Genomic DNA, 115343 nt, shown 5'->3' on the forward strand with positions numbered 1-115343 from the left:
GACGTTGAGATGCCCGAATTCCGCGGCCACACCGAACTTGCCGCGATGGAGAACGCCGTCGACGACGATGCCGCCGCCGATGCCGGTTCCGACTGTGAGCACGACGACGGTCTGCCCCGTCCGTCCGGCCCCGAAGCGGGCCTCGCCCCATGCTGCGGCGTTGGCGTCGTTCTCCACCACCGTCGGCAGTCCGCACGCCGCTTCGACCACCTCGCCCAGGGGCTCGTTGCGCCAGGCCAGGTTCGGGGCGAAGAGCACGGTGCTGAGATCGGCGGCCACGAACCCGGCCGCGCCGATACCGACTGCCTGCACGGGGTGGGTATCCGCCAGTTCGCGGACGAGTTCGGCGATGACGTTCTCGACACGGCGCGCATCATGGGACGGGGTGTCACGACGCACCATCCGGTGGATGACTCCGTCGGTGTCGACCACGCCGGCTGCGATCTTCGTGCCACCCACGTCGATGCCAATTGTCAGAGCCATGTCTCGTGTCCTCTTCAAATCTCCGAGTGAGCGGTGTCACGCTGACACTAGAGGACCTTTGGCGCGTTATCAATACGTACTTTGGTTTTTTTGAGAACAAAGTCGTGCGTACGTCAGCCCCCGAACAGCCGCTTCCGGATCTCATCCGTGAGGAGTGATCCGGGACTGCACAGGTCGGAGGACTCTGAGAGCGTGCGCGACGCCCCCGAGCATCCGGAACCGGGCGAGACCGCGGCCCGGCGTCTCGACTGGCAGTGGCGAGCCGCGGCGGTCGGCGCCATCGACGCCGTGCCGGCCGCCGTGGTCACCGCGGTCGCCGTCCCGTCGGGTGTCGCGCTCGCGGTGGGGGTGCTGCCCGCGGCGATCATAGGACTGCCGCCGACCCGACGGGCGCGGGCCGCGCTGATCCTCGTCGGGATCCTGACCGGCCTGCCGATGGTGCTGGGCTCATTCGTTGCCGGTACACCCCTGCTGGCGACCGCGGTCGTGTTCGCCCTCGCGGTCGGTGCGGCGGCGCTCGCGCAGACCACCGTCGCGAAACGGCGAGACCTCGGCAGGGTCTTGTCGACGCTGTCGGTGCCGTTGGTCGGAGTCGGCCTCAGCTACGACGACCCGGCGACGGCGATCGGGCTCGCCCTGCTCATGGTCGGCGGTTCGGTGTTCGCCTACCTCATGTCGCTGCTGCTCCCCGAACATGCCGCCGAAGCGCCCGCCCGGGCCGGGACGGCGATAACCCTCGGCTACGGCGTCCGGCTCGGCGCCGCGGGCGCGACCGCCGCCGCAATCGGGTTCACCCTCCACCTCGAGCACGTCGGATGGGCTTGCGCCGCAGCACTCCTCGTGATGCGCCCCGACGCCGAAGCGCAGGTGACCCGTATGGCGGGACGGATCGCCTCGATGCTCGCCGGTGGCACGGCGGCCGTGCTCGTCGTCGGCACGACCCCCTCCCCCTGGGTCTACGGTGTCGCCGTCCTCGCGGTCGTCGCCACTGCCGCAGCAACCCACCGCAGTCGCTGGTACGTGACGTCGACGTTCACTACTTTCCTGGTGTTCGTCCTGCTGTTGTATTCCGATCCCGGACAAGCCGGATACCGCTTCACCGAACGGCTGTCCGAAACCGTGCTCGGCGTCGCCATCGCGTTCGTCTTCGGCATCGCCGTCCCCACGCTGGGGCGTCGAACGCGGTCGTCACACTGACCGCGTCCCGGTGCTCAATGCGTCACATGAACATCCGACGTCATCGCGAGTACCGGATCGCCTTCCTGGTTGACGAGCCGGCTCACCAGGGTCACCACGTCGCCGGCCGTCCTCGTCGCCCGGATGGCCTCGATCGTGAACGAGCCGGTGAGGACGTCACCGGGCCGGACCGGCCTGGGGAAGTGGAGGTCCCGTATTCCCCTGCCCGCGATCACCTTCCATCGGTTCAGGTGGCACAGGGCCGCCAGCCGCTGGTAGACCCCGATCGTGTGCAGTCCGCTGGCCACGATCCCGCCGAAATGCCGCGCCTCGGCGGCCTCGGCGTCGATGTGGAAGTCCTGCGGATCCCCAGAACTGCGCCGCATCGGCGACTGCGGGTCGACGCCCTGCGGTTCGTCCCTGGCCGCCTCTTGCCGCGCCATCGGGCCGGGCCGGTCGGAGAACACCGAGCCCAACGCCCCCCGGCACCATAGGCTCGAAGCCGAGCGCCAGCGCGCAGTCGACCGCGCCACTCACCACGGCCTGTCGGGCGAGCCACAACGCTCCGCGGACTGGTGCCGCTCGCCACGCTGCTGATCGTGTGGCAGCTCATCACCAGCGATGATTCGCCGTCCTTTCCGCCGCCGGTCGAGTGGTTCAGAGCGATCGCACGCATGTACGACGAGGGGTGTTGTTGCCGGCAATCGGGCAGACGCTGACGACGTTCGTTGTCGCGCTGGCGCTTGCGGCGTTCATCGGCGCAACAGTGGGGATCGCGATCGGCGCGTCTCCGCGGATCGATCGCACCCTCTCACCGACTGTCGACTTCCTGGCCGCCGTACCCGGCGCCGCGTTCGTCCCCGTCGCAGTCCTGATTCTCGGCACGTCACTCGTGAGCGGTGTCGCGGTTGTGGCCCTGGTCGTATCGTGGCCGATCCTGCTGAACACCGCGACAGCGATGCGCGCCGTCCCCGCCGTGCGCCTGGACATGTCACGCACCCTGGGCCTGACGATCGGTGAGCGATGGCGCAAGGTCGTACTGCCCACCCTCGCTCCCGGAATCATGCTCGGTGTGCGGGTTGCAGCGTCGATGGCGTTGATAATCACGCTGCTGGTCGACATCCTCGGCGCCGGCGAAGGCATCGGACGGCTACTCGTCGAGAACCAGCAGAAGTTCGACGCGCGTGCCGTCTGGAGCCTGCTGCTGATCGTCGGCACCGTCGGATACCTGACCAGCGCCACCCTGGCGCGGGTCGCAGCGCAACTCACCCGTCCGACCGATTATGGATCTGCCACGGCCGGCCGCCGTTTCCACCCGTTGACACAAATAAGGACGCAGCCTTAGCCTCGTGGGCGTGGCCAAGAATTCACGTCAGGCAATGATCGACGCTGCGGAACGCATCGTCGCCGAACGCGGAATGACGGCGTTGACGCTCAAGGATGTGCAAGACGCAGCCGGGCAGGCGAACAAGTCCGCGGCCAAGTACCACTTCGGGTCGCGGGAGGGCCTGATCGACGCGATCGTCGAGGCACGCATGACACCAGCCAACCTGCGACGACAGGAGATGCTGGACGAGATCGACGCATCGGGGTCCGCACCCACTGCCCGCCAGGCTGTCGAGGCGCTGATCCTGCCGCTCGCGGCGGAGACCCTGAAGCGTGAAGGCAGTTTCTACGCCCGCTTCCTCGTTCAGGTCACGAACGACCCCGCGCTCGCCGAGTTCGTCCAGAAGCACCTCAGCGCCGAGAGTTTTCGCCGGGTGCGCGATCTCATCGTCGGTCTGGCGAGGACTCCGCACGACGTGGCGGGCTGGCGTGTCGTCAGCATCATCAATCTCAGCCTCGTCACCCTCGCACGCTGGGAGAAGCACGAGCGCACCGAGGGGCAGACGGAAGCGATCGTGTCGGACCTCGTCGACACGTGCGTCGCCGTCCTCGAAGCCCCGTCCACGGCCACGGTCTCCGTCCCGTGACGACGACGGAATCCGAGGTGCCGGGGTCGGCCGCCGACACCGAACCCGACTACCGGTTCACCCTCGCGAACGAACGTACCTTCCTGGCGTGGATCCGGACGTCGCTCGGATTGCTCGCGGGCGGGGTCGCCGTGCACGAACTCGTCGAGTCGTCCCGTATCGAGTTCGCTCACCTCGCACTGGGAACGGCCTGCGTCGCGCTCGCGTTCGTCCTGGCGGTCGGGGCATACCAGCACTGGCGCACCGTGCAATCGGCGATGCGCCGCACGCACCCGCTCCCACGCCCGGTTCTCGTTCCCGTTCTCTGCGTCGGGGTCGGTGTCATCGCCGTGCTCGCCGTTGCCACGATGCTGTTCTCGTGACCGCCGGCTCCGACAGCGGCCTGCAGGCGGAGAGAACCGCACTCGCGTGGCGCCGAACCACTTTGGCGTCCTTCTGTGTCTCGGCCGTGCTCGTGCACCGGGTCGCCGACGACGGCGCAGACGCCTCCGCGGTGCCCGCACTGCTCGCCGCACTGGTCACGACGTTACTTCTGCTGTGGGCGAGCACAGTGCGGGGCCGGGTGCTGCGCGAGAGCGTTGCCGGTGCCACGCACCGGCAACTCCTCCCGGTGTCGGCTGCCGTCGCCGTCAGCGCCGCGACAGTAGCCTCGATGCTCTGGCAGCTGCCCTGAGGTGATCACACCGTGTGCATGCTCGTGACGAGATGCCACGGGTCGTCGAGGGCGGCGGCCCTCTCCCCCAGGCGCCTGGCCCACACGGTCTCGTTTCCGTACTCCTCCCGCCACGACCAGAGTCGCAGCGTCGACAGACGCAGCGCATGTTCCTGCGTGGTTCCGATCGCGCCGTGGATCTGGTGTGCGAGTTCGGCCACGACACCTGCTGCCCGGCAGGCATTCACCCGCGCTGCCGCGACGGCGGGCGACGCGTCCCCGGCGGACGCGACCGCCCGGACGGCACTGTGGGCGCTCAGTTCCGCGATCACCACCTCGCCCGCGATCTGCGCAAGATATTGCTGCACTGCTTGGAAGGCACCGATCGGTCGGCCGAACTGCACCCGCTCACCGGAGTAGCGCAGGCTGTGGTCGAGTGCCCGTTGCGCGGCGCCGCCGATCTGGACGGTGCGCGCCAGGGCGGCCCGGGAACGCAGATCCACCGGAGCCGGAAGCGTGACGACGTCGTCGGCATCGACCCGGACGGCCTCGAATCGGAGGTCGTCCCGGGGCTCGCCGGCGAGATTCGCGCCGGGACGGATCGTGCACACCTGCGGGTCGAGACTGCAGATTCGGTCGCCGATGACGAGCACGACCCGCGTTGCCTCCCGCGCCCACGGCACCCGACGCGCCGTGCCGTCGAGTTCCCAGCCGCGACCGTCGTCGGAGGGCCGGCAATGCAGCTCCCGCAGGTCGGCGGTTGCGGCCGTCAGCGGTCCGTCCGGGATCGGCAGTCGTGCGGCGGCCAGCAGCGGCCCTGCCAGCCAGAGGGTTTCGGCGATCGGCGCGGCCACACTGTGGTACGCCGCCGAGCGCAGCACCGCCGCGGCCTGTTCGGCGTCGCCGCCGCTTCCGCCGAGATCCTCGGAGATCCCGATGCGGGTCAGACCCGTCTCCTCCAGTGTCCGCCATGCGTCGGCGAGGTCGTTCCACTCACCGAACAGCTTGTCGGCGGTGTCCGCGAGCAACTTCAGTTCGCTGTTCATCTCACCCCCATCGCCCGCGCGACGACGCCGCGAAGAATTTCGTTGGTGCCACCCCGCAGAGTTGCCGTGGGTGAACTCGCAATGATGTGCGCCAGCATCCGGGACAGCGGATCATCCGATCCGAAGTCCGGCTCGACGCCGGTGCCGCGGGCCGCCTCGATCACGTCGCGCTCGAATCGGGTTCCCAGATCCTTCACGAGAGCCGCCTCGGTGTTCGGCGCCTCCCCCTTGCTCAGCGACGTGGCGACGGCGATGGACGCCTCCCGCAGCGACCAGGCCCGCGAGACGAGCCGCCCCAACGTGACCGGATCGATCGCGTCGCGCTGGGCCAGAAGCCGCAACAACGGCATCGTGCTGAGAATCCGCTCGGGGCCGCTCCGCTCGTACGACAGTTCGCTCGTCACCTGCCGCCAGCCCTGACCCACCTCACCGAGCACGGCCGAGTCCGGGACGAAGACCCGGGAGAACATGACCTGGTTGAAATGGTGGTCGCCGCTCAATGAGTAGATCGGCCGGATCTCGATGCCGTCGTCGGGCAACGGAATCAGCAACTGCGACAGGCCCTCGTGCCGGCTCTCACCGGCCGGTCCGGTGCGCACCAACGTCAGGATCACGTTGGCGATCTGTGCGCCGGTGGTCCAGATCTTGGTGCCCTCGACGATCCAGCCGCCGTCGGCGCGGGTGGCACGCGTCCGCACAGATGCCAGATCCGAACCACTGTCCGGCTCGCTCATCCCGATCGCGAAGACACATTCGCCCGTCGCGATGCCGGGATGGTACTGATGCTTCTGCTCCTCGGTGCCGAAGTTCAGCAGTCCCGGTGCGGCCTGCCGGTCGGCCACCCAGTGGGCACCGACCGGCGCGCCCGCCGCGAGCAGTTCCTCGATGACGACGAAGCGCTCGAGCGCGGTACGGCCTTGGCCACCATAGACTTCCGGCACGGTCATCCCGAGCCAGCCGCGGGCACCGAGCTTCCGGGTGAACTCTCGGTCCGAGCCGACGACCCAGCTGTCCGCAATCGGGGTGAAGGAACCGCTGTCGAGTTCACCGGCGAGGAACTCGCGGACCTCCCGTCGGAGCTCGTCGGTCTCGGCGGGCAACACTGCCGACTCCAACTCGAACGCTGCATTCATCTCTTCACTCCTACAGTGCGAGGGACTTGGCGATGACGGTTTTCATGATCTCGCTCGACCCGGCGGCGATCCGGGCCAGCCGGATGTCGGCGTAGAGCCGGGCGATGGGGTACTCGAGCATGTACCCGTATCCGCCGTGCATCTGCAGGCACTTGTCGACGACGCGACCCGCCATCTCGGTGACGAACAGCTTGACCTTGGCGACGTCGGCGACGGACAACGTGTCGTCGTTGTACGCGAGCATCGCCTTGTCCACCAGTGCCTGTCCGGCCTCGATCTCGGCAGCGCAATCGGAGAGGACGAACTTGGTGTTCTGGAACGAGGCGACGGTCTGACCGAAGACCTTGCGCTCCTTCACGTAGCTGATGGCCAGGTTGAGTGCGGCCTGCGCCGTCGCCACCGCCGACACCGACTGGGTGAGCCGCTCCTGCACGAGGTTGAAGGTCAGGTAGCTGAAGCCCTTGCCCTCCTCGCCGAGCATGTTCGCATGCGGAACCCGCACGTCCTCGAAGGACAGTTCCGCGGTGTCGGTCGAGCGGCAGCCCAGCTTGTCGAGCTTGCGGCCCTTGGTGAACCCCGGCATGCCGTCCTCGACCACGAGCAGGCTCAGGCCGCCGCGACGGTCGTCGCTCTTGGAGGTGCGGCACGCCACGATCACCAGATCGGCGTTGATCCCGCCGGTGATGAACGTCTTGGCGCCGTTGAGGATCCAGTGGTCGCCCTCACGCACGGCCGTGGTCTTGATGCCGGACAGGTCCGATCCGGCGCCCGGCTCGGTCATCGCGATCGAGCACATCTTCCGGCCGGCCGCGATGTCGGGCAACCACCGCTGCTTCTGCTCCTCGTTCGCGCAATGCAGGTAGTACGGGGTGGCGACGTTGGTGTGCAGGCCGAGCCCGCCGAGGGTCGACAGCGTGAGCGCGGTCTCCTCGATGACCACCGCATTGAAACGGAAGTCGGACACGCCACCGCCGCCGTACTCCTCCGGGACGTTCAGGCCGGCCAGCCCCAAGTCGCCGAACCGCAGATAGATGTCCTTGGGCAGGATTCCCGCCTCTTCCCACGCCGGGACATTGGGTGCGACCTCGGTTTCGAGGAACTTGCGAATGGTTTTGCGGAAGTCGTCGTGATCCTGTTCGAAGATCGTGCGTTCCATGGTTGTACTCCAGAGTCGGTGAAAAGGATGATCAGGCGGCGGGTTCGGTGCCGACGACGGAGATGAAGCTCACGCAGTCGCCGGGCCGTCCGCCGAGGTTGTGGGTCAGGCCGAGCGTGCGCTCGCCGCTGGCGATGCTTGCGATCTGCCGCTCCGCCGGCGCCTCCCGGCGCAGCTGGAGCCAGCACTCGAACAGCATCCGCAGCCCGGAGGCGCCGATCGGATGGCCGAAGCTCTTCAGGCCGCCGTCCGGGTTGACCGGCAATTCGCCCTGAAGGTCGAACTTTCCGTCGAGAACGTCGCGCCAGGCCTTGCCCTTCTCGCTGAAACCGAGGTCCTCCATGAGCACGAGTTCCGTCGGGGTGAAGCAGTCGTGGACCTCCGCCAACGCGAATTCGCTGCGCGGATCCTTCACACCGGCCTCGGCGTAGGCGTTCTCGGCGCACTTCACGACCTCACGGATCGAGGTGTAGTCGAACGTCGGGTCCATCGGACCGTCACCGGGACCGGCCACCATCGACAGCGCCTTCACGAAGATCGGCTTGTCGGTGTACTTGTAGGCGTCCTCGGCCCGGACGACGATCGCGGCCGCGGAACCGTCCGAGACACCGGAACAGTCCATGACCCCGAGCATCCCGGAGACCTTCGGGCTGTTGCGAATCGCGTCCATCGACAGTTCCTTGCGGAACTGGGCACGCTCGTTGCGTGCACCGTTGTAGTGGTTCTTCCACGCGATCCGGGTGATGACGTCCTTGAGTTGTTCGTCGTCGATGCCGGTCATGTTGGCGTACGCCGGTGCGAGGAGCCCGAACGCGGCAGGCGCGGTAATGGCCACGGAGGTGCCGTCGTGCGGCGGCGCGGCCGACGTCAGCCCGGAGTAACCGGAGTCCTTGAGCTTCTCCACACCGATCGCCATCGCGACGTCCACTGCCCCGGACGCCACCGCGTAGCACGCGTTGCGGAACGCTTCGGATCCTGTGGCGCAGAAGTTTTCGACCCGTGTGACGGGCTTGTAGTCCAGCTTCAGGGTGCGCGAGAGCAGCTGTCCCGAGAATCCCGAGGCCATCGTGCCGAGCCAGTACGCATCGACGTCGTCCTGGGTGAGGCCCGCACTCGCGAGGGCCTCCTGGTTGGCGTCGACGAGGAGGTCTTCGGCGCTCTTGTCCCAGTGTTCGCCGAAGGGCGTGCAGCCCATCCCGACGATGGCGACCTTGTCGCGAATGCCGTGTGTTGCCATGATCATGCCTCCTTAGTGGCGGCGACGGCACCGCGGGCGGGTCGTGCCTTCCAGAAGTAGTTGTGGACGCCGTCCGACGTGGTGTAGAAGCGGCGGAACGTCATCTCGACGGGGTCACCGATCTTCAGCGCCGCCGCGTCGGCATCGGTGATCTCGCACATCAGCCGGCCACCGCCGTCGAAGTCGATCGCGGAGCCGATGAGCGGCGGGCTCAGGGTGTAGGCGAGGAGGTCCGCCTGGTAGGTCGCGATGGTGCCGCGCTCACCGGCGATCCGTTCGCGTTCCATCCGGTCCACGGCTTTGCAGGATCGGCACACTCGGATGGCCGGCATGTGCCGGGTGCCGCACTCGGTGCATCGGGATCCGGCCAGGCCGAATTTCCACTGTGCATTGCGGGACGACGGCGGTGCCGCGGGGCGGTCCGGGTCGGGTCGGCGCGGCGATTCCCGGCGGAGGAATCCGCGCCACGTGAGGAATCGCTGGTAGCCGATGGTCCGGCCGTAGCCGAGCTGTTCGGCCACCCCTGGGGTCGTGCGGGCGTCGCGGTAGGTCGCCAACGCCGCCGTCGTGCGCAGCAGCACCGCGTCGGCGCCGTCGCCGAGCTGGACGATCAGGATGGTCTCGCCAGGTGCCGCGTCGTCCAGCGCCGAAGCGAGGAGGATGCCGGGCTGCGCGGTGCCGGTCGCGCCGACGGTGGCAGCGAGGTCGTCGATCACCGCGGCGTCCGACGCCAGCGTCTTCGTGACGACGCCGACGGCCCTGCGGTGCAGACCGGCGACACCCACGCGGTCGACATCCGAACGGGTGAGGCCAGCCTCCTTCAGCGCGGCGTCGACCGCGTCGAGTGCCAGTTCGCGGTAGATGCCCTCCGCGAACCGCTCCTCCCACACCTTGCTGGCTGTCTCGCCGGGCACCCGCCAGCGGTCGAGGAACTCGGCCGAGGCCGACCCGCGGCCGATCAGTTCGGCGACGACGCCGTCGCCGGTCCCGAAGAGGAGGGCCGAGGCGCCGTCGCCACCGTCCTTCTCCTCGGCGGAGGAGGGCAGGCCCGTCCGGATGTCCGACAGCACCGCAAGAGTGGGACGTCCGGCGGCGGCTGCATCGGCCGCGGCGGTGATCGCGCCCATGCCCGAACGTGCCGCTCCCGAGAAGTCCCACGCGGGAACCGACTGGTCGAGTGCCAGTGCGGCATGGACGATGCCGGCATTGGTCTTGTCCGCGTATCCCGGGGTGGCCGTCGCGTAGACGAGCCCGGCGGGCGCCGGGGCCCCGTCGAGAGCGGCGAGCGCGGCCTCGACGCCCATCGACGTCGAGTCCTCGTCGTAACCGGCGACCGAACGAGTGCCGCGGCCGGCAGGCGTGCCGAGCGCGGAGCCGATGTCCTTGCGGTCGACGCGCCAGAGGGGAAGGTAGACACCGTATCCGGTGACACCGAGGGGGGTGGTGCTCATGGCAACTCCTTGTGAATCCGGCCGCGCCCTGGTCGCTCGGTCCGGCCTTGTCGAAATCGGCTGTGTCAGGCGGGGAGCCAGAACTCGGCGGACCCCGTGATCGCGACGCCGGCCCCTTGCCGGGCACACGTCAGGGCCACCTCGACGGCGGAGCCGCCGTCACCGGGACGCACCGCGGTGACCTCGCCGTTGCACACGAGGACGTCTCCCGGCCACACCTGCTCCTGGAAGCGCGTGGTGAATCGGCGCACGTTCGCGGCGCCCAGCCATCCCGCGGCGAACGTGCCGAGCAGCGCGGCCTGGAACATGCCGATGGAGAAGACGCCGTCGAATCCGGCCTTGCGCGCTGCGGCGTCGTCGTGATGAAGCGGGTTGAAGTCACCGGACGCACCCGCATAGCGGACGATGTCGGTGATGCTGATCGGTCCGAACGTCTGCTCCGGGGCCTTGTCGCCGACGACAGTCGTGCGCGTGGATTCGGTCGTGGTCATCAGGACTCCTCCTTCGGTGCGTGGGCGGTCTGGACCGCGGTCGAGCGCTGCTCCGCGACGAGCGTGCCGTCGACGTCCCGGAACTCCGTGACGACCTTGACGAACGTCAGGCTGCCGCCGCGGCGGCCTTCCTTCTCGAATCGGTCGGCGATCCGCGCGGTGGCGGTGAGAACCTGTCCGGCGCGGGGCGGTTCGCCGTGGAAGATGTACTCCTGCTCGGCGTGCAGGGTCCGCTGCGGATCGAGCCCGTGCACGGCAGCGGCCTTCGATTCGGCGGTCTGCCAGAAGAAGCCGGCTGTCGTGAGGAACGTCGGCGGGATCACGGGATCGGCGCCCTGGTAGGCCGGGTCGGTAGACATCGCGGCTCGCGCGAACTCGCGGACCTTCCCTCGCTCGACTGCGATCTCGAAAGTTGGTGCGTCGTTCTCGCTCACTTCTCGCCTCGATTCGCCTTCGCTTTGGCGGCATGCTTACCGGGCAGCGCGCTTTCGGGCTTGGCCGGCATGTGCTTGACTGCCGCGGCCAGGCCGTCGATGGTCCACCGGGCATCGCTCTCGACCTGATCGACGACGTTCCATCCCTGGTACAGGCCGACCTCGCCGCCGAGCACCCGGAACGCGTGGCCGGTGAACTCGCACTTCTCGGTGGCGAGCAGGGCCACCAGGGGCGAGATGTTCGCGGGGTGCCACTCGTCGAATTCCTTGTTCACGGACTCGGTCATCACGTCTCCGAGGCCGGGGGTGGCTTCGGTGAGGCGCGTACGCGCGACGGGTGCAATGCAGTTGGCGCGCACGTGGTAGCGCTCGAGTTCCTTCGACGCGATCTGGGTCATCGCCGCGATACCGGCCTTGGCGGCCGCGTAGTTGGTCTGACCGGGATTGCCGTGCAGGCCGGATCCGGAGGAGGTGTTGATCAGGGACCGGTCGATTTCGACGCCCTTCTTCGCCTCTGCGCGCCAGTACTCCGCAGCGTGCCGGGTCACCGCGAAGGTGCCCTTGAGGTGAACGTTGATCACGGAGTCGAACTCGTCCTCGCTCATGTTGACGAGCAGGCGGTCGCGCAGGATTCCGGCGTTGTTGACGAGGATGTGGAGGTCACCGAACGTGTCGATCGCGGTGGCGATCAGGCGACGAGCACCTTCCCAGTCGGTGACGCTGTCGCCGTTGGCGACGGCCTCGCCGCCGAGTGCTGTGATCTCGTCGACGACGGACTGGGCAGCAGAAACGTCCGAACCGCTGCCCTCGGCGCTGCCACCGAGATCGTTGACGACGACCTTGGCGCCCTCGGCGGCGAACAGCAGGGCGTGCTCACGTCCGAGCCCGCGACCGCCGCCGGTGATGACTGCTACTCGACCTTCCAAAGATCCCATGGGATGTTCGTTCCTCTCCTGTGCGGCCGCGTCGAAGTGCGCCAATGAATTTGGGCACGCGGCCTGGTGAATTGGTGAGCAGATCATCGCTCTTCCTTCACGGTACGAGAGAATGCGCCAAAGGTAAACGCCCGATCTACCTTGATCGGTGATAAGTTTCAGTTATGGAGCGTCGCCATCTGGCCCAGTTCGTCGCCGTCGTCGACTCCGAGAGCATCTCGGAGGCCGCACGCCGGCTGCACGTGAGTCAGCCGGCTGTCTCCCAGTCGATCCGGGAACTCGAAAAGGCCCTCGACACACCACTGTTCGTTCGCGGACGCCGACTGACGCTCACCCCCGCGGGGCGCGCCCTGGTCGGCCCTGCGCGGCAGACCTTGCGGTCGTTCGACAACGCCCGTGCGGCCGTCAAGAGCGTGGAGTCTCTGCACACAGGACGCCTGGACCTCGCGGTGGTACACGGTCTCGCCGTCGACCCCCTCGCACCATTGCTCGTTCGGTTCCGCCGGCGCTATCCCGACGTGACCGTGCGTCTGCAACACGCACCCTTCGGAGTCGAGGGATTCGAGATACTACGACGCGGCGAGGCGGAACTGCTGCTGACCGATCACCCCGGGCCGTTCCCGAAGCACTCGTCGATAGAGATCCCGGTCTCGGACCTGATGGTCGCGTTCTCGCCGAAGGCCACCGACATTCCCCCGGGCGATATCGTGGAACTCGCGGACCTCGTCCGGTTCCCGCTGATCATCGGCCTCCCGGAAAGGTCGGCGAGCCAACAGGCTTTCGTTGCGGAAGTGGCATCGGCGAACCTGCCGCTGCCGACTCTCGTGGTGGAGACGGAACACCGGGAAGTCATCCTGCCGCTCCTGCTCGAGGGCGTCGGCGCGGCGGTGCTGTCGGCACCCGAGGCCATGACGGCGGCGAGCATGGGCGCTCAGATCCGGCGCATCGACCTCCCACCGCTTCGTTCGTGCGTCCTCTACCACCGGCACGATCCGCTGTCGCCCGCAGCGAGCGCCTTCGTGTCGCTGGTGCGGTCGTGAACGCGAAACCGGCCGACGCGGCGTCCTGAGACGTCGCGACGGCCGCGCTCTACGACAGGGCCGATCAGACGGCTCGCTCGCTCTGGTAGATGTCCCGCAGCCGGGCCCTGTTGATCTTGCCGGCGGCAGTTCTCGGCAGCTGGTCGACGACCTCGAGCACGCGAGGGAGCTTGAACTTGGCCAGCCGCTCGCGGCAATGAGCGAGGATCGATTCGGCGACCTCGTCTCGCTGCGCGTCCGGCTCGCGGAGCTCCACGAGCGCGACCACCCGCTGACCCCATTCGTCGTCCGGGACGCCGAACACGGCGGCGTCCAGGACGGCCTCGTGCTGGAGGACTTCGCGCTCGATCTCGGCCGGATAGATGTTGACACCGCCCGACACGATCATGTCGGTACGCCGGTCGCACACGAACAGCCAGCCGTCCTCGTCGAGATAGCCGATGTCGCCGGGAACGAAGAATCCGTCCTGGTAGCTGGCCGCGGTCTTGTCCGGATCCCCGACGTACTCGATCACGACGCCCGATTTCAGGTGGATCAGCCCGGGCGTGCCGGGTGGGAGCTCCTCGCCGCGCTCGTCGCAGATCCGCACCGCCATTCCGGGTCTCGCCCGCCCGACCGAACCTTGGTGTGCCAGCCAGCTCTCGGAATCGATGAGTGTGGTGGCACCCGATTCGCTGGAACCGTAGTACTCCACCAGCACCGGACCGACCCAGTCGATCATCGCGCGCTTGGTGGCGACCGGGCAGATCGACGCCGAGTGGAGGATCGTGCTCAGTGAAGACACGTCGAACTTTTTGCGCCGCTCGGCGGGGACGGTCACCAGCCGATGCATCATCGTCGGCACGAGGAAGGTAGCCGTGACCGAATAGCGCTGGATCAGTCCGAGGGCGTGCTCGGGATCGAAACCGGAACTGACGACGACGGTGTGCCCGAGTTGGAGGGTCATCATCATGTTCTGATTGGGCGCCGCGTGATAGAGCGGCCCCACCGACAGGTAGACGCCGTCTCGCGTCACGCTCATCGCCCTCGCGGACTGGGCCATCCGTGCCTGTTCGACCTCCGGGGACAGACCACTCATCGGACGCCGGATTCCCTTGGGGCGTCCGGTGGTTCCCGAACTGTAGAACAGCATGGCACCCGCCACGCGATCGTCGGGCGTGGAGGAATCACCGAGCAGCTCTTCGTACGGCCGCAGCGCCTCGGCACCGTCACCGACGCCGAACAACACCTCCGGTGAGATCCCGGCCAGCTTCGCTGCCTCCTCGACCGTCGCCGCGGTCGACCCGTCGGCGACGACCAGTTCCGCGCCGCAGTCGCCGAGGATGTACCCCGCCTCCGGTGCCGTGAGGTGCCGGTTCACCGGCACCACGTACACACCGATCTGATGGGCCGCCAACTGGAGTGCGATGAATTCGAGCCGGTTCGAGAGCACCAGCGCAAGCACGCTTCCGGCGGTCAACCCCTGCGCACGCATCCCGTGCGACAGCCGGTTGGCGGTCTCGGCGAGGTCACCGTACGTGGTGGTTCCACCGCCGTCGACGATCACCGCGAGCCGGTCGGGCTCCGACGCGGCGGTCTGCCAGAACACCTGTTCGTTCGTCATGCGATCACCTTCGAGTGTGTCAGTGAGTCGATTTCCTCCGGGCTGTATCCGACCTCGGCGAGAAGGTCCGCGCTGTCGCGCCCGGGCGGTGCGATGCCCCCGCGGATTTCGCCGGGTGTGCGCGAGAATCGCGGTGCCGGTGCAGGCTGGACGATTCCGTCGATGTCGACGAACGTTCCCCGCGCCACGTTGTGCGGGTGTTTCGTCGCCTCGGTGAGCGACAAGACCGGTGCGGCGCAGGCGTCGGACCCGTCGAAGATCGACTCCCAGTCGTCGCGGGACCTCGTCCGCACGATCGCCGCGACCCGCTCACGCAGTTCCGGCCACGCGGACCGATCGTGCCACCGCGCCTTCAGATCCTCGTCGTGGTCGAGTCCGAGCAGGTTCAGCATCTCGTCGGTGAACTGGGGTTCGATCGCACCGAACGCGAAATACTCGCCGTCAGCGCACTCGTAGGTTCCGTAGAACGGTGCGGATCCGTCGACGATGTTGCCGCCGCGCCGGTCGAACCAGGCGCCCGTCGTCAGGCGGCCGTGACACACCGCGGTGAGGAGCGCGGTGCCGTCGGTCATGGCGGCGTCGACCACCTGCCCCTCCCCCATCTCCCGGGCGTGCAGGATGGCGCTGACCATCCCGAACGCGAGGAACATCGCGCCTCCGCCGTAGTCGCCCACGAAGTTCTGGGCCGGGCGTGGTGGACGCCCCGGCTCGCCCGTGCCGTGCAGCGCGCCGGCGATCGCGATGTAGTCGATGTCGTGCCCGGCCGCCTGCGCGAGGGGCCCGCTCTGGCCCCAACCGGTCATCCGTCCGTACACCAGCCGCGGATTCACGACGTGACAGTGATCGGGGCCGAGACCGAGCCGCTCGGTGACACCCGGGCGGAACCCTTCGATGAGTCCGTCGGCGGTCGCCACCAGCTTCAGGACCGCTTCGGCGCCGCCGGGCGCCTTGAGATCCACTGCGATGGAACGACGTCCGCGGGCCGCGACGTTCCACGTGTCGTGCGGCGCGCCCACCCGCTCGACGCGGATCACCTCGGCGCCCAGGTCGGCGAACAGCATTCCGCAGAACGGTCCCGGCCCGATCCCCGCCAGTTCGACGATGCGTACCCCGGTCAACGGCCCCGACATCAGTGGATCCGCTCCGCCTCGATGCCGTCCAGGAGATGGGCGGCGATCCGCCCGAGATGATCGTCGGCGCTGCCGAGCATCGTCTCCGTCGTCTTGATCCGCTTGTAGTACAGGTGGGCGTCGTGCTCCCACGTGTATCCGATGCCACCGTGGTACTGGACCATCTGGGATGCCGCTTCGAACGCCTCCGGTCCCACGTACGCCTTCGCCACGCTCGCCGCGATCGCCAGGTTCTCCGGCTCGTGGTCCGCGGTCCAGGCTGCGTAGGCGACCGCCGCGGACGCGAGTTCGACGCTCGTGTAGACATCGGCCAGGCCCTGCTTGACCGCCTGGAACGAGCCGATCTTCCGGCCGAACTGTTCGCGAACCTTCGCATAGTCGACAGTCAGGTCGAGGCAACGCTGCATCGCTCCCAGCTGCTCGGCCGCCAGGGCCACGGTGGCGCGGTCGAGTCCGGCCGCCAGGCCGTCGGACGAGCCGACCAGGGTGGCGGCGGCACCGTCGAACTGCACCGCGCCCTGCCTGCGGGTGGGATCCAGGGTCACCAGCGCGTGCCGGGACACGGCCGGGTCGGTGGCGTCGACGGTGTACACGGAGTTGCCTGCCGCGACGACGAAGACATCCGCGGTCATCGCGTCGAGGACCTCGGACACCGTGCCGAACACAGCTCCACCGTCGACGGTCAGCGACGGATCCTGGGCGAGGCTCGCGATCGTCGTTCCCGCGACCACCGAGGGCAGGACGGTCCGGTCACCGACGGCGTCGAGGACGAGTGCCGCGATGACGCCGGACCCGAGCAGCGGTCCCGGCACCAACCCGGCGCCGCATTCCTGCATCGCCACCGTGAGTTCCGTGACGCCGAAGCCCGCGCCGCCGCCCTCTTCGCTGATGGCCAGGGCGGGGATGCCGAGCTGTCCGCACAGCCGCTTCCATGCGGCCGGGTCGTATCCCGGCTCGGTGTCCATGGCCCGGCGTACCGCAGGCATCGGTGTCACCTCGGCGACGAATCGAGCTACCGCAGTGCGGAGTTCGAGTTGATCTTCGGTCGGATTGAGAATCATTTCGGTTCCTTCGGTAGCCCCAGCACCCGCTCGCCGATGATGTTGCGCTGAATCTCGTCGGTCCCGCCGGCGATGCGGAGCCTCGGCGCGGTCGACACGATCTGTGCCAATGCCGGCCCGGTGGTGTCGTCGGGCGCCCACGCCGTGGCCTGGCCATCGAGCAGGGTCGTCACGGCGGAAGCGAGGAACCGAGCCTGCCGCCCGGCGGCGAGCTTGCCCACCGATCCGCGCGGTCCCGGGTCGCCGCCCGCCTTGATCTCCTCCGCGATCCGCGACGCGAACAACTCGCCGACGCGTTCACCGACGAAGACCTCCGCGAGAGTGCGCCGCACCAGCGGATCACTGGCACGTCCCGACTTTCGCACCACATCCGCGAGAAATGCGTGCGACGACGGGTCGTCCCGCCGCGTGCGGCGACCGGTCAGCGCGAGCCGCTCGTGCCGCAGCATCTGCACCGTCGCCGCCCAACCTTGGTTCACCTCGCCGACGACAGCACCGGCGGGCAACCGCAGGTTGTCGAGGAACACCTCGTTGAACTTGCTCGCACCACTCATGTCCTTCAGCGGACGGACCGACACTCCGGGTGCGTGCATGTCGATCACGAACATCGTGATTCCCTGATGCTTGGGTACGTCGGCGTCGGTTCGGGCCAGCAGGATTCCGACGTCGGAGTGATGGGCGTGGGAGGTCCACACCTTCTGTCCGTTGACCACCCACTCGTCTCCGTCGCGCACCGCGCGGGTGCGCAGGCCCGCCACGTCCGATCCCGCTCCCGGCTCGGAGAACAACTGGCAGCCGATCCATTCGCCGCGCGCCAGGCGCGGAAGGTACGTCGACTTCTGTTCCTCGGTGCCGAGGTCGAGGAGGACCGGCCCGACCATGCCCAGTCCGATCCCCAGCGGTTCGGTCTGCAGGTCGTACGCCTGCGCCTCCTCGTCCCATTCGCGCTGCTCGATCACGGTCAGGCCCTGGCCGCCGTACGCGGTGGGCCACGTGATGCCCGCGAAGCCGGCCGCGTGCAACCGGCCCTGGGTCACCCGGGCGTCGGAATACGGATCGCCCTGCGGAAGATGCGGAGCATTCTCCTCGAGCCATGCCCGTGCGCGTTCGCGGAATTCCGACATCACAGCACCTCCCCGTACTCGAAGGTGCCGCGGTCGAGCACGACGACGCCATCGGCGTCGCGGGTCTGGAACAGCGCGCGGCCCTTGTCGTTCCAGATGGACACGGTCAATGTCGTGCCCGGCATCACCGGCTTGCTGAACCGGCCGCCCATGCTCGTCACCCGCGCCGGGTCGCCGCCGCACAGCGCATTGATCAGTAGCCGGCCGGTGACGCCGTACGTGCACATGCCGTGCAGGATCGGGCGGGGGAAGCCCGCCTTCGCTGCGAACTTCGGATCCGAGTGCAGCGGGTTGCGGTCACCGGAGAGGCGGTAGAGCAGCGTCTGGTCGGCGCGCACCGCTGCCGAGACCTCGACGTCGGCCGTGCGTCCGGCGACATCCCATTCCGGCTGTGGTTGCGACGGTCCGCCGAACCCGCCCTCGCCGCGGATGAACAGCCCGGTCTGCGACGTCAGCCAGGGCTCGCCGGTCGCGGGATCGGACAGGGTCGTCTCGGTGACCGCGAGTGCGCCCTTGCCCTTGTCGTAGATTCCGGTGGCGACGGTCGAGATCCGCGCGGTACCCGCGACCGGCAGCGGCCGGTGAACGGTGAACGACTGCTCCCCGTGCAGCACCTTCGACAGGTGATAGTCGCCGAGGGTGGGCCGCTTGCCGTAGGTCATGCCGAGCACCACACCGTACGCCGGGAGCAGTTGCTGCGTGACGCCCTCGGAGTTCTCCGTCGTGTACTGCAACTCGGACAGCGGATCATCCTGCCCGGCACCGACGCCGAGCGCGTAGAGGATCGCGTCCCTGCTCGTCCAGGTGGCTTCGCCGTAGCCGTTGTCCGCGCCGATCGCGTCGAAATTCATCGTCATGGCTGCGTCCTACTTCTTCGCGGAGGACTGGCCTGCGGTGAAGTCGACGTTCGGTCGAGCCTGGCCGACGAGTTCCTTCATGATCGGTCCGAGTTCGGACGTGACCCAGCGGTCTTCATTGGTGACGCTCGGCCCCGAGATCCAGCCCTCGGCGATGGTGATCTCGCTGCCGCGGAGTCCGATCAGGCGGCCGGTGACGTCCTGGGACTCCGGGCTGCCGAGCCATGCGACGACGGGGGCGATGTAGTGCGCGTCCATCGGATGCGGTCCCTCGCCGGCGCCGGGGATGATGCCCGCGGTGAGCCGCGACACCGCGCCAGGGTAGATCGCGTTGGCGGTCACTCCGTAGCGGGCGAGTTCCTTCGACGCGATGATGGTGAAGTTCGCGATACCCGCCTTGGCCGCACCGTAATTGGCCTGGCCGATGTTGCCGAACAACCCGCTCGAGGAACTCGTGTTGATCAGCCGCGCGTCGCGTGCCCGCCCGGCCTTCGATTCGGCGCGCCAGTAGTCGACGGCACGCTTCGTCGGCAGGAAGGTGCCCCGGAGGTGCACCCGGATGACGTCGTCCCAGTCCTGCTCGGACATGCTCGCGATCATGCGGTCGCGCAGGATGCCGGCGTTGTTGACCAGCACGTCCAGTCCACCGAAGGTGTCGATCGCCGACTGGATGAGTCGTGCGCTGCCCTCGGAGTCGGCGACGTCGTCACCGTTGGCGATGGCCTCGCCGCCCAGGGCGCGAATCTCGTCGACCACCTCGTTGGCCGGGCCACGCGAGGCGCCCGCACCGTCCGGGTCGGCGCCGAGGTCGTTGACGACCACCTTGGCGCCCTCGCGGGCGAATTCGAGCGCGTACTCACGACCGATGCCGCGCCCGGCTCCTGTGACGACGACGACTCGACCGTCGTTGATTCCGCTCATGTTCTCTCCTCGAGTTGGTAGGTGCAGTGCCGGTTATCGGCCCTGAAATGTCGGTGTGCGTCGTTCCTGCATGGCCGCGAGGGCCTCGCGGGCGTCATCGCTCGTGGCGACGAGACCCATGTGGGACGAGATGAGATCGAGACTGGTGCGCAGATCGCTGTTCAGCCCGTGGTAAACGCTGCGCTTGATCATGCGCGTGGCGAGGGGCGGGCCCGCAGCGAGTCGGGCGGCGAAAGCCTGAGCTTCCTTCAGCAGCGTCTCGTCGTCGACGACCCTCGTGACGAGGCCGATGCGCAGCGCCTCGTCGGCGTCCACGAAGTCTCCGGAGAGCAAGAGCTCCAACGCTTTTGCCACTCCGACGATGCGCGGGAGGTAATAAGCCCCTCCGTCGCCCGGCACGAGACCCAGCCGGATGTACCCCTCGCTCATCCGCGCGCTCCGGGCCATGAACCGCATGTCGCACATGAGCGCCATGTCCATCCCGGCGCCGACCGCGACGCCGTTGACCGCGGCGATGGTCGGCTTGTCGAATTCGTCCATCGCCAGCGCGACGCGGTGGATGTGCTCGGTGAGTACCCGCTTGCCGACGAGCGGCGATTCGTCCATTCCGGCGATCACGCTCAGGTCTCCGCCGGCGCAGAATGCGTCGCCGGCACCTGTCAGCACGAGTGCACCCACCGAACTGTTCCTGCGTGCGGCGGCCACGAAGTCCGCCCACTCGTCGATCATGTCGAGGGTGAACGCGTTCTTCGCCTCCGGCCGGTCGAGGGTGATCGTCGCGACGCCGTCGGCGATATCGAAAGTGATGTCGTTCATTGCGGAGATCTCCTGCGTTGGAGCGAATACGACCGGACGTCCGAGCCGGCCGGAGAAGGACGAAGGTCTGCGCCTTCCGTGCAATCAGATAAACACCCCATCGGATCTAAGTCAATAGTCGTTAACTAGCAATCCGGGAAATGATCCTTCTCCTCTATCGATCGACGATAGATCGCGAGGGAACTCCAGTACCTCAAGTGCACAGCCGTTCACAACCAGGCGGGTGGCGACCCATTAGACTGAGCGAATGAACTTCCGCTACCGAGGGTGGGCTCGCACATGGGGCCGTTAGAGCCGCAGGCCGCGTCCACCACCACGCGGACCCGGGCGCCCCGCGTTCCCGCTGCACAGCGACGCGACGAGATCATGCGTACGGCCGCGCGCCTGTTTCAGCAATGGGGATACGGCGGCGTCGGCATCGACGACATCGGATCCGAAATCGGCATCAGCGGTCCCGCCATCTACCGGCACTTCCCCGGCAAGGAAGCCCTGCTCGCCGAAATCGGACTGCAGTTCCTCGACAGCATGGTCGCAGTGTCGGAGGCGGCGATCGCCGACACCAATTCCGATACACCCACCCTGAGCCGTCTCGTCACCGCCGCGGTCGACCTCACCCTCGACCGGCCGGCCGAGCTGGCCGTGTGCCTTCGGAGCCTGTGGTACCTCAACGAGGATCGCCTCGCCGAGGTCGACAAGCGGTGGCAAGCGCTGATTCATGCGTGGACCCCCGTCATCGCCGAGGTCCGACCCGACCTCGACGCGTCCGAATCCTCCATCTATGTGCGCGCGTCGTGCGGGCTGATCGTCGGAGCGAGCAGGGCGAAGCACAAGGTTCCCCATGCCCGCCTCGTCGAACTCGTGTCGACGATGGTGATGCAGGTCGTCGACGTCCGGCTGGCTCCCGTCGATCCGGCCGAACTCGGCGATCCGCCGGCAGTCGGCGGGTGGGAACGGTCGTCGCGGCGCGAGAAGATTCTCGGCACGGCGATCACGATGTTCCGGGAACGCGGCTTCAGAGGGGTGTCGATGGCAGACATCGCCGAGGCGATAGGAGTGACCGCAGGGGCGTCCTACCGGCACTTCGAGAGCAAGGAAGACATCCTCGCGACGGCGATCCACCGGGCGTCCGAACGGGTGGTCCTCGGACTGAGCGACGCCTTGGCGCCTGCCACGTCGGCGGAGGATGCACTCGATCGGCTCCTCCAGTCCTACGTCAACATCTGCGTCGAAAATTCCGATCTGATCGCCGTGAGCCTGTCGGAGATGCATCATGTCCCCGAAGCGATGGCCAAACGCCAGGAACGGGTGCGCCTTTTCAACGAGGAATGGACGCACTGCCTCGCCGTCACTCGCAGCGAGTTGTCCCACCCCGAAGCAACCGCACTGGTCACGGCCATCACCGGGCTGGTCACCGAATCGGTCCGGTCACGACGGGTCGGCCGGCGTCCCCGGCTGAGCGACGATCTGTACCGGCTCGCGCACGCGGTCCTGGCCGAGCCCGGTGCAGATACCCACCCGACCGCGATCATCTGACGAGCCGGCGCTCCGCGAAGGCCTTCTTCGCTTCCGCGTGACCGTCGGTCAGCCCGCACAGCACCTGCGACCGCCACTCCATCTCGAGATGCTCGCGGAAGCCGCCGGCGCCCAAGCTTGCCGACAGCAGTTCCTTGGACATCCGCACGCCGAACGGTGGTTGCGCGGCGATGCGATGCGCCAGTTCCACGGCTGCGGCGAGCGGATCGTCGGTGACACGCGAGACCAGGCGCCACTCCGCCGCCTGGTCCGCCGTCACGACCCCAGCACCCAACAGCACCTCGGCAGCCGCGGACGGCCCGATCAGTCGCGGAAGCGTCCAGGACAGGCCGAGATCGCCCGCACTCATGCCGATCGACGTGAACACCGCATTGAACCGGGCATCCGGTGCCGCGAACCGGACGTCGCACGCCGCCGCGATCGCGAAACCCGCACCGACGGCGTGCCCGCGGACGGCCGCGATCACCGGCTGCGGCATCGACCGCAGCTGCAGAATGATCGAGACCCCGGTGCGCAGCCGTCGATGGTAGGCGGTGACGGGATCGGGGATGTCGCGCTGGAACCCACCGTTCAGGTCCATGCCGGTGCAGAACGACGTCCCGGCACCGGTCAGGACGACGGCGCCGATCGCGTCATCCGCTCCGACGTCGTTGAGCGCCTGCAGGATCAGATCCGTCATGCCGATTGCGAGAGCGTTCAGCTTGTCGGGTCGATTGAGCGTGACGACCGCGATGCTGCCCGCCCGGTCGACCACGACCTCGTCATCCGTCCCGTACGTGACCTGTCCATCCACTCAGATCTCCCGTCGAGGCACACCGAGTACGCCGGACGCGACCAGAGTTCTCGCCTCCGCCAAGGCGATTCCCACATCAGTCAAGGCCGTTTCGATACGAGTGGCGTCGGCTGCTTGCGGTTCCGGGACCGCGGCGGGAGTGCCACTGAAGCGGGGCGCGGGCATGGGCTGGACGATGCCATCCTGTTCGGCGAGGGTGGCACGCGCCGCCATGTGTGGGTGGCGGTGCGCCTCGCTCAGCGACAGCACCGGAGTGGTGCACGCCTCGGTGTCGGCGAACGCCTGCTCCCATTCGGCCCGGGTTCGGGTGGCGAAGATCGCCGCGATGCGGACGCCCTGTTCCTCCCACCGGGTGCGGTCGTGCTGCTCGGTGAACAGGGGGTCGTCCGCCAGCCCGAGGACCCGCAGGAACTCGCGGTAGAACTGCGGCTCGACGCATCCTGCCGCCATGTGGCGGCCGTCCTGACACTTGTAGGTCCGGTAGAACGGTGCGGCCCCGTCGAGCATGTTCGAGCCCCGCTCGTCGAGCCAGAATCCGTCGGCCAGGAAGCCGTACGTCATGGCGAGGAGCAGCGAAGTGCCGTCGACCATCGCGGCGTCGACGACCTGTCCCTCGCCGGTCTTCTGTGCAGTGGTGAGCGCACAGACGATGCCGTAGGCCAGCAGCATGCCGCCGCCGCCGAAGTCGGACACCAGATTCAGCGGTGGGACGGGATCGCCGTCCTTGGGACCGATCGCGTGGAGGCCGCCGGTGAGTGAGAGGTAGTTGATGTCGTGCCCGGGCGCCGACGCCCACGGCCCGTCCTGGCCCCACCCGGTCATCCGGCCGTAGACGAGTGCCGGGTTGAGCGCGTGAAGATCCTTGGGACCGAGTCCGAGTCGCTCCGCGACACCCGGCCGGAATCCCTCGACCACCGCGTCGCATCCTTGCGCGATCCTGCGCACCGCCTCGATCGACTCCGGATTCTTGAGGTCGACCTCGATCGTCACGCGGCCGCGGTTGAGGATCGGGTGCTTGTCCCAGCCTTGTCCTCGAACGAGGCGAATGACGGTTGCGCCCATGTCGGCCAGCATCATCGCGGCGAACGGGCCGGGGCCGATGCCGCCGAGTTCGAGGACGCGGACGCCGGCCAGCGGGCCCTTCTTGTCCGTGTTCATGCTCATCCCTTCTCCGGGCCGACGATCGACACGAACGACACGCACTCGCCCGGGAAGCCGCCGAGGTTCTGGGTGAGGCCGTAACCCCGTCCGCCGACGTCGATCTGCCTTCCCGCCGGCGCTTCTCCGCGAAGCTGCAACCAGCACTCGAACAGCATCCGCAAGCCGGACGCGCCGATGGGATGGCCGAAGCTCTTCAGACCACCGTCCGGATTGACCGGCAGGTCGCCGGTCAGGTCGAAGGCGCCGTTGACGACGTCCTTCCACCCGTGGCCGCGCTCGGAGAATCCGAGATCCTCCATCAGCACGAGTTCCGTCGGGGTGAAGCAGTCGTGGACCTCGGCCATCGCGATCTCCTTGCGGGGATCCGACACACCTGCCTGCGCATAGGCGTCCGTCGCCGAGCGAACGCATTCCTCGAAACTCGTGTAGTCGTACGTCGAATCGAGCGATCCCTTGCCCGGGCTCGCGACGAACGACAGCGCCTTCACGAACAGGGGCTTGTCTGTGTACTGGTACGCGTCCTCGGCCCTGACGATGATCGCCGCCGCCGATCCGTCGCTCACCCCGGAGCAGTCGAAGATGCCGAGGTCGCCCGCAACCTTCGGCGACGCCTTGATCGTCTCCGTCGACACCTCGGTCTGGAACGCCGCGCGCGGGTTCCGTGCCCCGTTGTAGTGGTTCTTCCACGCGATGCGCGTCATCACGTCTTTGAGTTCGTCCTTCGGGACGCCGTACTTCTCGCTGTAGGCGGGTGCGAGCAGGCTGAACCGAGCGGGCCCCGTGATCGTGGGGTTGGTGCCGTCGTGCGCGGGGTTCGCGCGGACGAGCCCCGAATAGCCCGAGTCCTTCAGCTTTTCCACACCGACGGCCATCGCCACGTCGTACGCGCCCGAGGCGACGGCGTAGCAGGCGTTGCGGAATGCTTCGGACCCGGTGGCGCAGAAGTTCTCCACCCGGGTGACGGGCTTGAAGTCCGTCTTGAGTGCGGCGGACAGCAACATTCCCGAGAAGCCGGACGCCATCGTGCCGAGCCAGTACGCGTCGACGGCGTCCTTCGATATTCCGGAGGACCGGAACGCTTCTGTCGCGGAGTCGACGAGCAGATCGGCCGCGGACTTGTCCCAATGCTCCCCGAAGGGCGTGCACCCCATGCCGACGATGGCGACCTGGTCTTTGATGCCATGCGAGCTCATGCGATGGTCTCCTTGACGACGGGGCGGGCTTTCCAGAAGTAGTTGTGCACGCCGCCGGAGGTGTAGAGGCGTCGGAACGTCATCTCGACGCGGGTTCCGACGGCGAGCTCGGTGGGGTCGACATCGGTGAGTTCCGACGCGAATCGGCCGCCACCGTCGAAATCGATCACGGCGGCGATGACGGGCGGCGACATCGAATATGCGAGATGGTCGACGGTGTACGTCGCGACGGTGGCCGGGACGTCGCTCAGGCGCTCCTCGCTCATCTCGTCGACGAGTCCGCAGTCGACACAGACGCGCTGCGGCGGAAGGTGTGCCTGACCGCAGGCGCAGCGGCTCCCGGTGAAGGCGAACTTCCACTCGGCCCGCTGAATGGACGGGGGACCGGCCGGACGATCCGGGATGGGCCGGCGAGGCGGTTCCTGCTCGAGCTTGCCGCGCCAACCGAGGAACGTGGCGTAGGCGAGATCCTTGCGTCCCCGGGTGATCTGGTCGCCCACCGGACGAGGAGAACGGGCCGAGCGCACGTGTTCCGTCGTCCTGAACAGCAGGACGTCGGCGCCGTCGGCGAGCACGATCACCGCAACCAGCTGTCCCGGGTCGGCGGTGTCGAGCACGGAGCTCAGCAGGACGCCGGGGTGCGCGGTTCCGGTGTTGCCGATCGTCGACGTGAGGTCGTCGACCAGCTGCTCACGCTGCAGTCCCGACTTCTTGACGAAGGACCGGACGGCACGGGAATGCAACCCGGTGAGCACGACCCGGTCGAGTCGGTCGATCGTGATCCCCGCGCTGTCGAGGGCACGCTGCAGGGCGCGCTCCGCGAGCGGCACGTACTGCGACTCGCCGAACCGCTCCTCCCACACCTGCGACCGCCCGTCCCCGGGGACCCGCCACCGATCGAGGAATTCGGCAGACACCGAGGCCCCACCGACGTACTCCGCGATCAGCGGGCCGGCGGTCGCCGGACCGAGAACGAATGCTGCGGCGCCGTCACCACCGTCCCGCTCTTCGGCGGATGCCGGGAGCCCCGTCCGGATGTCGGAGACGACGGCGAGTGAAGCCTCGTCGGTACGCAGGCCGGCGTGCAGGGCCGCCACGCCCGACCGCACGGCACCGGCGACGTCGGCCGCCAGGACATCGGGGCCGAGCGACAGCGCCGCGGCGATACCTGTGGCATTGGTCTTGTCCTGATACGCCGGTTCGGCGGTCGCGAAGAACACCGAGGACGGTCGGCTCGCATGTGCCTGCAGCGCAATTCGCGCCGCCTCGACACCCATCGACGTGGTGTCCTCGTCGTAGGACGCCACACTGCGGGATCCGCGCGCGGGATGTCCACCCAGCGTTCCGGCGATCGCCGCCCGGTCGAGACGCCAGTAGGGTATGTAGGCGCCGTACGAGACGATTCCGCGGGTCGTTGTCATGATTGTTCCTCGTTTCGGTGACAAGTGGTCTCAGAGGGAGCGGCTGGGCTGCACAGGTCGCGGGGTCCACGTCTGAACCAGCGTTTCCAACGCCGCTGCCAGTGCCAGCGGTTGCTCGAGCATGATGTGGTGGCCGGAGTCCGGTATCTCCAGTTCGATTGTGTCGTGACCGATCTCGTCGGCCAGCGCGCGGCTCATCTCGCGGCTGAGCATCCCGCGCTCACCTCGGATGAGTGCGAGCGGACACGAGGGCGGAATGACCTCGTCGATGATCATCCCGCCGGCCATCGAAATCGTGGGATCGAATTGCCAGGTGAATCCGCCGGCGGTCGCGCGAATCGATCGGGAGCCGAGGTAGTTCCGCAGGTATGTCGGCAGCGGAGTGTCCTCCGGGTCCGGGCGGAATCGCGCGACAATGGCGCCCTCGCTCTCGTACACCCGGAGCTTGCGACGCATGCGGCGTTCCCGGTCGGCGTCGAAGACCGGGCGCACCGTCCGGGCCGGCGAGTCCACCACCACGGTGCCCGCGAGTTCGGAGCCGTAACGCCCCGCTGTCTCGAGCGCGACGAAACCACCGAGGCTGTGTCCGATCACGACCGGACGAGGCCCGACGACGCCGGCCACGGCCATGACCTCCTCGGCCCACCGCCGGCGACTGTAGGACGATCGATGGTCGCTGTCGCCGTGGCCGCTCAGGTCGAGCGCGGCGACGCACCGGCCGCCACTCAGCAGCGGGGCGACATGATCCCACCAGCGTGCATTCGCGGCTCCCCCATGAATGAGGATCACGGGATTCGCGCCGGGTTGTCCCCAAACCCGGTACGAGATCCGCGCGCCGCCGACGTCGACACTTCCCGTCTCCGGCTCGACGGCCGTGGCGCGGGTGAACCAGTCGGGCGCGGCATCGAGATCGTGCGAATGCGCGACGACGGTCATGACGTGTACGCCTCACGCAGCGTGCGCTTGAGGATCTTTCCCACCGGCGAGAGCGGCATCTGGTCGATGAACTCGACGGTCCGCGGTGCCTTGTATCGCGCAATACGCTCGCCGACATAGTCTCTCAGCTCTTCGGGAGTCACGCTCGCCCCCGGCACGAGGACCACGACCGCGTGCACGCGCTCTCCCCACACCTCGTCGGGGATTCCGATGACCGCGCAGCTCGCGATGGCCTCGTGCCGGTGCATCACAGCCTCCACCTCGGCGCTGTACACGTTCTCGCCACCCGAGACGATCATGTCCTTGAGCCGGTCGACCAGGAAGAGGTACCCGTGCTCGTCCATGTATCCCATGTCGCCGGTGTGCATCCACCCGTCCTGCAGCGCCTTCTGCGTTTCGACTGGGTTGTTCCAGTAGCCGATCATCACATGGGCACCCCGCACGACGACCTCGCCCACCTTCCCTCGCGGCTGTTCCACGCCGTCCTTGTTCACCACGACGACCTCCGCGTGTGCGGCGGCCCGGCCGACGGACCGGAGCCGTTCGGGATGGTCGCGGTCGTGGTGGTCCTCGTCGCGCAGGATGGTGGCGACGGGACCGAGCTCGGTCATTCCGTACCCCTGGCGCAGCTTGACGTGCGGGAGAGCCGTCAGCAACCTGGTCAGTACGGCCTCGGGCATCGGGGCCGCGCCGTATCCGATGTACCGGAGACTGCTGAGTGACGCGCCGGTCCGCTCGGCGTGGTCGAGCATCCAGGGGACCATCGTCGGGACGAGTGTCGTCATCGTGATCTGCTTGCCGGAGATCGTCTCGACCAGACCCTCGACCGTGAAATCGCCGATGACGATATGGGTCGCACCCAGCATCGATTGCTGGATCATGCCGGCGAACGCCGCGAGATGAAAGAGCGGCGCGATATGCAGGCACCGTTCCGCGGTGTTGGGGAACCCGACACTGGCGAGAGCACCGAACGCGGACGTGAGAATCTGGCGAGCACTGAGCATGACACCCTTGGGCCGCCCGGTGGTACCGCCCGTATACATCAGTACCGCAAGCGAATCGGGGCCGGGTCGGATATCCGGCACCGGCTCGCTCGATTCGATCAACCGCTCGTAATCGACGACGCCCGGTGCCGGCGTGGTGCCGTCGAAGCAGATCACCGTATCCAGAAGGGGGCAGCGATCACGGAGTTCGAGTGCCTGCGCCAGTCGCGGGGCGTCCACGAAGAGAACCGAGATGCCGGCGTCCTCGATCTGGAAGGCCATCTCGTCGAGACTCCAGCGGTTGTTGACCGGCGACGCGACCGCGCCGATCCACGGGCACGCGAAGGTGAACTCGACGTACTGCGCGCAGTTCGTCGCGAGCATTCCGATGCGATCACCGGACCGGACCCCGAGTCCGCGGAGTCCGCCACCGATCCGCGCCACCCGCCCCTCGAGTTGGCGGAAGGTGACGTCCCCGGATTCGCCGATCACGGCAATCCCGTCGGGGTTCTGCTGGACGGACCGATGCAATCCCTGAGTCAGGTACATACTGGCTCATCCCTTTCTCGGATGCGGTGGGGACGTAGCGTCGGGAAACCACCGCGGTACGACTGTGAAGTATTTGTTCGTTCACCTGGCGGTGCGCACTGCACCACGCGGAGCGCCTCCTGAGTCAGCCGTTTGCAAGCCGACATGCGCGCGATGGCGTCTAGTTACCGAGACTAACAATATTTAGCAACATGTCAACACTCGTTAACTAACCGAGTGGGGAGCAGTACGAGCGGACTACCGCCCGGGCAAGGCGATGGTCTTGGACTCCAGGAACGACGCAAGGCCGTCGACGCCCATCTCCCGGCCGATGCCGGAGTGCTTGTATCCGCCGAACGGAGCCGTCGGTTCGGTGGCGAAACCGTTGACGGTGATCGTGCCGGTGCGGATCCGTCGCGCGATGTCGATGCCGTGGTCCTGATCCGCCGTGAACACGGCGCCGGAGAGTCCGAAGTCGGAGTCGTTGGCGATCCGCACCGCGTCGTCCTCCGTCTCGTAAGGGAGCAGGCACACCACCGGCCCGAAGATTTCCTCACGCGCGATGCGCATGGAGTTGTCGACGTCGCCGAACAGGGTGGGCCGGACGTAGCAGCCGCCCGCGAGGCCGTCGGGAACGCCGCCCCCGGCGAGCAGGGTGGCGCCCTCCTCCAGTCCGATGCGGAGGTAGTCGAGGTTGCGCTCCTGCTGCCGGCGCGTCACCATCGGCCCCACCTGGGTGGCCGGATCCAGCGGATCACCGACCACGAGAGCCGACACCGCGGCCGTCAGCCGCTCGGCCACTTCCTCGTAGCGACTGCGCGGAGCCAGGACCCGGGTGAGGGCAATGCACGCCTGGCCACTGTTCAGCGTCCAGGAGGCGGCGGTGATCGCGGCGACCGCCGCGTCCAGATCGGCATCGGGGAGAATCAGTGCCGCGGATTTTCCACCGAGTTCGAGGGTCACCCTCGTGAGATTGCCTGCGGCGACTTCCATCACGCGCTTTCCGGCTGCCACGGAGCCGGTGAACGACACCTTGTCGACGCCGGGATGCGACACGAGGTACTCGCTGACTTCGCGACCCGCCGGCAGCACGCTGAGCACTCCGGCCGGCAGTCCCGCCTCCTCCGCGACCTCGGCCAGCAGATTGGCGTCGAGCGGGGTCTCCGGTGACGGCTTGAGCACCACGGCGCACCCCGCAGCCAGCGCCGGTCCCAACTTCAGCGAAGTGACGAACTCGGGAACGTTCCACGGAACCACGGCGGCAACAACGCCGACGGGTTCCCGTCGCACGAGCACAGGATTCTTCAGACCCTCGCGGCGTTCCTCGAACGGAAAGCTGCGGGCGATCTGCGCCGCAACGGCATACATGGCGGCCGGTGCCGCCGCCTGCGCGGCCAGACTCCAGCGGATCGGCGAGCCGTTCTGCCGGGTGATCAGCCGCGCCATGTCGGGGACCCGCGCTTTCAGTCCTTCGCTCAGGCGCATCAGGACCGACAACCGCTCCTCGAGCGGAAGGCGGGGCCACGCACCGCGATCGAAGGCCTCCCGGGCGGCAGCGACCGCCGCGTCGACATCGGCGCGGCTCGCATGCGGCACCCGCCCCACCGGTTCGCCGTCGTGCGGATTCACCACCTCGATGATGTCGGAACTGGCCGGTGTCACCCACCGTCCTCCGATGAAGAGTTCCGTGTATTCGACAAATTCGCAGTCGATTCCCGCGGTCTTCGGCGCGCTCATCGGGTCACCCCGACCGGGCGGTCGCCGACGACGGAGATGCGCTCCATCACGCGCCGCGCCGGGTGGTAGTCGCTCGACGCGTAGTGCTGGCAGGTCCGGTTGTCCCAGAAGGCGATGGTGTTCGGACGCCACCGCAACCGAACCTGGAATTCGGGCCGCGAGATGTGCCGGTACAGGCGCGCCAGAAGCTCGTCCGACTCGGTGGGCGAGACGTCCAGAATGTGTTGGGTGAAGGCGATGTTCACGAACAGGACACGGCGACCGGTCTCGGGAATCACCCGGACGACGGGATGCTGCACGGCGGGCAGGTGCGATCGCAACGCCTCGACGGCGTCCTCCGGCATGCCCTTCCCGAACGTGTGAATCCAGTCGTGTTCGGCAACGAGGTGATCGATGCGGTCGCGGAGATCCTCGGGCAACGTGTCGTACGCCGCGCCGGTGTCTGCCCACAGCGTGTCACCACCGACCGGCGGAACCTCGACGGCGCGCAGCACCGCCGCCAGCGACGGCTGGGCGTCCCAGGTGACGTCGTTGTGCCAGTTGTTCTCGGTACCCACGTTCGCCATGTCCTTGGCGAACGTCGTGACATCCACGTCGGTCTGGCCCGGCTGCACGTATTTGAAGAACGGGTGCTGTTCGAGATCGCCCCAGCGCGAGGCGAACCCGCGATGGTCGGCCCGCGAGATGTCCTGGTCGCGGAAGAACAGCACCTTCCACTCGAGCAGGGCCTTCCTGATCTCCACCATCGTCTGTTCGTCGAGATCACCGCCGAGCCGGACGCCGCCGATCTCGGCCCCGATGGTCGGGGCAACCGGGTTCACGGTGATCCGCTCGTACCCCGACGTGTCGTGGGGCGGGTGCGCGACCAGCGGTCCGAACGGCGACAGCAAGGGTGCCGTGGTTGCGTGGGTCGTCTGCATGCTTGTACTCCTTCGAGGATGTGGCGAGAACGAGCTCGGGATGCGTCGGGTGACTCCGAGTGGGCAGTTCATCGGCCGGCAACCGGTTTCCACCCGCACTTGTGGTCCGAGTCACAACCGCAATTTTAAGGATGCATCCTTAAAGTGTCAATGCCGGGCGTCGTTCTCAGTAATCCGCATCCGAGAATTCGATGACACCGCGCAGGTTCTTGCCGGACAGCATGTCGTCGTAGCCCTGATTGATGTCCTCGAGGCGGTACGTCCGGGTCACGAGTTCGTCCAGCTTCAGCGATCCACTCCGGTACAGGTTCAACAGCTTCGGAACCTGCGTCCGCGGACTGGCACCGCCGAAGATCGTTCCCTGAATGCGCTTTTCGAGCATCGACAGCATTCCCAGATCGATGCTCGTCTTGCCTGCATCGGTGGGGCCGACGGCGGTGACGACCACCGTGCCGCCCTTCGCGGTCAGGTCGAGTGCCGGCTGAATCATCTCGCCGTCCATGACACCGACGGTGAGCACCGTGACATGGGACATCTGGCCCCACGTCAGGTCGCGGATCCGGTCGGCCGCCTCGGCCATCGACGAGAACGCGTGTGTCGCTCCGAACGCGAGAGCCTGTTCGCGCTTGAATTCGACCGGGTCGATGGCGATGACGAACCGTGCACCCGAATGTGCGGCGCCCTGGACGGCATTGATCCCGATGCCACCGCAGCCGACGACCACCACCGTGTCGCCCACCCGGCTACCACCGGCTTCCGTCGCCGAACCCCATCCCGTGCACACTCCGCATCCCAGCAACGCCGCCCTGTTCAGCGGGATGTCCTTCTCGATCTTGATCACCGCCGCACTGTTGACGGTGACGTAGGGGGCGAAGGCGCCCACCAATGCCATCGCGTACACGGGGCTACCGCCGGACGTCGTCCGGAAGGAACCGTCCGCGATCGCGCGACCGGTCCCGATCGCCGCGCCCTTGTCGCACAGGTGTTGCATCCCCCGAGCACACGGCCCGCAGATACCGCACGCCGGCGTGAAGGCGAGGACGACGTGATCGCCCTCCTCCACGGTCGTGACACCCGGACCGACCTTCGTCACCACACCGGAGCCCTCATGACCGCCGAGCATGGGAAAGAACGGCGGATTACGGTCACCGCTCCGGTAGTGGTGATCCGAGTGGCAGAGCCCGGACGCAGCGATACGCACCTGCACCTCCCCCGCAATCGGATCGCCGAGATCGAATTCCTCGATCTCCCAATCCCGTCCGGCTCCGCGCAGGATCGCGCCCTTGGTCTTCACACGAATCTCTTCTCTGGTGGATGAAAGTTGAAACCGACCGACCTGGCCCTCGTCACCGGGAGTTGGTGGCCGAGTCCCGGTCCGGGTTGATCAACAGAACGCTGATGATCGCGCCGACGACCATGACGCCGCCGAGGATCAGGAACCCCTCCCGGTAGCCGGCGGCCGGAGTCGCGGCCGAGGTCACGATGCTCCCGAGGACGAGCGGCGAGATGACACCGGCGCTGCTGTAGACGGCGACGATGAATCCGAGCACCGCGCCGCGCTGCCGGGCGGCGACGACGTCGGAGACCGCAGTCAGGGTGATACCCGCCGCCGCTCCTGCCAGCGAGGCACCGAAGATGATGAAGACGAGGTTGAGCAGCCCGCGGTCGAGCAGGGCGAATCCGACGGTGCTCACACCCGCGCTCGCCAGCATGAGCGAGGGCAGCACGCCGCGCGACATCCGGTTCGCAACACCCCGCTTGGTCATCATCCGCGACGCGACGCCCGCAGCAACCACCAGGATCGCCGTCGCCGCATAGGGTAGAGCGACCAGCGTCCCGGCGGTTTCCTTGTCGTAGCCGAGTCCGTTGTGCAGGTACAGCGGCAGCCAACTGATCTTGATGGCACTGCTGCAGTACGTCGCGAACATCAGGACGGCCACACCCAGCACGGTGCGGTTCCGAAGGATGCTCGACCAGGACGTCCGTGCCTCGCCGACTGCCTCGTCGACGGTGTGCGCGTCGAGAACCCCGCCTTCACGCCCGAACTGCAGCCACAGCGGCACCCACACGAGTCCGGCGACCACCAGCACCGCGAAGGCCGCGTGCCACGACTGATTGACGATGACCATGGTGAGCACCGGGGCCGCGATCACCGGACCGAGTCCGGCACCGGCGACGATGACGGAAGTGGGGATAGTGCGGCGATCCGCGGTGAACCAGGTGTGCGCCACCGCCACCGCCATCGCCGTCGCCGGGCCTTCCGCGAATCCCAGCATCATCCGCGACGCGATGAGGACCTCGTAGCTCTCGCTCCACACCATCGGGAGAAGACTCAGCACCCACAGGACCGCGGTCCCGGCGAGCAGGTACTTCGCCTTCACCCGGCCGATGAGAAAGCTGCCGAGGATCGACCCGGCCGCGAAGCACCAGAAGAAGCTGCTCTGAATGATCCCGAACTGCTGCGCGTCGATGTCCATGTCACGCATGAGGTCGGCGCCGGCCAGTCCGACGACGATCTTGTCCGCGTAGTTGACGATCAAGAATCCGCACAGGAGGGCGACGACGATCCACGCCTGTCGCGACGACACCCTCCTGCCTGTCCTCGTGCCGATTGCCTGACCCAGTTCGTCGACGCTCATCGAACCTCCTCCATTGCGCCACCGAGTTGTGGCAGAACTGCCGGGGCGCGCGAACTCTGCCGCCGTCGACTGAGAGGAGTAAATCAACAATCGTTAACTGTGGCAAGAGTCACATCGAACATTCCCCGGTATTGCCTGCATTTGTTGCGCACTTCGATGCTGCTTGCGCGATACGGGAGTGTTCAATCGTTCACTATCCAATCCGTCGAGGCCACCCACCGCTGGACGGAGGGGACGCTCGTTCGATCTGACGCAACGGGCGTCCCGTTCGTCCGGAGCGCCGTCGAGGGCGGATCCCCAAGTGGACAAGCACTGTGATCTAAGCCATAGTTCTCACCCGTCGGCACAAGCCGGCGCGCCCCTGACACTCGGATCGTCCGGCACGTTCCTGCCGGTGGAGGGATTCATTTCTCATGGCAACAATCACCTATGACCGCGCGACCAGGCTCTTTCCCGGCTCGGACGTCCCGGCGGTCGATCAACTCGACCTGCACATCGAGGACGGCGAATTCCTCGTCCTCGTCGGCCCGTCCGGCTGCGGAAAATCCACGTCCCTGCGGATGCTCGCCGGACTCGAGGACGTCGACGGCGGCCAGATCCTGATCGGCGGCCGCGACGTCACGCACGCCGAACCCAAGGACCGCGACATCGCGATGGTCTTCCAGAACTACGCGCTCTACCCACACATGACTGTCGCCGAGAACATGGGCTTCGCCCTCAAACTCGCCGGAACCGACAAGACCGAAATCCGCAAGCGGGTCGGCGAGGCCGCCGACATGCTCGACCTCCGCGACTACCTAGACCGCAAACCGAAGGCCCTCTCCGGCGGCCAGCGGCAGCGGGTGGCGATGGGCCGCGCCATCGTCCGGCAACCCCAGGTGTTCCTGATGGACGAACCGCTGTCGAACCTCGACGCGAAGCTGCGGGTGCAGACCCGCACCCAGATCGCCCAGTTGCAGCGCCGCCTCGGCACCACCACCGTCTACGTCACCCACGACCAGGTCGAGGCCATGACGATGGGCGACCGGGTCGCCGTCCTCAAGGGCGGGGTGCTGCAGCAGTGTGCGTCCCCGCGCGAGCTCTACCGCCGGCCCGCGAACGTCTTCGTCGCCGGATTCATGGGGTCACCGTCGATGAACCTGTTCACCGTGCCCGTCACCGACGACGGGGTGCAGATCGGCGACCAGCTGGTCCCCGTCCCCCGCGACGTCCTGACCGCGGCCGGCGGGCGTGAGGTGATCTTCGGGATCCGGCCCGAGCACGTCGAACTCGCCGACACCGGCGGCCTGAAGCTCGAGATCGACGTCGTCGAGGAACTCGGCTCCGAGGCGTTCGTGTTCGGCCGCACCACCGTGAGCGGGCGGACCGAGAACCTGGTCGCGCGGGTCGACTGGCGCAACCCGCCCGAGAAAGGCCAGGTTGTGCACGTGCGCGTCGACGAGGCCCACGCGCATCTCTTCGCCACCGACGCGGCGGGCGAGCGTCTGGTGCGGTGACGTCAGAGTTCCGGAGGACGGGCGGTCGAGCCCCTGACCACCAGGTGAGTCGGGAGCACGACCGCCCGTTCCGCAGGTTCCCGGCCGCTGAGCAGTTCCACGACCGCCCGGCCGGCCGCCGCCCCCTGCTCTCCGACCGGCTGCCGGACCGTGGTCAGGTCGGCCAGCTCGGCCGTCGGGTGATCGTCGATCCCGATCACCGACATCCCCGCCGGAACGGGAATCCCCGCACGTCGCAGCGTGCGCAATGCTCCGACGGCGACCTCGTCGGAATGACAGAACACCGCGGTGGGTACCTCGGCACGGCTGAGCAGCAGTTCCATGCCGCGCTCGCCGCCCTCGATTCCCCAGGGAACGGTGACGGTGCAGTCGTCGTCGAGTCCGGCGTCGGCGAGGGCGGCATGGAATCCTGCCACCCGGGCGATGTCGCCCTCCCAGTACTGGCCTTCCGGGTCCACGGTGCGGATCATGCCGATCCGGGTGTGGCCGATCCTGATCAGGTGCCCGACAGCCTGGCGCGCAGCCAGTTCGTCGTCGATCCGGACGGACGGGAACTCGCCGGCGTGCGCGCCGATGACGACCACGGTCACATCCATCTCCTCGAGCCGCGCCCGCTCCGGCCCGGTCAGAGGAAACGCCACGGCGATGACGGCATCGACCTTGCGGCGCAAGGGAAGCCGTTCGAAGAACGATTCGCGCTGGGACGACTCCTCGAGGCAGTACAGCAGCACGTCCAGATCCGCGGCGCGGAGTTCGTGTTCGATGCCGGCGAGAATCCGCGAATAGAACCAGGCGTCGATCCACGGCACCACGACAGCTACCCGCCCGGTCGCGCCCCCCGACAGCTTCGACGCCTCGGGTGAGATGACGTACGCCAACTCGTCCGCGGCCCTCTGGATTCGCAGTCGCGTCGCTTCGGAGACACCCCGCTCACCGCGCAACGCACGCGAGACGGTGGCGATCGAGACTCCGGTGCGGCGCGCGACGTCGGCCATGTTGACGGACTGCTTGGGGATCACGTCCCCACAGTAAGCGAACAACGCAAATATTTGCGTAAGTTCCTCACGGAATCCATGGCGCTGTAGTGCGCAAAAGAAATCATCCTGCTCGAGTTGACAGCTACCTGTGACGTGCCTCACGCTATCTACGCAAACGTTTACGCATCACATTCCCCCATCCCATCCCCCACCGAGGAGATTCGATGACCCAGTCCGTGGAGTCGACCGCAACCACCGTCGCGAGCCGGCACCCAGAAGCCTGGTGGAAGACAGCCGTCGTCTACCAGGTCTACATCCGCAGCTTCGCCGACGGGAACGGCGACGGCGTCGGCGACCTCACCGGCTTGCGATCCAAGCTGCCCTACCTCGCCGACCTCGGTGTCGACGCGGTGTGGATCAATCCCTGGTACCCGTCGCCGATGGAGGACGCCGGCTACGATGTGGCCGACTTCCGTGACATCGAGCCGTCGTACGGCACTCTCGCGGAGGGTGAGGCGTTCATCGCCGAGGCCCATGAGCTGGGCATTCGCGTGATTCTCGACATCGTGCCCAACCACACGTCCAGTGCCCATCGCTGGTTCGAGGCCGCCCTGCGCGACGAGCCGGGCGCCCGCGACCGCTACATCTTCCGCCCCGGCCGCGGTCCGGCCGGTGACCAGCCGCCCAACGACTGGCAGAGCGCATTCGGTGGTCCCGCGTGGAGCCGCCTGGACACCGGTGAGTGGTACCTGCGCCTGTTCGCTCAAGGCCAGCCCGACCTCAACTGGGAGCACCCCGAGGTCCGCGCGGAGTTCGAGGACATCCTGCGCTTCTGGTTCGACAAGGGCGTCGACGGCTTCCGCATCGACGTCGCCCACGGCCTGGCCAAGGATCCCGCACTGCCCGACGCCGGTGAGCGCCTTCCCGGTTCGCAGCACACCCAGCCGCATCCCGCGTGGGACCAGGACGCCGTCCACGAGGTGTACCGGGGCTGGCGGGCCGTCGCCAACGCCTACGCCGACCGCGTCTTCGTCGCCGAGGCGTGGGTGCCCGGCAACGATCGCCTGGCCCGCTACCTGCGCCCCGACGAACTCCACACGGCGTTTCAGTTCGACTTCCTGCGCGCCCCTTGGCGTTCCGCCAGCATTCGCGCCGTGATCGACGACGCGCTCGAGCAGGCAGCCACCGTCGGCGCTCCCGCAACGTGGGTGCTGTCCAATCACGACGTGCCGCGCACCGTCACCCGCTACTCCCGCTCACAGCCCGACCATCTCGTCGAAACCGACTGGGAGCGCGCCCGCTGGGCACTCGAGGAACCCGATCACGAACTCGGCCGTCGTCGCGCCCGTGCCGCCGCGCTGCTGCAGTTGGCGTTGCCCGGCACCGCGTACATCTACCAGGGCGAGGAACTCGGACTGGAAGAGGTCGAGGACCTGCCCGACGACGTCCGCCAGGATCCGACATGGTTCCAGACCGCCGGCGCCGACTGCGGTCGTGACGGCTGCCGGGTTCCGATTCCGTGGTCGAACGACGAAGTGCCGTACGGCTTCTCCCCGTTCGACGCGGAGGAGGACACCTGGCTCCCGCAGCCCGGGCACTGGGCCCCGCACACCGCGGAAGCGCAGGCCGGCCACCCCGAGTCGTTCCTCACGCTGTACCGCGAGGCGCTGGAACTGCGACGCGACTTCTTCGACACCCCGCACGCAGTCGAGTGGCTCGACACTCCCCCGGGCGTGCTCGCGTTCGCACGCGGCGCGGTGCAGTGCTGGGTGAACACCGGCCCCGAACCGGTCGCACTTCCCGAAGGACTGACCGTCGTGCTCGGTTCGGTCGCCGGCATCACCGGCGGAGTCCTCCCGTCCGACACCGCCGTGTGGCTGTCGGAACCGGGCGCGGGTGAATCACGATGAAGCGCGTCGCCGCCTGCGCAGTGGCCGTCGGCGTCCTGTTCGCGGCGACATCCTGCGCCGATCAGGGCATCGACGCCGCCGCGCAGGCGGAGAAGGAGAACCTCGACAGCCGCGGGCCCATCACCTACGTGCAGGGCAAGGACAACTCGAACGTCATCCGGCCTCTGATCGACGAATGGAACGCCACCCACCCCGGTGAAGAGGTGACGTTCAAGGAGCAGTCCGACCAGGCCGACCAGCAGCACGAGGACCTGGTGCAGCACTTCCAGTCCCGGGACTCCGGATACGATGTCGCCGTCGTCGACGTCGTGTGGACGGCCGAATTCGCGGCCCGCGGATGGCTGCAACCGCTCGAGGGCCCGATGGCGATCGACACGTCCGGACTGCTTCCGGCGACGGTCGCGGGCGCCACGTACGGGGACGTCCTCTACGCGGCGCCGCAGACCAGTGACGGCGCCCTGCTCTACTACCGCACCGACCTGATGGATCATCCGCCCGCCACCTGGGACGAGCTCATCGGCGCGTGCGGGACGGCGCAGCACGCCGGAATCGGCTGCTACGCCGGACAGTACGCCAAGTACGAGGGGCTGACCGTCAACGCGTCCGAGGCCATCAACACGGCGGGTGGGTCGATCCTCGGCCCGGACGGCGTGACCCCGACGATGAACACCCCGGAAGCCAAGGCGGGGCTGCAATCGCTCGTCGACGCCTACCGTTCGGGTGCGATCCCCCGCGAGTCCGTCACATTCCAGGAAGAACAGGCACGGCAGGCATTCCAGAGCGGCGATCTGCTGTTCATGCGCAACTGGCCGTATGCGTACAGCCTCATGGACGGACAGGGCAGTTCCGCGGTGTCGGGCAAGTTCGGGGTGGCGCCGCTGCCGGGGAAGAGCGGACCCGGTCACTCGACTCTCGGCGGGCACAGCGCCGCGGTCAACGTGTACTCCGAGCACAAGGCCACCGCCTCGGACTTCCTGAAGTTCTTCCTGGAGAAGAAGTCGCAGGCGTTCTTCCTCTCGCAGGGATCGCTCGCCCCCGTCCGCGCCGACGTCTACGACGACCCGGAGCTGGTCGAGCAGTACCCATACCTCCCCACGTTGAAGACGTCCATCGAGAACGCCGTGACCCGGCCGGTCACCCCGTTCTATCCCGCGGTCACCCGGGCCGTGCAGAACAACGCCTACGCCGCGATCAAAGGCGAGAAGACGGTGGACCAGGCCGCCGCCGACATCCAGTCCGCGATCGCCGCGGCCGGGTCCTAGAGGAGACAGCCGATGACCGTTCACGAACTCTCACTCGAGAAGACGCCCGCTCCCCCACACGGGGACGGCACGAGGTCCGGCGAACCGGATCCCGCGCGACCGCCGAAGGGACGCAGCAAGGCGGCGATGTTCCTGATCCTGCCGACCATGATCCTGCTGGGCATCGTCGTTCTGTACCCGGTGGTCAGCGCCATGGTGATGTCGCTGTTCAAGGACCCGACGATCGATCCCGCCACCGGCAAGTTCGTCGACCAGGGTTTCGCGGGACTGTCGAACTACACGCACTGGCTGTTCCAGCGGTGCACCGACACGACCGGAGCATCCGTGTCCTGCCCGGGCGGCACGCTGGGATCGCTGTTCTGGCAGTCGGTGTGGGTCACCGTGTTCTTCACCGTCGTCACGGTCGTCATCGAGGTCGCGCTGGGACTGTGGTTCGCCACCATCATGAACCGGGCCTTCCGCGGTCGGGCACTGCTGCGCACCAGCATCCTCGTGGCGTGGGCCATCCCGACCGCCGTCACCGCGAAGCTGTGGTACTTCGTCTTCGCGTACGACGGCATCGCCAACAAGTTGCTCGGCACGGAGATCCTGTGGACCGGCGACACGTGGCCTGCCCGGTTCGCCGTCGTGATCGCCGACGCATGGAAGACGACACCGTTCGTGGCGTTGCTGATCCTCGCCGGACTGCAGATGGTGCCCGCCGAGGTGTACGAGGCGGCGCGGATGGACGGCGCCAACGTGTGGCAGCGGTTCCGGTCGATCACGTTGCCGCTCATCAAGCCGGCCATTCTGGTGGCGGTCCTCTTCCGGGTACTCGACGTCCTGCGGATCTACGACCTCCCGGCGATCCTCACCGGCGGCGGTGGCGGCGACGGCACGGCCACCACCACCCTGTCGATCCTGGTGATCGACCAGATGCGCCAGGGTTTCAACAGCGCGTCCGCCCTCTCCACGATCACGTTCCTGTTCATCTTCGCCGTCGCCTACGTACTGGTGAAGGTGATGGGCGTCAACGTGATCGACACCCAAGAGCAGCAGCGAAAGGCCTGATCCATGTCCACAGCAGTCGTCACACCGGGGATGTCCCGGCCCGCGGTGGTACGCCGGCGCCGGGGACCGTCGCTCGCATCCATCCGCACCTACCTCGGCCTGGCGGTGATCGTCGTCTGGGGTCTGGCCCCCGTCTACTGGATGGTAGTCACCGCCTTCCGCCACTCCGACTACACGTTCGACACCACCCCGTGGCCCACGCACGTCACCCTGGAGAATTTCGCGAGCGTGTTCTCGACGGAGGCGGGCAACCACTTCGCCAGGGCGCTCGTCAACAGCACGATCATCGGCGCCGTCACCACCGCGATCGGCCTGATCGTCGGCATCGGCACCGCGTACGCACTGGCGCGACTGCAGTTCCGGGGAAAGCACGTCGTCCTCGGACTCATCCTGGCGGCGTCGATGTTCCCGGGTGTCGCCGTCCTGACGCCCCTGTTCCAGCTGTTCACGTCGATGGGCTGGTTCGGCACGTACCAGGCATTGATCATCCCGAACATCTCGTTCGTGCTGCCCCTCACCATCTACACCCTCACGGCGTTCTTCAAGGAGTTGCCGTGGGAACTCGAGGAGGCGGCCCGGATCGACGGGGCCAGCAGGCGGCAGGCGTTCCGAATGGTGTTGCTGCCCTTGGCCGCACCCGGACTGTTCACCACCGCGATCCTCGCGTTCATCGCGTCGTGGAACGAGTACCTGATCTCCAGTCAGCTGTCCAACGACGTGACCCAGCCGGCCACCGTCGCCATCGCTCAGTTCGCGGGAAGCAAGCCGCACGAGGAGCCGTTCACGTCGGTGATGGCAGCGGGAACGGTCGTGACCATTCCGCTCGTCATCATCGTGCTGCTGTTGCAGCGCCGCATCGTGTCCGGCCTGACCGCCGGTGGCGTCAAGTAATGCGGCTCCGCCGCCCGTGAGTACTTGTTAACCGCCCGCGGTTGACAAGTACTCACGGGTGGTCCTACGTGGCCAGGATCTTCGCCTTCTCGGCGCTGAATTCTTCCTCGGTGAGCACACCTTGCGCTCTGAGTTCTCCGAGATCCTTCAGCGCGGCGATCCGGTCGACGCTCCCTCCACCCGCGGAGGGAGTGGGGGCGGCCTGCGGCGGGGGTGCCTGGGAGTAGCCCGGGGCCTCGTTCTGCGGTGCTTGCGGCTGCTGCTGCGGTTGCTCTTTCGCCGCCCACCGCTGGCCCTGACGTCGAGACACTCGATTCGACACGGACGTCGCGGTTCCGGCGATGACGGCGGTGCGGGCGATCCCGCGGAGAAGTCCAGGCATGGTGTTGTCCTCGGTTTCAGTTTCTGGCTTCGAGAGCGTCGAGTGACGCCAGGATGCCCTGTACAGGGATGCGGCCCGACGCCACGAGTTGCGCTCCGGTGCGACGCAGGGCGGTTGCGAGCGGTGCGGCCCAAGTGTTCTCGTAGACCAGTACCGCAGCCGAAGCACCTGGCTCGAGCACGGATCCGGCGTCGGCGATGTCCGTCAGGTCGAGCAGGCCGGTCGAGGCCTCGGCGAAGAGCGACACATCTATATCGCCCACGAGTCCGACGTCGACGACGTCGATCGCCACGACGGAGCCGTCCGTTTCCTTGCGAAGGAAGACCAGGTCGAGCACTCGCACAGTGCCCTGCTCGACGAGTTCGCGGAGGATCGCCAACGCTGATCCGTCCGGTCGTCGGTCGGCAGGGAACTCCACCACGAGATAATCGATGGGTCCGCTATCCTCCGGGTCGATTTCGTTCACCGGAAAAACCTCTCTTCGTGCCTGCTGCGTAGATCCGCGGAAACCACCCCGAATCGGGGCTCGGTCACACTGGCCCCGGCCTTCCCACGAGAATTCCGGCCATCGTCCGAGCATAATCCCGTTCGAGACCGTCTCATGGGCTTTCCGGGATCCCTCGCTCCTTCACCCGCGTTCCGGCGAAAGGTCCTCGGATCACGGCCGACCCGCGCCGGCCGGGCGACCGGTCCCTCTACTTGCGCGGCCCCAGGACTTTCCCGCGTCGCTGTCCGGTGGCAGCATTCTCCCCGTGACTTTTGCTCATCGTTTGCGTCCCCGTCTCGTCGAAGAGCGAGCGTCGGTGTCGCCGCTCGAGCTGTTCTTCGACCTCGTCTTCGTGTTCGCTCTCACCCGCGTCACCGATCTGATGGCCGAGGACCCCACCGGGGTGAACCTGCTGCGCGGCGCACTGGTGATGGCCGTCCTGTGGTGGAGCTGGGTGGGGTACGCCTGGCTCTGCAACCTCGTGCGCGCCGACGAGGGCATCGTGCGGGTGGTGATGTTCGGCGCGATGGGCGCCATGTTCATCACCGCGCTGACGATCCCCGAGGCGTTCGACGACCTGGCCGGCGGACTCGACGGCCCCGTCATCTTCGCCCTCGGGTACTTCGTCGTCCGCCTCCTGCACCTGGTGATGTTCTGGGTGATCAGCCGCACCGACCCCCAACTGCGCGGTCAGGTGCTGCGCTTCGCACCGAGCATGATCACCGGCACCGTGTTCCTGCTCATCGCGTCGCAGCTCACCGGCACGGCGCAGACCGTGATGTGGATCCTCGCCCTCGCCGGCGACTACATCGGCACACTGATCGGCGGCACCGATTGGCGGTTGCGGTCGGTGAGCCACTTCGCCGAACGGCACGGCCTCATCATCATCGTCGCGCTCGGCGAGTCGATCGTGTCGATCGGCATCGGCGTCGCGAGTCTGCCGATCTCCTGGGCGATCATCGTCGCCTCGTTGCTGGGACTCGCCGTGTCGGGGCTGCTGTGGTGGTCGTACTTCGACGTCACGTCACTGGCCGTCGAGCACGCCTTCGAGGAGGCGAGCGGTGCGCGTCAGATCAGGATCGCCCGGAACTGCTACAGCTTCCTGCACCTGCCGATGGTGATCGGGATCGTGATGCTGTCGCTCGGCCTGAAGAAGATCCTGTCGTACGTCGGCGACGGCAACCATCACCGGCTCACCGACCCGCTGTACGGCTGGCCGCTGATCGCACTGTTCGGCGGCGCGGCGCTGTACCTCCTCGCACTGGTCGCGTTCAAGGCCTACGCGACGAGGTCGGTCACCGTGCCGCGCGTCGTGACGGCGGTCGTGCTGATCGCGCTGCTCCCCGCCGTCTGGCACATCCCGGCCCTCGCCACGCTCGGCGTGCTCACCGCGGTCCTGCTCGCGATGATCGGATACGAGATGGTCCGGTACGACCAGCCCCGCGACGAGATCCGGCACGGTGCGCACCCGTGAGTACTTGTCAACCTCCCGCGGTTAACAAGTACTCACGGGCGAAGCAGTCCTGCACGGCGGCGGCACCGAATTACCTCTGAGGCTCGAGATGATCGAGCCGGAGGGATTGATACACCATGACCGACAACTCTCGCGGCCCACGATTACGCAGTCCACTGCGCGGACCGTGGCTGACCTCGGTATTCGGCCTCGTTCTGCTGATCGGGCTTCCGGTCGTCATCGTCACGGGACTGCTCTCGTACATCGCGTACGGTCCGCAGTTCGGGCAGGCCCGTCCCGGCGACGTCGGGTGGCTGCACCTTCCGTACTTCGCGTGGCCCACCCGGCCGTCGTGGTTGTACCGGCTCACGCAGGGGCTGCACGTCGGGCTCGGACTGATCCTGGTGCCGATCGTCCTCGCCAAGCTGTGGTCGGTGATCCCCAAGCTGTTCGTGTTTCCGCCGGGGCGGTCGCCGGCGCAGGCGCTCGAACGCCTGTCGCTGATCGCCCTGGTCGGCGGTGCGCTGTTCGAGATCATCACCGGGGTCCTGAACATCCAGTACGACTACATCTTCGGCTTCGACTTCTACACGGCGCACTACTGGGGCGCGTGGGTCTTCATCGCCGGGTTCGTGACGCACACGATCCTGAAGGTGCCGTTGATGGTGAGGTCGCTACGTTCCCGGTCGTTCCGGGAGATGCTGCGCACGTCCCGCGCGCACACGCGCCCCGAACCGCCGGACGAGAACGGCCTCGTGGCCGAAGACCCCACCCCGCCCACGATCAGCCGCCGCGGCGCCCTCGCCCTGGTCGGTGGCGGCGCCGCCCTGGTCGCCGTCCTGTCGGTCGGGCAGACCACCGGCGGGTTCCTGCGCAGCGCCGCGCTGCTCCTCCCTCGCGGCCGCTCGTACGGTGACGGTCCCAACGACTTTCAGATCAATCGCACCGCCACGGCCGCGCACATCACCCCGGAGCTGATCGGCGACACCTGGCGGCTTTCGGTGACGGGTGGCGCGGAACCCGTGCAGCTGAGCCGAAGTCAGCTGCGCGCGATGCCGTCACACACGGCGTCGCTGCCGATCGCGTGCGTCGAGGGATGGTCCACCACCGAGACGTGGACAGGTGTGCGACTGCGTGACCTCGCGGACGCCGCCGGGGTGACCGCGTTCGCGTCGGCGAAGGTGACGTCGCTGGAACGGTCCGGGGCGTTCAACCAGGCGGTGCTGACGGCCGATCAGGTGCGCGACGCCGACGCCCTGCTCGCCCTCGAGGTCAACGGCGCGGACCTGTCCCTCGACCACGGCTACCCCGCCCGGATCATCGTTCCCGCCCTGCCCGGCGTACACAACACCAAATGGGTGCAGGCCATCGAATTCCGGGAGGCGTGAGATGCGCCGATTCGCCCGCTTCTACGGCGCCGACCCGCTGCATCTGCTGGCGGTGCTGTTCACGTTCGCCCTCGCCGGATATGCGGTGGCGGTGGTGGGTCCGCAGAATCTGTGGAATCAGGACGTGTGGTGGAAGTCGATCGCCGTGTGGTTCCTCGGCGCGGTGATCGCCCACGACCTCGTGCTGTTCCCGCTGTACGCGCTCGCGGACCGGTCCCTGACGTCCGGGCTGAACGCGATGCGGGGCAGGAGACCGCCACGACCGCAGTCGGTTTCGGCGCTCAACTACATTCGCGTGCCGACGCTCGCGTCCGGGCTGACACTGCTGCTGTTCCTGCCGGGAATCATCGAGCAGGGCGCCGACGCTTATCTCGCTGCGACGGGGCTGACGCAGGAACCCTTCCTCGACCGCTGGCTGCTACTCACCGCAACGTTCTTCGCGGTGTCCGCCGTCGCGTACGCCACCCGACTTGCGCTGTCCCGCACGGATGGTGGCACGGTGAGCGGCTCATGAGGAGGACGGACGTGTCCACGGACCTCCTGATGCGGCGCGCGTCGGCGGGACTCCCGTGCTGGGTGCGCGACGCACGGGGAACGCGTCGCCCCCTGCCGGTGGGCCGGTGGATGGGCGGGGACGCATCCTCCCTCTCCGATCGGATCGCGGACCGGGTGATGCTCACCGGCTGTCACGGCGCCACCGTAGACCTCGGATGCGGACCGGGCCGCCTCACCGCGGCACTCGTGTCGGCCGGCGTCGCGGCGCTGGGCGTCGATTCGTCGTTCACGGCAGTGCAACTCACGATCCGCCGAGGCGGACTCGCGCTGCACCGGGACATCTTCGCGCCGCTTCCGCGGTCCGGGCACTGGGACCGGGTGCTGCTCGCCGACGGCAACATCGGTATCGGCGGAGAGCCGGTGCGGATACTGCGCCGTGCACGAGAACTATTGCAACCACACGGAATTGTGATCGCCGAGGTGGATCCGCCGACCACGACAGGGGTTCGTCACGAACTACTGCGCTGGGAGACGGAGCATCTCGCCGGCGAGTGGTTCGCCTGGGCGAGTGTGGGTGTCGCCGCGATGTCCGGGGTCGCACGCGCTGCCGGACTGAGCGTGATCGATGTTCTGCAGCACGCCAATCGGTACTTCGTGCGGATGGAATGGGCGTAAGAGCTCCCATCCGCCGGCGAGGTCGCACCGAATACCTAGTGAACATCCACCCACCACCCCTTCCTCCGGAAAGGTTGTTTGATCATCATGTCGAACTATCGAAAAGCACTCGTAGCAGCGGCCATCGGCACCCTGGCCCTGACCCCGCTCGCGGCGTGCTCGAGCAACGATTCGAATGCGTCGTCGAATGTCAGCGCAGCAGCAGCCACTCAACCCGCACCCGTCGCCCAGGTCGACAACCTGACCGGGGTGAGTACCGCCGTCGCACTGGATTCCGGCTTCACCGGAGCCCTGACGACGCTCGGCCTCACCCCCGGAGTGGTGGGTACGGCGGCCCTCGCCGACGGATCGGTCAGCTTTCCGATCACCGGCGGCAACGTGAAGTACTGGGAGCCGGGGACGGTCGATCCCTACGTACAGGGCGAGATCATGCACGACGGTAGTGGATTGTCGCTGGCGGCACCCGGCACCGTCGTCGAACTCACCGATTTCGCGATCGACCCGGGCACGTCGCTGCTCACCGGGGACGTGAGCGTCAACGGTGCGCCCGCGGCGGCCGATGCGGTGTTGTTCGATCTCGACGGCCGCACGTTGAAGCCTCTGCAGACAGGACCGAACGACACCGCCATCCTGCAGGGTACCGAGGTCAAGATCTCGGAGGACGCGGCCGGACTGCTGAACGAGACGTTCAAGACCGACGCCGTGAAGCCGGGGCTGCTGGTCGGAATCGCCACCATCACGATCGCGACCAAGTGACCGTCTGCCCCCGAACGGCACCTCGGATGCGCCGGCCGTCACCAGTTCGTGAACAGCAGATGGTTGACGGCCAGCGCACCGGCGGCCTGCACCGCGAGCCAGAACCGATGGTTTCCGCGCGGCAGGAGTGCGGGGGCGGCGAGAAGCCACACTTCGAAGGGCAACCAGATCCGCTCGGTCTCCGCCTTGCTCAACGCGCTCAGGTCGGCGATCACCACCGCCAGCAGCGCGGAGAGTACGAGGAGCGGAACCGGCGACAGCGCCCGCACCCGCGACCAGGCGAACGCCCGGGGCAGCGCGGCGGGCACCGCCAACCCCACCGCGCAGACGAGCGAAGCGAAGTTGGCCCAGCCCCAGTAGGCGAACGGACGATCCGACGCGATGCCCTGGTAATACCGTTCCTGCACCAGTTGGTAGCCGTCGAACCACCAGAATCCGTACAGCGTGAACACGGCCGCCACCGCGAGCGCACCGACCAACGCGCCGACCAGTGGACGGGCCGTGCGCGCGATCACCAGGACGGCGACCGCCGGAATCGCCATCAGTGTGAGCCCGTAGCTGAGGTAGACACCGAATCCGAGCAGCACGCCCGCCGCCACCGCGACGAGGGCGGGGACCGGGACGGCCCGAGTCGCCGACAGGGCCAGCAGGGCGATCCCCCACGCCACCACACCGGCGAACAGTGCGTCCGCCGACACCGCCACCCAGATCGCGGCGGGTGCGAGGACGAGGAACGGGGCCGCGCGGCGGGCCATGGCCTCGTCGCCGAGCGCACGGATGGCGACGATCACCGCGGCCCCGGCGCTGGATCCGACCGCGACGCACAGCGCGGACGCCCAGGCACCGCCGTCGAGTCCGATCCGGTCGAGCCAGACGAACGTCAGGAGCGCACCGGGCGGATGCCCGGACACGTGGGTGGTCCACGAATCGGGCTGCAGGTCCAGGATCCGGCCCGCGAAACCGCGCAGCGTCGCGGGGATGTCCGTGACACGAGGGACCTCGTGGAGATACTCGTCGGTGGAGGTCAGGCGCCCGGCAAAGCCGCGCTGCCAGCCGTCGACCAGCGCGAGCGCCATCGCCCACAGGGCGGAGACGAGCCACACTCCCACCGTGAGGCGACGCCACGCCAGCGTCTGCGCCAGGTCCGGCCCCCACATCACGACCGCCGCCGCGACGGCGACGGCGACCGGCGTCCCCCACCCGAAGTGCACGTCGCGGAACCCGAACAGCGGCGCGGCGTCCGCGAAGTCCCGCACGCTCTCCGCGGTGCGGTGGACGATCGGCGTGATCGTCTCGTTTCCCAGGCGCGGGACGACGAACGCGACCACCACCAGGATCAGGGCGAGCGCGGCGCCCATGACGTCGCGGTACGGAAAATTCCGCTCCTCGGCGCGCTGCGGGGATCCGATGACGTCATCTCCTTCGGCGAAAGTCGCACTCGCGCCCAGCATAACGACGGAGGATTGACTGCATGACCGCAATGAGTGCACGCGAACCGGCCCGCGCGGACGTCGCCGTGATCGGCGGGAGCGGCTTCTACTCGTTCTTCGACGAGGACGCCGCGGAAGTCACGATCGACACTCCGTACGGCAGCCCCAGCGCCCCGATCACGGTCGGCGACGTGGAGGGCAGGCGGGTGGCGTTCCTCCCCCGCCACGGCGCCCGGCACGAATTCGCGCCGCACACCATCCCGTACCGCGCGAACCTGTGGGCGCTGCGCACGCTGGGCGTGCGGCAGGTGTTCGCACCCTGCGCCGCCGGCAGCCTCACCCCCGACCTCGGACCGGGCTCGATGGTCGTGCCCGACCAGTTGGTCGATCGCACCAGCGGCCGCACGCAGACCTACTTCGACGGAGGCGGTGTGCACGTCCAGTTCGCCGACCCGTACTGCTCGGACCTGCGCAAGGCCGCCGCCCGGCCGGGCGCAGTGGAGGGCGGTGTGCTGGTGGTGGTCGAGGGACCGCGCTTCTCGACCAGGGCGGAGAGCCTGTGGTTCGCCCGGCAGGGCTGGACCCTCGTCAACATGACGGGCCACCCCGAGGCGGTCCTCGCCCGGGAACTCGAGATGTGCTACGCCACCATCGCTTTGGTCACCGACCTCGATGCGGGGATCGAGGCCGGCGACGGTGTACGCGCCCTGGACGTCTTCGCCGAGTTCCAGCGCAATCTCGGGTCGCTGAAGACGCTGGTGCGGTCCGCGATCGCCGCCGCGCCCGAGGGCCCCTGCGAAGCCTGCCGCGTCCACGAGGGTGTGACGCTGCCGATCGAGCTGCCATGACCGGAACACGCGTACTGCTCACAGGTGCAGCCGGATTCATCGGCAGCCACATCCGCACCGCGCTGACCGGAGCCGGCCACGACGTCGTGGCCGTGGATGCACTGCTCCCGTCCGCGCACGGTGCCGACGTCGAACCGCCGGACGGTGTGCGACGCGCCGACGTCCGCGACCTTCCCGCTCTGATCGAACTGCTGCGGGGTGTGGACGTCGTATGCCATCAGGCCGCCGTCGTCGGTGCCGGTGTGGATGTGAGCGATGCCCCGGCCTACGCCAGCCACAACGACGTCGGCACCGCGACGCTGCTCGCCGCGATGCACGAGTCGGGTTGCGAGAAGCTGATACTCGCGTCGTCGATGGTCGTCTACGGAGAAGGCCGGTACCGCAACGGGCGGGGCGAGTTCGTGGAACCGGCCGCCCGCCGGACCGAGGACCTGGCAGCGGGAATCTTCGACGAGACGGATCCCGATACGGGGAAGCCCCTGGAGTGGGCCCTCGTGGAGGAGAACTCGCCACTGCGGCCGCGGAGTCTCTACGCCGCAGGCAAGGTCGCGCAGGAGAACTATGCGCTCGCCTGGGCGCTGGCCACCGGCGGTTCCGTGACCGCTCTGCGCTATCACAACGTGTACGGCGATCGCATGCCGCGCAACACCCCGTACTCCGGCGTGGCCGCGATGTTCCGTTCAGCCCTCGAGAACGGCGACCCACCGCACGTGTTCGAGGACGGCAGGCAGACGCGGGATTTCGTGCACGTCCACGACGTCGCGGCGGCGAACGTGGCCGCGGTCGAGGCGGCGCTGCCGGGATTCTCGGCGTTCAATGTGTGCTCGGGACAACCGATCACGATCGTCGAGGTGGCCGCGACGCTCGCGCGTTCGTACGGTGGCCCCGATCCCGTCGTCACCGGCGAGTACCGTCCCGGCGACGTGCGGCACATCGTCGCCGACCCCCGGCTGGCCCGGGAGCGGCTGGGGTTCCGGGCGCAGATCATGCCCGCCGAGGGAATCGCGGCGTTCGCGCACGCACCCCTGAGGGACGCGGCGCCGGCGGGACCTCCCCGTGTCTGAGCGCTCACCGATCACGCCGCGGGACGTCACCGTCGTGATCCCGTGCATGAACGAGGCCGGATCCCTGCCCGGAGTGCTGGCGGCGGTGCCCCGCGACTACCGGACGGTGGTGGTGGACAACAACTCCACCGACGACACCGCCGCAGTAGCCGGCGCGCACGGTGCGTCGGTGGTGCGGGAGCACGTCCCGGGATACGGTTCGGCCGTGCACGCCGGGGTGCTGGCGGCGCAGACACCGGTGGTCTGCGTGCTGGACGGCGACGGCTCGATGGACCCGGGTGAACTCCCGCGACTGGTCGCCGCGCTGGACTCGGGAGCCGACCTCGCCGTGGGACGGCGTCGGGCCGATCGACGCGGCACGTGGCCGCTGCACAGCAGGATCGGCAACGCCGTCCTCGCCGCACGACTCCGGCGCCGGTACGGCCTGCCGATCCACGACCTCGGGGCGATGCGAGCCGTGCGCAGACAGGACCTCCTCGACTTGGGCGTCGACGACCGCAGGTCGGGCTATCCGCTGCAGCTCCTCGTGCTCGCCGGCCGCGCCCACTGGCGGGTCGTAGAACGTGACATCACGTACCGCCCGCGCACCGCGGGAACGTCGAAGGTGTCGGGTTCGCTGAAGGGCACCGTCCTCGCCGTCCACGACTTCTGGAAGGTGATCGGGTGATCCTCGACGTCGCAGTACTCGTGGTCGCGAAGGCGCCGGTGCCCGGGTTCGCGAAGACCCGGCTCGCGCGGGACGTCGGCGACGCCCGGGCCGCCGACCTCGCCGCCGCCTCGCTGCTGGACACCCTGGACGCCGTCACGGGTGCCCGCGTCGCGCGGCGGGTGGTCGCGATGACCGGCGACCTCGGCCGGGCGGTCCGGGGCACCGACATCGCGGCAGCGCTCGACCGTTTCACGGTTCTGCCGCAACGGGGTGAGGATTTCGCGGAGCGATTGGTGAACGCCCACGCCGACACGTTCGACGCGTTCGGCCTGCCGGTACTCCAGATCGGCATGGACACACCGCAGGTGACGGCGGGACTGCTCGCGGAATCGGCGGACCTGCTCACCGAGCGGAAGGGCCGATGCGTCCTCGGACTCGCGGAGGACGGCGGGTGGTGGATCCTCGGAGCGCACGACGCGGTCGCGGCGGAGGCGATACGCCCGGTTCCCACGTCGACTCCGGACACCGGACGCCTCACCCGGGAGGCCCTCCTCGCCGCCGGCGCCGAGGTGCTGTCGCTGCCGACGCTCCGCGACGTCGACTACGCGGCCGACGTCGCCCCGGTCGCCGCCCTCTGCCCGGAGTCCAGCCGCTTCCGCCGTGAGTACTTGTCAACCGCGGGCGGTTGACAAGTACTCTCACGGGGCGTTGATGCGGGCAAGTGCGAGGTAGAGCGGTTCGGTGGGATCGAGTTCGATCCCGTTGCGACGGAGGAACGCGTCGAGCACGCCCCACACGAGGGGTGCCACTTGGCCGACGAAGTACTCGGTGTCCGGTTTCCCGGAGTCTGTCGACGACTCGAGCCACAGGTCGGTCGTCGAGACCATGATCCCGACCGCGGCGCGGGCCGTGAACCGGACGTCGGAGACTTCGGCGGACACGGACTCGAAGATCGTCGACGCGACCCCGGCCAGCCGGTCGGTGAGGTCGCGCTCGACGTCGAGGGACAGGGCTGATCCCGCGCCGTCCTGTTTCAGTTCGCCGTCCGCCAGGAAGCGGAAGACGTTCGGGTGCTCGGCGACCACCTCGGCGTAGCCCGTGATGGCGTGGTTCAGCGCCTCGTGCGGAGTGGTGAGCAGGAAGTTGAACTTGGGCGCCACCAGCTTGTAGACGTCGTGGGTGGTGCGGTCGGCGATGGCCTTGTAGAGGTCGGCCTTGTCTGCGAAGTGCCGGTACAGCCGGGGCTTCGTGGCCCCCGCCTCCTTGGCGATGTCGTTCATGCTCGGGCGTGGGCCGTGCGTGTCGATCACCCGATAGGCGGCGTCGATGAACGCCTCGCGGGCGCGTGCCCGCCGGTCCCACGACCGCGGGATGTCTGTTTCTGCCACTTCGCCTGGACTCCGAATACTCGTTGGACCGCATGCCGATACCCAGGGTACGGGACCTCGTTCCGGCAACGACAGTAGTGGTTGACACCGAAGTGCGCCGGTGTGACACTCGACTCCAACAAAACGTAACCGCGGGTAACGCTCATCGTGTCTCGCGGTAACCCGGCCACGCGGCCGAACGGCGTCCCTCGCCCGAAGCCGACTTCGAGGAGATCACTGATGGCACTGCGGAACGGAAAGAAGGTCGACGCGATCGACGTCGACCCCGGTGACGTGACCCTGCAGGCACGCAACGTGAATTTCGACTGGTCCCGGACCCCGCTGCACTGGATTCCCGGCGAACCGATCGCCTCGCACACGCTCAGCGCGATCAACCTGATCCTCCCCGAGGGGGAGCGGTGGTTCTGCGCCACGTTCACCGAGGCGCTGCCTCTGATCAACGACGACCGACTCCGCGCCGACGTCCGAGGGTTCATCGGACAGGAGGCGATGCACGCCGAAACACACAACGTGGTGCTGTACGAGTTCCTGGACGCACACGACGTGGACCCGCGGCCGTTCGTGTTGCAGTCCGAATTCCTCATGAGGAAGGTGCTGGGCCGCAGGGAGATGGGCAGCGCCCGCGCGCAGCGTCAGCAACTCGTCGAACGGCTCGCGTTCATCGGTGCGATCGAGCACATGACGGCGTTCCTGGGCGACTGGATCCTGAACGCGCGCCTCGAGGACTTCGACGCCGACCCGAGCATGACCGACCTGTACCGCTGGCACGGCGCGGAGGAGGTCGAGCACCGCAACGTCGCTCACGACGTCGCCATGTACTTCGGCGTGGGGTACTTCCGCCGCAATCTCGCCATGCTGGTGTCGTATCTCGCGTTTCTGGTGGTGATGACGCGCGGGCTGAAGTTCATCGTGCACGCCGACCCGACCATGCGCGACCGCGGCTACTTCTCCCTGTGGATGGGGCTGTTCGCCGCGATGCGCCGCGGTTCACTGCCCGGCCTGACGAGCCTGTTCCGGGGTGCACTCCGATATCTGCACCCCCGCTACTCGCCGCAGGCCGAGGGCGACACGGCGCAGGCGATCGCCTACCTGGCCAAGTCGCCGGCGGCGCGGGCAGCGGCGTGACCCCGACGTACCCGGCACCGACGTCCGTCCCGGGCGACCTCTGGGGCAAGCGCCGACGCGACCCGTTGCTGCGTGCCGTCGCCGGTGTCACCACCGCGTACATGCGCTCGCTGCGCTTCCTGTACCGCACCGATCTCACCCCGCCGGTCAGCGACGGCTGCCGGCGACTGCTGGTGCGCGAGCGCCGGGTGGTGGCGCACGACGAGAACGTCGTGAGCCTCACGCTCACCGCCCCCGGCGGAGGGGAACTCGACCAGTGGCGCCCGGGTGCGCATCTCGACCTGGAGCTGCCGTCCGGGCTGCGGCGTCAGTACTCGCTGTGCGGCGACCCGGCGGACAGTCGCGCGTACACCATTGCGGTGCGGCGCATTCCCGACGGCGGTGGCGGTTCGCGCGAGGTCCACGACATCCTGCACCCCGGAGCCTCGGTGACGGTCCGCGGCCCGTTCAACGCGTTCCCGCTGGCACTTCCCGGGCACGGATCGACGGCGGACCGACTGCACTTCGTCGCGGGCGGAATCGGGATCACCCCCATTCTTCCGATGGCGCGACTGGCCCATCGGCTCGACCTGGACTGGTCGATGGTCTACACCGGCCGCAACCGGGAGTCGTTGCCGTTCCTCGACCAGCTTGCCGAGTTCGGCGACCGGGTGACCGTGCGCACCGACGACGACGGCGGAATGCCTACCGCGGCCGAACTACTCGACACGGTGAGCGACACCGCAGCCGTGTACTGCTGTGGGCCGATCTCGCTGATCGCGGCGGTCGATGCCGCGTTGCCGCCCGGCACCGAATTCCACTACGAGCGGTTCTCGCCGCCACCGATCGTCGACGGACGGCAGTTCGAGGTCGAACTCGCCCGCACCGGCGAGGTCGTCCGCGTTCCCGCCGACCGAACCGCGCTCGACGCGATCTCCGAAGTGCGCCCCGGACTTGCCTTCTCCTGCCGGCAAGGGTTCTGCGGAACCTGCGCCGTCCGCGTGGAGCACGACAGCCGGACGTCCGGCCAGATGCTGTTGTGCGTCGACCGCACGGATGGCGAACGCGTCGTTCTGGACATCTGACAGCACCTCCGAGGAGACGGTTCCTTCATGACACCACTCGACAACAGGCACTTCAGGTTCGACGACATCCCCGACCAGTGGGGCAGGACCGTCCTCGTCACCGGTGCGAACAACGGACTCGGGCTCCACGCCGCGACGGCGCTCGCCGGTGCGGGCGCGACAGTCCTGCTCGCGTGCCGCAATCTGCACACCGGCGACGCCGCACTCACGCGGGTACGCAAGGCGGGCAGGGATGCCGAGCACCATCTGATTCCGCTGGACCTCACCGACCTGGCGTCGGTCCGGGACGCTGCGCAGCACGCGTGCGAGGTCGCACCGCAGATCGACGTGCTGATCAACAACGCGGGGCTGATGGCCGTTCCCTTCGGCCGCACCACCGACGGTTTCGAACTGCAGATCGGCACCAATCATTTCGGCCATTTCGCGCTGACCGGACAGCTCCTTCCCGCCCTCCTCGCGGCTCCTGCCCCACGCGTCGTCACCCTCGCGAGCATCGCGCACCGTCGTGGCCGGATCGTCCTCGACGACTTGAACTTCGACCGTCGCAAGTACACCCGGATGGGCGCGTACAACCAGTCGAAGCTCGCGAATCTGCTGTTCAGCGGCGAACTGGCCAGACGCAGCGAGGCTGCGGGGCTGCCCCTGCTCTCGGTGGCGACGCATCCGGGGATCGCCGCCACCAATCTCTTCGACTCGATGGTCCCGCCGATCCCGGGCGCTCTTGCCGTGACCCACCTCGGACTGCGGGTGGTCGGCAACGACGAGAAGGACGGCGCGCTCGGACAGCTGTACGCGGCGACCATGCCCGACGTCCGCACCGACGACTATCTGGGCCCGAACGAACTGTTCGGGGTCCGGGGACCGGTGGCGCGCTCGCCGCGCACCGGCGGGGCGCGGAACACGAAACTCGCGGCGGCCCTGTGGGAGAAGTCCGTCGAGCTGACCGGGGTGGAGTACACCCAGCTCGTTCGCGCGTAGCAGGGCCCCTCTGCCTCCGCGCGTACCATCGGAGTGGATGTCGGAGAGAATGACACGCCATCCGTCCACCGTGGCCGACTGGAGCGACGATCGCCGCAAGGCGCGTCTGCACGCGACACGGCTCGGTCACCAGTGGCAGAAATTCGGTCGCACCCGGCGCTTCCTCGCCGCGGTCGCGCTCGGGACCGTCCCCCTGCTCCTGGCCGGCGGCCAGTACTGGGTTCACGACGTGCAACCCGAACGGGAGCGACTCGCACTGACCCAGCCACAGATCCACGAGGTGTACGACGCGCAGTCGCCCGCCGACCACGACACCGCGGTCGTCGACCTGGTCGGGCTGGGCAACAAGGATGCCACCGACACGGCCCGCACCCTGTCCTCGTACGACCGCATCGGGCGGGTATGGGCAGTCCAGTACGACAACGGCGGTATCGACACCAAGGTGATCAGCGAACTGATCGCCACCCGCGCGGCCGACGAGGGCATCGACAACATCGTCCTGTCCGGGCACAGCATGGGCGGCGTCGTCGCGTTGGAGGTCGCGCAGCACATCTACGAGGACACGGACGCCAACCTCATCGGAGTGGTGCTCGACTGCACCCCGGTGGACCTGCACGCCGTCCGGGCCGGGAGCCGGGACAGCGGCGAGGACATGCTGCGGTGGATCGGCTGGCTCCCCGGCGCGCGGGAGAGCCGGACGATGCGCCTGCTGGTGGAGACCGCGGCCCGGCAGAGCAGGTTCCTCGACACGAAGTCGGACTGGTACCCGCACGTCGACGTCGACGAATTCCGCGACGTCCTCGACGAGGTCCTCACCGAGAAGGTCCTGTCGGAGGACGTGGCGAGCAACGGGCTGATCGAATCGCAGTTCAAGACCATCGTCGCGTCCGGTGCGATCGACAACCTGAAGTCGCTGGCGGTGGAGACGGACGACAAGCCGCGGCCCGGGATCGTCTTCGTGCGTCCCCGCGCGGGGTGGAAGGACCCGGTGGTCGACGTCGACTACACGCAGAAGATCCTCGTCGAACAGTCCGGCGGGACCGACGGCGCGCTGCTGGTGGCGAAGCTCGACGGGACCGGCCACGCGAATCCGAACCAGCAACCGGTCGCGTACAACGAGGCGATCGTAGGCCGCATCGTGCCCTTCCTCCAGCCCATGTTCGACGAGGTGGCGGTCACCAGCGACGCCGCGGGCGGCCGGCGGTGACGACCCGGCCGGGCCACTCCGACGTGCGGGACTCCCACGCCCGTGCCAGCAGGATCGCCAGGCCCAGGTACGCCCATCCCGCCAGCACGTCCACCACGTAGTGCTCACCGCCGTAGACCAATACGAACGCCATGGCGAGCGGGTAGGCGACCAGCAGCGTTCGCGACCACAGGTTCTTCGCGAACGGCCAGAGCGCGACGGCCACGAGCAGGGCGAACGCCGCGTGCAGGGACGGCAGCGCGGCGACGGGGTTGCTCTGCGCCTCCAGCCACCGCGTGCTGACATCCGTGGGGACCACACCGAATCCGAAACCGGCGACGCGGCCCACGCTGCCGGAGATCACGTCCCCCTCGGCGGCCAGCCACGGCGGAACGGACGGAAGGAGGATGTAGGTGACGAGGCCGAGATACGACAGCAACAGCACCCGCCGCATGTACCCCGACCACAGGTCGCGCGAGTATACGTAGAAGACGGCCGCGACCACCCACGGAACGATGAAGTGGCTGGTGTAGACGATTCCCGTGAGCAGAGTCCACCACGGCAGCTCACCGGTCGGGGGTAGGAGGGTTTCCTGCAACCAGACCGTGGGGATCGCGCCGCCGAAGAGCCAGCTCTCCACGGTCACCAGTTCCTCAGCCCGCACCGGCATCCCGAGTTCGTGGGCGACGCCCCGGCTGAGGTCGTACACGACGAGAGCGGCGATGAGCGGCAACCAGTCCCGCACCACGCGCAGATGGTCCTGCCACGGCCGATCGATCGTGAAGGCGACGAGGCCGGCGACGATCCACGTCGCCTGGTAGATGCGGTCGGTGGGGAGCCCCAGCGTGTAGATCGTGGCGGCCAGCGCGAGCAGGTACGCACACCACACCACCCACCGGAGGTGCTGCCGCCCGTGAGTACTTATCAACCGCCCGCCGTTAATAAGTACTCACGGGCGCAGCATCCCCATGCCTGCCTGCCCCGGCGGCGAATCGGGCGGCACCCTCGACCGTTCCGTTCGCCAGCGACGTTGCGCCGTGGCGGAATTCGTTGAGCATCGCCTGTTCCTCGGTGAGCCCGTCCTGCTCGAGCAGCGACAACCGGTCCTGCCGCAGGCACACCTGGGGCAGGGCGGCGATCTCGGCGGCCATCTGCCGGGCCGCGGCGAGTGCCTCCCCCGCCGCGACCTTCCGGTTGATCAGGCCGATGCTCAGGGCTTCGTCGGCGTCGACGGGCCTCCCTGTGAGGACGAGGTCCATCGCGCGACTCTCCCCGATGAGCCTCGGCAGGCGGACGGTTCCGCCGTCGATGAGCGGCACGCCCCAGCGGCGGCAGAACACTCCGAGGACGGCGTCGGCACCGGCGACCCGCAGGTCGGCCCACAGCGCCAATTCGAGCCCACCGGCCACCGCGTGCCCGTCGATCGCGGCGATCACCGGTTTGGACAACCGCATCCGGGAGATGCCCATCGGTGCGTCACCGTCGGGCGCCACCCGGTTCCCTGTCCCGGAACTGATCGCCTTGAGATCCGCTCCCGCACAGAATGTTCCGCCCTCGCCGTGGAGCACCGCGACGGACGCGTCCTCGTCCGCGTCGAATGCGCGGAAGGCGTCGGCGAGCGCGTCGGCGGTGGGCCGGTCGACGGCGTTGCGGACTTCGGGCCGGTTCAGGCTGATCGTCGTGACCGGGCCGTCCTTGCGAACGAGTACCACGTCGGAAGTCATCGAGTGCGCCTTTCCTCGCTGGTGCAGCCGACGCTAGCACTCTTGACGGAAGAACGGAACGGGTGTTCACTCCTTGAATATGGCCTACCGGCGCACCCCCGCCGTCCAGGAACGCCTGGACGCACTCCGCACCACCCTCATCGATTCCGCGATCGGGCTGATCGCCCGCCACGGATACGCCGGGTGCTCGATCTCCGCGGTCGCGACCGAGGCGGGCGTCGGCACCGGCACCGTCTACCGGCACTTCTCGAACAAGGGCGAACTGTTCGCGGAAGTCTTCCGCATCGTCTGCAGTCGCGAAGTGAGCGCCGCCGTCGAATCCGGCAACGCCGCCCGGGGCGCCGAGGGTCGCTGCGTCGCCGCGGTATCCGCCTCCGTCGGCACGTTCGCCGAACGCGCGCTACGCGCACCCACCCTGGCGTACGCGCTGCTCGTCGAGCCCGTCGACCCGCAGGTCGACACCGAACGCCTCCTGTTCCGCGAGTCGTTCCGCGACGCGCTCGCGGTCGCGATCGCCGCCGCCGTCGAGGCCGGGGAGATCCCGGAACAGGACGCGTCGGTGACCGCCGCCTGCATCGTCGGCGCCATCGGCGAAGCGCTGATCCTGCCCCTGGCCCGCGGTGCCGCCGACGGCGCGATCATCCCCGCCCTGCTCACCTTCACCCTCCGATCCCTCGGGAGTCCGACATGAGTGCCACACACGAAGTCTTCAACCAGGTGCCGCCGCTGGTCAATTTCGACGCGGCCGATTACGCACCGATCCTCGAAGCGCTGCAACGCGAGGGCGCCCACGACGCGCTCGAGGAACTGCACGACGTCGGCCGCCTCGCCGGCAGCGAGGAGGCGCAGCGCTGGGGCGATCTCGCCGAGGCGCACCCTCCCGTCCTGCGCACCCACGACCGCTACGGCAACCGCATCGACGAGGTGGAGTACGACCCCGCGTACCACCAGTTGATGACCACCGCCGTCGAGATGGGCCTGCACGGCGCACCATGGGCCGACCCCAACCCACGCGCCCACCTGGTCCGGGCCGCGAAGATGGCGGTGTGGGGCCAGGTCGACGCCGGTCACGGCTGCCCGATCTCCATGACGTACGCCGTCGTCCCCGCCCTGCGCCACAACCGTGAGCTGGCGGAACAGTACGAACCGTTGCTCACCGCCCGGGTCTACGATCCGGCGCTGCACCCTCCGCTGACCAAGGCCGGCCTGATCGCCGGAATGTCGATGACGGAGAAGCAGGGCGGCTCCGACGTCCGCGCGGGCACCACCCGCGCGGTGCCGCAGTCCGACGGCAGCTACGTCCTGACCGGGCACAAATGGTTCACGTCGGCGCCGATGTCCGACGTGTTCCTCGTGCTGGCCCAGGCCCCGGGCGGACTGTCGTGTTTCTTCCTGCCCCGGGTGTTGCCGGACGGCACCCGCAACCGGATGCACCTGCAGCGACTCAAGGACAAACTCGGCAACCATTCCAACGCCAGCAGCGAGGTCGAGTACGACGAGGCCGTGGCGTGGCTGGTCGGCGAGGAAGGCCGCGGCGTTCGGACGATCATCGAGATGGTCAACATGACCCGCCTCGACTGCACCATCGGCACGGCCACCGGCATGCGTGTCGGCACCGCGCAGGCCGCGCATCACGCCGTGCACCGCAGCGCATTCGGCGCCCACCTGGTGGATCAGCCGCTGATGCGGAACGTGCTCGCCGACCTCGCCGTCGAGTCGGAGGCGGCCACGACCGTCGCCCTGTGGCTGGCCGCGCTCACCGACCGCGCGACCGCGGGCGACGAGCACGCGAACACCCTGCGGCGCATCTCGCTGGCGGTCAGCAAGTACTTCGTCTGCAAACGCGGTCCGATCCACGCCGCCGAGGCCCTGGAATGCCTGGGCGGCAACGGGTACGTGGAGGAATCACGGATGCCGCGGCTGTACCGGGAGGCTCCCCTGCTGTCGGTGTGGGAAGGTTCCGGCAACGTCGCCGCCCTGGACACCCTGCGCGCGATGGCGAAACAGCCGGAGACGCTTCAGGTCTTCTTCGACGAACTCGATTCCGCTGCCGGAGCCGACGCGCGACTCGACGCCGCCGTCGCGGATCTGAAGGCGAGTTTCGGCGACGTCAGCTCACTCGAGCACCGGGCGCGGCGGGTCGTCGGCGACATGGCGCTCGCCCTGCAGGGTTCGCTACTGATCCGCCACGGGCACCCGGCGGTGGCCGACGCGTTCTGCGTCAGCCGGTTGTCCGGCGACTGGGGCACCGTGTTCGGGACGCTGCCGACCGGCGTCGACACCGCCGCCATCATCGACCGCGCCACTCCCAAGGTGGGGTCGTGACCGGCCACGACGACCACGCCGGCACCCGTCCGGCGGCCTGGCGCGACGGCTGGGACGAGGGCGACGACTCCCTGTTCGCGGGTCGTGAACCGGATCGGGCGGACCACCCGGCGCAGTATCGGACCCTCACCTACGAGGTGACCGGACGCATCGCCCGGATCACGTTCAACCGTCCCGACCACGGCAACGCGATCACCGCCGACACTCCCGTGGAGCTCGCCGCCACTGTGGAACGCGCCGACCTCGATCCCCGCGTCCACGTGATCCTGCTGTCGGGGCGCGGCAAGGGATTCTGCGGCGGGTACGACCTGGGCATCTTCGCCGAGCACGGCGGCCACACCGACGAAGGGCCGGACCGCACGACGGGCACCGTGCTCGATCCGATCGTTCAGGCGCGCAACCACAATCCGTTCGGAAACTGGGATCCGATGGCCGACTACGCTATGATGAGCCGGTTCAACCGCGGCTTCGCGAGCCTGCTCCACGCGAACAAACCGACTGTCGCGAAGATCCACGGATTCTGTGTGGCCGGCGGCACCGACATCGCGCTGTACTGCGACCAGATCGTCGCCGCGGACGACACGAAGATCGGCTATCCCCCGACCCGGGTGTGGGGTGTGCCTGCCGCGGGCATGTGGGCGCACCGCCTCGGCGACCTGCGGGCGAAGCGACTCCTCCTCACCGGCGACTGCATCACGGGACGGCAGGCGGCCGAGTGGGGTCTCGCGGTGGAGTCGGCGCCCGCGGAGGAACTCGACCGGCGCACCGAGGACCTCGTCGAGCGGATCGCGAAGATGCCCGTCAATCAGCTGATGATGGTCAAGCTCGCACTGAACAGCGCGCTGCTGGCGCAGGGCGTCGCGAATTCGACGATGGTGGGCACCGTACTCGACGGCATGTCCCGGCACACCCGCGAGGGGTATGCGTTCCAATTACGCTCGGCCACCGTCGGATTCCGTGAGGCCGTCCGCGAACGCGACCAACCGTTCGGTGATCACAAGTCGCAGCAGTCGCAGCCGGGATCCTGATCCGCCGCGCGAGTACCGACCGGCGCGGGGCAGCAGGTGTCGCCCTTCCACGCGTCGACGCCTTCCTTCACCGCGATGACCGCGATCACCAGGGCGGCGATCGGATCGGCCCACGACCAGCCGAGGGTGCTGTTGAGCAGCAACCCGACCAGCAGCACCGCGGACAGGTACGTGCACAACAGGGTCTGCTTGGAATCGGCGACCGCCGACAGGGAGCCGAGTTCACGACCGGCCCGCCGCTGCGCCCACGACAGGACCGGCATCACGGCCAGACTCGCTGCGGCCAGCGCGATTCCGACCGTCGAGTGCTGCGCCTCACCGACCCCCAGCAGTGACCGCACCGCGTCGACGCTCACGTACGCGGCGAGCCCGAAGAACGAGAACGCGATGACGCGCAGCGCGACCTTCTCCCGCGACTCGGGATCGCGTCCCGCGAACTGCCACGCGACCGCGGCCGCCGACGACACCTCGATCACCGAATCCAGGCCGAACCCGATCAACGCCGTCGACGAGACCCGCGCACCCTCGGTGAGTGCCACGATCGCTTCGATCACGTTGTAGGTGATCGTCGCGGCCACGAAGAACCTGATCCGGCGGGACAGGACCTGCCTGCGTTCGCCGGTCGGCCTGGTGGGCATGCCGAGTTCGGACGCCATCAGCAGCAGCCTTCTGTCTCCGCGTCCGGGCAGCAGGACGGATCGACCGCGAGCACCAGGCCGAGCAGGTCGTCGAGGGCACGTGCGATGCGCGGGTCGGCGAGTTCGTATCGACTCCGCCTGCCCTCCGGCACCGCGACGACCAGACCGCAGCCACGCAGGCACGACAGATGATTCGACAGGATCTGCCGGGACACCCCGATCTTCTCGGCCAACTCCGACGGATACCCGGGCCCGGACCGCAGGCTCAGCAGAATCTGCGTGCGGGTGGTGTCCGACAGCGCGTACCCGAAACGCGCGAGGGCGTCCCGGTGGACCAGTGTCTCCATGAGCCTGACTGTACATCGATTTCTGTATTCAGGAAATCGTGAATCAATGGTCGAGACTCACGGTTCGGCGTGCTCCGACGCGGCGGCGGCGCGGGCCATGAGGAGGTTCCGTTCACGGCGGGTAGGCGCGGTCGCCGCGGCGTCCTCGAGCGTCCGGGCCGCCTCGCCGTAGCGGCCTAGGCGTTCGAGGACTTCGCCCCGCACGGCGCCGTAGAGGTGGTGGCGCGCCAGCCGAGGGTCGTCCCGCACGGCGTCGAGCGCAGCGAGCGCCGCCTCGGGCCCATCCGAATGCAGCAACGCCACCGCACGATTGAGTTCCACCACCGGCGACGGCGCCACCTGCGCCAGCGCGTCGTACAGGGCGACGATCGCCTCCCAGTCGGTGTCCTCGAAACGTGGTGCCCGGGCATGACACCCGGCGATCGCGGCCTGCAGCGAGTAGGGGCCGAGCGGGCGGCCGAGCCCGACAGCCCGCTCCAGCGCGGCACTGCCGTGCGCCAGAAAGGTCCGGTCCCACCGCGACCGGTCCTGATCCTGCAGCAGGACCGGCTCACCGTCGGGACCCACCCGGGCGGCGAACCGTGACGCCTGCAACTCGGTGAGCGCCACCAGTCCGTGCACCTCCGGTTCCCGGGGCAGCAGGCCGGCGAGGACACGGGCGAGCCGCATCGCCTCCGACGCGAGGTCACGCCGAATCCAGTCCTCACCCGACGTGGCGGAGTACCCCTCGTTGAACACCAGATAGACCACCTCGAGCACCGCCGACAACCGTGCCGGAAGTTCCTCGCGTGCGGGCACTTCGAATGGGACCTTCGCCTCCGACAGCGTCCGCTTGGCCCTGCTGATCCGCTGCCCCATCGTCGCCGAGGGGACGAGGAACGCCCGCGCGATCTCGTCGGTGCGCAGACCCCCGATCAGGCGAAGGGTCAGTGCCACACGCGATTCCCGGGGAAGCACCGGATGACACGCCACGAAAACCAGAGCCAGCAGGTCGTCCTCCACGCCGTCGACGGCGTCCGGCGCGGGCATGGCGCTCGGCGGTTGCGCGGACGGGTCGACAGCGATCTCCGTGTACTTCGACTGCCGCGACCGTTCACGGCGAATGCGATCGATCGCCTTGTGCTTGGCCGTGGCCGTCAGCCACGCACCCGGTTTGTCGGGGACGCCCTGCTCCGGCCACTGTTCGAGCGCGAGCACGAACGCATCCTGAGCGATCTCCTCGGCGATCCCGACGTCACGGACGAGGCGAGTGAGCGACGCGATGAGGCGCGGAGACTCCATGCGCCACACCGCCTCGACCGTGCGCTGGACGTCCACCGGACTCAGCCGTTCGGGTGCTGCTCGCGGATCCGCGCCGCGAGTGCCTCTTCCTTCTCCCGCAGCTCCGGAGTGAACTCGTCCCCGAAGTCCTCCGACTCGAAGATCGGCCGCACCTCGATCAGCTGGCGCAGTCCGGTGCCGGGATCGGCGGGGCACTTCTTGACCCACTCGATCGCCTCTTCGAGGGATCGCACCTCCCAGATCCAGTAGCCCGCGATGATCTCCTTCGACTCGGTGAACGGGCCGTCGACCACCGACGTCGTGCCGCCCTCGAACACCACCCGTGCGCCGGCGCTGGTCGGCTTCAGACCCTGGCCGTCGAGCATGATGCCCGCGTTCACCAATTCCTCGTTGTACGCGCCCATCGCGGCCAGCATTTCCTCGGTCGGGGCGATCTTGTCTTCGTCGGCACCTGCACCCTCGATCATCACCATGACCCGCATGATTTCCTCCTCGATTGTGGTCGGTCCAGGCCTTCTTGCCGTGGACTCACACAGTACGTCGAACGGGCCACCACGGATTTCGACATTCGCCCCGTGAGTACTTATCAACCGCCCGCGGTTGATAAGTACTCACGGGCGGGACTGCAACACGATGCAACGCTTGCCGCCCGCCCCACTCCGGAGTGTGCTGTACATCACATACCAAGCGAAGGAGAGGTACATGACACAGACGGTCCAGCCGACTGCGGTGCAAACGTCCCTGACACCTCAGGAACGAGTCGACCTGTGGTTGGCGAGCTTCGAATCCGCTCTCGCCGCGCGCGACGTCGACCGCGCCGCGGGCATGTTCGCAGTCGACAGCTTCTGGCGCGACCTGGTGGCGTTCACCTGGAACCTCAAGACGGTCGAGGGACGCGACGCCGTCGCCGCGATGCTGCACGCACGCCTGGACGACACCGACCCCGTCAACTTCCGCACCACCGAGACACCGGACGAGGCCGACGGCGTCACCTCCGCGTGGATCGAGTTCGAGACCGCGACGGGCCGGGGCAAGGGGCACCTGCGCCTGAAAGGTGACGAGGCGTGGACCTTCCTCACCACCATGCAGGAGTTGAAAGGCCACGAGGAACGCCGGGGACGGAACCGCGTCAAGGGTGCTGTTCACGGCTCCGGCGGCGACACCCTGAGCTGGACGGAGAAGCGGGAGATCGAGGAGCGGGAACTCGGTTACACCCGCCAGCCGTACGTTCTGGTGATCGGCGGCGGCCAGGGCGGCATCGCGCTCGGCGCGCGGCTGCGCCAACTCGGGGTCCCGGCCATCGTCGTGGACAAGAACGAACGCCCCGGCGACCAGTGGCGCAACCGCTACAAGTCGCTGTGCCTGCACGACCCGGTCTGGTACGACCACCTGCCCTACATGCCGTTCCCGGACAACTGGCCGGTCTTCGCGCCGAAGGACAAGATCGGCGACTGGCTCGAGATGTACACCAAGGTGATGGAGATTCCGTACTGGTCGTCCACCACCTGCACGTCCGCGACGTTCGACGAGGAGACCAAGGAGTGGACCGTCGTCCTCGACCGCGACGGCGAGGACGTGGTGCTCCACCCGAAGCAGCTGGTGCTCGCCACCGGCATGTCGGGCAAGCCGAACGTTCCGTCGTTCCCGGGCCAGGACGTCTTCCGGGGCGAGCAGCACCATTCGAGTCAGCACCCCGGTCCGGACGCCTACGTGGGGAAGCGCGTCGTCGTCGTGGGTGCCAACAACTCGGCTCACGACATCTGCAAGGCGCTCTTCGAGAACGGCGCCGACGTGACGATGCTGCAGCGGTCGTCCACGCACATCGTGAAGTCGGACTCCCTGATGGACCTCGGCCTCGGCGACCTCTATTCGGAGCGCGCTGTCGCGGCGGGAATGACGACGGAGAAGGCCGACCTCACGTTCGCGTCACTGCCGTACAAGATCATGCACGAATTCCAGATCCCGATCTATCAGAAGATCGCCGAACGGGACAGGGACTTCTACGACCGACTGGAAAAGGCCGGATTCAAGCTCGATTTCGGTGACGACGGGTCCGGTCTGTTCATGAAGTACCTGCGCCGTGGGTCCGGCTACTACATCGACGTCGGCGCGTCCGACCTCGTCGCCGACGGCAGCATCCACCTCGTGTCCGGACAGGTCGACCATCTCACCGAGGACGCCGTGGTTCTCACCGACGGGACGGAACTGCCTGCCGACCTCGTCGTCTACGCCACCGGCTACGGGTCCATGAACGGCTGGGCCGCCGACCTCATGGGTCAGGAAGTGGCCGACAAGGTCGGAAAGTGCTGGGGCCTCGGCTCCGACACCACCAAGGACCCCGGACCGTGGGAGGGCGAGCAGCGCAACATGTGGAAACCGACCCAGCAGGAAGCGCTGTGGTTCCACGGTGGCAACCTGCACCAGTCGCGGCACTACTCGCTGTACCTCGCTCTGCAGCTCAAGGCCCGGCACGAGGAGATCCCGACACCGGTCTACGGGCTGCAGGAGGTGCATCACCTCAGCTGATTCGCCCCGACAGCGGCGCCCCGTATCACTGGTGCGGGGCGCCCAGGCGCGCACCGGTCACGCGGTCGAGGTCGATGCCCCCACTGCCGCCGCCAGGGAGTCGAACTGTGCGTGGATCAGCGCCACGTAGCGCTCGGGGTCGTTCATCATGTTCGGAGTCGTCAGCACCGAGATGGTCAGTGTGTTGCCGAGCGAATGGATCGCATGTGTGAGACCCTGCCGGGCCGTCAGCGCCGCGGCACCGTACGTCGACACGGCCTGCGCGTCCCGCAGCCACAGATCTACGCCACCGCGTGCGACGTTGGTCGTCACGACGTTGAAGTATGGAACCGACGAGGAAGAGGACGGCAACCGTGATGCGATCCAGTTGATCGCCCGCACGACGAAACCTGGAGTCACGTCGACCAGCGTCTCGGAACGCAATACCTCGGCGCGCTGTTTGCGGTCCCGCTCCGCCGCTGCGGAGGTGTGGATCGCGCGGAGCCGCTCGAGAGGGTCGGCGATGTCGGTGTGGAGATCGATCTGCAGGACCGTGAGCTGGTTCGCCGACTCCAAGTGTCCGAGCGACCGGATCGACATCGGGACTTTCGCTCCCAGCGACTCTTCGGGTTCTTCGCCGACTTCCCGCAGGTAGTCGCGGAGCGCGCCGGCCACCAGGGTCAAGGCCACGTCATTGATCGTCACGTCCCCGGCGGCGGCCCGGATCGCCCGGACGTCGTCCAGCAGGAACGACGCGGCGTCGAACGTCCGCGCCGGGCCCACGCTCCCGTTGAACCGTGTAGCCGGCCGCATCCGCGGCGGGACCCACACCTCTCCGCTGTCGACTGCGGCCTTGACTTCCTTGCCCGCGGCCGAGACGTCCCGGAGGCCTTGCACGAACGCACGCAACTGCCGGGAAACGGTCGGGAGCGCCTGCATGACCGATCTCGGACCGACGGGCGTCTGCGGTCCCGTCGCCGGCTGTCGGTCCACCTGAGCGGAGAAGAGTCGCCGGGTCATCTCCAGGGTGACCGCGCCATCACCCACCGAGTGGTGGAATTTCAGCAGCACCGCCGCCGCATCCGCGACACCGTCGATGTCCGTCAACCTCGTGACGACCCGCATCTCCCAGGGCGGGCGCTGCAGATCCAACCCGCCGCCGACGAACTCCGAGGCGATGCGGCGGAACTCGCCCCACCCTCCGCCGCGCGCATCGACGACCTCGAGGTGGTTGTCGATGTCGAACTCGTGGTCCGCCACCCAGCTCGGGTGGTCGAGGTCGAGGGGTACACGCCGCAGCCGGCGCGTGAACACGTCCACCGCCTGCACGCGCTCGGCAACGAACGCTCTGACCTCGTCCGGCGTCATCACACCTCGCGGGTCCGTCGACGTGTCGAAGACGTACATCGCGATGCTGAGCGACGGGGTGTTCGCCTGCTCCAGGTACACCCATGCGGCGTCGCGTGGTTCCAGCTTCACTTCTTCGGACTCCTTCTGCGTGGACGACGATCGATCGACTCGGGGCTGCGCTCCCGTCGAGCGGTAGCACGTGAGCCACCGACAGTGCGAGCCCACCGTGACGACGTTCGCCACTCCGCCGATTGAAAAGTGATTGAAGAATCGATCAGTATCGGCGGTAGCCTACCGATTGCCCCGGTTCGCGAGCCGACGGGGCCACACGGGCGGACAACCATGCGAACAACACGGAAAATCTTCGTAAAATACTCGTGGGTAATATTATTCAGTTTGCGAGCGCTAGCCCGCACACGGCACAGTCGCGATCAGACCATCTCCGCGAGTTGGTTGCCACCTCCACCTCGCGCACCGACGGTCGAATCTGCCGGGTCCTTGCCTCCCGCACTGTAACAAACCGACAAGTATGTGAAGATTCTCAGGGAAATCACAGATTCCCTACTCCCTTCCACCAAAGGATCGTGCGCGATGACGCAGCCCCCGACGCCAGGGCAGCAGCCAACCCCCCAGCCGACTGCGCCGACGCTGACCGTGGTCATACCGGCCTACAACGAAGAGACGACCATCGGTCGAGCGCTCGACGCACTCCTCGCGGAGGGCGACCAGATCGACGAGATCATCGTCGTCGACAACAACTGCACCGACGACACCGTCGCCGTGGCCCAGGCACACGAAGCCGCGGGCAGACTTCGCATCATCACCGAGGAACAGCCCGGCCTGATCCCCGCCCGCAACGCAGGCATCGCGGCAGCGAAGACACCGATCGTCGCGCGCATCGACGCCGACACCATCGTGCAGCCGGGTTGGGCTCAGTCGATCCGCGAATTCTTCGCGACCGCCGACCCGGAGTTCGGGGCCGCACTCGGCCCGTTCGAGCAGTACGACATGCCACTCCAGGGTGTCCAGCGATTCATGGTGCGCGTGGCATCAGACACGAAGAAGGACGCCGGCGTTCAGGAAGCTCGCGGCGTATACGGGGCGAACATGGCGGTGCGCAAGACCGCATGGGAAACAATCCTTCCCGCACTGCACGAGGGCCGAGGCATCTGGGAAGACTCCGACATCTCGCTCTCACTCCATGATGCGGGAATCAAGATCGCAATGCTGCCCGGCATGAAGGTGCAAGTGTCCGGCCGGCGGATGCTGTCGTCTCGCAAGTCGTACTTCGAGTACACGGCATCGCTCCCCCGCACGCTGCGCGCCCACGGGCTGACGAAGCAGGCGCGCGTCTCGTGGATCGGCGTATGGCTGGTCCGGACGATGTATTTCATCTTCTGGATACCCACCCGGAGTTTCGACCCGGTCACCCGCAAACACGATGTGCGGCGGATCTTTTCGGATCACGAGGACCGGATCATTCCCTGATCGGTACCGAATGAAACACCCTCACTCGTCGAGAGTGAGGGCGCTGTGGAAACTCGATACCGCTTACCTCGCTTCGAGGACCCCGGTCATCCGCTTGACGGTCTTGGCCGCGAGCACCTCGAATGCGAGGCGGGCGACGGGGTCGGCGAACCGCGCGAGGCCGGTGAAGCGGAAATGCGCGCGGTAGGTGATCGACGTGGAGACGTCGCCCACCTTCTCGAACGCCAGATCGTCCGACGTGGCTGCCGTCTTGTTGCGACCTTCGAAGACCACGTGATCGGGGTCGTCGCGGGTCATGCGGTAGGTGAGTTCGGTGGTGCGCCCGAAGAACGACGACACGTTGTGCCATTCCGTGCCCACCGCCACCGGACCGGGGGTGGTCTGCTCGCACTTGTCGGTCCCGGGATCCCAGGCCGTGGTGTTCGCGAAGTCGCGCAGGTACGCGACGACTTTCTCGAGCGGTGCGGCGACGGTGAACGTTCTACTGACCTCGGCCACTCGGGCCTCCTATGCGCAGTCGCGGCAAATCAGCTGCCCGCCCTCTTCGGACGCGAGACGCGACCGATGATGGACCAGGAAGCAACTGCTGCACGTGAATTCGTCGGCCCTCTTCGGAACGACGCGGACCGTCAGTTCCTCACCGGACAGGTCGGCGCCGGGCAGTTCGAAGGACTCCGCCGTGTCGGTCTCCTCGACGTCGACGACGGACGACTGCGAGTCGTTCCTCCGTGTCTTCAATTCTTCGAGCGAGTCCGCGGCGAGTTCGTCGTCGACGGTAACCCGTGGTGCGTCGTAGTCGGTTGCCATGACTTCCTCCCTTTGGCTCATGTTCCCCGTGTCGTGAAATTCCACACTTGCGGGGCACGGTTGCTAGACAACGCACCGATCCCGCGTTTTGTTCCCGGGCGGCCACAGCTCGTCCCGTGATTGCGGGATGCCCGTTCCGGGTACCACTCAATCAGCCGATCGGAAGGTGGTCAGTTGATGACGAGTGCCCACGACGAGCTCGGCAATCCCGTGCCGGACCCGGAGCCGGTGCCGCCGGATCCAGGCCCTCCTCCGGTGCCGCCGACGCCGACGCCGCCTCACCCGTTTCCGCCCGAGCCGGGCCCGGAACCTGCCCCTCCCGAGCCCGGCCCACAGCCGGAACCGCCGGGACCTTCGCCGACGCCCCCGATTCCCGAGCCGACTCCCCCGTTTCCGCCGCAGATGCACGGCCGGGACCACTCACTGTAGGTTAGCCTAACCTACAGGGAGGTATGTGGATGCAAACGCTCGACCGCCGCAAGTTCCTGACCGTGAGTGCCGGGGTCGGCCTGGCCGTCGTCGCCGCAGCATGTTCCTCGGGAACCGCCGCGGACACCGAGGGCGGCACCCGGACGGTGACGCACAAGAAGGGGGCGACCGAAGTCCCGGACAACCCTCAGCGGATCGTCACCGTCGGCTACTCCGACCAGGACACGCTCCTCGCGTTCGGACGTCAGCCGGTCGGAGTCACCGACTGGTACGGCGACTATCCCGACGCCACGTGGCCCTGGGCCCAGGACGCGCTCGGGGGGACGCACCCCGAAGTCTTCAACCGCGGACAGTTCACCGGTGAGGCCAATTTCGCGTACGAGGCCATCGCGAAACTCGACCCCGACCTGATCCTCGCGCTGTACATCGACGTCGACGACGACGCGTATCAGCGGCTCTCGGCGATCGCGCCCACCGTGACGACGTCGCCGGACTACCCCGATTTCGGCATGCCGTGGCAGGACGCCGTCCGGATCGTCGGCACCACCCTCGGCGAGGACGAGAAGGCGAACCAACTCGTCGCCGACGTCGACGACCTGGTGGCGCAGCAACGCGCCGCCCACCCCGAATTCGAGGGCAAGACGGTCGCGGTCGCCGAACTGGGCGACGCCGGCTCGTTCTACGTCCGCTCCCCGAACGACCCGCGTTCACGCCTGATGACGTCGCTCGGGTTCGTCGTCCCGGAGCAGATCGCACAACTCGCAGGCGATCAGGACGCGTTCACCATCAGCAAGGAGCAGTTCGACATCGTCGACGTCGACGTCCTCGTCTGGAACGTGGGCAGCAGTCCCGGCGCCGAAGCGCAGATCACTGCCGACCCCGTCTATCAGTCGCTACCGGTGGCGAAGGCCGGGCGGGCCGTGTTCGTCGACGACCCCACCGTCTCCGGCGCTCTCACCTGGGGCACCGTCCTCAGCCTCCCGTACGCCGTCGAGGCACTGGTGCCGAAACTGGCGGATGCCGCCGCCAAACCGGCCTGACGCCGCGGTCACCCGGACTGGTCTTCGAGCCGGGTGAGCGCGACCAGCGTCCGGACCCCGTGGATCATGGCGCGTTCGTCGAGGTCGAACCCCGGCTGGTGAAGCTCCTGCCGGGTGCCGATCCCGTCCCACACGCCGAGTCTGGCCATCGCGCCCGGAACCTTCTCGAGGTACCACGCGAAATCCTCGCCGCCGCTGGACTGATGTGCCTCGGCCAGGTGGTCGAAGCCGACGACCGATTCGATCGCCTCCCGGAGGTCGGCGGTGCAGTCGGGATCGTTGACGACGGGCGGGACGCCCTGCAGGTAGGAGAGTTCGTACCGCACGTTGTACGGCGCGAGCAGGTGACAGATCGTGTCCGTGACCAGCGGTTCGAGCGAGGCCCACGTCTCACGGGACGCGCTGCGCAGGGTGCCGACCAGTTCACCCGACTCGGGAACGGAGTTCGCGACCTGCCCGGCGGCCACCTTCCCCCACGTGAGGACGGTCGCGGTGCGGGCGTCGATTCGGCGGTCGAGTACGGACGACAGACCGGTCACCAGGACGGCCGCGGCATGGATCAGATCGCCGGTCAGATGGGGTCGCGCGGTATGTCCCCCCGCCGACCACAACCGCACGGTGACGGAGTCGTTGGACGATGTGATCGGCCCGGTCCGGGTGGCCAGCTTTCCGACCTCGAGATTCGGGTCGCAGTGCAGTGCAAAGATTTTCGACACACCGTCGACCGCGCCCGCGGCGATCGTGTCGACCGAGCCGCCCGGGGTGGTCTCCTCCCCGGGCTGGAAAATGAGCCGGACCCGGGACGGCGGCGGGTATTTCGTGAGGACGGATGCCGCCCCCATCAACATGGTGGTGTGGGCGTCGTGACCGCACGCGTGTGACACCCCGGGCACCCTCGACTCGAACGGCAGACCGGTCGTCTCGGCGATCGGCAGCGCGTCGAGGTCGGCGCGCAGCGCAATGCACTCGCCCGTGTCCGGACCGAGGTCGCACCACAGGCCGGTTCCGCCCGGCATCAGGACGGGTGCGAGCCCGAGACCGACGAGGTGGGCGCGCACGACGCCGGTTGTCCTGCGTTCCTCGAACGACAGTTCCGGGTGCGCGTGCAGATCCCGGCGCCACTCGATCAGCTTTTTCTCGTCGAGCTCCGTCGACTCCGTCCACGTCATGTCGGCGGTGTCGCCGCGGTCCCAGAACCTCGCGCTCCAATATCGCCGGGTCCGGCCGGCGCCGGTCGACCTCGGGCCGAGTTCGACCGGCGCGGGTGGCGCCTCCACTTCGGGAAGGTGCTCGGAGCGGCCCGCCGTCTCCGCGAGCAGCAGATCGACCACGTCGGTGAGCCGGCCGCGGCGACCGAGCGCCTGACGTTGCCGTGCGGCGGAGCTGCCGTGGGCGGTGGCCTCGGCGGACAGCTCCACCACGGTGTCCCAGTCGCCGGTCTCCTCGAGCTGCGGGCGCAGCGAATTCACGAAGTCGCCGACGAGTTCCGCGGCAGGACGTGCCTGCGGAACCGTCACGTCGACGAGTTCCTCCTCCAACCCCGACCGGGCCGCCCGCCACAGTGCCGCCCTGGTCAGGGTCGGGACGACCTCGACGCCCTTCGTCCCGGCGCGCAGACCCTCCACCTCGCGTTCCACGAGCGCACGGAACAGGGCGGCGACGAGCACGACCGTGTCCAGTCGCGGGCAGCTGTCGCACACCCGCAACTCCAGGGTCGGAAGTTTCACCGACGGCCGGACGTCGAAGTACGCCATACCGGGGTCACTGATCACCCCACTGGAGACCAGGTCGTCGATCAGGGTGCCGTATTCGGCGGCCGAGGAGACGGGGGCGGCCGGACCGGTACTCGGCCACCGCAGCCACAGAAGCGTCCGCGCGCTGGCATAGCCGGTGTCCGCACCGTCGGACCGGAACGGGGAACTCGCGCTGAGCGCCAGGAGGACGGGCATGTGCGGAGCGACGCGGTGCGCGACCTGCACGGCCTCGTCGCGGTCGGGCAGGTCGACGTGAACCTGTGTGCCACAGATCAGCTGCTCGCGGGCGAGCACCTGGTAGTCCGCGAGCATGCGCCGGTAGCGCTGCGTCCCCGTCACGTGCATCTCGGCGGGCAGCGACAGCGGCATCGAGCCCGCGGCCGCCACGCCGATGCCGAGTCCCTCGGCCGCGTCGATCAGCACTCTCCGGTGCCGCTCCAGGTCGTTCCGCAGGCCGTCGAGGTCGGCGTACACACCACTGTTGACCTCGACGACGCACTGCTGGAGTTCGTCGACGAACACGCCGTCGGGAAGTCGTGCCAGCAACTCCGGCGCGCGGGTGGTCAGGCGCCGGGTCTTGCGATCGATGAGGTGGAATTCCTCCTCGACGCCCACTTTCCGTGGGTCGCTGGCGAGCACGATGTGCCTCTATTTCTCTGTGGCACCCTCGGTGTCGTCGAAGAACGCCCAGGTGCCGTCCTCGTCGACTTCCATCCGCCATCCGAGCTCGGAATTGTCTGCGCGAACGTCGACGAACCATGCGTGCGCGTCGTCGGCGCTCGGGATCTCCTTCGTTTCGACCACACTGCCCCGGGGATCGATCACTCGGTATCTCGCCATGGTCGTCGGGTTCCCCGCCCACCCCGGTCTGAATCATCGGACGGAATATCCCGTCCGTCCGCGCAGTTACACCACCTAATTGATGATTCAACTATCACAAGCGAGGGGTATCGCATGGAACTCGGGTTGACGACGTTCGCGGAGGTCGGTTCCGGCGGGGCCGGGGCGGTGTCGCCGCGGCAGCGTCTGAAGGATCTGCTCGAAGAGGTCGTCCTGGCCGAGCAGGTCGGCCTCGACGTGTACGGCGTCGGTGAGCACCACCGGGCGGACTTCGCCGCGTCGGCGCCCGCAGTCGTGCTGTCGGCCGCCGCCGCCCGGACGTCCCGCATCGCATTGACCAGCGCGGTCACCGTCCTGAGCTCCGACGACCCGGTGCGCGTGTTCGAGGAATTCGCGACCCTCGACCTGATCTCCGACGGGCGCGCCGAGGTGATGGCCGGTCGCGGCTCGTTCACCGAGTCGTTCCCGCTGTTCGGTTACGACCTGGCCGATTACGACGAGCTGTTCGTCGAGAAACTCGGCCTGCTGCTCGCCCTCCGCGACTCCGAGACAGTGAACTGGTCGGGACGGCACCGGCCGGCGCTGACGGACCAGTCCGTCTACCCGCGGCCCGAACGTCCCCTTCCCATCTGGGTCGGGGTCGGCGGCAATCCCGAGTCGGTGGCCCGCGCCGGACTTCTCGGCCTGCCGATGGCGCTCGCGATCATCGGCGGACAACCCGCCCGCTTCGCACCGCTGGCCGACCTGCACCGCCGTGCCGTGTCGGAGGGTGGGCACGAACCGCAGCCCATCGCCGTCCACGCGCACGGTTACGTCGCGGATACCGAGGACCGGGCGGTTTCTGAGTTCTATCCGTCGTACGCCGCGGCCATGACCGGCCTCGGACGCGAACGCGGGTGGGCGCCGATGAACCCGCAGGCATTCGACGGTCTGCGCGGACCCGGCGGTTCGCTCGTGCTCGGCAACCCCGAGCAGGTGGCGGAGAAGATCGCCGGCATGCGCGACACCCTGGGCATCGAGCGGTTCATGCTGCACCCCAGCGTCGGACCGCTGCCCCACGACAAGGTGATGCGCGCGATCGAACTGCTCGGCACCAAGGTGGCCCCGCTCGTCGAGCAGGCATAATTCCTGCGGTGGCGGTGCCTAACCCGTACCGTCACCCATCACCGCGCCCTCCCGGCGTGGGTCCGCGCCGCCGACCCACCCCGAGTCCTGGCGCTGCAGCGCGCTGAGCCCGCTGGACTGCGGCGCGACCGACACTTGGTGACCCATCGCCCGCAACTGCACGATCAGGGGGTCGTCGGCGCCGTCGTTGGCCGCATTGATGTTCGGATGCTCCCCGCCGACGCCGGTGACCGGGGTGTTGGCCGCCCCGAAGTCGACCGCCGACACGGCCTGCTGCGGGTTGAGACCCCAATCCAGCATGCTCACCAGCGTTTTCACGACGAACTGGATGATCACCGAACCGCCCGGCGACCCCGTCACGTACTGGACGTCCCCCAGCGAACCGTCGCTGCCGCGGTCGAAGACGAGCGTCGGGGCCATCGAACTGCGGGGCCGCTTACCCGGTTCGACACGGTTGGCGAGCGGCGTCCCGTCCGGCCCGACGGGCTGGGCAGAGAAGTCGGTGAGCTGATTGTTGAGCACGAAGCCGTCCGTCATGTGGAACGACCCGAACGCCGATTCCACCGTCGTCGTCATCGACGCGACGTTGCCGTACTTGTCGGCGATCGAGATCTGGCTGGTGCCGTGTTCCTTGTCCTGCGGCTGCACCCCCAGCGGAACGGGCCCGAAGTTGCCCGGTTGCGCGGTGCCCATGCTCTTGCCGGGGTCGATGAGGCCGGCCCGCTGCTTCAGGTAGTCCTCGTTCAGCAGCGTGTCGAGGGAATTGCCGGGCAGCGGAACGAAATCGGAGTCCGCGACGTACTTGTCCCGGTCGGCGTACGCCAGTCGCTCCGCCTCGGAGATGAGATGCACGGCCTCCGCCGTCGGCTTTCCACCGTTGTCATCGAGGTTCGTCGGCCCGTACTGCGACAGGTCGAAGTTCGCCAGGATGCCCAGCGTCGCCGCGACCGCCGTGCCACCGGACGACGGGTTGGGCATGCCGCAGATCTCGTGATCCCGATACGGCGTGCACAGCGCCGTCCGCTTCTTCGCCTGGTAGTTCGCGAGGTCGTCGAGAGTCATCTGTCCGGGAGTGCGCCCACCCGACGCTGTCGCCGTCGCATCGACGATGCCCTGGGCGATGGCCCCGGTGTAGAAGGCGTCGGCGCCGCCCGCCGCGATCGCACCGAGCGTCTTGGCCATGGCCGGGTTGGTCAGTTTCGTGCCTGCCGGCTTGGGGCTGCCGTCCGGATTGAGGAAGTACGCCTTCGACGGCTCGTCGAGCGCCAGATCGGGAGCGGACTCGGCGATCTGCCCGGCCATCCGAGGGCTGACCTCGAGTCCCTGGTCCGCGAGCGAGATGGCCGGGTCGAACAGTTCCCGCCACTGGTCCCGGCCGTGCTCGCGGTGCGCCAGCTCGAGCATCCGCACCACCCCGGGAACCCCGATGGACCTGCCACTCGCCCGCGCGTCGGGCTTGGGCTCGGTGCGATCGGTGTCGCTGATCCAGCGCAGGTAGTTCTCCGTCGCGGCCATCGGCGCGACCTCACGCCCGTCGTATGCCTCGACGCTGTTCTGCCCGGCGTCGTAGTAGAGCAGGAACGCCCCGCCCCCGATTCCGGAGGACTGCGGTTCGACGAGACCCAGCACCGTCTGGGCCACGATCAGCGCGTCGGCGGCCGTTCCCCCGTCCCGCAACACCTCGCACGCGGCCTGCGTCGACACCGGGTTGGCGGTGGACACCGCATACGACGCGGTGTCCACGGGTGTCATCCCGGAGCGGTACCCGGTCGCGATCTCCGGGTTGGTCGCGAGATTCTGGGTGGTCGGCGCCGGACCGGGAGGCGGCGGCGCCGCGGTCATCGGGGTGCCGTTGGGGACGTCCGCACACGTGGCCGCTGGGTCGGCCTGCGGCTCCTCGTCCGACGCGCACGCGGCCAGCATGCCGACGCACAGGGCGGCGGCCAACGAGGCTCGAATTGCTGTTCCGATTCCCGTCACAGGACCCATCACCGAACCCTAACAGCGGAGATCCGGCGAAATCCGGTTAAAGACGAGGTCCGAAGTGCCGGGTGAGGATTCGGTAGCCGAGCTCGTGGAGGTGGTGGTGCTCGGGCCACCGGTCGCGGGTCCATGCCGGGTCGGTGTGGGCGGCGGTGATCGCGGCGGTGGTGGACGCGTGCAGATCGAACTCGAGATCCCGGCCGAGTTCCGCGACGGCATCCGGCTCCCGCGCATCGCCGAGCCGGCCGATCGTCCCGGCCACCTGCTCGTCCGCGTCGCGCAGGATCCGCCGATACGAACCCGGAAGCACGGTCCACAGCACCAGCAGCGCCACCGCCACACCGAGGACGGTCTCGAGAAGCCGGTCCCGGGTGACCGCAACGAGGTCGACGTGGGTTCCGAGGCCGCCGAGAACCAACGCGAGCGGGGTGATGAACACCATCGCCAGGCCGTAGTTGCGGACGAGGAAGGCTTCCGTCCCCGCCATCAGGAGCGCCACGACGAGTACCAGCGCGGCCGCCGACAGGTCGAGCGTCGCGAGCGCGGCGAGCAGAACGAGTCCGAGCACCGTTCCGAAGAACCGGTGCAGCCCGCGGTACGTCCCCAGCACCCGGTCCGGGCCCTGGTGCAGGATCATCGCCGCGGTGATCACGGCCCAGTCGGGACGGGCGACACCGAGACCCAGCGCCACGAGACCGGCGGCGGGGCACGCGACCAGCAGTCGCGCGACGATCGTCCAGGACCGGCCCCGGAGGTGAGCCGCCCGCGCGAGCCGATAGCGGATCGACGGCCTGGGCAGCGGGACCTGCGGCCGCAAGTCGTCTTCGTCGGAGGCGTGGTCCGCGTCGAGACCGTGCACCGTGGCCGCGCACCGCAGGTGAACCGCACGCAACGTGCGGGTCAGTGGATGATCACGCCCGACGAGGGCGGCGTCGTGGAGACACTGCCACGCGGCGTGCAGCGACCGCACCGCGTCCCGACGGGAATTCGGCGCGGGAGTGTCGGAGAGTGCGGCCTCGACTGCGGCGACCGCGGTCGCGACCGCGGCACGCTCGGGAGTGCGTGGACGCGCGAGCAGCCCCGACATCGACACGAGCAACGCCGACACCGCGCCGGCCGCCGCCCAGGACGTCACCTCCGCCACGGAGACACCGAGGGCGGGCAGCGCGGACGAGATCTCCACCGTCAGCAGCGGGAGGAAGGCACCGGGCGCTCCCAGCCGCAGCCCGTCGACGACGAAGGCGCAGACGGCGACGACGACGGTCATCGTGAGGACGAGCGCCATCCCCCACAGCGGGGAACCGCCCGCCGAGGTCGCGTCGTGCACGAGTGCACCGACCGCCGCGCCCACACCGGCGAGGAGCACCATCACGGCGGCGGCGATCGAGACCACCCGCCACCGCACCCGGTACGCCCTGCCCTCGCCGTAGACGACGGCGAAGGCTCCCAGCGTCGCCGTCGCGGCGACCGCAGAGTGTCCGAGCGCGACGCCCGCCAGCGCGGGCAGGCACACGGCCACCGCGGCGCGGACCACGCCCGGCCAGCGCCGACCCTGCTTCGGTACCCCCAGCAGCAACGAGCGTGCCGGGGCCGGCGCAGGGATCGGCACACCGTGATCCCGAGACCCGGTTCCCTGGTCCTGCGCTCCTACCGACACGACCACACAGACTACGAGCGGTCGAGTCACTCGAAACAGTCGATGAGGTGCATCTCACGTGCGGTGCGCAGTATCGATCAGGTGTGGGGGTGGTGGAGAGGGCGCCCGTACTCCGCGGCGAGCAGGCCGAGAGCGACGGCACCGGCGAGCAGCCCGAAATCGCGTAGTGCGACGTCGTAGTACCCGGACAGCGTGACCAGGTTGACGATGATTCCGGCCAGCCAGGCCGCGACGACCCAGGCGCCGATCCGCGGCGCCACGGCGACGAGGATTCCTGCGATCACTTCGATCACGCCGACGGCGTACATACCCTGCTGCGCGGTTCCCGGCAGGATGCCGTCGATCCACGGCGCGAGGTAGGCCGGCCAGTCGGTGAGCCAGTTCGTGAACTTGTCCAGCCCGAACGCGATCGGCGCCACGGTGAAGACCGTGCGCAGCACGAGAAAGGCCTGATAGCCGGGGTCGGCCAGGGTGTGCGAACCGTGACTGACCTCGTGGGGTGTGTTGGTAGCCATGACGACTCCTTCTAAAAACTATGTACATTGACTATAGAATTTCGCGCGCAATTAAGTCAACGGTTCTCGGTTTTACAATGGGTCCATGGGTGACACTTCACGCTCGGACGTCTCGGCCGTCTCCTCGCTCGACGAGCCGGTGCGCAGGCGGGTGTACGACCACGTGCGCACGCAGACGACGCCGGTCAGCCGCGACGACGTCGCCGAGGCACTGGGACTCGCCCGCTCGACGTCCGCGTTCCATCTCGAGAAGCTGGCCGACGAGGGGCTACTGGCGGTCGAGTTCGCGAGGCGCGGGGGACGCTCGGGTCCGGGCGCGGGGCGGCCCGCCAAGCTCTACCGACGATCCGACCGTGAGTTCTCGGTACACCTGCCCGAGCGTGCATACGCGCTCGCCGGCGAGTTGTTCGCCCGGGCGATCGAGGACGCGGACGCCACCGGCGCATCGCCGCGGGCGGCCCTCTCCGCGCGTGCCCACGACTTCGGGTGCGGCCTCGGCGCCGACACGGGCTGCACGGACGACGATCTGGTCGCGGCGCTCGCGACGTGCGGTTACGAACCGCGCCGCAGCGACGGCACCATCGTCCTGGTCAACTGCCCGTTCCACACGCTCGCCCGGCAGCACACCGACATGGTGTGCGGAATGAACCTCGCGCTGCTGTCCGGACTGCTCGACGGCGCGGGATGCGAGGATCGGCGCGCCACACTGGCACCCGCCGAGGGGTACTGCTGTGTGCGGATCGAAAGTGAGCAGCCACCCGCACGTGAGTGACAAAGCGTGCCCCGGGACGCTTCGGCACTCACCTGGGGTCGGCGCCGACCACGACGGTGGCGTCCATGTCTTCCGAGGTCTCGATCCGGGTGATCAACCCGGCGTCCGCGAAAGCCTCCGCGGTGAGCGGGGCCTGACTCTCACTGGTCTCGATCAGTAGACGACCGCCCGACGCGAGCCAGTCGCGCGCCCCGAGGGCCACCCGCCGCTGGATGTCGAGTCCGTCCGCGCCGCCGTCGAGCGAGACCCGCGGTTCGTGGAACCGGGCCTCCGGCGGCATCAACCGGATCGCGTCGGTGGGCACGTACGGGGCGTTCGCGACCAGGACGTCGACGCTTCCCCTCAGTGTGGTGGGCAACGGTTCGTACAGGTCGCCCTCGAACACCCGGCCGGGGTCCGGGACGTTGCGTCGCGCGCACCGGACCGCGGCGGGGTCGATGTCCACCGCATACAACTCGATGCCGTCCCCCAGCGTCTCGGCGAGCGCGGCCCCCACCGCGCCCGAACCGCAGCACAGGTCGACCACGACAGCGCGCGGGCACACGAGGGCGGCCGCCTGCTCGACGAGAAACGCGGTGCGGCGGCGCGGCACGAACACCCGCGGATCGACCGCGATCCGCAGCCCGCAGAACTCGGCCCAGCCGAGGACGTGTTCGAGGGGGACGCCTGCGACGCGGCGGTCCAGCATCGACGCGAGTTCGTCGGACGTCCGGGCCGCGGAGACGATCAGGCGGGCCTCGTCCTCGGCGAACACACAGCCGGCGGCGCGAAGCCTCGTGACGAGAACGAATTCGAGGGACGGTGAGAGAGACACTGACATGGGAGAGCCTTCCGGAATGCCGATGGGCGCTCTCCCGGTCACCTTATGTCGGTACGACCGCGCGGTCGCGGAGTGAGAGCACCCGACCTGAACGAACGGACACAGATCTCACCTCCTCGATACGGATCCTGCTCGGAGTCGCCACACTACCTCCATCAGCGGTCGCCGGACATCCGAATATCCGGAAGTGGTGTGGACCGGAGCAGGGGCGGGTATCCCATGTGACCTGCCCGAATTGACCAGGCAGATCGATCGAAGGTGATGCTCGGACCGCTGCCTCCGCATGGTGGTGGCGGATACAATCGAGGTTTCCGCGCTACCAATGGCGGATCTCGGATAGGACCGCGATATGGCCGATCAGGCGAAGCTCCTCGACTATCTGAAGCGAGTCACCGCGGAGCTCTACCAAGCGCGGGAAAAGCTGCGTGAGGTCGAGGGTGTCAGCCGCGAACCGATCGCCGTCATCGGCATGGGTTGCCGGTTCCCCGGCGGGGTGCGATCGCCGCAGGACTTGTGGCGGCTGGTGGAGTCCGGCACCGACACCGTCGCCGGTTTCCCCGAGGACCGGGGCTGGGGCCTGGCGGACCTCTACGATCCGACGGCCGAGCAGGCCGGCAAGACATACACGGTGCAGGGCAGCTTCCTCGACGACCCGGCGGGGTTCGACCCCGAGGTCTTCGGCATCTCGCCGCGCGAGGCGCTGGCGATGGACCCACAGCAGCGACTTCTCCTCGAGACGAGCTGGGAGACGTTCGAACACGCCGGCATCGATCCGCGGTCGGTCCACGGCCGCCAGGTCGGCGTCTTCACGGGGCTGTCCGGCATCGACTACGCGGCGCGGGCGGGCGGCATGCCGCCCGAAGACCTCGAGGGGTACTTCATCACCGGCAACGCCATGAGCGTCGCGTCCGGCCGCGTGGCCTACAGCTTCGGCCTGAACGGACCCGCGATCACGGTGGACACCGCGTGCTCGTCGTCGCTGGTGTCCATCCACCTCGCCATGCAGGCGCTGCGCAGCGGCGAGTGCGAACTGGCGCTGGCGGGCGGGGCGACCGTCATGGCGACCCCGGCGGTGTTCGTGGAGTTCAGCCGCCAGCGCGGACTGGCCCGGGACGGCCGGTGCAAGGCATTCTCCGCCGCTGCGGACGGCACGGCGTGGGGTGAAGGTGCGGGGATGGTCGCGTTGGAACGGCTGTCCGACGCAGAGCGCAAGGGTCGCCGGATACTGGCCGTCATCCGCGGCAGCGCGGTGAATCAGGACGGCGCCAGCAACGGCCTGACCGCCCCGAACAGGCAGGCTCAGGAGCGGGTGATCGCGCAGGCGCTGGCCAATGCGGGACTCGGCCCGGGCGATGTCGACGTGGTCGAGGCGCACGGGACCGGCACGAAACTGGGCGATCCGATCGAGGCGTCCGCCCTGCTGGCCGGCTACGGCCGCGACCGCCCCGCCGACCGGCCGCTGTGGCTCGGCTCGGTGAAGTCGAACCTCGGGCACACCCAGGCGGCAGCCGGCGTCGCCGGGGTGATCAAGATGATCATGGCGATGCGGCACGGTGTCCTGCCGAAGACACTGCACGTCGACCGGCCGACCCCGCACGTCGACTGGTCCGCCGGGTCGGTGTCGTTGCTCACCGAGAACCGGGAGTGGCCGGGGTCCGATCGGCCCCGGCGAGCGGCGGTCTCGTCGTTCGGCATCAGCGGCACCAACGCACACGTCGTCCTGGAGGAGTCCCCACCGGTCGAGCCGACTGCTTCCGAATCAGCCTCTCCCCCGGACGAAGTCGTGGCCTGGTTCCTTTCGGGCCACACCGAGCTCGCACTGCGCGCCCAGGCCGAGCGGCTACGCGACTACGTCACCGAGCACCCCGAGCTGACGCCCGCCGCGGTGGCAGGCGCACTGCTGGGTTCCCGTGCCGCGTTCGATCACCGCGCCGCCGTGATCGGCGCACGGCCCCAGACTCTGCTGAGCGGCCTCGACGCACTCGGCCGAGGTGCGCCCAGCGCCGACGTCGTCACCGGTGTGGCGTTGGAAGCCGGCGACCGGCCGGTGTTCGTCTTCCCCGGCCAGGGCTCGCAGTGGGTGGGCATGGCCACCGAGCTACTGGACACGTCGCCGGTGTTCGCCGACACCGTGCGGGAGTGCGCCGACGCGCTGGCCCCGTACACGAACTTCTCGCTGCTGGACGTGCTGCGCGACCGCGACCCCGCGGCGCTGGACCGGGTCGACGTGGTGCAACCGGCGCTGTTCGCGATGATGGTCGGTCTCGCGGAACTGTGGCGCTCCCACGGCGTCGAACCGGCGGCCGTCGTCGGACATTCACAGGGCGAGATCGCGGCCGCGTATGTCGCGGGTGCGCTGACCCTTTCGGACGCGGCACTCGTCGTGGCCGCGCGCAGCAGGGTGATCGGCGCGTCGGCCCGGCGGGGCGGCGGAATGGCCTCGGTGGCTCTGCCGGCGGACATCGTCCGGGAGAAGATTCAGCCCTGGGCCGGCGCCGTCGAGGTCGCGGCGATCAACGGGCCGTCCGCGACGGTGATCTCCGGACCCGTCGACGCCCTCGACCTCCTGGTCGGGCAGTTGCAGGGCGAGCGTGTCCAGGCCAGGCGGATCGCGGTGGAATACGCGTCGCATTGCGCGGACGTCTCCGTCCTGCGTGAACCCATTCTCGACGTCCTCGCCTCCATCACTCCCCGCCGGTCGCGAATTCCGTTCTACTCGTCGGTGACCGGTGGTGTGCTGGACGGCACCGCACTGGACGCGGACTACTGGTACCGCAATCTGCGACGGACGGTCCGGTTCGAGCAAGCGACGAGATCGCTGGCCGCGGACGGGTATCGACTGTTCGTCGAGTCGTGCAGCCACCCCGTCCTCACCGTGCCGTTGCAGGAAACCCTCGACGCGGCGGGCGTCGCCGGCCGCGCCATCGGCACCGTCCGGCGCGACCGCGCGGGCCTACGCCAGTTCACCGCCGCACTCGCCGAGGCACAGGTGTACGGGCTGCACGTCGAGTGGGATCGGGTGAGCTGGGCTCGACACGACGATCGGCAGCAGTGGGTGGACCTCCCCACGTACGCCTTCCAGCACCGCCGCTATTGGCTGGAAAGTCCGCTTCCACAGGGTGATTTCGCGTCGACGGGCATGGAAACGGGTGGACACCCGATGCTCGCCGCGTCGGTCGAGCTCGGTGACGGCCGGGGCGCGGTGTTCACGGGTCTGCTGTCGCCACAACGTCTTCCATGGCTGAGTGACCACGGCGTCAGCGGCACCGTCATTCTGCCGGGCACGGCTTTCGTGGAGCTCGCCCTGCACGCGGGGAACCGCGTGGGGTGCGGCCGGCTCGAGGAACTCGCCATCGAGGCACCCCTGGTGATTCCCGCCGAGGGTGAGGTGACATTGCAGGTGAGCGTGCTCGCCGACCCTGAAGCGGGCCGATCGACGGTGTCGGTGCACTCCCGGCCTGCCGATGCCGCGCAGGACACCTCGTGGACCCGGCACGCCACCGGCACGCTCACGGCGGCCGTGGACACCGCCGACTCCCCCGAACGGCAATGGCCGCCCGCCGATGCCACGCCGATCGACGTTCGAGGTCTGTACGGCGTGCTCGACGAGGCCGGCTACGAGTACGGCCCGGCCTTCCGTGGCCTCCGCGCGGCGTGGCGGCGCGGCGACGACCTGTACGGCGAGGTGCGACTGAGCGGAGAGGACCCGGCTGCGGCGGTCGCGGGATACGGGATCCACCCGGCGGTGCTCGACGCGGCTCTGCACGTGATTGCGCTCGGAGCCACCGACGCCGGTGTCCGGCTGCCGTTCGCCTGGGACAAGGTGCAACTGCACGCCGTGGGCGCCACCGCCTTGCGCGTGCACGTCACCCCGACCGGACCCGAGCGCTACCGGATCTCCGCGTACGACGCGGCGGGCAGACCGGTGCTGACCGCCGAATCGCTGGCGCTGCGGCCGCTCGGGGACGCGGGCGTACCTGCCGCCGGGGTTCGAGACAGCCTCTACCGCGTGGAGTGGATGCCGGTGGGTGCGTCCAGCACCGCACCGGCAGACCTGATGCCGCTCGAGGAGGCGCTTGCCGGCGGCGATCCGGAAGGTCGCGTGCTGTGGCTCGACCGCGAACCGGGCGACGAACCGGACACGCCGGCTCGGGCGCACGCCGCCGCGGAGGCGACGTTGCGGGCGGTCCAGTCCTGGCTCCGCGAGGATCGCCTGGCCGAGACCCGCCTGCTGGTCACGACGAGGCTCGCGGTGGCGGTCCGCGACGACGATCCCGTCGACGACGTGTCTGCCGCCCCCGCATGGGGACTGATCGGCGCGGTGCAGAACGAGCACCCGGACCGCATCACCCTGGTGGACCTGGACGCACACGCCGGTGACCCTTCGTTGATCTCCATGTCCCTGGCCTGCAACGAGCCTCAGCTGGCCATTCGGGACGGCGTACTGCTGGCTCCCATGCTCGCCGCGGTGACACCCGTTGCGACGGCACCCGAACCGGTACCCGCGATCTTCGGCCCGGACGGCACGGTCCTGATCACCGGCGGCACGGGAACCATCGGCAGACTGATCGCCCGCCACCTCGTCGCGCGGCACGGGGTGCGCCGGCTGCTGCTGACCGGACGGCACGCGCTCGATCCCGAGGGTGCGGCCGAACTGCGTGCCGAGTTCGCCGAGTCGGGGGCGGAGGTCAACGCTGTCGCCTGCGACGTGGCCGACCGCGCCGCGGTGGCCGCACTCCTTGCCGGCATTCCCGACCTGTCCGGCGTGATCCACGCCGCCGGGGTGCTCGAGGACGCCACCGCCGCCACCCTGACCGAAGAGCAGTTACACGCCGTCCTTCGTCCCAAGGTGGACGGTGCCTGGCATCTGCACGAACTCACCCGGGACCGCGACTTGTCGGCGTTCGTGCTGTTCTCCTCGGCGGCGGGTGTGCTCGGCGGCGCAGGCCAGGCGAACTATGCGGCGGCGAATGTCTTCCTCGACGCACTCGCGCAGCACCGCCGCTCCCGCGGGCTGCCCGCGACGTCCATGGCCTGGGGACTGTGGGACCGGCCCAGCGGCATGACGTCCCATCTGAATGCGGCCGACCTCGACCGGTTACAGCGCAGTGGCATCGACACCATCAGCCCGGAGTCGGGTCTGGCCCTGTTCGACGCTGCCCTTGCCGTGAACCGTCCGTTGATCGTGCCGATACGGCTCTCGACGAGGGCCTCCCGATCCGACGGTGAGTCGCTGCCGCCGATCCTGCGCCGGGTGCTCGGCGTCCGCCGTCGCCGCGCCGCTGCCGCCGATTCCCCGACCGGACTGGCCGAGGAGTTGAGGGCGCTGGACCCCGGTGAGCGGCACAGCCGTGTGCTCGACATCGTCACCACCCACGTGGCGGCCGTGCTGGGTCACGAAGGCAAGGAGGCGATCGACCCGGAACGTGCTTTCAAACAACTCGGTTTCGACTCGCTGACCGCTGTGCAACTGCGCAATCAGCTGGCGACCGCCACCGGTGTGCGACTGGCCGCGACTGTGGTGTTCGACCATCCCACTGCGGACGCGCTGACCCAGGAGCTGGTGGCGCGCCTGCTCGGCGACGATGCGGCTCCCCAGCCGGCCGGGCCGACACGTGCCCGCAGGGACGACGACCCGATCGTGATCGTGGGAATGGCCTGCCGATACCCGGGCAAGGTGTACAGCCCGGAGGACCTGTGGCGACTCGTCCGCGACGGCCGCAACGCCGTGGGCGCGTACCCCCACAACCGGGGCTGGAATCTCGACGAGGTGTACGACCCCGACCCGAACCGGGCCGGCACCACGTACATGAAGGAGGGCGGGTTCCTCTACGACGCAGACGAATTCGACGCCGCGTTCTTCGGGATCAGCCCGCGCGAGGCGATCGCGATGGACCCGCAGCACCGGCTACTTCTCGAGAGCGCCTGGGAAGCCTTGGAGCAGGCCGGAATCCGGCCGACCGCGCCCGGCCTCACCGACACCGGCGTGTACGTCGGGCTGATGGGCGGCGACTACGGCTTCCACCTGATGACTCAGCGCAACGTCGACGCCGAGGGCTATCTGATGACCGGGACGAGCAACAGCGTGGCGTCCGGCCGGATCTCCTACTCCCTCGGCTTCACCGGTCCCGCGGTCACCGTGGACACAGCCTGCTCGTCGTCGCTGGTGGCCATGCATCTTGCAGCGCGGGCGCTCCGCGACGGGGAATGCGCGCTGGCGCTGGCCGGCGGGGCGACGGTGATGGCCACACCCGGTGTGCTGATCGAGTTCAGCCGCCAGCGCGGGCTCGCCTCGGACGGCCGCTGTAAACCGTTCTCCGACCGGGCCGACGGCACCGGGCTCAGCGAGGGCGCGGGAATGGTGGTGCTGGAGCGGCTCAGCGACGCCCGGCGCAACGGCCACCGGGTGCTGGCGATCATCCGCGGATCGGCGGTCAATCAGGACGGGGCGTCCAACGGATTGACCGCCCCGAACGGGCCGTCCCAGGAACGGGTCATCCGCCAAGCACTGGCCGACGCCGCGCTCGGCCCCGCCGACATCGACGCCGTGGAGGCACACGGCACCGGCACGACGCTCGGCGACCCGATCGAGGCGCAGGCCCTGCTGGCCGCGTACGGGCAGGGCCGGGAGGGCCGGCCGCTCTGGCTCGGTTCCGTCAAGTCGAACATCGGCCACTCCCAGGCGGCGGCGGGCGTCGCCGGGGTGATCAAGATGGTGATGGCGATGCGGCACGGGGTGCTGCCCCCGAGCCTGCACGGCGACGTCCCCACCCGGCACGTCGACTGGACCGCGGGCGAGGTCTCGCTGCTCGCCGAATCGGTTGCGTGGCCGGAGACCGGACGACCCCGGCGGGCGGCCGTCTCGTCGTTCGGTATCAGCGGCACCAACTCGCACATGATCCTCGAACAGCCGCCCGAGGACGCGGTGCCGGAGGTCTCTCCGTCGGCGTCGCCGCTGGTCTGGGTGATCTCCGGAAAGACCGGGGATGCGCTGCGGGCGCAGGCCACCCGGTTGGCGGAGTTTCTCGACACGGACGAGTCCGAACTCCCGGATCCGGCCGACCTCGCCTACTCACTGGCCACCACCCGATCCGGATTCACCCACCGCGCCGCGGTGATCGGAGAAACGCTGGCCGACCTGCGCGACGGCCTCGCCCGCATCGTCACGGGGCGACCCGGCGGCAATGTCATCACCGGCACGAGCGCCCGCGGCAAGACGGCCTTCATGTTCACCGGCCAGGGTGCGCAGCGCATCGGGATGGGCCGCGGCCTCTACGAGGCGTACCCGGTATTCGCGAGGGCACTGGACGAGGTCTGCTCCGCACTCGACGAGCACGTGGAAACCCCGGTACGGCACGTCATCTGGGACGAGTCCGACGGCGGTGGCGCGAAGCTCGACAGCACCGAATACACCCAACCGGCACTGTTCGCCATCGAGGTCGCGCTCTATCGGCTGCTGCGGGACTGGGGCATCACCCCCGACTACCTGATCGGCCATTCGATCGGCGAGATCACCGCGGCACACGTCGCGGGGGTGTTCAGCCTGCCCGATGCCGCCGCTCTGGTGGGTGACCGTGGGCGGTTGATGCAGTCGACCAAACCGGGTCTGATGATCGCCGTACGGGCACGCGAGGAGGACATCCTCCCGCGGATCGACGGGCGCGTCGATCTCGCGGCCGTCAACGGCGCCGAATCAGTCGTCCTCGCCGGCGCCGAACGCGACGTTCAGGCCGTCGCCTCCGAACTGTCCGCCGCCGGTCTGAAGGCCACGAGCCTGCGGGTCGAGCGGGCCTTCCATTCGACCCTGATGGACCCCATCCTCGACCAGTTCGCCGCCGTGGTGTCGAGGCTGACGACGCAGCCGCCGAAGATTCCGGTCGTCTCCAACGTCACCGGGCGCGTCGCCACCGCCGAGGAACTCATGGCCCCGGACTACTGGACCCGGCACATCCGGCACGCGGTGCGTTTCCACGACGGCGTCTGCGCCCTCGACGAACTCGGCGTCACCCGCCTCGTCGAAGTCGGTCCCGGTGCGGCCCTGGCGGCGCTCGCCGCCGAGGTCGTCCCGAACACGATCGCCACGCTGCCCGGACGCGGAGACGAAGCACACGGGATCATCGAGGCGGTCGCCGCCGCCTACGTGCAGGGCGCCGCCATCGACTGGGATCGGGTACTGCCCGGTCGCCGCCGGGTGGTCCTGCCCACCTACGCATTCCAGCGCCGCTCCTACTGGCCGACGGCGTCCACCCGACATACCGGCGACCCGACCGAGCTGGGTCTGACCCCGGCCGATCATCCGCTGCTCGGTGCCGCGGTGACCCTCGACGACGACGCGACCCTGTTCACCGGACAGCTGTCCCTGCACCGGGATCCTTGGCTCGTGCCACCGACGATCGACGACGGCGACCAGCCGTCGACCGTCGAAGCGAAGACGCTGTTGCCTGCGGTGCCCGTCGAACTCGCCCTGCACGCGGCCCACCACGTCGGCCTCGACCACATCGACGAACTCACCCTGCAGCACCCGCTCGTCCTCCCGCCGTCGGGACTGGCCTCGATTCGCGTGCTGGTGTCGCCGCCCGGCACCGACGGCGCTCGCACCGTCACGATCTCGTCGAAGTCGGGTGACACCGACGGCCCGGACAGCTGGGTTCGGAACGCATCGGCGACGATCGACGACGTCGTCGGCCCTGCCGCCGGTGTGCCGCAGCAGGACCCGGGCGACACCGAGACCGAGGTGCGCCTCGACGACGGCACCGACACGAGTGGTTTCGGCATCCATCCGGAACTACTGCAGGTGGCGATCGAACCCCTCCTCGGGTGGGACGGCTGGCCGCTGACCTGGTCGGGGATCCGTCTGCACACCGTCGGCGCAGAGGCGATGACCGCCCGGTTCACTGCCGGCGAGGACGGACGGTACCGCGTTGCCGCCGTCGATCCCGCGGGCGAGCCGGTGCTGACCGTCGACGCGCTGCGGGTGACGCAGAGGACGGGCGACGGGCGGGACGCAGGCCGGTCGGCGGCTCTGCGACTGCACCGGGCCGCCTGGATCCCGGTGGAGGTGGCCACGTCCGAACGGCCCCTCGGTCCGGCGGTCGTCCTCGGCGCCGAGGGGTTCGGCGACCCTGGTGTCGGTTCGACGTTCCCGCGCTATCCCGACCTGGAGGCGCTGCGAACCGCGATGGAGTCCCGGCCGGACGACGACGACCTGCGTCCGTGGACGGTGCTGGTCGGGTGTGCAACCGACGGCGACCACGGTCCAGACGCGACCCACGACCTGTGCGCTCGGGTATTGCGACTGCTCCAGGACTGGCTCGACGACGAGGCTGTCGCCGACAACCCGCTCGTGATCGTGACACGCAACGCCATGGTGACCGACGACGGGCAGGACCACGACGCTCGTCCCGACCTCGCGGCCGCGGCGGTGTGGGGTCTCGTCGGCTCCGCACAGAACGAGAACCCGGACCGGTTCGTGCTGATCGACCTCGACGACGCCTCGGACGCCGAGGCCGCGATCACGTCGGCACTGGCGAGCGGGGAACCGCAATTGGCGGCCCGGAACGGCACCTTGCGCGCACCTCGGTTGCGGCGCATGCCCGCCGTCGACGAACCGACACCGTTCGATCCCGACGGCACCGTTCTGGTCACCGGCGGCACCGGCACGGTGGGATCTCTCGTAGCCCGGCACCTCGTGACCGAGCACGGGGCACAGCACGTGCTGCTGACCAGCCGGCACGGACCCGACGCCGAGGGCAGCGACCGACTGCGCAGCGAACTGCGCGGTCTGGGTGCCGAGGTGAGCATCGTTGCCTGCGATACCGCGGACGAGTCGGGGGTCGCCGCGCTGCTGGCCGGGATACCGCCCGAACACCCGCTCACCGCGGTGATCCACGCGGCCGGCGTGATCGACGACGGCACCCTCGCGTCGCTCACCCCCGAGCGGCTCGACGCGGTCCTGCGACCGAAGGTCGACGCGGCCTGGAACCTGCACCGGCTGACCGCGGACAGCGACGTTCGGGCGTTCGTCATGTTCTCCTCGCTCGCCGGCATCCTCGGGGCCCCCGGGCAGGCGAACTACGCGGCCGCGAACATGTTCCTCGACGCCCTCGCCCATCACCGCCACGCCCTCGGGCTGCCCGGGCTCTCGATCGCGTGGGGCATGTGGGCGACACCCAGCGCCATGACCGACAACCTCGGCGCGATCGACCTCGCCCGAGCCCGCCTCAGCGGAATGATTCCGATGCCCGCGGCCGACGGCCTGGCCCTCTTCGACAGCGCGCTGGCCGCCGGTGCACCCACGGTCGCGGCCGCACGGTTCGACCACTCCGGCTCGGCCGCACCGTACGTTCCCGCCCCGCTGCGTGGCCTGATCCGGGAATCGCGCCCGCACGCCGCGGGGTCGGACGCGGTCGTGACCGGAGCGAGCGGGTCCGGGCCGTCGGATTGGGCGCAGCGCCTCGCCGACCGGTCGATCCCCGAACAGCGGCACCTGATGCTCGATCTGGTGCGGGGCGGAGCAGCCACGGTGCTCGGCTACGACGCATCGGATTCGGTGGACCCCGATCAGGCGTTCAAGGAACTCGGCTTCGATTCACTGGCGGCCGTTGCGCTCCGCAATCATCTCGGTGCCGCCACGGGGCTGCGGTTGCCGCCGACCATGGTGTTCGACCACCCGAGTCCGCGTGCCGTCGCCGAGTTCCTGCGCTCGGAACTCGTCCCGGATCCGATGTCCGTTGCTCTCGCCGACGTCGACCGGCTGCGCGCGACCATCGCCGAACTCGGCGAGGACAGCGAGGCACGGTCGGCCATCGCGCAGCGCCTCGGAAGCCTGTTGGCCGAGGTCGGCACGTCCGACGATGCGCATGCGGCCGCGGTCGACAAGATTCACGCCGCGACGAGTGAGGAGATCCTCGACCTCATCGATCGCGGTCTCTGACCCGAAACAGTGCGGGTGATCGCCGCCGGGAACACCGGCCCCGCAGGCGATACGATCGTCGCCGTCACAGGCCTCGAAAGGAATCACACGCCCCATGCGCCGCACCCTTGCTCTGACCGCCCTCACCGTCTGCTCCGCGGCAATCCTCACCGCCTGCGGTGGCGACAGCGACACCGCCGCCTCCGAGACGACGTCCGCCTCGGCTTCCGTGGCGGCGAGGACGACCGCCGCCACCGCCCCCGGCAGCCGCGTGTTCTCGGTCGCCGACGACCCGCAGACGGCCGCCGACTACCTGGCCTACCTGCGCGCGAACAACCAGACCGTCACCGACGACGACCTGGCGGTCCATCAGGCCGGCGAGATCTGCACCGCCCTCGACGCAGGCAAGCCCCTCGATCAGGTGCGTGAGGAGTGGACGCCGATGCTCACCAACGACGGCGTCTACCCGTACATCATCGGCGCGATCACGCGGTACTGCCCCGATCACGAGAACGTCCTCAATTAGTAGTAGGCGCTTCGCGCCCGTGAGTGGTTAACGAGTCTCTGCACTCGCCAACCGCGCACGGGCGGCGGAGCCGCCCCCGTGGGAATACCTGGACGCAGCGGGTGTTACACACCATGAAGTAGTTGAACAATCAATTACCTGAGTACGAGGAGACACCCCATGCCTGCCGTGACGGTCGACAACATCCTTGCCCTGCCGCGTATCGACGCACCCGCTCCCGGCGTCGTCGACCGCCCGGTCCGTTCGCTCACCACCGCACCCGTCGGCTACGAGGGCGAAGGCTTCCCGGTTCGCCGCGCGTTCGCCGGCATCGACCTGACAGCGCTCGACCCGTTCATCCACATGGACCAGATGGGCGAGGTCGACTACGCACCCGGGGAACCCAAGGGCACCCCGTGGCATCCGCACCGCGGCTTCGAGACCGTCACCTACATGATCGACGGCATCATGGAGCACCAGGATTCCAACGGCGGCGGCGGCACCATCGGTGGCGGCGACACCCAGTGGATGACCGCGGGCGGCGGCATCCTGCACATCGAGACCCCGCCCGAGCACCTGGTGATGAGCGGTGGCCTGTTCCACGGCGTCCAGTTGTGGGTGAACCTGCCGCGCGACAACAAGATGGCCGCGCCCCGCTACCAGGACATCACCGGCCAGAAGGTGGCCCTGCTGTCCTCGTCCGACGGCGGCGCTCTCGTTCGGGTGATCGCCGGTGACGTGGACGGACACCACGGCCCCGGGTCCACGTACACGCCGATCAGCCTCGTCCACGCGACGATCGCACCGGGTGCCGGCCTGACGCTGCCGTGGAACCCCGAGTTCAACGCGCTCGCCTACGTCCTCGCGGGCGAGGGGCTCGTCGGTTCGGAACGTCGTCCGATCCGCATGGGCCAGACGGCCGTCTACGGACGCGGTGACACCCTCACGATCGCCGCGGCCGACACGCAGGATTCGCGGACCAAGTCCTTCGAGGTGTTCCTCCTCGGCGGCAAGCCGATCCGCGAGCCCGTCGCAATGGCCGGACCGTTCGTCATGAACACCAAGGCCGAGGTGCTGCAGGCGTTCGAGGACTTCCAGGCCGGCCGCCTGGGTTCCGTTCCCGCGGCGCACGAAACGCTCGACTGACCCCATGTGAGTGGCAAAGCGTGGCGGGGCACACATTGCCACTCACGTGCGGAAGACAGTGCGCAACAGACGATCCGGCGCCCCACTCAGGGGCGCCGGATCTTCGCGTCGATGCGGTGGATCCGCAGGTCGTCCTGCGGGATCCGGAACGTCTCGAGCACCCGGACCGTCACGAGGGTGCGGCCGAACAGTCCGGCGTCGAGGAGGTAGTCGACGGTGACGTCGTCGCCGTCGACCGTCCACACGCAGTCGCGGATCGCCCGGATCACCCGGTACTGGGGGCCGCCGGACAGGCTTCGGCGCAGGTGATTTCCGGAGAACGCCGTCTTCAGCCCCACCTCGTACCGCACGGCCCGCGGCTCGATGGGCACCGTGTTGCCGTCGTGGCTGAGCAACGCGTCCAGGTAGGCCCGGGCGACATCGACCTGTGTGTTCATGTCAGTAGTCGAACATTTCGGCCGCGGCGAGCACCAGCGTTTCCGCGTCGTCGCAGCTAGGCGCGGACGCCGCCACGGACGCGGTCAGCCGATTGCTGCGTTTGTCCCGTTCGCTCACCGGACTCGACGGCAGGTTCGTGTCGAACACCGCACCCGGATAGAAGTAGTAGTGACATTCGAGTGCGTCCCGGAAGTACGTGAACGTCTTGCCGCCGAGTTCGACCGCTTCGGGGCCGCCGACCTGCGACGGTTCGGGCGACAGCGCCAGTTGCACGGACGCCGCGTCGCCGCCACGGAGCGTCAGGAGACATTCGTAGGGACGGCTACCCGGAGAGAACGTCTCGACGCCCCGTCCGGACATCTTCTCGACCACCCTGCACGGATCCTGCTGCGCGAGAGGGATTTCCGAACGCACCGGCACCGGGGTGCGCAGCCTGCCGGCGATCGATCCGAGCACCGTGCGGGCCTCCGCGCAGTCGTCGCCGGCGGCGGAGTCACCCGTTCCGCCCGCCCCGTCGAGATACGACACGTGCCCCCACCGCCCCGGGGCGGTGGCGTCGTCCGGCACTCCCGGAACCGGGGGCAGCGAGAAGTAGAGGGTGCACGTGCCCGGGAGTGCGCCGACCGCGGGACGCACCTCGATTCCCGACGTCGCCTCGCCCGCACCGGTTTCTTCCGTGGGTTCGCGTTCGCCCACCGCCACCTCGATCCAGACGGGGTTGGCGGGCGTGCCGCGGGGTGGCACCAACTCGGCGTGGCACGTCGACAGATCGCCGACGGGACCGAACGCGGTGACCTGCCCGAGCGAGGCGACCAGATTTTCGTCGAGCAGGGAGCACGGGGCGATGTCGCGGGCCGCGGCGGCGACGGCCAACTCGACGCGGCTGTGATCGCTGACGGGCAGTCCGTAAATCGGCTCGCCGACCCCCGCCACGCTCGGCGCCCCCTCGACCACCCCGGCGCACGACGCGAGCAGTGCCGCAAAAAGTGCGGCCACCAGCGGTGTTACCACCGTCGCGCTGCGGCCCACCGCTGTCTCCTCACTCGGACTTCGAACCCCGGCACGCGAACGATGGTGCCCGGAGTACAGTGCTGAGTATGCAGCGCGCACTCCTCCTTGGTTGCCGCGACGGGGTCTGATCCAGACTGGCTTCCCGTCGCGGGGTTTCTCGTGCGCCGGTCGACACAGCCGTTGGACTCGGAAAGTCCACATCGAACCTGGAGATCAATCCCATGTCCCCCGCTGACGCCTTTACCTCCGGAACGCGCACCATCACGCCGCCTTCCAAGCCTGCTCCCTCCGATCAGCCGGAGTGGAACACGCAGAAGAATTCGTCGATGCCGACGTTCCGTTACCGCTCCTTCTCCGAAGAAGTGGAGCCGGTGTCGCTGCCGGACCGCTCCTGGCCCGACAAGATCATCGACCGTGCGCCGCAGTGGTGCGCGGTCGACCTCCGTGACGGCAACCAGGCGCTGATCGACCCGATGAGCCCCGCCCGCAAGCGCCGCATGTTCGAACTGCTGGTGCGGATGGGCTACAAGGAGATCGAGGTCGGCTTCCCGTCGGCGAGCCAGACGGACTTCGACTTCGTCCGCGAGATCATCGAAGACGGAGCGATTCCGGACGACGTCACCATCCAGGTGCTCACGCAGTCCCGGCCGGAACTGATCAAGCGCACGTTCGAGGCCTGTGAGGGCGCGAACAAGGTGATCGTCCACTTCTACAACTCGACGTCCATCCTGCAGCGGCGGGTGGTGTTCAAGGCCGAGCGCGAGGTGATCAAGAAGATCGCGACCGACGCGGCGACCCTGGCCCTCGACGAGGCGAAGAAGTACCCCGACACGCAGTGGCGCTGGGAGTACTCCCCCGAGTCGTACACCGGCACGGAACTCGAGTACGCCAAGGAGGTGTGCGACGCCGTCACCGAGGTGCTGCAGCCGACGCCGGAGAACCCGGTGATCCTGAACCTGCCCGCCACCGTCGAGATGGCGACGCCCAACGTGTACGCCGACTCCATCGAGTGGATGCACCGCAACCTGGCCCGCCGCGACTCGGTCATCCTGTCGCTGCACCCCCACAACGACCGCGGCACCGGCGTAGCCGCCGCGGAGCTGGGCTACCAGGCCGGCGCCGACCGCATCGAGGGCTGCCTGTTCGGCAACGGTGAGCGCACCGGCAACGTCTGCCTGGTCACGCTCGGACTCAACATGTTCACCCGGGGCGTCGACCCGCAGATCGACTTCTCGAACATCGACGAGATCCGCCGCACCGTCGAGTACTGCAACCAGCTGCCCGTCCACGAGCGTCACCCGTACGGCGGCGACCTCGTGTACACCGCGTTCTCCGGCAGCCATCAGGACGCGATCAACAAGGGCCTCGACGCCATGAAGTTCGACGCCGACTCGCAGGACGCGGACGTCGACGACATCCTGTGGGCGGTTCCCTACCTGCCGATCGACCCCAAGGACGTGGGCCGCACCTACGAGGCCGTGATCCGCGTCAACTCGCAGTCCGGCAAGGGCGGCGTCGCGTACATCATGAAGGCCGATCACGGGCTGGTGCTGCCGCGTCGCCTGCAGATCGAGTTCTCGCAGGCCGTCCAGCGGATCACCGACGGCGAGGGCGGCGAGGTGTCGCCCAAGGAGATGTGGGACGTCTTCCACGAGGAGTACCTGGCTCCGATCACGCCGCTCGAGCGGATGAAGCAGAAGGTCACGGCGTCCGAGGAGGACGGCGGCACCGACTCCATCACCGCGACCGTGAAGGTCGACGGCAAGGAGCACGAGATCTCGGGTTCGGGCAACGGCCCGCTCGCCGCGTTCGTCGACGCGCTCGCCACCATCGACTTCGACGTGCGTGTGCTCGACTACTCCGAGCACGCCATGTCGGCCGGTGACGACGCCCAGGCGGCCGCGTACGTCGAGTGCGCCGTGACCGCGCCCGACGGACGGAACACCGTGGTCTGGGGTGTCGGCATCGCGACGTCGATCACCACCGCGTCGCTCCGCGCCGTCGTTTCGGCGGTCAACCGGGCGCACTGACCGCTTCCCGACCCTCGCTGCCGCAGGCGCGCACCACGCGCACCTGCGGCAGCGTCGTTTCCGGCCACGGAAAAGCGGCTCCCTCCGGGCGTCGGGTGACTACCCTGGTAACGGAGTCCACACCGGACCCGAACCGCCTCGGACCCTTCGGGGGGCGTCGTGAATCTGGCATTTCAACAGCATCTTCCGGTCCGCCCGTATCCGGCCCGGCGCCGCCCCAAGGGCAGCTTCTTCTACAAGATGATCACGACGACGGATCCCAAGGATCTGGGGATTCTGTACCTGATCACGTCGTTCGTCTTCTTCATGGCCGGCGGTCTGATGGCCCTGCTGATCCGCGGCGAGCTCGCCGTCCCGGGTCTGCAGTTCCTGTCGAACGAGCAGTACAACCAGCTGTTCACGATGCACGGCACGATCATGCTGCTGCTGTACGCGACGCCGATCGTGTTCGGGTTCGCCAACTACATCCTGCCGCTGCAGATCGGCGCCCCCGACGTCGCGTTTCCCCGTCTCAACGCGTTCAGTTACTGGGCGTTCCTGTTCGGCGGCACCATCGCGATCGCGGGTTTCATCACCCCGGGTGGCGCCGCGGACTTCGGCTGGACGGCATACTCGCCGCTCACGAGCGCGCTGCATGCGCCGGGCGTCGGTGCCGATCTGTGGATCATGGGGCTGGCGCTGTCCGGTCTCGGCACCATCCTCGGCGGGGTCAACATGATCACGACCGTCATCTGCCTGCGAGCCCCGGGCATGATCATGTTCCGGATGCCGATCTTCACGTGGAACATCTTCATCACCAGCATCCTGATCCTGGTGGCGTTCCCGATCCTCACCGCAGCGCTGATGGGGCTGTTCGTCGACCGCCACCTGGGCGGCAATCTGTACGACCCGGCCACCGGCGGCGTGCTGCTGTGGCAGCACCTGTTCTGGTTCTTCGGCCATCCGGAGGTGTACATCGTCGCGCTGCCGTTCTTCGGCATCGTGTCGGAGATCTTCCCGGTCTTCAGTCGCAAACCGCTCTTCGGATACAGCGGGCTCGTCTACGCGACGATCGCCATCGCCGCCCTCTCGATCGCCGTGTGGGCGCACCACATGTACGCGACGGGCGCGGTGCTGCTGCCGTTCTTCTCGTTCATGACGTTCCTGATCGCGGTGCCCACCGGGGTGAAGATCTTCAACTGGATCGGCACGATGTGGAAGGGGCAGCTGACGTTCGAGACCCCCATGCTGTTCTCGCTCGGCTTCCTCATCACGTTCATCTTCGGCGGCCTCACCGGTGTCATCCTCGCGAGTCCCCCGCTGGACTTCCACGTCACCGACAGCTACTTCGTGATCGCCCACTTCCACTACGTGCTGTTCGGGACGATCGTCTTCGCCACGTACGCAGGCATCTACTTCTGGTTCCCGAAGATGACCGGCCGCATGCTCGACGAGCGTCTCGGCAAATGGCACTTCTGGACCACGTTCACCGGTTTCCACGGCACGTTCCTCGTCCAGCACTGGCTCGGCGCCGAGGGGATGCCGCGCCGCTACGCCGACTACCTGCCCTCGGACGGCTTCACCGTCCTCAACTCGGTCTCCACGGTGTTCGCGTTCGTCCTGGGCGCGTCGACCGTGCCGTTCGTCTGGAACGTCTTCAAGAGCTACCGCTACGGCGAGGTGGTCACGGTGGACGATCCGTGGGGGTTCGGCAACTCCCTCGAGTGGGCGACGACGTGCCCGCCGCCGCGGCACAACTTCACCGAGCTGCCGCGCATCCGCTCCGAGCGGCCCGCGTTCGAACTGCACTATCCGCACATGGTCGACCGGATGCACCGCGAGGCACACGTCGGAGTGCGGGGCGCGGTGGCGCACGCGACCGAGCCCGCGGGCGCCGACCCGAAGGTGAACCGCCAGTAACTTCTGCGTGAAAGTTCCCTTCCCCGAGAGCTTCTCGAGGAACCGGACGAAAACGACTCTGTGACAACGGGTTGCAGATACCTCTCCGGAGGACGCCCAGTTCGGCGGAATTCCGGCCTCATTACTCCGCCGTAGGGTCGACACGCAAGTCATTGAACGCTTGACAAGCAGATCCGGGCCTCGCAGAAGTTACGCGCGGGTACATATTTTCGACGTTATGCTCGCATTCCCCGAGCATCGGTCCCGCAATGGCGCAGGTCCGACGATCGCGTTCGGGGCGCCCCTGGAGGTAGTCAAGTGGGTTGTGCAGGGGTGCACGTGTCCGCGAAGGCGGCACCCAGTCCTCGGCGGACATGGCCTTGGCCATCGAAACACTCTGCGGATCAATGAGTTTTACGGAAACGGAGCGATAACAGATGTTCAAGCGAATAGCGATAGTCAACCGCGGCGAAGCGGCGGTCCGCCTGATTCGTGCGGTGCGCGAACTGAACGCCGAGCACAACTACGGCATCCGCACGATCGCACTGCACACCGAGGCGGAACGCCGCGCGATGTTCGTTCGGCAGGCCGACGAGGGTGTGTGCTTGCGCACAGTCAAGACCGGCACCGCCTACCTCGATCACGCCGAGCTGGCCCGCGCGCTGCGCGAGAGCAAGGCCGACGCCGTGTGGGTCGGCTGGGGCTTCGTCGCCGAGGATCCCGCGTTCGTCGAGGTCTGCGAGCAGCTCGGCATCACGTTCATCGGCCCGCCCGCCGAAGCGATGCGCCTGCTGGGCGACAAGGTCGAGGCCAAGCTCCTCGCCGAGAAGGTGGAGGTCCCGGTCGCGCCGTGGAGCGGCGGCCCCGTCGCCACCCGCGCCGACGCCCGCCGTCACGCCCAGGCCATCGGCTACCCGCTCATCATCAAGGCCCGCTCCGGTGGTGGTGGCCGCGGTATCCGCAAGGTGTGGTCGGAGGACGAACTCGAACTCGCGCTCGAACGCACCCAGGGTGAGGCCCAGCGGTCCTTCGGTGACCCCGTCGTGTTCATCGAACGACTGGTCACCGACGCACGCCACGTCGAGGTACAGGTGATTGCCGACAACTTCGGCAACGTCTGGGCTCCCGGTGTGCGCGACTGCTCCATCCAGCGCAAGAACCAGAAGGTCATCGAGGAGTCCAGCTCCCCGCTCCTCACCGCCGAGCAGTCGAACCACCTGCGCACCGTCTCCGCAGAGCTCGTGCGCGCCGCCGGCTACCGCGGCGCCGGCACGGTCGAGTACCTGTACCAGCCCGAGCAGAAGACGTTCACGTTCCTCGAGGTCAACACCCGCCTGCAGGTCGAGCACCCCATCACCGAGGCCACCACCGGCATCGACCTGGTGAAGCTGCAGATCCTCGTCGCGAGCGGTGAGCCGCTGGTCGGCGACTGCCCGCCCGAGTTCGGTCACGCCGTCGAGGCCCGCCTCAACGCGGAGGACGCCGCCAACGGCTTCGCTCCCGCGCCCGGCGCCGTGCAGCTGCTCAAGTTCCCGCTCGGCAGCGGTCTCCGCGTCGACACCGGCATCGCCCAGGGCGACGTCATCCCGCCCGACTACGACTCGATGGTCGCCAAGGTCATCGCCTGGGGTCGCGACCGCTCCGAGGCGCTCGCGCGTCTGCGCACCGCTCTCCGCGAGACCACGGTCGTGCTGCAGGGCGGCACCACCACCAAGTCGTTCCTGCTGGACCTGTTGGACCGCGAAGAGGTCATCTCCGCGTCCGCCGACACCGGCTGGCTGGACCGCACCGACGCAGGCACCTCCAACGTCCCGTCCCGGACCGCGGACGTCGCCCTGATCGCCGCCGCCATCGACGTCTACGACGCCGAGGAGAAGCTCGAGCGTGAGGCGTTCCTGTCGTCCGCTCGCGGTGGACGCCCCCGCGCCGGCCACGCCATCGGCCGCAAGGTGGAGCTCAGCTACCAGGGCCAGGCCTACGGACTCACCGTCACGCAGGTCGGCGCCCACAGCTACCGCGTCGACGGGGACGCCCCCGAGACCGAGGTCGAGGTCGACCGCCTCAGCGAGTTCGAGAGCCGCCTGGTGATCGGCGACCGACGCCACCACGTCGTCTCGGTCGCGGGCCGCGCCCAGTACCTCGTCGAGGTCGACGGCATCAGCCACCAGATCAGCCAGGACGAGGCCGGCGTCGTCCGCGCACCGGCTCCCGCAGTCGTGGTCGCGGTGCCCGTGTCCGTCGGCGACGAGGTCGAGGTCGGCGCCACGCTGGTCGTCCTCGAGAGCATGAAGATGGAGACCGCGGTCCGCGCCCCCGTCGCAGGCCGGGTGCGGGAAGTTCTCGCCATGGTCAACTCCCAGGTCGACGCCGGAACGGCACTGCTGCGCGTCGAGGAGAGCTCCGAGGAGTCCACCGCTCCGAAGTCGCCTCGCGTCGAATTCGATCTCGGTTCTCCCGCTTCGCACGGGAACACCCGGGCCGATGCCCTCGAGCAGATCGACGCACTCGCCGCACTGCTCACCGGTTACGACGTCAGCGCGAAGCGGGCCGGTGTTCTCCTCGCCGATTACGAGAAGCTGCGCGCCGAGATCGCGGGCGACCCGGATCTCGTGCAGGCGGAGCTCGCCCTGCTGAACACGTTCGCGGACATCTGCGAGATCGGACGTAACCGTCCGACCGCAGCCGAGGAGGACGGTGACGAGCGCGTCCACAGCCCGCGCGAGCACTTCCACACCTACCTCCACACCCTCGACGTCGAGCTCGAAGGCCTGCCCGAGTCGTTCACGACCCGGCTGTCGCGGGCGCTGCGTCACTACGACGTCACCGACCTCGAGCGCACCGCCGAGCTGGAGGAGGCGGTCTACCGCCTGTTCCTCGCGCAGCAGCGCATGGACAACCAGGTTCCCGTCATCGCCGCCCTGCTCGATCGGTGGCTGAACGAAAAGAACGCTCCCGGCCGCGCACCCAGCGGACTCGGTGAGGTCCTGGACCGGCTGATCATCGCCACCCAGGTCCGTTACCCGGTGATCGGCAACGTCGCCCGCAACGTGCGGTTCCGGTTCTTCGACGAGCCGCAGATCCGCAAGGCCCGCGAGCAGGTCTACGACGGTGTCCGCGGCAGCCTCGAGTACCTCGCCGAGCGTCCCGACGCCGCCGACTACCAGGAACGCCTCGAGGCCCTGGTCGCCACCCCACAGTCGCTGACCGAGCTCCTCGGGCAGCGGATCGCACGCAAGAGCGCGACCGTCGGGCCACTGCTCGAGGTCGTCACCCGTCGCTACTACGACATCCGCACGCTCGAGGACGTCACGTCCTTCGACCGCAACGGACGGCGTTTCGTCACCGGCAACTTCGATCTGCTCGGCGAGCGCCTCAACCTGGTGTCGGCCGTCGCCGAGTACGCCGAACTGCCCGGTGCGCTCGACGAGATCGGTGCCGTCGCCGCGGAGAACCCCGACAACCTCGTCCTCGACCTCTACCTGTCGTGGACCGCACCGCCCGCTGACCCGAACACCATGTCCGAGGACCTGCGGAAGGCGCTGGCGGCGCTGCCGCTGGCCGCGACCTGCCGCCGGGTCACGGTGTCCGTCTTCGGCGGAACCGACATGGACGTCCGCAAGTTCACGTACCGCCCGGACGCAGGTGTCCTGGCGGAAGAGAAGCTGATCCGGGACATGCACCCGCTCACCGGCCAGCGACTCGACCTGTGGCGCCTGAAGAACTTCGACGGCACCCGCCTCCCCGCGGTCGCCGACACGTTCCTGTTCAACCTGGTCTCGCGCGACAACCCCACCGACGAACGCCTCATCGCGCTCGCCGAGATCCGCGACATCACGCCGGTCCGCAACGAGGACGGCCAGGTCATCGGTGTTCCCGCCGCGGAACGCGTGCTGCAGTCGTGCCTCGACGGCATCCGCCGGGCGCAGGCCACGCGCGGCAGCAAGCGCAAGCTCGACGCCAATCGCGTCGTGCTGTACGTGTGGCCGAAGATCGACGTCCCGGTCGAGGACCTCGAGGCGTTCGCCCGGGTCGCGGCACCGCTCACCGCGGGCGCCGGACTCGAGGAGATCACCGTGATCGCCCGGCTCCAGGGCGAGCCCGGCACGGAGTCGCGGGAGAAGGCTCTGCGCTTCTCCTACCGCACCGGTGCCGGCGTGGTCGTCAAGGTCACCGAGCCGCCGACCGAGCCGCTGCAGCCGCTCGACGCGTACACGCAGAAGGTCCGCAGCTCACGTGCCCGCGGCACCGTCTACCCGTACGAGCTGATCCCGCTGCTCACCGGCCGCGACGGCAGCTTCGTCGAGCACGACCTGGACGAGACGGGCCAGCTGGTTCCCGTCGAGCGTCCGTACGGTCAGAACAAGGCCGGCCTCGTCGTCGGTCTGGTCACGGCCCGCACCGACCGGCATCCCGAGGGAATGACCCGCGTCGCGCTCTTCGGTGACCCGACGAAGGCACTGGGCACCGTCGCGGAAGCCGAGTGCGCCCGCCTCGTCGCCGGTGTCGACCTGGCCGAAAAGCTGGGTGTCCCGGTCGAGTGGTTCGCTCTGTCGTCCGGCGCGACGATCTCCATGGACAGCGGCACCGAGAACATGGACTGGGTGTCCCGCGGCCTGCGTCGCCTCATCACGTTCACGCAGAACGGTGGCGAGGTCAACGTGATCGTGGCCGGCATCAACGTCGGTGCGCAGCCGTACTGGAACGCCGAAGCCACGATGCTGATGCACACCAAGGGCATCCTCGTCATGACGCCGGACAGTGCCATGGTGCTCACCGGTAAGAACTCGCTCGACTACTCGGGTGGCGTCTCGGCCGAGGACAACTTCGGCATCGGCGGTTACGACCGCGTGATGGGCCCGAACGGTGAGGCGCAGTACTGGGCGCCGAACCTGCCCGCCGCGTGCGAGATCCTGTTCGCGCACTACGACCACGCGTACGTCGTTGCCGGAGAACGCTTCCCGCGCCGGGCGCAGACCAGCGACCCGATCGGGCGCGACGTGCGGTCCTTCCCGCACGTCCACCCGTCCAGCGACTTCACCACGGTCGGCGACATCTTCTCCGCGGAGACGAACCCGGAACGTAAGAAGCCGTTCGACATTCGCACGGTGATGCGTTCGCTCGTCGACCAGGACCACACGGTGCTGGAGCGGTGGGCCGACATGGCGGACGCCGACACGTCCGTCGTGTTCGACGCGCACCTCGGCGGTTACCCGGTGAGCGTCATCGGCATCGAGTCGCGGGCCATCGCCCGTAAGGGATGGTCGCCGGCCAACGGTCCCGACCAGTGGACCGCGGGAACGCTGTTCCCGCAGTCGTCGAAGAAGACGGCCCGGGCGATCAACGCCGCCAGCGGCAGCCGTCCGCTCGTCGTGCTGGCCAACCTGTCCGGCTTCGACGGTTCCCCGGACTCGCTGCGGCACATCCAGCTCGAGTACGGCGCCGAGATCGGCCGCGCCATCGTCAATTTCGACGGCCCGATCGTGTTCTGCGTCGTCTCCCGCTACCACGGTGGCGCGTTCGTGGTGTTCTCCGGAGCACTGAACGACAACATGGAGGTGCTGGCGGTCGAGGGTTCGTTCGCCTCGGTCCTCGGTGGTGCCCCCGCCGCGGCCGTCGTGTTCACTCGCGAGGTCAACTCGCGGGTGGCCGCCGACCCGTCGATCCGGGAGCTCGAGGCCAACCTGGCGGGCGCCCAGAACGACGCCCAGCAGGCTCACCTGCGGGTGGAGCTGGCGGCCCAGCAGGCTGCGGTGCGCAACGAGAAGCTCGGTGAGGTCGCGGCCGAGTTCGAGGCCGTGCACAACATCCAGCGGGCACAGCGGGTCGGCTCCGTCGACGCCGTCATCCCGGCCGTCGAGCTGCGTCCGTACATCATCGGTGCGGTCGAGCGCGGCATGCGCCGGGCGGTCGAAGCAGGCAAGTAATCCCCACCCGAACGGCCGCGGCACCTACCGGTGCCGCGGCCGTTCGGCGTTTCGCGACCGCGGGCGGGTCGGCAGCGGCCACATTTCACCTGTTTCGGATGACGCGGGCGCCCCGGCCCGGTGCGATAGTCGGCGCAGAGTGAATTCGACTGTGAATGGAGCGCTGCAATGGACTCTTTCTGGGACTTTCTCTGGGTGATCATCGTCACCTTCGGCTTCGTGGCCTACCTGATCCTGTTGTTCTCCATCATCACCGACCTGTTCCGCGACCATAAGACGTCGGGCTGGGCGAAGGCCATCTGGATCGTCTTCCTGTTCTTCATCCCGCTGCTGACCGCGCTCGTGTATCTCATCGTCAAGAGCGACGGCATGGCCCAGCGGTCGATGGCGGCCGCGCAGCAGGTGAAGCAGGCGCAGGACAGCTACATCCGTTCCGTGGCGGGCAAGTCCTCGGCCGAGCAGATCGCGGACGCGAAGGCCCTGCTCGATGCAGGCACCATCACACAGCAGGAGTACGAGACGCTGAAGGCCAAGGCGCTGGCCTGACCCGCACCGTCACCGTCGAAGGCCCGCCCCGGTGCGGGCCTTCGTGCTGTCGGGGGTCAGTCCCGCACCCGTGCCGCGACGTCCCGGAACGCCTGCAGCACCGTGGCCACCGCGGGGACGTCGTCGGCTGCCGGCCGCCGGGCCAGTTCGTAGATCCGGGCCGCGCGCACCCCGGCGAGCGGGAGCTGCACCACCGTGCGGCTCGTCACCGCATGGCGGGCCAGCAGGGCCACGCCGTGACCGCCGGCGACGAGTTCCTCGATGACCCGGAAGTCGTTGATGCGCATCACCACATGCGGCTGCACACCGGTCGCGGCGGCCACCGACATCAGCACGTCGTCGACGGGGAACCCGCCGCGCACACTGATCCACCTCTCGTCCGCCAACTGGTCCGGGCGGACCGCATCCTGTTCGGCGAGCGGATGGCCGGGCGGCAGGATGAGGTCGATGGGTTCGCGCATCAGCGGTTCAGCCGTCACCCGCGGCGAGGACGAGTCCGGGGCCCGCTCGTCGCGATGCGTCAGCACCACGTCGTAATCGGCGAGCAGGGTCGGCACCGCGGCGGCGGGCAGGTCCTCGTCGCGCGCCTGCACGTCCACCCCACTGCCTTCGAGCGCGTCCAACAGTCCGGGCAGCAGCAGCGCGGCCCCGGACGGGAACAGCGCCACCCGCACCCGGCCGCGCGGCGAACCGCGGTAGGCGCTCATCTCCGCCGCCGCGCGGTCCAGGGCGGCCACGACGTCGTCGGCGCGGACGACGAGCGCCTGACCGGCGTCCGTGAGCCGCAACCGGCGGCCGGCGGGTTCGAGCAGGGTCACCCCGGCCTCCCGCGAGAGGATCTTGAGCTGCTGCGACACCGCCGACGGCGTCATCGACAACGCCTGCGCGGTCGCCGCCACCGTGCCGCGGTCCGCGAGCTCGCGCAGCACGTGCAACCGGGTCGCATCCATGTAGCAAAACTACATTGATAGTGCACTTTAATGCGCTTGTCCTGATTGTTTCCGGCCCTCACGATGGAAGGCATGACCTCCCGCGACCGGCTGCTCGGACTCACCGTCGTCGTCCTGTGGGGGCTCAACTTCCTCGCCATTCGCGCGGGCCTCGATCACTTCCCACCGTTCTTCTTCGCCGCGCTGCGATTCTTCGTCATCGCGATCCCGGTGATCCTGTTCGTTCCCCGACCGCAGGTCCCGCTGAAGTGGCTGCTGGTGTACGGCCTCGGGTTCGGCGTCGGCCAGTTCGCCTTCCTGTTCTGGGCCATGCACGTCGGCATGCCCACCGGGCTGGCGTCGCTGGTCCTGCAGTCCTCGGCGCCGTTCACCGTGGTCCTCGGCGCGGTCCTGCTGCGGGAGCGACTGCGGCCGACGCAGGTGTGCGGGCTGCTGGTGGCGATGGCCGGGATGACAGTCATCGGCTGGGACCGCGCCCAGCACGCCGCGCTGCTGCCGGTGGCCCTGACGCTGCTCGCGGGACTGTCGTGGGCGCTGGGCAACATCGGCAACCGCAAGGCCGCGTCCGATCAGCCGATGCGCCTGATGCTGTGGATGTGCGTCATTCCGCCGCTGCCGATGCTGGCGCTGTCGTTCGGCGTCGAGGGTCCGTCGGCGGGCTGGGACTCCCTGACGTCGTCACTGGACGGCAACGGCCCGCTCGCGCTCGCAGGCCTCGCCTACATCGTGATCCTCGGCACGGTCGCGGGCTCGGGTCTGTGGACGGCACTGCTCAGCCGCTACCCCGCCGGGATGGTCGCACCGTTCTCCCTGCTGGTTCCCATCGTCGGGATCGGGGCGTCCTGGCTGGTGCTGCACGAGGAGCCGAGCGTCCTGTCGCTGATCGGCGGGGCCGTCGTCATCGCCGGTGCCGCCGCCACCCAGGTGCGTGGCAGGGTGCGTCCGAGCACACTTTCGCACTCACCTGCACCCGCGCGAGTCGGCGTCTGACCGGACCCTGTGCAAAACTCGCGGAGTGAGTACTGGAACTGGGATCACGACGCGCGGCAAGCTCGCCCTGCGCGCAGCGGCGGCGGCCTCCTGGGCGTCGCAGAAGGCGGGCCGCGGCAAGGGCTCGATGATCGGCGGACTGATCGCCCTGAAGATCGACCCGACACTGATGGAGCAGCTCGGCGCCGGCCGACGCACCGCGGTGATCACCGGCACCAACGGCAAGTCCACCACCACCCGGATGACCGCGGCGGCGCTCTCCACCCTCGGTGAGGTCGCGACACAGGCGGACGGCGCCAACATGGACGCCGGCATCGTCGCGGCGCTCAGCACCCGCGTCCACGCGCCCCTCGCCGCCCTCGAGGTCGACGAGCTCCACGTCCCGCACGTCAGCGACGCCGTCAACCCCGAGGCCCTCGTTCTGCTCAACCTCAGCCGCGACCAGCTCGACCGGGTCGGCGAGATCAACATGATCGAACGCAAACTCCGCGCCTGCGTCGCCGCGCACCCGGAGGCCGTCGTGATCGCCAACTGCGACGACGTCCTCGTCACCTCGGTGGCCTACGACGCGAAGAACGTCGTCTGGGTCGCCGCCGGGGGCGGATGGGCCAGCGACGCCGCCAGCTGTCCGCGCACCGGTGAACCCATCGTGTGGGAGGGCTCGCACTGGCGCAGCACGGGTTCCGACTTCGCGCGCCCGACCCCCGACTGGTGGCTGGACGACGAAAACCTGTACGGGCCCGACGGTCTGAAGATCCCGATGACCCTCGCCCTGCCCGGACGCGCCAACCGCGGCAACGCCGCGCAGGCCGTCGCTGCGGCCGTTGCGATGGGCGCGAAGGCGGAGGACGCCGTCGCCGCGGCGGCCACCGTCCAGGAGGTCGCAGGCCGCTACAGCACCGTCGAGGTCGGATCGCACTCCGTGCACATGCTGCTCGCCAAGAATCCCGCCGGCTGGCAGGAAGCGCTGTCGATGATCGACCCCACCGTCGACGGACTCGTGATCGCCGTCAACGGGCAGGTTCCCGACGGCGAGGACCTGTCCTGGCTGTGGGACGTGCGGTTCGAGCACTTCGAGGGCGTCAAGGTGGTGGCCGCCGGCGAACGCGGCACCGACCTGGCCGTCCGCCTCACGTACGCCGGCGTCGAGCACACGCTCGACCCGAACCCGTTGCGGGCCATCGCGTCCTGCCCGCCCGGACGCGTCGAGGTGCTCGCCAACTACACCGCCTTCCGCGACCTGAACACCGCCATCGCGAAGGAGGCGCGCAATGTCTGACTCGACCGTACGCATCGGCCTGGTGCTGCCCGACGTGATGGGCACCTACGGCGACGGCGGCAACGCCCTGATCCTCCGGCAGCGACTGCGCATGCGCGGATACGACGCGGAGATCGTCGAGATCACGCTGAACGACCCGGTCCCGGAGTCCCTCGACGTCTACACGCTCGGTGGGGCCGAGGACTCGGCGCAGCGCCTTGCCACCCGGCACCTCGCCAAGTACCCCGGACTGCAGAAGGCTGCCGAACGCGGCGCCCCCGTCCTGGCGATCTGCGCCGCGATCCAGGTGCTCGGCAACTGGTACGAGACGTCGAGCGGCGAACGCGTCGACGGCGTCTCGATGCTCGACGTCACCACGTCCCCGCAGGCGACGCGTTCCATCGGTGAAGTGATCACGACACCACGGATGAACGGGTTGACGCAGCCGCTCACGGGGTTCGAAAATCACCGCGGCGGAACCACACTCGGCGCCGAAGCCCGCGGCCTGGCCCGGGTCACGCACGGCGTCGGCAACGGCGTGGGGGACGGGCTCGAAGGCGTCGTCCAGGGTTCCGTGATCGGCACGTACATGCACGGACCCGCGCTCGCCCGCAACCCCGAACTCGCCGACCTGCTCCTGAAACGGGCGCTGGGCGTCGACGAGCTCGCGCCCCTCGACCTGCCCGAGGTCGAGCAGTTGCGCCGGGAGCGCCTGCGCGTCTAGGCACGTGAGTGGCAAAGCGTCGTCCCGTACGCTTTCGCACTCACCTCCGCAGGTGAGTGAGAAAGAGTGGCCGGGCACTCTTTCTCACTCACGTGGGCAGGCCGGACAGCGGCGCGACATGTCGGCCCATCCTTCGCGGACCAACACCCGGCGCACTTCCTCGAATACCCCGCAGGGGTCGCGGGTCGTCTCATCCCACCCGTAGACCAGCCGTGGACGGTCGGCCAGCTCCGCCGCGTTGTCGCGCCGACGGTCACGGAAACGGGACTGTTGCGCGCTGTGATACTGCTGCCCGTCGAGCCGCACGATCAGCGGCACACCCATGGGGCTGTAATCGACGTCCTCGTACAGAATCCGGCCGTCCACGACGTGCGGCATCTGACGTTTCCCGCTCGGCAGCCCGTGTGCCCGTTCGACGTCGAGTGCGTAGCGATGTTCGAGGGCCGATTGAACGCCGTCGCCGAGCAGCATCACGGCGTCGGCGATGTCGGTCGCATACCGGTGTGGACGCCGGACCTCGAGTTTCCGCCGGAGCACCTCGACGTGGACCTTGCCACTCGTGGCGGCCTCGATGAACCGGAGGGCCGCCTCCCGCGGGGTGGCCTCGGACACCGCCAGGTCGATCACCGTGTCGGCCAACGATGTCCGTGGCCGACGGAACGGGACCGAGATGTGCTCGAACGCGCGGGACCGATGGACCACGACGCCACCATGAACGAGTGCGTTGCCGACCGAGGTCGGGCGCGGACTGCCGGGTGAGCGGACAGTCGGCCCCTGATTCACCGCAGAGCAGTTGTAGGGGACGGTGATGTGGATCGGCGCCGACGGGCCGTCGACGCGGAGCAGTCCCCATTCCTCGGCCGCGGTCCGGTGACTCAGGATCGCCCGGCCGCCGTACAGGAGTGCGGCGGAGAGGGCCATCGGGCGGGTCAGCGGACCGTTGGTGACCGCGATGACGCGCGGCAGCACCCGCAGCCACTGGCCGGACACCACACGATGCCGGAGTGCTGTGGCACTGACGCCGTGCGCCCGGAGCTGTGCCGTGGTGACGACGCCGTCCTGGGCGTCGAGAATGGACTGCCATGAGTCGTGTTCCATGCCCGGAACGGTGTCGGCCCGCCCCGACAGGAACCGCCCCTCCCAACCATTTTTTTCCACAGCCTGTGGATAACCCATGTGAGTGAGAATGCGCCTCCGGGCACACATCGGCACTCACCTGCGGAGCGCAACCGAAGGGTTGCAGAACGTTGGAAAAAGTGCAACTATGGAGTTGCACATCAACCGTCGTCGAAAAGGTGGCCCACCATGGACGCATCGAGCAGCATCACCCGGACCGTTGTCGTGAACGCCCCGAGATCGGCGGTGTGGGCGGCGATCACGGATCCCGACAAGATCAGCCAGTGGTTCGGGCAGCGCACGTCGCTCGACCTCAGCGTCGGCGGCAAGGCCGCCTTCACCTGGGACGAGCACGGCACCGCCCGCGCCGTCGTCACGGAGGTCGACGAACCGAACGCGTTCGGCTTCCGCTGGGCCGCCGACATGGAAGCAGACCCGGTGATCGGCAACTCCACCCTGGTGCGGTTCACGCTGTCCGAGCACGCGGCCGGCACCGAACTGACCGTCGTCGAGACCGGGTTCGACACCCTCGACCGCGACGTCGCCGACCAGAAGCGGGCCCGCGAGGGCAACGTCCAGGGCTGGCACGCCGAACTCGACGAACTGGTCGCGTACCTGCACGGCGTGAAGGCATGACAGTGGGCACGTACGCCGAACTGGCCTCGGTGTTCGCGGCGCTGTCCGACGAGACCCGCTGGGAGATCCTCACCGAACTCGGGCGGGCCGACCAGTCGGCGTCGTCGCTCGCCACCCGGCTTCCGGTGTCGCGGCAGGCCATCGCGAAGCATCTGAATGCGCTGCAGGCCTGCGGGCTGGTGGAGTCGGTGAAGGTGGGCCGCGAGATCCGCTACCGCGCGCTGGGCGCCGAGCTCAACAAGACGGCGCGGACGCTGGAACGGATCGGCGCCGAGTGGGATCGCCGGCTGGCCGCCATCAAGCAGATCGCGGAATCGATGGAGGAGTAAAGACCCCAGACAGGGGTTCGGCCGGGAATGCTTCTGCATTCTCGGCCGGATCTCTGCTTCTCGAGTTTTCTCTGCTCACAGGTACATTTCCTCGATCCGCATCACTGACGATACTCGCGAGTGATCTACGTCACAAGAGGCTCTACCGGACTTTTCTTCATCCGATCGTGTCCCGGCAGGGCCAGGGAGACCGCGAACACCAGGACCGCCAGCACGGCGCACACCCCGTAGGCGATCGAGAATCCGGCGGCCGAGGCGACACCGCCCACCATGCTCGCCGCCAGGACCGTCGCGACCACCGCGCTGCACATGGTGGTACCCATCGTCCGCAGCAGGACGTTGACGCCGTTGGCCGCGGCCATCTGCGTGGACGGCACGGCCCGCACGATCAGCATCGGCAGTGTGCTGTACACCAGCGCGGTGCCGACGGCCGCGACACCGAGCGCCGCGATCACCATCCACAATTCCTTGTGCGGCACGGTGTGCAGCGCGTAGCCGAGGACGAGACAGATCGCGCCCGACAGGATCGTCACCTTCGACCCGTAGCGTTCGGACACCCGGGCGCCGACCTGCGCGAAGACGATCATCGACAGACTCGTCGGCAGCTGGCACACCGCGGCCTGGAGGATCGTCAGGCCGTAGCCGGCGTCTCCGCGGGGCGCCTGCAGCAGCTGTGTGGTGATGAGCGCGTTTCCGTAGAACGCGAACCCGACGAGAAGCGCCGTGACGTGCGGCAGCAGCACCGACCGTCGCGCCGACACCCGCAGGTCCACGAGCGGGTTCCGGTTGCGCAGCTGCTGATGTCCCCACAACGCGAACAGGAAAACCGCGGACGCGAACATGCCCAGCACCGCGGGACTTCCCCAGCCCCACGAGCTGCCCTGGGTGATCGGGACGAGCAGGCAGACGAGGGCGGCGGTCAGACCGACGGCACCGACACCGTCGAACCGCCCACCCGACCGCACCTCGGACTCGCGGATGAACAGCACCGCGGCTGTGGTGACCGCGAGCCCGATTCCCGCGATGACCCAGAAGAGGACGTGCCAGTTGGAGTACTCGGCGACGGACGCCGCGAACGGCAGTCCGAGCGCCGTGCCGATCCCGAGGGTCGAGCTCATCATGGCGATGGCGCCGTTGACCTTCTCCCGCGGCAATTCGTCGCGGAGGATCGAGATTCCGACCGGGATGACGGCGGCGCCTGCCCCCTGCAGTCCTCGCGCGAAGATCAGGAACGCGATGTCGGACGTCACGGCGCAGATCAACGCGCCGAGCGTCATGAAGACGAAGGCGACGAGAAGCATCCGCTTCTTGCCGAACATGTCGGCGAGCCTGCCGAAGATCGGGGTGACGACCGCGCCGACCAGGAGGGTGGTGGTGATCAGCCAGGACACCGACGTCTGACTCGCGCCGGTGAACGTCGGCATGCTGGGCAGGAGGGGCACCATGACCGTTTGCAGGACGGCCTGGAACACGCCCGCGAACGCGAGAATCGGGAAGAGGTAACGCGATCCGCCGGCAGAGTCCGGCGGTGCGACCGGCTGATCCGCGAGCGCCGACAGTGGGCGCGGCAACGAGATCGTCAAGCGTCACCCCTTGCACAGCTGGTAAATGGTTGTTCACCAGATTAGGTGAACAACCATTTACCCCGCAAGCCGGACAATCCGCCCTCAGCCGTCGAGCAACTCCTGCACCAGCGGGGCATAGTGGGCCACCACCTCTTCCGGGGTGCCTGTCGCGTGCTCCTGCATCATCTTGCGACGCATGACGGCGAGACCCGTCAGCATCGACATCACCAGTTCGGCGCGCAGCCGGGCATTCGGCCCGGGTAGTCGTTCGGCCAGCGCGTCGATCATCTGCGCCGAATAGTTGGCGCGGAGCTTGCGGCTGCTCTCCTCGCTCGGCCCGCTCATGAACAGAATGTTCAACGACAGGGGCTTGTACGGTTCGAGCGGCCGCGCGAACATCGACACCATCCGCTCACCGAGACCGTCCAGCGGACCGCTGAACACGATCTCCGCGGCGGCGCGGAAATCGACGAGCGCGTCGAACAGCTGCTCCTTCGACCCGAAGTACTTGATGATCAGCGGTGCGCTGACCCCGGCGTCCTCGGCGATGTCCTTGAGCGTGATCTCCCGATACGGACGTGTCGCGAACGCCCGCCCCGCCGCGTCGACGATCAGCGACCGCGACTGCTCGGCCGTCCGCTTCACCGGCGCGGCAGTGCCCGGATCCGACGTCACAGCGTGCGTCTCCCCGACAACGCCCTGCCCAGCGTGAGCTCGTCGGCGAACTCGAGGTCGCCGCCCATCGGCAGACCCGACGCGAGCCTGCTGACCGTCAGCCCGGGGAAGTCCCGCAGCATCCGCACCAGATACGTCGCGGTGGCCTCCCCCTCGGTGTTGGGGTCGGTCGCGATGATCACCTCGGAGACGTCGACGCCGTCCTCCTGATTGCCGATGCGCGCGAGCAACTCCCGGATACGGAGCTGATCGGGGCCCACCCCGGACAGCGGATCCAGCGCGCCGCCCAGGACGTGATAGCGGCCCTTGAACTCGCGCGTGCGCTCGACGGCCTGGACGTCCTTCGGCTCCTCGACCACACAGATCACCGTGCGGTCACGGCGCGGATCGGCGCAGATGCGGCAGTGCTCCTTGTCGGAGACCGTGCCGCACACCACGCAGAACTGGACGCCGTCGCGCACCCGCTGCAGCGCATTCTTGAGCCGGTCGATCTCCGGCGGCTCGACGCTGAGCAGGTGGAACGCGATGCGCTGTGCGCTCTTCGGCCCGACGCCGGGCAGCTTGCCGAGCTCGTCGATCAGATCCTGAACCGGACCTTCGTACACGCCGCGCCTCTAGAAACCGGGGAGACCGGGCAGGCCTCCCCCACCGAATCCACCCGCGAGCGGACCGAGCTTCTGCGCCGCGATCTCCTGCGCCTTGTTCGACGCGTCCTCGATCGCACCGATCACGAGGTCCTGCAGAGTCTCCACGTCGTCGGGATCG

The 115343-nt window shown here is 68.4% G+C and carries 100 protein-coding genes (2 of these 100 cut by a window edge); 45 read left to right on the forward strand and 55 right to left on the reverse strand.

Translation table 11 applies throughout. The features are described from left to right. On the reverse strand, positions 1-483 hold the beginning of the coding sequence (locus CJ177_RS18395; protein ID WP_005248548.1) for an ROK family glucokinase. Its footprint begins 522 nt before the window's first position; only the first 483 of its 1005 coding nucleotides appear in the window; the start codon lies at positions 481-483; the stop codon falls past the left edge of the window. Between the two features lie 192 nt (positions 484-675). Between CJ177_RS18395 and CJ177_RS18400 the strand changes: the two genes are divergently transcribed. Further along, a complete protein-coding gene (locus CJ177_RS18400; RefSeq protein WP_061698472.1) occupies positions 676-1680 on the forward strand; it encodes an FUSC family protein in 1005 nt (334 codons plus the stop codon). A 14-nt stretch (positions 1681-1694) separates the two neighbouring features. On the opposite strand, the gene CJ177_RS18405 is transcribed toward CJ177_RS18400, so the two are convergent. Then, the gene (locus tag CJ177_RS18405) at positions 1695-2126 is read right to left on the reverse strand and encodes a MaoC/PaaZ C-terminal domain-containing protein (RefSeq protein ID WP_373560057.1); all 432 of its coding nucleotides are present in this window, start codon (positions 2124-2126) and stop codon (positions 1695-1697) included. 221 nt (positions 2127-2347) lie between these two features. On the opposite strand from CJ177_RS18405, the gene CJ177_RS18410 reads away from it, so the two are divergent. The 4 genes from CJ177_RS18410 to CJ177_RS47420 are packed head-to-tail and all read left to right on the forward strand — an operon-like array spanning position 2348 to position 4305. Beyond that, positions 2348-3004 carry an ABC transporter permease gene (locus CJ177_RS18410; RefSeq protein ID WP_179443252.1) on the forward strand — a complete coding sequence of 219 codons (657 nt, stop codon included), beginning with the start codon at positions 2348-2350 and terminating at the stop codon, positions 3002-3004. Positions 3005-3038: 34 nt separating this feature from the next. Continuing rightward, on the forward strand, positions 3039-3632 hold the full coding sequence (locus tag CJ177_RS18415; RefSeq protein ID WP_095868798.1) for a TetR/AcrR family transcriptional regulator: 594 nt from the start codon (positions 3039-3041) through the stop codon (positions 3630-3632). Then, entirely contained in the window at positions 3629-3994 is a 366-nt protein-coding gene (locus CJ177_RS18420; protein ID WP_179443253.1) for a YidH family protein, read from the forward strand. Before CJ177_RS18415 ends, CJ177_RS18420 begins: the two co-directional genes overlap by 4 nt. Then, complete coding sequence (locus tag CJ177_RS47420; protein WP_095868299.1) at positions 3991-4305, forward strand: DUF202 domain-containing protein; 315 nt, start codon at positions 3991-3993, stop codon at positions 4303-4305. Before CJ177_RS18420 ends, CJ177_RS47420 begins: the two co-directional genes overlap by 4 nt. A gap of 5 nt (positions 4306-4310) precedes the next feature. Here the strand turns inward: CJ177_RS47420 and CJ177_RS18430 are convergent, their stop codons facing one another. From CJ177_RS18430 to CJ177_RS18465, 8 genes are all read right to left on the reverse strand, one after another. Continuing rightward, the gene (locus CJ177_RS18430) at positions 4311-5330 is read right to left on the reverse strand and encodes an acyl-CoA dehydrogenase family protein (RefSeq protein ID WP_095868300.1); all 1020 of its coding nucleotides are present in this window, start codon (positions 5328-5330) and stop codon (positions 4311-4313) included. Then, a complete protein-coding gene (locus tag CJ177_RS18435; RefSeq protein WP_095868301.1) occupies positions 5327-6463 on the reverse strand; it encodes an acyl-CoA dehydrogenase family protein in 1137 nt (378 codons plus the stop codon). The genes CJ177_RS18430 and CJ177_RS18435 overlap by 4 nt, the downstream gene beginning before the upstream one ends. A gap of 10 nt (positions 6464-6473) precedes the next feature. Further along, positions 6474-7619, reverse strand: a complete 1146-nt coding sequence (locus CJ177_RS18440; protein WP_095868302.1) for an acyl-CoA dehydrogenase family protein — start codon at positions 7617-7619, stop codon at positions 6474-6476. Positions 7620-7650: 31 nt separating this feature from the next. Next, positions 7651-8856, reverse strand: a complete 1206-nt coding sequence (locus tag CJ177_RS18445; protein ID WP_061699398.1) for an acetyl-CoA acetyltransferase — start codon at positions 8854-8856, stop codon at positions 7651-7653. A gap of 2 nt (positions 8857-8858) precedes the next feature. Then, positions 8859-10307 carry an OB-fold domain-containing protein gene (locus tag CJ177_RS18450; RefSeq protein WP_061040866.1) on the reverse strand — a complete coding sequence of 483 codons (1449 nt, stop codon included), beginning with the start codon at positions 10305-10307 and terminating at the stop codon, positions 8859-8861. A 65-nt stretch (positions 10308-10372) separates the two neighbouring features. Next, complete coding sequence (locus tag CJ177_RS18455) at positions 10373-10798, reverse strand: MaoC/PaaZ C-terminal domain-containing protein (protein ID WP_005248561.1); 426 nt, start codon at positions 10796-10798, stop codon at positions 10373-10375. Next, the gene (locus CJ177_RS18460; RefSeq protein WP_095868303.1) at positions 10798-11232 is read right to left on the reverse strand and encodes a MaoC family dehydratase N-terminal domain-containing protein; all 435 of its coding nucleotides are present in this window, start codon (positions 11230-11232) and stop codon (positions 10798-10800) included. The genes CJ177_RS18455 and CJ177_RS18460 overlap by 1 nt, the downstream gene beginning before the upstream one ends. Beyond that, on the reverse strand, positions 11229-12167 hold the full coding sequence (locus tag CJ177_RS18465; RefSeq protein ID WP_095868304.1) for an SDR family oxidoreductase: 939 nt from the start codon (positions 12165-12167) through the stop codon (positions 11229-11231). The genes CJ177_RS18460 and CJ177_RS18465 overlap by 4 nt, the downstream gene beginning before the upstream one ends. 164 nt (positions 12168-12331) lie before the next feature. Between CJ177_RS18465 and CJ177_RS18470 the strand changes: the two genes are divergently transcribed. Continuing rightward, positions 12332-13207 carry a LysR family transcriptional regulator gene (locus CJ177_RS18470; RefSeq protein ID WP_095868305.1) on the forward strand — a complete coding sequence of 292 codons (876 nt, stop codon included), beginning with the start codon at positions 12332-12334 and terminating at the stop codon, positions 13205-13207. Between the two features lie 64 nt (positions 13208-13271). Here CJ177_RS18470 and CJ177_RS18475 read toward each other — a convergent pair whose 3' ends face one another. Genes CJ177_RS18475 through CJ177_RS18505 form a run of 7 tightly spaced genes read right to left on the reverse strand, consistent with a single transcriptional unit; the run spans position 13272 to position 20719 of the window. After that, complete coding sequence (locus tag CJ177_RS18475; RefSeq protein ID WP_095868306.1) at positions 13272-14810, reverse strand: AMP-binding protein; 1539 nt, start codon at positions 14808-14810, stop codon at positions 13272-13274. Beyond that, positions 14807-15940, reverse strand: coding sequence for a CaiB/BaiF CoA-transferase family protein (locus tag CJ177_RS18480; protein ID WP_095868307.1), 1134 nt, complete (start codon positions 15938-15940; stop codon positions 14807-14809). Before CJ177_RS18480 ends, CJ177_RS18475 begins: the two co-directional genes overlap by 4 nt. After that, on the reverse strand, positions 15940-17001 hold the full coding sequence (locus CJ177_RS18485; protein ID WP_095868308.1) for an acyl-CoA dehydrogenase family protein: 1062 nt from the start codon (positions 16999-17001) through the stop codon (positions 15940-15942). The genes CJ177_RS18480 and CJ177_RS18485 overlap by 1 nt, the downstream gene beginning before the upstream one ends. Then, entirely contained in the window at positions 16998-18125 is a 1128-nt protein-coding gene (locus CJ177_RS18490) for an acyl-CoA dehydrogenase family protein (RefSeq protein WP_095868309.1), read from the reverse strand. The genes CJ177_RS18485 and CJ177_RS18490 overlap by 4 nt, the downstream gene beginning before the upstream one ends. Continuing rightward, complete coding sequence (locus CJ177_RS18495) at positions 18125-18982, reverse strand: MaoC/PaaZ C-terminal domain-containing protein (protein ID WP_095868310.1); 858 nt, start codon at positions 18980-18982, stop codon at positions 18125-18127. The genes CJ177_RS18490 and CJ177_RS18495 overlap by 1 nt, the downstream gene beginning before the upstream one ends. A gap of 9 nt (positions 18983-18991) precedes the next feature. Further along, positions 18992-19903, reverse strand: a complete 912-nt coding sequence (locus CJ177_RS18500; RefSeq protein WP_095868311.1) for an SDR family oxidoreductase — start codon at positions 19901-19903, stop codon at positions 18992-18994. Positions 19904-19936: 33 nt separating this feature from the next. Then, positions 19937-20719 (reverse strand): enoyl-CoA hydratase/isomerase family protein, encoded by a 783-nt coding sequence (locus CJ177_RS18505; RefSeq protein ID WP_095868312.1) that lies wholly within the window; start codon positions 20717-20719, stop codon positions 19937-19939. Positions 20720-20998: 279 nt separating this feature from the next. On the opposite strand from CJ177_RS18505, the gene CJ177_RS18510 reads away from it, so the two are divergent. Beyond that, complete coding sequence (locus CJ177_RS18510; RefSeq protein WP_095868313.1) at positions 20999-22252, forward strand: TetR/AcrR family transcriptional regulator; 1254 nt, start codon at positions 20999-21001, stop codon at positions 22250-22252. Here CJ177_RS18510 and CJ177_RS18515 read toward each other — a convergent pair. The 10 genes from CJ177_RS18515 to CJ177_RS18560 all read right to left on the reverse strand — a co-directional run bounded on the left by CJ177_RS18515 (position 22245) and on the right by CJ177_RS18560 (position 34563). Then, positions 22245-23045 (reverse strand): enoyl-CoA hydratase/isomerase family protein, encoded by an 801-nt coding sequence (locus CJ177_RS18515; RefSeq protein ID WP_257014584.1) that lies wholly within the window; start codon positions 23043-23045, stop codon positions 22245-22247. The genes CJ177_RS18510 and CJ177_RS18515 overlap by 8 nt on opposite strands. Next, positions 23046-24209: a CaiB/BaiF CoA-transferase family protein gene (locus CJ177_RS18520; RefSeq protein ID WP_306453399.1), complete on the reverse strand. Its 1164-nt coding sequence runs from the start codon at positions 24207-24209 to the stop codon at positions 23046-23048. It abuts the gene before it with no gap. Beyond that, positions 24206-25399 carry an acetyl-CoA acetyltransferase gene (locus tag CJ177_RS18525; protein WP_095868314.1) on the reverse strand — a complete coding sequence of 398 codons (1194 nt, stop codon included), beginning with the start codon at positions 25397-25399 and terminating at the stop codon, positions 24206-24208. The genes CJ177_RS18520 and CJ177_RS18525 overlap by 4 nt, the downstream gene beginning before the upstream one ends. Next, a complete protein-coding gene (locus CJ177_RS18530; RefSeq protein ID WP_095868315.1) occupies positions 25396-26820 on the reverse strand; it encodes an OB-fold domain-containing protein in 1425 nt (474 codons plus the stop codon). The genes CJ177_RS18525 and CJ177_RS18530 overlap by 4 nt, the downstream gene beginning before the upstream one ends. A 30-nt stretch (positions 26821-26850) precedes the next feature. After that, positions 26851-27756, reverse strand: coding sequence for an alpha/beta fold hydrolase (locus CJ177_RS18535; RefSeq protein ID WP_095868316.1), 906 nt, complete (start codon positions 27754-27756; stop codon positions 26851-26853). After that, positions 27753-29288, reverse strand: coding sequence for a long-chain-fatty-acid--CoA ligase (locus CJ177_RS18540; RefSeq protein ID WP_095868317.1), 1536 nt, complete (start codon positions 29286-29288; stop codon positions 27753-27755). Before CJ177_RS18540 ends, CJ177_RS18535 begins: the two co-directional genes overlap by 4 nt. A 237-nt stretch (positions 29289-29525) precedes the next feature. Next, the gene (locus tag CJ177_RS18545; RefSeq protein ID WP_095868318.1) at positions 29526-31004 is read right to left on the reverse strand and encodes an aldehyde dehydrogenase; all 1479 of its coding nucleotides are present in this window, start codon (positions 31002-31004) and stop codon (positions 29526-29528) included. Beyond that, entirely contained in the window at positions 31001-31924 is a 924-nt protein-coding gene (locus CJ177_RS18550) for a TauD/TfdA family dioxygenase (RefSeq protein WP_095868319.1), read from the reverse strand. The genes CJ177_RS18545 and CJ177_RS18550 overlap by 4 nt, the downstream gene beginning before the upstream one ends. A gap of 166 nt (positions 31925-32090) precedes the next feature. Next, positions 32091-33218, reverse strand: a complete 1128-nt coding sequence (locus CJ177_RS18555; protein ID WP_095868320.1) for an NDMA-dependent alcohol dehydrogenase — start codon at positions 33216-33218, stop codon at positions 32091-32093. Between the two features lie 52 nt (positions 33219-33270). Further along, positions 33271-34563, reverse strand: coding sequence for an MFS transporter (locus CJ177_RS18560; protein ID WP_095868321.1), 1293 nt, complete (start codon positions 34561-34563; stop codon positions 33271-33273). A gap of 413 nt (positions 34564-34976) precedes the next feature. Here CJ177_RS18560 and CJ177_RS18565 point away from each other — a divergent pair, with 413 nt between their 5' ends. Further along, positions 34977-36059 carry an ABC transporter ATP-binding protein gene (locus CJ177_RS18565; RefSeq protein WP_095868322.1) on the forward strand — a complete coding sequence of 361 codons (1083 nt, stop codon included), beginning with the start codon at positions 34977-34979 and terminating at the stop codon, positions 36057-36059. Positions 36060-36061: 2 nt separating this feature from the next. Here CJ177_RS18565 and CJ177_RS18570 read toward each other — a convergent pair whose 3' ends face one another. Beyond that, a complete protein-coding gene (locus CJ177_RS18570; RefSeq protein ID WP_005248575.1) occupies positions 36062-37078 on the reverse strand; it encodes a LacI family DNA-binding transcriptional regulator in 1017 nt (338 codons plus the stop codon). Between the two features lie 182 nt (positions 37079-37260). On the opposite strand from CJ177_RS18570, the gene CJ177_RS18575 reads away from it, so the two are divergent. From CJ177_RS18575 to CJ177_RS18590, 4 genes are read left to right on the forward strand one after another with little or no spacing between them, the layout of a single operon-like run. Next, positions 37261-38946, forward strand: a complete 1686-nt coding sequence (locus tag CJ177_RS18575) for a glycoside hydrolase family 13 protein (RefSeq protein ID WP_095868323.1) — start codon at positions 37261-37263, stop codon at positions 38944-38946. Beyond that, positions 38943-40208 (forward strand): ABC transporter substrate-binding protein, encoded by a 1266-nt coding sequence (locus tag CJ177_RS18580; RefSeq protein WP_095868324.1) that lies wholly within the window; start codon positions 38943-38945, stop codon positions 40206-40208. Before CJ177_RS18575 ends, CJ177_RS18580 begins: the two co-directional genes overlap by 4 nt. A gap of 12 nt (positions 40209-40220) precedes the next feature. Continuing rightward, positions 40221-41258 carry a carbohydrate ABC transporter permease gene (locus CJ177_RS18585; RefSeq protein ID WP_095868325.1) on the forward strand — a complete coding sequence of 346 codons (1038 nt, stop codon included), beginning with the start codon at positions 40221-40223 and terminating at the stop codon, positions 41256-41258. Between the two features lie 3 nt (positions 41259-41261). Then, the gene (locus CJ177_RS18590) at positions 41262-42149 is read left to right on the forward strand and encodes a carbohydrate ABC transporter permease (protein ID WP_005248580.1); all 888 of its coding nucleotides are present in this window, start codon (positions 41262-41264) and stop codon (positions 42147-42149) included. 64 nt (positions 42150-42213) lie between these two features. On the opposite strand, the gene CJ177_RS18595 is transcribed toward CJ177_RS18590, so the two are convergent. Both CJ177_RS18595 and CJ177_RS18600 read right to left on the reverse strand, forming a co-directional pair. Then, on the reverse strand, positions 42214-42531 hold the full coding sequence (locus CJ177_RS18595) for an SHOCT domain-containing protein (RefSeq protein ID WP_095868326.1): 318 nt from the start codon (positions 42529-42531) through the stop codon (positions 42214-42216). A gap of 16 nt (positions 42532-42547) precedes the next feature. Further along, entirely contained in the window at positions 42548-42997 is a 450-nt protein-coding gene (locus tag CJ177_RS18600; protein WP_005248582.1) for a DUF6325 family protein, read from the reverse strand. Between the two features lie 286 nt (positions 42998-43283). Here CJ177_RS18600 and CJ177_RS18605 point away from each other — a divergent pair, with 286 nt between their 5' ends. The 5 genes from CJ177_RS18605 to CJ177_RS18625 all read left to right on the forward strand — a co-directional run bounded on the left by CJ177_RS18605 (position 43284) and on the right by CJ177_RS18625 (position 47785). Further along, the gene (locus tag CJ177_RS18605; protein WP_095868327.1) at positions 43284-44492 is read left to right on the forward strand and encodes a low temperature requirement protein A; all 1209 of its coding nucleotides are present in this window, start codon (positions 43284-43286) and stop codon (positions 44490-44492) included. Positions 44493-44608: 116 nt separating this feature from the next. Continuing rightward, complete coding sequence (locus CJ177_RS18610) at positions 44609-45859, forward strand: molybdopterin-dependent oxidoreductase (RefSeq protein ID WP_095868328.1); 1251 nt, start codon at positions 44609-44611, stop codon at positions 45857-45859. A gap of 1 nt (position 45860) precedes the next feature. Then, positions 45861-46373 carry a hypothetical protein gene (locus tag CJ177_RS18615; protein ID WP_061040851.1) on the forward strand — a complete coding sequence of 171 codons (513 nt, stop codon included), beginning with the start codon at positions 45861-45863 and terminating at the stop codon, positions 46371-46373. Further along, positions 46370-47029 carry a class I SAM-dependent methyltransferase gene (locus CJ177_RS18620; protein WP_037181676.1) on the forward strand — a complete coding sequence of 220 codons (660 nt, stop codon included), beginning with the start codon at positions 46370-46372 and terminating at the stop codon, positions 47027-47029. Before CJ177_RS18615 ends, CJ177_RS18620 begins: the two co-directional genes overlap by 4 nt. Before the next feature lie 87 nt (positions 47030-47116). Next, positions 47117-47785: a hypothetical protein gene (locus tag CJ177_RS18625; RefSeq protein ID WP_025431706.1), complete on the forward strand. Its 669-nt coding sequence runs from the start codon at positions 47117-47119 to the stop codon at positions 47783-47785. A 38-nt stretch (positions 47786-47823) separates the two neighbouring features. On the opposite strand, the gene CJ177_RS18630 is transcribed toward CJ177_RS18625, so the two are convergent. Then, positions 47824-49236: a hypothetical protein gene (locus CJ177_RS18630; protein WP_061040850.1), complete on the reverse strand. Its 1413-nt coding sequence runs from the start codon at positions 49234-49236 to the stop codon at positions 47824-47826. 20 nt (positions 49237-49256) lie between these two features. Here CJ177_RS18630 and CJ177_RS18635 point away from each other — a divergent pair, with 20 nt between their 5' ends. Genes CJ177_RS18635 through CJ177_RS18650 form a run of 4 tightly spaced genes read left to right on the forward strand, consistent with a single transcriptional unit; the run spans position 49257 to position 52465 of the window. Then, entirely contained in the window at positions 49257-50063 is an 807-nt protein-coding gene (locus CJ177_RS18635) for an S-methyl-5'-thioadenosine phosphorylase (RefSeq protein WP_095868329.1), read from the forward strand. Continuing rightward, a complete protein-coding gene (locus CJ177_RS18640; protein WP_095868330.1) occupies positions 50060-51127 on the forward strand; it encodes an NAD(P)-dependent oxidoreductase in 1068 nt (355 codons plus the stop codon). The genes CJ177_RS18635 and CJ177_RS18640 overlap by 4 nt, the downstream gene beginning before the upstream one ends. After that, the gene (locus CJ177_RS18645; protein ID WP_095868331.1) at positions 51120-51794 is read left to right on the forward strand and encodes a glycosyltransferase family 2 protein; all 675 of its coding nucleotides are present in this window, start codon (positions 51120-51122) and stop codon (positions 51792-51794) included. Before CJ177_RS18640 ends, CJ177_RS18645 begins: the two co-directional genes overlap by 8 nt. After that, positions 51791-52465 carry a DUF2064 domain-containing protein gene (locus tag CJ177_RS18650; RefSeq protein ID WP_095868332.1) on the forward strand — a complete coding sequence of 225 codons (675 nt, stop codon included), beginning with the start codon at positions 51791-51793 and terminating at the stop codon, positions 52463-52465. The genes CJ177_RS18645 and CJ177_RS18650 overlap by 4 nt, the downstream gene beginning before the upstream one ends. Before the next feature lie 9 nt (positions 52466-52474). Here CJ177_RS18650 and CJ177_RS18655 read toward each other — a convergent pair whose 3' ends face one another. Then, positions 52475-53164 carry a TetR/AcrR family transcriptional regulator gene (locus CJ177_RS18655; RefSeq protein WP_257014585.1) on the reverse strand — a complete coding sequence of 230 codons (690 nt, stop codon included), beginning with the start codon at positions 53162-53164 and terminating at the stop codon, positions 52475-52477. A gap of 219 nt (positions 53165-53383) precedes the next feature. On the opposite strand from CJ177_RS18655, the gene CJ177_RS18660 reads away from it, so the two are divergent. Genes CJ177_RS18660 through CJ177_RS18675 form a run of 4 tightly spaced genes read left to right on the forward strand, consistent with a single transcriptional unit; the run spans position 53384 to position 57538 of the window. Next, positions 53384-54289 (forward strand): metal-dependent hydrolase, encoded by a 906-nt coding sequence (locus tag CJ177_RS18660; RefSeq protein WP_025431703.1) that lies wholly within the window; start codon positions 53384-53386, stop codon positions 54287-54289. Then, positions 54286-55353: a PDR/VanB family oxidoreductase gene (locus CJ177_RS18665; protein ID WP_095868334.1), complete on the forward strand. Its 1068-nt coding sequence runs from the start codon at positions 54286-54288 to the stop codon at positions 55351-55353. The genes CJ177_RS18660 and CJ177_RS18665 overlap by 4 nt, the downstream gene beginning before the upstream one ends. 27 nt (positions 55354-55380) lie before the next feature. Then, the gene (locus tag CJ177_RS18670; protein WP_095868335.1) at positions 55381-56331 is read left to right on the forward strand and encodes an oxidoreductase; all 951 of its coding nucleotides are present in this window, start codon (positions 55381-55383) and stop codon (positions 56329-56331) included. A 49-nt stretch (positions 56332-56380) separates the two neighbouring features. Continuing rightward, the gene (locus CJ177_RS18675) at positions 56381-57538 is read left to right on the forward strand and encodes an alpha/beta fold hydrolase (protein ID WP_061699929.1); all 1158 of its coding nucleotides are present in this window, start codon (positions 56381-56383) and stop codon (positions 57536-57538) included. Here CJ177_RS18675 and CJ177_RS18680 read toward each other — a convergent pair. Continuing rightward, the gene (locus CJ177_RS18680; protein ID WP_095868801.1) at positions 57507-58406 is read right to left on the reverse strand and encodes a phosphatase PAP2 family protein; all 900 of its coding nucleotides are present in this window, start codon (positions 58404-58406) and stop codon (positions 57507-57509) included. The genes CJ177_RS18675 and CJ177_RS18680 overlap by 32 nt on opposite strands. Before the next feature lie 49 nt (positions 58407-58455). Beyond that, on the reverse strand, positions 58456-59241 hold the full coding sequence (locus CJ177_RS18685; RefSeq protein WP_095868336.1) for a crotonase/enoyl-CoA hydratase family protein: 786 nt from the start codon (positions 59239-59241) through the stop codon (positions 58456-58458). A 79-nt stretch (positions 59242-59320) separates the two neighbouring features. On the opposite strand from CJ177_RS18685, the gene CJ177_RS18690 reads away from it, so the two are divergent. From CJ177_RS18690 to CJ177_RS18700, 3 genes are read left to right on the forward strand one after another with little or no spacing between them, the layout of a single operon-like run. Further along, positions 59321-59932, forward strand: a complete 612-nt coding sequence (locus CJ177_RS18690) for a TetR/AcrR family transcriptional regulator (protein ID WP_095868337.1) — start codon at positions 59321-59323, stop codon at positions 59930-59932. Beyond that, entirely contained in the window at positions 59929-61566 is a 1638-nt protein-coding gene (locus CJ177_RS18695) for an acyl-CoA dehydrogenase family protein (RefSeq protein ID WP_061040842.1), read from the forward strand. The genes CJ177_RS18690 and CJ177_RS18695 overlap by 4 nt, the downstream gene beginning before the upstream one ends. Then, a complete protein-coding gene (locus CJ177_RS18700) occupies positions 61563-62594 on the forward strand; it encodes a crotonase/enoyl-CoA hydratase family protein (RefSeq protein ID WP_095868338.1) in 1032 nt (343 codons plus the stop codon). The genes CJ177_RS18695 and CJ177_RS18700 overlap by 4 nt, the downstream gene beginning before the upstream one ends. Here CJ177_RS18700 and CJ177_RS18705 read toward each other — a convergent pair. The 4 genes from CJ177_RS18705 to CJ177_RS18720 are packed head-to-tail and all read right to left on the reverse strand — an operon-like array spanning position 62561 to position 65342. Further along, on the reverse strand, positions 62561-63250 hold the full coding sequence (locus CJ177_RS18705; RefSeq protein ID WP_095868339.1) for a cation diffusion facilitator family transporter: 690 nt from the start codon (positions 63248-63250) through the stop codon (positions 62561-62563). The genes CJ177_RS18700 and CJ177_RS18705 overlap by 34 nt on opposite strands. Continuing rightward, positions 63250-63579: a helix-turn-helix transcriptional regulator gene (locus CJ177_RS18710; protein WP_005248604.1), complete on the reverse strand. Its 330-nt coding sequence runs from the start codon at positions 63577-63579 to the stop codon at positions 63250-63252. Before CJ177_RS18710 ends, CJ177_RS18705 begins: the two co-directional genes overlap by 1 nt. A 57-nt stretch (positions 63580-63636) precedes the next feature. Beyond that, positions 63637-64896 carry an RNA polymerase sigma factor gene (locus tag CJ177_RS18715; protein ID WP_095868340.1) on the reverse strand — a complete coding sequence of 420 codons (1260 nt, stop codon included), beginning with the start codon at positions 64894-64896 and terminating at the stop codon, positions 63637-63639. A gap of 5 nt (positions 64897-64901) precedes the next feature. After that, positions 64902-65342 (reverse strand): YciI family protein, encoded by a 441-nt coding sequence (locus tag CJ177_RS18720; protein WP_005248606.1) that lies wholly within the window; start codon positions 65340-65342, stop codon positions 64902-64904. Positions 65343-65562: 220 nt separating this feature from the next. Between CJ177_RS18720 and CJ177_RS18725 the strand changes: the two genes are divergently transcribed. After that, the gene (locus tag CJ177_RS18725) at positions 65563-67386 is read left to right on the forward strand and encodes an NAD(P)/FAD-dependent oxidoreductase (RefSeq protein ID WP_095868341.1); all 1824 of its coding nucleotides are present in this window, start codon (positions 65563-65565) and stop codon (positions 67384-67386) included. 57 nt (positions 67387-67443) lie between these two features. Here the strand turns inward: CJ177_RS18725 and CJ177_RS18730 are convergent, their stop codons facing one another. Continuing rightward, a complete protein-coding gene (locus CJ177_RS18730; RefSeq protein ID WP_095868802.1) occupies positions 67444-68844 on the reverse strand; it encodes a wax ester/triacylglycerol synthase family O-acyltransferase in 1401 nt (466 codons plus the stop codon). A 462-nt stretch (positions 68845-69306) separates the two neighbouring features. On the opposite strand from CJ177_RS18730, the gene CJ177_RS18735 reads away from it, so the two are divergent. Further along, positions 69307-70203, forward strand: coding sequence for a glycosyltransferase family 2 protein (locus CJ177_RS18735; RefSeq protein ID WP_025431698.1), 897 nt, complete (start codon positions 69307-69309; stop codon positions 70201-70203). Positions 70204-70266: 63 nt separating this feature from the next. Here CJ177_RS18735 and CJ177_RS18740 read toward each other — a convergent pair whose 3' ends face one another. Next, positions 70267-70701, reverse strand: coding sequence for an SRPBCC family protein (locus CJ177_RS18740; RefSeq protein ID WP_095868342.1), 435 nt, complete (start codon positions 70699-70701; stop codon positions 70267-70269). A gap of 9 nt (positions 70702-70710) precedes the next feature. Beyond that, on the reverse strand, positions 70711-71010 hold the full coding sequence (locus tag CJ177_RS18745) for a DUF4193 domain-containing protein (protein ID WP_005248611.1): 300 nt from the start codon (positions 71008-71010) through the stop codon (positions 70711-70713). 452 nt (positions 71011-71462) lie between these two features. On the opposite strand from CJ177_RS18745, the gene CJ177_RS18755 reads away from it, so the two are divergent. Then, positions 71463-72479, forward strand: coding sequence for an iron-siderophore ABC transporter substrate-binding protein (locus CJ177_RS18755; protein ID WP_095868343.1), 1017 nt, complete (start codon positions 71463-71465; stop codon positions 72477-72479). An 8-nt stretch (positions 72480-72487) separates the two neighbouring features. Here CJ177_RS18755 and CJ177_RS18760 read toward each other — a convergent pair whose 3' ends face one another. Continuing rightward, positions 72488-74872, reverse strand: a complete 2385-nt coding sequence (locus CJ177_RS18760; protein WP_061040838.1) for a glutamate--cysteine ligase — start codon at positions 74870-74872, stop codon at positions 72488-72490. 9 nt (positions 74873-74881) lie between these two features. Further along, complete coding sequence (locus CJ177_RS18765; RefSeq protein ID WP_005248614.1) at positions 74882-75073, reverse strand: hypothetical protein; 192 nt, start codon at positions 75071-75073, stop codon at positions 74882-74884. A gap of 114 nt (positions 75074-75187) precedes the next feature. On the opposite strand from CJ177_RS18765, the gene CJ177_RS18770 reads away from it, so the two are divergent. Then, positions 75188-76198: an LLM class flavin-dependent oxidoreductase gene (locus CJ177_RS18770; RefSeq protein WP_005248615.1), complete on the forward strand. Its 1011-nt coding sequence runs from the start codon at positions 75188-75190 to the stop codon at positions 76196-76198. Between the two features lie 18 nt (positions 76199-76216). Here CJ177_RS18770 and CJ177_RS18775 read toward each other — a convergent pair whose 3' ends face one another. The 3 genes from CJ177_RS18775 to CJ177_RS18785 all read right to left on the reverse strand — a co-directional run bounded on the left by CJ177_RS18775 (position 76217) and on the right by CJ177_RS18785 (position 80353). After that, positions 76217-78187, reverse strand: a complete 1971-nt coding sequence (locus CJ177_RS18775) for a gamma-glutamyltransferase family protein (RefSeq protein ID WP_061699942.1) — start codon at positions 78185-78187, stop codon at positions 76217-76219. A 37-nt stretch (positions 78188-78224) separates the two neighbouring features. Then, positions 78225-79790 (reverse strand): FUSC family protein, encoded by a 1566-nt coding sequence (locus CJ177_RS18780; protein WP_257014587.1) that lies wholly within the window; start codon positions 79788-79790, stop codon positions 78225-78227. 125 nt (positions 79791-79915) lie between these two features. Next, positions 79916-80353: a DoxX family membrane protein gene (locus tag CJ177_RS18785; RefSeq protein WP_005248618.1), complete on the reverse strand. Its 438-nt coding sequence runs from the start codon at positions 80351-80353 to the stop codon at positions 79916-79918. A gap of 85 nt (positions 80354-80438) precedes the next feature. Between CJ177_RS18785 and CJ177_RS18790 the strand changes: the two genes are divergently transcribed. Beyond that, the gene (locus tag CJ177_RS18790) at positions 80439-81125 is read left to right on the forward strand and encodes a metalloregulator ArsR/SmtB family transcription factor (RefSeq protein ID WP_095868344.1); all 687 of its coding nucleotides are present in this window, start codon (positions 80439-80441) and stop codon (positions 81123-81125) included. A gap of 28 nt (positions 81126-81153) precedes the next feature. Here the strand turns inward: CJ177_RS18790 and CJ177_RS18795 are convergent, their stop codons facing one another. After that, entirely contained in the window at positions 81154-81945 is a 792-nt protein-coding gene (locus CJ177_RS18795; protein WP_095868345.1) for a putative protein N(5)-glutamine methyltransferase, read from the reverse strand. 349 nt (positions 81946-82294) lie between these two features. Here CJ177_RS18795 and CJ177_RS18800 point away from each other — a divergent pair, with 349 nt between their 5' ends. The 3 genes from CJ177_RS18800 to CJ177_RS18810 all read left to right on the forward strand — a co-directional run bounded on the left by CJ177_RS18800 (position 82295) and on the right by CJ177_RS18810 (position 94508). Further along, the gene (locus CJ177_RS18800) at positions 82295-92878 is read left to right on the forward strand and encodes a type I polyketide synthase (protein ID WP_095868346.1); all 10584 of its coding nucleotides are present in this window, start codon (positions 82295-82297) and stop codon (positions 92876-92878) included. Between the two features lie 94 nt (positions 92879-92972). Beyond that, positions 92973-93383 (forward strand): DUF732 domain-containing protein, encoded by a 411-nt coding sequence (locus CJ177_RS18805; protein ID WP_005248623.1) that lies wholly within the window; start codon positions 92973-92975, stop codon positions 93381-93383. Between the two features lie 159 nt (positions 93384-93542). Beyond that, positions 93543-94508, forward strand: a complete 966-nt coding sequence (locus CJ177_RS18810; RefSeq protein ID WP_061040834.1) for a pirin family protein — start codon at positions 93543-93545, stop codon at positions 94506-94508. Positions 94509-94594: 86 nt separating this feature from the next. Here CJ177_RS18810 and CJ177_RS18815 read toward each other — a convergent pair whose 3' ends face one another. Next, a complete protein-coding gene (locus tag CJ177_RS18815; RefSeq protein ID WP_095868347.1) occupies positions 94595-94945 on the reverse strand; it encodes a hypothetical protein in 351 nt (116 codons plus the stop codon). A 1-nt stretch (position 94946) separates the two neighbouring features. Then, on the reverse strand, positions 94947-95975 hold the full coding sequence (locus CJ177_RS18820; protein WP_095868348.1) for a hypothetical protein: 1029 nt from the start codon (positions 95973-95975) through the stop codon (positions 94947-94949). Between the two features lie 203 nt (positions 95976-96178). Between CJ177_RS18820 and leuA the strand changes: the two genes are divergently transcribed. From leuA to CJ177_RS18845, 4 genes are all read left to right on the forward strand, one after another. Continuing rightward, positions 96179-97987 (forward strand): 2-isopropylmalate synthase, encoded by a 1809-nt coding sequence (gene leuA, locus CJ177_RS18825; protein WP_005248627.1) that lies wholly within the window; start codon positions 96179-96181, stop codon positions 97985-97987. A 159-nt stretch (positions 97988-98146) separates the two neighbouring features. Then, positions 98147-99886, forward strand: coding sequence for a cytochrome c oxidase subunit I (gene ctaD, locus CJ177_RS18830; protein WP_005248628.1), 1740 nt, complete (start codon positions 98147-98149; stop codon positions 99884-99886). Positions 99887-100302: 416 nt separating this feature from the next. After that, positions 100303-105789, forward strand: coding sequence for a biotin carboxylase N-terminal domain-containing protein (locus CJ177_RS18840; protein ID WP_061699946.1), 5487 nt, complete (start codon positions 100303-100305; stop codon positions 105787-105789). A gap of 168 nt (positions 105790-105957) precedes the next feature. Beyond that, positions 105958-106335, forward strand: a complete 378-nt coding sequence (locus CJ177_RS18845) for an SHOCT domain-containing protein (RefSeq protein WP_005248631.1) — start codon at positions 105958-105960, stop codon at positions 106333-106335. 56 nt (positions 106336-106391) lie between these two features. On the opposite strand, the gene CJ177_RS18850 is transcribed toward CJ177_RS18845, so the two are convergent. Continuing rightward, complete coding sequence (locus CJ177_RS18850) at positions 106392-107285, reverse strand: LysR family transcriptional regulator (protein ID WP_095868349.1); 894 nt, start codon at positions 107283-107285, stop codon at positions 106392-106394. Positions 107286-107357: 72 nt separating this feature from the next. Between CJ177_RS18850 and CJ177_RS18855 the strand changes: the two genes are divergently transcribed. Genes CJ177_RS18855 through CJ177_RS18865 form a run of 3 tightly spaced genes read left to right on the forward strand, consistent with a single transcriptional unit; the run spans position 107358 to position 110257 of the window. Next, positions 107358-108275, forward strand: coding sequence for an EamA family transporter (locus tag CJ177_RS18855; protein ID WP_061041147.1), 918 nt, complete (start codon positions 107358-107360; stop codon positions 108273-108275). Positions 108276-108300: 25 nt separating this feature from the next. Further along, positions 108301-109554 (forward strand): MurT ligase domain-containing protein, encoded by a 1254-nt coding sequence (locus CJ177_RS18860; RefSeq protein ID WP_005248635.1) that lies wholly within the window; start codon positions 108301-108303, stop codon positions 109552-109554. Further along, positions 109547-110257, forward strand: a complete 711-nt coding sequence (locus tag CJ177_RS18865) for a type 1 glutamine amidotransferase (RefSeq protein ID WP_095868350.1) — start codon at positions 109547-109549, stop codon at positions 110255-110257. Before CJ177_RS18860 ends, CJ177_RS18865 begins: the two co-directional genes overlap by 8 nt. An 84-nt stretch (positions 110258-110341) precedes the next feature. Here the strand turns inward: CJ177_RS18865 and CJ177_RS18870 are convergent, their stop codons facing one another. Continuing rightward, complete coding sequence (locus tag CJ177_RS18870; RefSeq protein ID WP_095868351.1) at positions 110342-111355, reverse strand: type IV toxin-antitoxin system AbiEi family antitoxin domain-containing protein; 1014 nt, start codon at positions 111353-111355, stop codon at positions 110342-110344. Positions 111356-111562: 207 nt separating this feature from the next. On the opposite strand from CJ177_RS18870, the gene CJ177_RS18875 reads away from it, so the two are divergent. Further along, positions 111563-112009, forward strand: a complete 447-nt coding sequence (locus CJ177_RS18875) for an SRPBCC family protein (RefSeq protein ID WP_054248050.1) — start codon at positions 111563-111565, stop codon at positions 112007-112009. Next, a complete protein-coding gene (locus CJ177_RS18880) occupies positions 112006-112338 on the forward strand; it encodes a metalloregulator ArsR/SmtB family transcription factor (RefSeq protein WP_005248640.1) in 333 nt (110 codons plus the stop codon). Before CJ177_RS18875 ends, CJ177_RS18880 begins: the two co-directional genes overlap by 4 nt. A 125-nt stretch (positions 112339-112463) precedes the next feature. Here CJ177_RS18880 and CJ177_RS18885 read toward each other — a convergent pair whose 3' ends face one another. From CJ177_RS18885 to CJ177_RS18900, 4 genes are all read right to left on the reverse strand, one after another. After that, a complete protein-coding gene (locus CJ177_RS18885; protein ID WP_061041143.1) occupies positions 112464-113921 on the reverse strand; it encodes an MFS transporter in 1458 nt (485 codons plus the stop codon). An 84-nt stretch (positions 113922-114005) separates the two neighbouring features. After that, complete coding sequence (locus tag CJ177_RS18890) at positions 114006-114578, reverse strand: TetR family transcriptional regulator (protein WP_005253374.1); 573 nt, start codon at positions 114576-114578, stop codon at positions 114006-114008. Next, entirely contained in the window at positions 114575-115183 is a 609-nt protein-coding gene (gene recR, locus CJ177_RS18895; RefSeq protein ID WP_005248644.1) for a recombination mediator RecR, read from the reverse strand. The genes CJ177_RS18890 and recR overlap by 4 nt, the downstream gene beginning before the upstream one ends. 9 nt (positions 115184-115192) lie before the next feature. Further along, positions 115193-115343: the final stretch of a YbaB/EbfC family nucleoid-associated protein gene (locus tag CJ177_RS18900; RefSeq protein ID WP_005248645.1), read on the reverse strand. It continues 191 nt past the right edge of the window; only the last 151 of its 342 coding nucleotides appear in the window; its start codon lies off the right edge, out of view — the gene reads right to left on this strand; the stop codon is at positions 115193-115195.

Source organism: Rhodococcus sp. ACPA1, from assembly GCF_002300195.1.
Classification (GTDB): Bacteria; Actinomycetota; Actinomycetes; order Mycobacteriales; family Mycobacteriaceae; genus Rhodococcus_F; species Rhodococcus_F opacus.

Bases quoted from the DNA above. Each gene is read 5' to 3' on its own strand.
- CJ177_RS18415 (WP_095868798.1), top strand. From the start codon at position 3,039: ATGATCGACGCTGCGGAACGCATCGTCGCCGAACGCGGAATGACGGCG.
- CJ177_RS18430 (WP_095868300.1), bottom strand. From the start codon at position 5,330: ATGAACAGCGAACTGAAGTTGCTCGCGGACACCGCCGACAAGCTGTTC.
- CJ177_RS18435 (WP_095868301.1), bottom strand. From the start codon at position 6,463: ATGAATGCAGCGTTCGAGTTGGAGTCGGCAGTGTTGCCCGCCGAGACC.
- CJ177_RS18440 (WP_095868302.1), bottom strand. From the start codon at position 7,619: ATGGAACGCACGATCTTCGAACAGGATCACGACGACTTCCGCAAAACC.
- CJ177_RS18445 (WP_061699398.1), bottom strand. From the start codon at position 8,856: ATGGCAACACACGGCATTCGCGACAAGGTCGCCATCGTCGGGATGGGC.
- CJ177_RS18450 (WP_061040866.1), bottom strand. From the start codon at position 10,307: ATGAGCACCACCCCCCTCGGTGTCACCGGATACGGTGTCTACCTTCCC.
- CJ177_RS18455 (WP_005248561.1), bottom strand. From the start codon at position 10,798: ATGACCACGACCGAATCCACGCGCACGACTGTCGTCGGCGACAAGGCC.
- CJ177_RS18465 (WP_095868304.1), bottom strand. From the start codon at position 12,167: ATGGGATCTTTGGAAGGTCGAGTAGCAGTCATCACCGGCGGCGGTCGC.
- CJ177_RS18470 (WP_095868305.1), top strand. From the start codon at position 12,332: ATGGAGCGTCGCCATCTGGCCCAGTTCGTCGCCGTCGTCGACTCCGAG.
- CJ177_RS18475 (WP_095868306.1), bottom strand. From the start codon at position 14,810: ATGACGAACGAACAGGTGTTCTGGCAGACCGCCGCGTCGGAGCCCGAC.
- CJ177_RS18480 (WP_095868307.1), bottom strand. From the start codon at position 15,940: ATGTCGGGGCCGTTGACCGGGGTACGCATCGTCGAACTGGCGGGGATC.
- CJ177_RS18485 (WP_095868308.1), bottom strand. From the start codon at position 17,001: ATGATTCTCAATCCGACCGAAGATCAACTCGAACTCCGCACTGCGGTA.
- CJ177_RS18490 (WP_095868309.1), bottom strand. From the start codon at position 18,125: ATGTCGGAATTCCGCGAACGCGCACGGGCATGGCTCGAGGAGAATGCT.
- CJ177_RS18495 (WP_095868310.1), bottom strand. From the start codon at position 18,982: ATGACGATGAATTTCGACGCGATCGGCGCGGACAACGGCTACGGCGAA.
- CJ177_RS18500 (WP_095868311.1), bottom strand. From the start codon at position 19,903: ATGAGCGGAATCAACGACGGTCGAGTCGTCGTCGTCACAGGAGCCGGG.
- CJ177_RS18505 (WP_095868312.1), bottom strand. From the start codon at position 20,719: ATGAACGACATCACTTTCGATATCGCCGACGGCGTCGCGACGATCACC.
- CJ177_RS18510 (WP_095868313.1), top strand. From the start codon at position 20,999: ATGGGGCCGTTAGAGCCGCAGGCCGCGTCCACCACCACGCGGACCCGG.
- CJ177_RS18520 (WP_306453399.1), bottom strand. From the start codon at position 24,209: ATGAGCATGAACACGGACAAGAAGGGCCCGCTGGCCGGCGTCCGCGTC.
- CJ177_RS18525 (WP_095868314.1), bottom strand. From the start codon at position 25,399: ATGAGCTCGCATGGCATCAAAGACCAGGTCGCCATCGTCGGCATGGGG.
- CJ177_RS18530 (WP_095868315.1), bottom strand. From the start codon at position 26,820: ATGACAACGACCCGCGGAATCGTCTCGTACGGCGCCTACATACCCTAC.
- CJ177_RS18535 (WP_095868316.1), bottom strand. From the start codon at position 27,756: ATGACCGTCGTCGCGCATTCGCACGATCTCGATGCCGCGCCCGACTGG.
- CJ177_RS18540 (WP_095868317.1), bottom strand. From the start codon at position 29,288: ATGTACCTGACTCAGGGATTGCATCGGTCCGTCCAGCAGAACCCCGAC.
- CJ177_RS18545 (WP_095868318.1), bottom strand. From the start codon at position 31,004: ATGAGCGCGCCGAAGACCGCGGGAATCGACTGCGAATTTGTCGAATAC.
- CJ177_RS18550 (WP_095868319.1), bottom strand. From the start codon at position 31,924: ATGCAGACGACCCACGCAACCACGGCACCCTTGCTGTCGCCGTTCGGA.
- CJ177_RS18560 (WP_095868321.1), bottom strand. From the start codon at position 34,563: ATGAGCGTCGACGAACTGGGTCAGGCAATCGGCACGAGGACAGGCAGG.
- CJ177_RS18565 (WP_095868322.1), top strand. From the start codon at position 34,977: ATGGCAACAATCACCTATGACCGCGCGACCAGGCTCTTTCCCGGCTCG.
- CJ177_RS18575 (WP_095868323.1), top strand. From the start codon at position 37,261: ATGACCCAGTCCGTGGAGTCGACCGCAACCACCGTCGCGAGCCGGCAC.
- CJ177_RS18580 (WP_095868324.1), top strand. From the start codon at position 38,943: ATGAAGCGCGTCGCCGCCTGCGCAGTGGCCGTCGGCGTCCTGTTCGCG.
- CJ177_RS18585 (WP_095868325.1), top strand. From the start codon at position 40,221: ATGACCGTTCACGAACTCTCACTCGAGAAGACGCCCGCTCCCCCACAC.
- CJ177_RS18590 (WP_005248580.1), top strand. From the start codon at position 41,262: ATGTCCACAGCAGTCGTCACACCGGGGATGTCCCGGCCCGCGGTGGTA.
- CJ177_RS18595 (WP_095868326.1), bottom strand. From the start codon at position 42,531: ATGCCTGGACTTCTCCGCGGGATCGCCCGCACCGCCGTCATCGCCGGA.
- CJ177_RS18610 (WP_095868328.1), top strand. From the start codon at position 44,609: ATGACCGACAACTCTCGCGGCCCACGATTACGCAGTCCACTGCGCGGA.
- CJ177_RS18615 (WP_061040851.1), top strand. From the start codon at position 45,861: ATGCGCCGATTCGCCCGCTTCTACGGCGCCGACCCGCTGCATCTGCTG.
- CJ177_RS18620 (WP_037181676.1), top strand. From the start codon at position 46,370: ATGAGGAGGACGGACGTGTCCACGGACCTCCTGATGCGGCGCGCGTCG.
- CJ177_RS18625 (WP_025431706.1), top strand. From the start codon at position 47,117: ATGTCGAACTATCGAAAAGCACTCGTAGCAGCGGCCATCGGCACCCTG.
- CJ177_RS18630 (WP_061040850.1), bottom strand. From the start codon at position 49,236: ATGCTGGGCGCGAGTGCGACTTTCGCCGAAGGAGATGACGTCATCGGA.
- CJ177_RS18635 (WP_095868329.1), top strand. From the start codon at position 49,257: ATGACCGCAATGAGTGCACGCGAACCGGCCCGCGCGGACGTCGCCGTG.
- CJ177_RS18640 (WP_095868330.1), top strand. From the start codon at position 50,060: ATGACCGGAACACGCGTACTGCTCACAGGTGCAGCCGGATTCATCGGC.
- CJ177_RS18660 (WP_025431703.1), top strand. From the start codon at position 53,384: ATGGCACTGCGGAACGGAAAGAAGGTCGACGCGATCGACGTCGACCCC.
- CJ177_RS18670 (WP_095868335.1), top strand. From the start codon at position 55,381: ATGACACCACTCGACAACAGGCACTTCAGGTTCGACGACATCCCCGAC.
- CJ177_RS18675 (WP_061699929.1), top strand. From the start codon at position 56,381: ATGACACGCCATCCGTCCACCGTGGCCGACTGGAGCGACGATCGCCGC.
- CJ177_RS18685 (WP_095868336.1), bottom strand. From the start codon at position 59,241: ATGACTTCCGACGTGGTACTCGTTCGCAAGGACGGCCCGGTCACGACG.
- CJ177_RS18690 (WP_095868337.1), top strand. From the start codon at position 59,321: ATGGCCTACCGGCGCACCCCCGCCGTCCAGGAACGCCTGGACGCACTC.
- CJ177_RS18695 (WP_061040842.1), top strand. From the start codon at position 59,929: ATGAGTGCCACACACGAAGTCTTCAACCAGGTGCCGCCGCTGGTCAAT.
- CJ177_RS18705 (WP_095868339.1), bottom strand. From the start codon at position 63,250: ATGGCGTCCGAACTCGGCATGCCCACCAGGCCGACCGGCGAACGCAGG.
- CJ177_RS18710 (WP_005248604.1), bottom strand. From the start codon at position 63,579: ATGGAGACACTGGTCCACCGGGACGCCCTCGCGCGTTTCGGGTACGCG.
- CJ177_RS18720 (WP_005248606.1), bottom strand. From the start codon at position 65,342: ATGCGGGTCATGGTGATGATCGAGGGTGCAGGTGCCGACGAAGACAAG.
- CJ177_RS18725 (WP_095868341.1), top strand. From the start codon at position 65,563: ATGACACAGACGGTCCAGCCGACTGCGGTGCAAACGTCCCTGACACCT.
- CJ177_RS18735 (WP_025431698.1), top strand. From the start codon at position 69,307: ATGACGCAGCCCCCGACGCCAGGGCAGCAGCCAACCCCCCAGCCGACT.
- CJ177_RS18745 (WP_005248611.1), bottom strand. From the start codon at position 71,010: ATGGCAACCGACTACGACGCACCACGGGTTACCGTCGACGACGAACTC.
- CJ177_RS18755 (WP_095868343.1), top strand. From the start codon at position 71,463: ATGTGGATGCAAACGCTCGACCGCCGCAAGTTCCTGACCGTGAGTGCC.
- CJ177_RS18765 (WP_005248614.1), bottom strand. From the start codon at position 75,073: ATGGCGAGATACCGAGTGATCGATCCCCGGGGCAGTGTGGTCGAAACG.
- CJ177_RS18770 (WP_005248615.1), top strand. From the start codon at position 75,188: ATGGAACTCGGGTTGACGACGTTCGCGGAGGTCGGTTCCGGCGGGGCC.
- CJ177_RS18775 (WP_061699942.1), bottom strand. From the start codon at position 78,187: ATGGGTCCTGTGACGGGAATCGGAACAGCAATTCGAGCCTCGTTGGCC.
- CJ177_RS18785 (WP_005248618.1), bottom strand. From the start codon at position 80,353: ATGGCTACCAACACACCCCACGAGGTCAGTCACGGTTCGCACACCCTG.
- CJ177_RS18790 (WP_095868344.1), top strand. From the start codon at position 80,439: ATGGGTGACACTTCACGCTCGGACGTCTCGGCCGTCTCCTCGCTCGAC.
- CJ177_RS18795 (WP_095868345.1), bottom strand. From the start codon at position 81,945: ATGTCAGTGTCTCTCTCACCGTCCCTCGAATTCGTTCTCGTCACGAGG.
- CJ177_RS18800 (WP_095868346.1), top strand. From the start codon at position 82,295: ATGGCCGATCAGGCGAAGCTCCTCGACTATCTGAAGCGAGTCACCGCG.
- CJ177_RS18805 (WP_005248623.1), top strand. From the start codon at position 92,973: ATGCGCCGCACCCTTGCTCTGACCGCCCTCACCGTCTGCTCCGCGGCA.
- CJ177_RS18810 (WP_061040834.1), top strand. From the start codon at position 93,543: ATGCCTGCCGTGACGGTCGACAACATCCTTGCCCTGCCGCGTATCGAC.
- CJ177_RS18815 (WP_095868347.1), bottom strand. From the start codon at position 94,945: ATGAACACACAGGTCGATGTCGCCCGGGCCTACCTGGACGCGTTGCTC.
- leuA (WP_005248627.1), top strand. From the start codon at position 96,179: ATGTCCCCCGCTGACGCCTTTACCTCCGGAACGCGCACCATCACGCCG.
- CJ177_RS18840 (WP_061699946.1), top strand. From the start codon at position 100,303: ATGTTCAAGCGAATAGCGATAGTCAACCGCGGCGAAGCGGCGGTCCGC.
- CJ177_RS18845 (WP_005248631.1), top strand. From the start codon at position 105,958: ATGGACTCTTTCTGGGACTTTCTCTGGGTGATCATCGTCACCTTCGGC.
- CJ177_RS18850 (WP_095868349.1), bottom strand. From the start codon at position 107,285: ATGGATGCGACCCGGTTGCACGTGCTGCGCGAGCTCGCGGACCGCGGC.
- CJ177_RS18855 (WP_061041147.1), top strand. From the start codon at position 107,358: ATGACCTCCCGCGACCGGCTGCTCGGACTCACCGTCGTCGTCCTGTGG.
- CJ177_RS18865 (WP_095868350.1), top strand. From the start codon at position 109,547: ATGTCTGACTCGACCGTACGCATCGGCCTGGTGCTGCCCGACGTGATG.
- CJ177_RS18870 (WP_095868351.1), bottom strand. From the start codon at position 111,355: ATGGAACACGACTCATGGCAGTCCATTCTCGACGCCCAGGACGGCGTC.
- CJ177_RS18875 (WP_054248050.1), top strand. From the start codon at position 111,563: ATGGACGCATCGAGCAGCATCACCCGGACCGTTGTCGTGAACGCCCCG.
- CJ177_RS18880 (WP_005248640.1), top strand. From the start codon at position 112,006: ATGACAGTGGGCACGTACGCCGAACTGGCCTCGGTGTTCGCGGCGCTG.